Here is a 110320-nt window from a genome sequence, read left to right on the forward strand (position 1 = left end):
CCCTGGTGGACGCGATCTGCAGCTTCTGCCTGCGCGCGATCGGCGCCCCGGCAATCCGGTAGAGCCGGCCGCTGGCCGGCTGCTGTTGCCGGGGGTCAGATCCCTTTTGCATGGCAAAAGGGATCTGACCCCAGCCCCAGCATGTTGCGTCGCACCAGCAGTGACGCCTGTTGTCGCACGCGAAGCGCGTTCTATACTCGGCCCATCACGCAGTCGCTCAGCCGTGGTCCAACGACTATCAGCCAGGGGTAACGAAGAGTGCGGAATTACGATCTGGAGTTCCTGAAACGCTTCTCCATGGTGATCGCGCTGTTGATGGCCATCACCCTCGGCCTGATCCTCCTTGCCGCCTACATCCACACCCGGATTCCGCCCGAGGTGTCGCCCACGGCAGCCAAGCGCACCGAACAGCGCATCTCGCCCACCGGCGCGGTCTATGCCGGCAGTACCGGTGCCGCCGCGCAGGCCGCCGCCAAGGCCGCCGCACTGGCCAAGGCCGCCTCGCAGGTGGCCTACGGCGGCACCAAGGACGGCAAGGTGATCTTCGACAACCTGTGCACGGCCTGCCACACCACCGGTGTCGGCCAGGCCCCGACGCTGGATCACGCGCACTGGGACAAGCGCCTGGCGCAGGGCAAGGACACCCTCTACAAGCACGCCATCGAGGGCTACACCGGCCCCGACGGCGGCATCATGCCGCCCAAGGGCGGCAACCCGGCACTGACCGAGGAGCAGATCCACGCCACCGTGGACTGGATGCTGGGCAACCTGAAGTAGCCGGCGAACGCCCGAATCACCGGACGGGCGAACCGTCGATCGGGTGATCGGGCGAACGGTAGAGTCGACTGTTAGTCGACTGCTCTTCCCAAGGGCACCGAAAAGCCCGCGCTGCGCGCGATAGTCGACTGACAGTCGACTCTACCCCCCGTGCCCCCGGTTGCCCCCGGTTGCCCGGTCATCGCGTGGGGTTTTGCCCACCACGGCCAAAACCCGGCTGCGCAAGCGGGGTTTCGCATTTCGGGGTTAGTCTGTGCCCCCTCTTCCCTGGAATCGCCCGTCGATGCGCCGCCGCTCCCTTGCCCTTGCCCTGTCCCTGCTGTTGCCGGCCAGCGCCTTCGCCCAGGCCCAGCCGCAGGCCGCACCGGCCCCGGTAGCGCCGGCCGCGCGCGGCAGCGCCACCGTGGTGCTGACCGCCGCGCCCGCAGACTGGCGCGCGCTGGATGGCCAGCGCGTGCGCATCGCCGCGCCGCTGACCCTGGCCGGTACCGACGGCCTGGAACGCTTCGGCGAGCTGACCGTGGCCTTCGACGGCCGCCTCTGGCAGCCGACCGAAGTGGCCGCGCCGGGCACCGCGGGCAGTGAGCAGGTGATGGCCGACAACCAGCGCCGCCGCCTGCTGCTGGACGACGGCAGCGATGCCCGCGACCCCGGCAGCGTGGCTTATCTGCCGGGCAATCCGGTGCTGCGCACCGGCATGCAGCTGCGCAACGTGGAAGGCACCGTGCGCGTGGACGCACAGGGCCGTGCCCGCCTGCAGGTGGACGGCGCGTTGCAGCTGCCGGAACTGCAGCGCCCGCCGGTGCCGAAGGTGCCGGGCAGCCTGCAGATCGCCGCGTTCAACCTGGAGAACTTCTTCAATGGTGATGGCCAGGGCGGCGGCTTCCCGACCCTGCGCGGCGCGCGCACGCTGGACGAGCACAAGGCGCAGGTCGCCAAGCTGGTGGCCACCATCAGCGCCCTCGATACCGACATCGCCGCGCTGATGGAACTGGAAAACGACGGTTACGGTCCGCAGTCGGCCATCGCCGAACTTCTGGCCGCGCTCAATGCACTGCCGCGCACCGACCCGAACGACGAATGGGTGGCGGTGGATCCGGGCGAAGGCCCAGGCACCAATCCGATCCGGGTCGGCATCATCTACAAGCGTGGGTCGTTCAAGCCGCTGGGCAAGCCGCTGACCCGGACCGATGGCCCGTTTGCCGAACACAGCCGTGCGCCGCTGGCGCAGGCCTTCCAGGGCAAGGGCGCGCCGTTCATGGTGGTGGCCAACCACTTCAAGTCGAAGGGCTGCCGCGATGCCAGCGGTGCCGATGCCGACCAGAACGACGGCCAGGGCTGCTGGAACGCCACCCGTGTGGAATCGGCGCGCCAGCTCAACCAGTGGGTGAATGCCGAAGCCGCGCGCCTGAAGGTGAAGGACATCGTGCTGCTGGGCGACTTCAATGCCTACGCGATGGAAGACCCGATCCGCACCCTGCACGACCTGGGCTGGCAGGATGCGTTCAAGGTGGCCAAGGTCGAGCACCCCTACAGCTACGTCTACAACGGCTACAGCGGCCGTCTTGACCACGCCCTGCTGAGCCCGGGCATGGCCAAGCGCCTGCGCGGTGCCGCCGAGTGGCACAGCAATGCCGACGAGCAGGACGCCAGCGGCTACCAGGGCCGCAACGTGCAGGGCCCGTGGCGCAGCTCCGACCACGACCCGCTGCTGCTGGGCTTCGATAAATAACGCGCAACGCCGGGGTCGCGGCAGGGGTCGGATCCCATTCCAACGGAATGGGCTCTGACCCCGATGCACATGCTCACCCCCAGGCGATCAACCCGATCGCCAGCACCGCCAGCGCAAGGCCGGCGCGGTTCCACTTCGTGGTCGCCTCGCCGAAGGCGAACACACCCACCAGCGCACCCAGCACCACCACGCCAATGTTCATGCCGGCGAACACCGTGGCCGGGCTGTCTGGCATCGACTGGTGCGCGTGCACATAGAAGAGAATGTTGCCGCCATTGAGCAGGCCCAGCAGCGCGCCGGCGCCGAGGTTTCGCCAGGCCAGCCGGCTGCGACCGCTGAAGTGCCGCCACAGCTGCAGCGCCAACATCAGCACGAAGGCCACGCTGAAGCTGGCCAGCACCGCCGCCATCGACGGCGTGCCCGAAAGGGCCACCTGCTTGAGCAGCACGTCGACCACGGCAAACCCGCCCCATACGCCCAGCAGCCAGCCCCAGCCGCCGGGCGAGGCCGCCACGGTCGGTCCACGCGGGCGCAGGCTGATCGCCACCATGGCGACCAGGCCCAGCGCCAGGCCGGCCAGCTTCCACGTAGTGGCGGTCTGGCCGAAGAACAGGAACGCCGCGGCCAATGACAGCAGCAGCGACAGCCGCTGCGCCACATCACTGCGGACGATGCCGGCCACCGCCACCGCGCGGCCCAGCACCAGGAAGATCGACGGCAGCACCACCGCCAGCGCCAGCAGCGACAGCCACGGCGCATGCGGCGCGCGCAGTGCATCCAGCGGCGGCTGCAGCACCACCGCCGTGAGCGTCGCCGCCACCAGGTAGTTCCAGGTGACCATCTGCGCGACATCCAGCTGGCGGCGTCCGGCCACCTTCAACAACACCGAAACCAGCACACTGCAGATCACGGCCAGGGACAGGTAGAGCATGGGGCGGGCACAGGGCAGGGGCGGGGGACGGTATCATGGTGCCATGCACAAGCCCTTGTTCCCCGTCGCCCCCGGCCAAACCGCCTGCCTCGAACTGGACGGCCCGGCCGGTCCGCTGGAAGTGGTCGTCGACCTGCCCAAGGCCGATGTGCCGGCGCAGCCGATCGTGGCCGTCATCTGCCATCCGCTGTCCACCGAAGGCGGCACCCTGCACAACAAGGTGGTCACCATGACCGCCACCACCCTGCGCGAGCTGGGCATCGCCACGGTGCGCTTCAACTTCCGCAGCGTGGGCGCCTCGGCCGGTGAGTTCGACCACGGCGTAGGCGAGCAGGACGACCTGAAGGCCGTCGCCGCCTGGGTGCGCAGCCAGCGCGCGGACGATCGCCTGTGGCTGGCCGGCTTCAGCTTCGGCTCGTTCGTTTCGCTGAAGGCGGCAGGTGAACTGCAGCCGGAAGCGCTGATCTCGATCGCACCGCCGGCCGGCCGCTGGGATTTCGACGGCGTGCAACCGCCGGCGCGCTGGCTGGTGATCCAGGGCGAGCAGGACGAGATCGTCGACCCGCAGGCGGTCTACCAGTGGCTGGACACGCTGGACTTCCCGCATGAGCTGGTGCGCATGCCCGACACCAGCCACTTCTTCCACCGCAAGCTGATCGACCTGCGCGGCGCACTCACCCACGGCGTCAAGCACTGGCTGGGCGCGGCGGCATGAGTGCAGCCGAGCTGACGCCTTCGCAGCGCTATGCCGAAGGAGTCGCCCGTGGCGACTGGCAGGATGACCCGGCCCAGCATGCGGCGCTGGCCGAGCTGGACCGCATCCATCGGGGCCTGGTCGACAGCGCCGAGGACGGCTGGCTGGACCGCCTGTCCTCGTTCTGGAAGAAGCCCGAGCCGGTCAAGGGCCTGTACTTCTGGGGCGGTGTCGGCCGCGGCAAGACCTTCCTGGTCGACCTGTTCTACGACGGCCTGCCGATCAAGCAGAAGTACCGCACGCATTTCCACCGCTTCATGCGCAGCGTCCACGAGCGCCTGCGCGAGCACCAGGGCCAGAGTGACCCGCTGGCCAGGATCGCCCAGGAATGGCGCAGCAACCTGCGCGTGCTGGTGCTGGACGAGTTCTTCGTCACCGACATCGGCGATGCCATGCTGCTGGCGCGGCTGCTGGAGCGCCTGTTCGCCGAGGGCGTGACCCTGGTCACCACCTCCAACACGGCAGTGGAGAACCTGTACCTCAACGGCCTGCAGCGCGAGAGCTTCCTGCCGGCCATCGGCCTGCTGCAGCGCTTCTGCGTGGAGCTGTACGCCGAAGGCACTGAGGACTACCGCATGCGCGCGCTGACCCGCTCGCCGGTGTACCGCGCGCCGCTGGCCGCCGACAGCGATGCCTGGCTGGCCACGCGCTGGGCCGAACTCAGTGGCGGCCAGCCGGCCAAGCCCGGCAACATCGAGATCGAGGGTCGCAAGATTCCGGTGCGCGGCCGCGGCAAGAGCATTGCCTGGTTCGATTTCGCCGCCCTGTGCGAGGGCCCGCGCGGGCCGTCGGATTACATCGAGATCGCGCACGAGTTCAACACGGTGCTGCTGGGCGGCATTCCCGCCTTCGACCGCCTGAACGAAGATGCCGCGCGCCGCTTCGTCAACCTGATCGACGAGCTGTACGACCGCCACGTCAACCTGGTCTGTACCGCCAGCACCTCGCCGATCGAGCTGTACACCGGCCAGCGCCTGCAGGGCGCGTTCGAGCGCACCGCCTCGCGCCTGATCGAAATGCAGAGCGCCGAATACCTGGGCACCCCGCACCGGGCGTGAGGGGGAGTGCCGCTGTCGGCCCCCGACCGGCCCCGGTCGCCCCGCTTGGTAGAGTCGAGCTTGCTCGACTGCTTTTCGCACGGTGCCAGAAGCCGTCGAGCAAGCTCGACTCTACCTGGCGTGCCGAAAAGCAGCCGAGCATGGGCTCGGCTCTACAACAGTGCCGCGTGGCTACCGCGTGGGCGCAACCGCGTTCCCCAACGGTCGCTCATCCGGCCCGGCCGACACCTGCAGGCCGGTGTCGGCGGTGTGCTCGACCCGGATCCCCTCGCTGCGCTCCAGCAGCCGCAGCGGTTGGCCCTGGTAGCGCACCTCCAGCGCGTCGTGGGTATCGGCCAGCGCCTGCACCAGCGGGCACAGCGCCTGCGCGCGGGCTTCGATGCGCTCGGCGCGGCCTTCCAGCTGCTGCTCCATCTGCGCGTCCAGGCGGTCGGCGCGCGCCTCCATGGCGTCGCTGCGGCCGGTGAAGATCTGCCAGAGCATGCTGCGGGCGATGGACGCGGACAGTGATTCGGCCATGTCCTGCACCTTGGCCTCGAAGCCCGGCCCGAACACCGCCTGTTCCCAGTAGCCCTTGCCCAGCGTGCCGCCGATCCAGTCATCGGCCTGCCGGCGCAGGCGCCGCACCTTGCGGCTGTTGGCGGTGCCGGTCAGGCTTTCATAGACCCCGTCGAGCACGTCGAAACTCAGTCCGCTCACTTCCTGGGCCAGTGCCGTGGCCGCCGGCATCAATTGGCGGGCGCCGGCCTCGAGCTGGCGCAGGCGTGCGGCATCGGCGGCGCTGACCGGCACGATCGTATCGTCCAGGCTCAGCACACCATCGTGGAACACCACCTCGTGCGGCGCCTGCGGCCCGTGCCGCAGCCAGATGCCACCGCTGTCCACCAGCACGTCGTAATCGGTGCGGATGCCGCACTGGTCCGCGTGCAGCTTCGGCGCGTCGGCGGCCTGCGCGGGGGCCAGCAGCAAGGCCGACAGCAGGGCGAGGGTGGGCAGGCGCAGATCCATGGCGACAGTCCGTGTGGCGAGCCTGCAGCATCTGCCGGCCAGGCCGCGCCGGCATCGGCCGGAAGTCACCCCGCCAGCGGCTGCCCACCGGATGCCCACCACCTATCCACAGGGTTGTCCCTGGCCAGCTTCATCACTGTCATGTGAAGCTGTCATTGTTCCGTTTCCGCGCGGCGTTGTACCACCGGAATGACGCGTCTCGGGCTTGACTGCGCAGCCCGTTCCGGCAGGTCTGAAGCGTCTGATCGGGCCGCCGATGGCACGATCCTTGCGGCGCAAGGGATTGCCGAATTTCACTACATTTGGCGTTGACGGCCCCCATCACCCCCACTATCTTGTGGCTGCCGGTCGCAACAACCCCAGGTATGGGGGTCCGCCGCGGGGTCTCCCGGATACCCGCATGCAACCGTCAACGGCAGTGGCAGGCGCAGGGTCTCATCCTCTGCGACGCCGTCCTGCCACCCTGGGCTGTCATGTCCCGGGCCGCGTCACCCGATGCATCGAGCACCCCCAATCACGCCAAGAGGACACACGCCGTGAGCACCGAATCCAGCGCCACCATCGAGAAGGAAAGCGAGTTCCTGTTGACGTCGCCGCCGACGGCCAACGCGATGAGTGTGACCAAGCGCAACGGGACCACCGAACTGGTGGACCTGAACAAGATCGTGCGCGCGGTGCAGCGTTCCTCCGAAGGCCTGCACGCCGTCGATCCGATGCGCGTGGCCACCCGCACCATTTCCGGCCTGTACAACGGCGCCACCACCCGCGAGCTGGACGAACTGTCCATCCGCACCGCCGCGCTGCTGATCGGTGAAGAGCCCGAGTACGGCCGTCTGGCCGCGCGCCTGCTGGCCAACTACATCGCCAAGGAAGTGTCGGGCCAGGAAATCTACGCCTTCTCGCAGTCGGTCAGCCGTGGCCACGAAGTGGGCCTGATCAACGACCGCCTGCTGAACTTCGTGCAGACCAACGCACGCAAGCTCAACGATGCCATCGACATCTCGCTGGACCTGAACTTCGATTACTTCGGCCTGCGTACCCTGTACGACCGCTACCTGCTGCGCCACCCGCACACCCGCAAGGTGATCGAGACCCCGCAGCAGTTCTTCCTGCGCATCGCCAGCGCGCTGAGCGAGGACGTGTCCGAGACCCTGGCGCTGTACAAGCGCATGGGCAACCTGGACTACCTGCCGTCCAGCCCGACCCTGTTCAACTCCGGCACCACCCACGAGCAGCTGTCCTCGTGCTTCCTGCTGGACTCGCCGCAGGACTCGCTGGAATCGATCTATGCCAAGTACGGCGATATCGCCCAGCTGTCCAAGTTCTCCGGCGGCATCGGCGTCAGCTACACCCGCGTGCGTTCGCGTGGTTCGCTCATCAAGTCCACCAACGGCCATTCCAACGGCATCGTGCCGTGGCTGAAGACCATGGATTCGTCGGTGGCCGCGGTGAACCAGGGCGGCAAGCGCAAGGGCGCTGCCTGCGTCTACCTGGAAACCTGGCATGCCGACGTCGAGGATTTCCTCGAGCTGCGTGACAACACCGGTGACGAAGCCCGCCGTACCCACAACCTGAACCTGGCCAACTGGGTGCCGGACCTGTTCATGAAGCGCGTCGAGGCCGACCAGGAATGGTCGCTGTTCGATCCGCGCGTCGTGCCGGAGTTCACCGACCTGTTCGGCGAAGCCTTCGAGCAGGCCTACGTGCAGGCCGAAGCGCAGGGCAAGGCCAGCCGCACCATCTCGGCGCGCAAGCTGTATGCCCGCATGATGCGTACGCTGGCCGAGACCGGCAACGGCTGGATGACCTTCAAGGACAAGTGCAACCGCGCCAGCAACCAGACCCTGCGCGCCGGCAACGTGATCCACCTGTCCAACCTGTGCACGGAAATCCTGGAGGTCACCTCCAACGATGAAACCGCCGTGTGCAACCTGGGTTCGATCAACCTGGGCAACCACTTCGACGAGCACAACGACTTCGATTTCGAGAAGCTGGCCGAGACCGTGCGCCTGGCCGTGCGCCAGCTCGACCGCGTCATCGACCTGAACTTCTATCCGATCGAAACCGCCCGCCGCGCCAACCTGCGCTGGCGTCCGGTCGGCCTCGGCTGCATGGGCCTGCAGGACGTGTTCTTCCGCAAGCGCCTGCCGTTCGACAGCGCCGAAGCCCGCGCACTGTCGAAGAAGATCGCCGAAACGATCTACTTCCACGCGCTGGAAACCTCCTGCGAGCTGGCCCAGGAACGCGGCAAGCACCCGTCGTTCAACGACACCCGTGCCGCCGGTGGCGAACTGCAGTTCGACGCCTGGAACGTGGTGCCGGAAGACACCGCACGCTGGGATGCCCTGCGTGCGCGCATCAAGGAGCATGGCCTGCGCAACTCGCTGATGATCGCGATCGCCCCGACCGCGACCATCGCCTCGATCGCCGGCTGCTACGAGTGCGTCGAGCCGCAGGTGTCCAACCTGTTCAAGCGCGAGACCCTGTCCGGTGACTTCCTGCAGGTCAACCGTTACCTGGTCAACGAGCTGAAGAAGCTGGGCCTGTGGACCGCTGACATGCGCGATGCCATCAAGCTGGCCGAAGGTTCCATCGCCGGCGTGGCGCAGATTCCGGAAACCCTGCGCGAGGTCTACCGCACCGCGTGGGAACTGCCGATGCGTTCGCTGATCGACATGGCCGCCGAGCGTGGTGCCTTCATCGACCAGTCGGCCTCGCTCAACCTGTTCATGGAAAGCCCGAACATCGGTGCGATGTCGTCCATGTACATGTACGCCTGGAAGCAGGGCATCAAGACCACCTACTACCTGCGTTCGCGTCCGGCCACCAAGATCGCCAAGACCACGGTGAGCAGCGCGGCCCCGGCCAAGGTGTTCAGCCCGGACGAAGCGATCGCCTGCTCGCTGGAAAACCCGGAAGCCTGCGAGGCCTGCCAGTAACACACCGCGCGGTGGGTGCCGACCGTTGGTCGGCACTCGAACACCTCGCACCTGTAGAGCCGAGCCATGCCCGGCTGCGGAAAAACACCCACGGTAGCGCCGGGCCATGCCCGGCGTCTCACCCAGGAATTCAAGGAAACACCCATGGCCGACAAGCCCAAGCAGATGCTGCTCGATCCCGGTTTTGAACTGACCCTGCGCCCGATGCGCTACCCGCAGTTCTATGACATGTACCGGAACGCGATCAAGAACACCTGGACGGTGGAAGAGATCAACTTCCAGATCGACATCACCGACCTGCACAGCAAGATGTCGCCGGGTGAGCGCCACCTGATCCACCGCCTGGTCGCGTTCTTCGCCACCGGCGATTCGATCGTGTCCAACAACCTGGTGCTGAACCTGTACCAGCATTTGAACGCGCCGGAAGCGCGCATGTACCTGTCGCGCCAGCTGTACGAAGAAGCGCTGCACGTGCAGTTCTACCTGACCCTGCTCGACAACTACCTGCCGGATCCGGAAGAGCGCGTCAAAGCGTTCGCCGCGGTGGAGAACATCGACTCGATCAAGAAGAAGGCCGACTTCTGCTTCAAGTGGATCGACTCGATCCAGGACCTGAAGCGCATCGAGACCCGTGCCGAGCGCCGCCAGTTCCTGCTCAACCAGATCTGCTTCGCCGCGTGCATCGAAGGCCTGTTCTTCTTCGCCGCGTTCGCCTACGTGTACTACTTCCGTTCGCGTGGCCTGCTGCCGGGCCTGGCCTCGGGCACCAACTGGGTGTTCCGCGACGAGAGCGCGCACATGGAGTTCGCATTCGAGTCGGTGCGCGTGGTGCGTGAGGAAGAGCCGGACCTGTTTGACGATGAGATGAAGCAGCAGGTCTATGACATGCTGGCCGAAGCCATCGAATGCGAAGTGCAGTTCGCCGAAGACGTGCTGTCCGGCGGCGTGGCGGGCATCTCGACCCGCGACATGCGCCAGTATCTGCAGCACTGCGCCGACCAGCATTTCGCCAAGCTGGGCATGGAAAAGAAGTACAACGTGCGCAACCCGCTGCCGTTCATGGAGCTGCAGGACGTGCAGGAACTGACCAACTTCTTCGAACGCCGCGTCTCGGCCTACCAGGTCGGCGTGCAGGGCGAAGTCGCCTTCGACATGAACTTCTGATCGAAGCGGTCACTCCGGTTGCAACGAAAAACCCCGGCCAACGCCGGGGTTTTTTGTTCTTGTAGAGTCGAGCTTGCTCGACTGCTCTACGCGAACGGCAGTCGAGCAAGCTCGACTCTACAAAGGCTCAACGGCCGTCGAGCAAGCTCGACGCTACGCTCAGCGCCGCCCTTCCACCGCCATGCGTACCGCCAGCCCGGCCAGCACTGTGCCCATCAGCCAGCGCTGCACCGCCTGCCAGGTCGGGCGCGCGGCCAGGAAGCCGGCGATGCTGCCGGCCATCACCGCGATCACGGCGTTGACGCTGACACTGATCGCGATCTGGGTGAAGCCCAGCACCAGCGACTGCATCAGCACACTGCCATGGCCTTCCGGGTGCAGGAACTGCGGCAGCAGTGACAGGTACATCACCGCGATCTTCGGATTCAGCAGGTTGGTCAGAAAGCCCATCGCGAACAGCCTGCGCGGGCTGTCCTGCGGCAGGTCACGTACCGCGAACGGCGACCGGCCGCCGGGCTTGAGTGCCTGCCAGGCCAGATACAGCAGGTACAACGCACCGCCGATGCGCAGCGTGTCGTAGGCCAGCGGCACGGTCATCAGCAGGGCGGTGATGCCCAGCGCCGCGCACAGCATGTAGAACACGAAGCCCAGCGCGACCCCGCCCAGCGAAATCAAGCCGGCGGTGCGGCCCTGGCAGATCGAGCGCGAGACCAGGTAGATCATGTTCGGCCCGGGTGTAAGCACCATGCCCAGCGAGATGAGGGCGAAGGCCACAAGGTCGGAGGGGGCGGGCATGGTCAGTCCTGGCAGTGGGCGTGGCGCAGTGTAGCGCCGCCTGCACGGGGCCTGGCATAAAATTGCCGCACCCCACACCGACATCCCCGCCATGACCCCGATCCCCGAGACCGTGCCGCCCATCGAAGTGCGCATGGCCGAAATCGTCTTCCCCAACCACACCAACCACATGGGCACCCTGTTCGGTGGCCAGGCGCTGGCGTGGATGGACAAGGCCGCGTTCCTGGCCGCCGCCCGTTATTCGCGCCGCACCGTGGTGACCGCACGCAGCGACCAGGTCGACTTCAAACTGCCGATCCGCATCGGACAGATGGTGGAAACCATCGGCCGCATCGTCGAGGTTGGCCGCAGCTCGATGAAGGTCGAAGTGGAGCTGATTGCCGAAGATCTGCACAGCGGCGAGCGCCAGCTGTGTACCCGCGGCCACTTCGTGATGATCGCGCTGGGTGAAGACGGCCAGCCCACGGCCGTGCCGCGTCTGCCCGCTGCGCCCTGAACCGATGCTTGCGGGGGCGCCCGAACGCCCCCACCTGAAGACCATGACCCCGCCGCTGACCGACTTCATCGACCGCGCCCAGCGCCTGTTCGTGCTGACCGGCGCCGGTTGCAGTACCGCTTCGGGCATTCCCGACTACCGCGACACCGACGGCCAGTGGAAGCGCACGCCGCCGGTGACCTACCAGGCCTTCATGGGCGAGGCGGCCACCCGCCAGCGCTACTGGGCGCGCAGCCTGCTGGGCTGGCCGCGCTTCGGCCGGGCCCGGCCCAACGGCACCCACCAGGCGCTGGCGGCACTGGAAGCGCGTGGCAAGCTGCAGGTGCTGCTGACCCAGAACGTGGACGGCCTGCACCAGCGCGCCGGCAGCCACAACGTGATCGACCTGCATGGCCGCCTGGACCTGCTGCGCTGCATGGGCTGCGAACGCCGCAGCCGCCGTGAGGATTTCCAGCAGCGCCTGCTGGAGGCCAATCCGGGCTGGGATGCCCTGGAGGCCGGCATCGCTCCCGATGGCGACGCCGATCTGGAGACCGATTTCTCCCGCTTCATGGTGCCCGAGTGCCCGCACTGCGGCGGGGTGTTGAAGCCGGACGTGGTGTTCTTCGGTGAAAACGTGCCGCGTGAGCGCGTGGCGGCCGTGCATGAACACCTGCAGCAGGCCGACGCCGTGCTGGTGGTGGGTTCCTCGCTGATGGTCTATTCGGGCTTCCGCTTCGTGCAGGCCGCGGCCAGGGCAGGGTTGCCCGTAGCGGCGCTGAACCGCGGACGCACCCGCGCCGATGACCTGCTGCAGTTCAAGGATGAACGCGACTGCGCCGAGGCGTTGACCGGCTGGGTGGCGGGCTGAGCCGAGCGTGGGCTCGGCTCTACAAGGGGTTGTTGGTTTCTGTAGAGCCGAGCCCACGCTCGGCTCAGCCAGGTCGCGCGAAACAGCGATCCATCCACACGGTTGATTCGCAGGCCGTGCGGCGGTGCAATACGCTCACCCATCCGCTTGCCCCGCATTGCCGTGACCCAGCTGTTTTCGCCGATCTCGCTCGGCCCCCTCACCCTGTCCAACCGCATCGTCATCGCGCCGATGTGCCAGTACTCCGCCGAAGACGGCCGCGCCAGCGACTGGCACGCCATGCATCTGGGCAACCTGGCGCAGTCCGGCGCCGGTCTGCTGATCCTGGAAGCCACCGCGGTCGAACCGCGCGGCCGCATCAGCTGGGCCGATCTGGGGCTGTGGGACGACGGCACAGAGGCCGCGCTGGCGCAGGTGCTGGCCAGCGTCCGCCGCTGGTCGCCGATGCCGCTGGGCATCCAGCTTGGCCACGCCGGGCGCAAGGCCTCGGTGAGGCGCCCGTGGGATGGCGGTGGCCAGCTGCCGGCCGACGATGCCCGCGGCTGGCCCACGGTGGCACCGTCGCCGCTGCCGTTCCATGCCGCAGATCCGGCGCCGCAGGCACTGGACGAGGCCGGCATCGCCGAGGTCATCGCCGCCTTCGCCGCCAGCGCGGTGCGCGCCGAGCGCCTGGGCTTCGAGCTGATCGAGCTGCATGCCGCGCACGGTTACCTGCTGCACCAGTTCCTGTCGCCGCTGAGCAACCGTCGCACCGATGGCTACGGTGGCTCGCTGCCGAACCGCCTGCGTCTGCTGGTGGAAGTGTTCGACGCGGTGCGCGCGGCGGTGTCGGACAAGGTCGCGGTGGGTGTGCGCCTGTCCGCCAGCGACTGGGTAGAAGGTGGCTGGGATCTGGTGCAGAGCGAAGCACTGGCGCAGGTCCTGGACGCACGCGGCTGCAATTTCCTGCACGTTTCCAGCGGCGGGCTGGATGAGCGCCAGAAGATCACCGTCGGCCCGGGCTACCAGGTGCCGTTCGCGGCGGCGATCAAGTCCAAGGTGCGCATGCCGGTCATCGCCGTGGGCATGATCACCGAGCCGGAGCAGGCCGAGTCGATCCTGCGCCACCGCCATGCCGATGCCGTGGCGCTGGCGCGCGGCATCCTCTACGACCCGCGTTGGCCGTGGCACGCCGCTGCCGCACTGCGCGAGAGCGTGCTACCGGCGCCGCAGTACCTGCGCTGCGAACCGCGCGATGCACGCGGCGTGTTCAAGACCCGCTGAGGCTCACACCCGCCAGGCCGGCGCCATGCCGACCTGCAGGTGCTCGAACAGCGCACGGATCTTGGCGGTGAAGTCGCGGCGGTCGCTGACGCAGAAGTAGACGTCCATCGGTTCCGGGCGCCATGCGCTGTCGGTGTCGAACACCGCACGCAGGCGGCCGTCACGCAGATAGGGTTCGGCCACGAACGCGGCCAGCCGGGTGATGCCGGCTCCGGCGGCGGCCAGAGCGGCCAGCGCATCGATGTCATCGCAGACCATGCTGGGCGGCAGCGCGGCGTCCACGCGCTGGCCGTCCTTCAGCAGGCCCCAGCGCAGCGGCCGGCCATCGGTCGGGAAGCGGTGCAGCAGCCCGCGATGGCTGCCCAGATCGGACGGGTGTTGCGGCGTACCGTGCGCCTGCAGGTAGGCCGGCGCAGCGCAGAACACGAACGGCACGCGCGCCAGTTGCCGTGCGACCACGCCGTCCTCCAGCTGCGCACCGATGCGGATGCTGGCATCCACCGCCTCCGGGCCATGCTGTACGGCGCGGTCATTCAGGCGCAGCTCCAGCTGCAGCTGCGGGTAGCGCTGCTGCAGCGAGGGCAGCAACGGCGCCAGTACATGGCGACCGAACGCGCTGCTGCTGGCGATGCGCAGCGGCCCGGCCGGTTCGATATCGCCAGCGGTGACCATCGCCTGCGCGCGTGCCAGGTCGGCTTCGATGTGCCGCACCTGCGCCAGATACAACGCACCGGCCTCGCTGAGTGCCAGCTGGCGCGTGCTGCGGTTCAGCAGCCGTACGCCCAGATGGGCCTCGAGCCGGTTGATGTTCTGGCCGACGGCGGTGGCGCTGATGCCAAGGGTGCGGGCCGCAGCGGCAATGCTGCCGGTCTCTGCGGTGCGGGTGAAGCTGCGGATCAGTTGCAACAGGTTCATGACCAGCCAGCTTGCCACGGGATCGGCCAAGTATCGCTTGGGACAGAACCAAGCCCTTCGGTTGCATCGGTGACCATCGATCCGATCAACACCCTGCTGGCCTACACTGCCAGGATGCGCCCCGATTCCATCCTCACCCTGTCCTGCCCCGATCGTACCGGCATCGTCTACCGTGTGTCCGGCCTGTTGTTCGACCACGGTTGCAACATCCTCGACGCCCAGCAGTTCGGTGACGAGGAGAGCGGCCGCTTCTTCCTGCGCGTGCATTTCGACCGCGACGCGAGCCTGCCGCTGGACACCGTGCACGCCGCGATGGCCACGTTGGCGGCCGACTTCGGCATGGACTGGCAGCTGCACGACGGTCGCCGCCGTGCGCGCCTGCTGGTGCTGGTCAGCAAGCAGGGGCATTGCCTGAACGATCTGCTGTTCCGCGCCCACAGTGGCCAGCTGAAGGTGGACATCGCCGCAGTGGCGTCCAATCACGCCGACTTCGCGCCGCTGGCCGCGTCCTATCAGGTGCCGTTCCATCATCTGCCGGTGAACGCCGAAACGCGCGCGGTGCAGGAGCAGCAGATCATCGATCTGGTCGAGCGCGAACGCATCGATCTGGTGGTGCTGGCGCGCTACATGCAGATCCTGTCACCCACGCTGTGCCGAGCATTGGCAGGCCGTGCGATCAACATCCACCACAGCTTCCTGCCCAGCTTCAAGGGCGCGCAGCCGTACCACCAGGCGCACGCGCGCGGGGTCAAGATCATTGGTGCCACCGCGCACTACGTAACCGAGGATCTGGACGAAGGCCCGATCATCGAACAGGACGTGGCCCGCGTCGACCATGCGATGGCGCCGCGCGAGCTGGTGCGGCTGGGCAGCGATACCGAATCGCAGGTGCTGGCACGCGCGGTGCGCCGCCATGTGGAGCACCGCATCCTGCTCAACGGACACCGCACGGTCGTATTCCGGTAGTGCCGGCCGCTGGCCGGCAATTGCAGCAATCCCGAGGTTGCCGGCCAGCGGCCGGCACTGCCACCGATGGCCGGTAATGCCCGGCGGCTTTCTCACTCTCCAGGAGGAGCGGCTTCATTCGCATTCCACGCGCTTTTCCTGCAGGCAGGCCTGGGGCACGTTGAGCGGACGCCATCAATGTGCTCCAGAAGGCCAGGCGGAATCGAAGACCACATCGGGTCCAACATGAAATCAACGCCCTCGCGACGCGCGAGTTTGGCGGCGGGTATGAAGTCCGCATCACCCGCCACCAGAATGATCTGGCGAACCTGCCGCTTCAGCGACAACGATGAGATATCCAGACCAATACGCATATCAACGCCCTTCTGTCTGACTTCCGGGTGCAGATCGCCGGGCAGAAGCGTGGAGAATGAGCGCTTGCCTTTCAGGAGCGCATCGAGCGTTCGTGAATCGGTTGTCCACGAACTGGAGTCCGCGAGATGGCCAAGACGCAGTGCCACTTTTCGCTTCTGCTTCAGGGCCTCGTGAAGGCTGACCCTGAAGTGTGCTTCCGGCGAGCGTGCATAGTCGATGCAGGCGCCTGAGATCGGGTTGTGCATCCGCTTCCGGAGTGGTGGGCAGTCGTAGAAGAAAATGCGGTAGAGATCCCGTCGTTCACACCCCGACGAATTCAGGTGCGCAAGTGCCCACCGGTAGGCAACCTCTGCGGCACGTTCAGCGTTGCCGGCGTTGTGAGGTTCAATCCGGCGGAATCTCTTAACGAAATATCCGCCATCGATGAGGATCGCCGTTGGCATGCCTTTGCCCTTTCGATTCCTTCCAGTAAAAAGCCCTCGGTTCGGCCGTCCCGCGATCTGTAGGGTGGCGTACTTGGAGGGCTGGAGGTTCATTGTGTTGCTGTCTGCAGGGGCAGACAAGCGGCAGAGGCGACATGATGACTCAACGGGCATCGCACGGTCGTATTCCGGTAGTGCCGGCCGCTGGCCGGCAACGGTAGAGATCCCGAGGAAGCCGGCCAGCGGCCGGCACTACCAAATCCTGCCTTCTGTAGAGCCGAGCCATGCTCGGCTGTTCTTCGGCCAGATGCTGTGAACCCGGTGGATGAGCCGAGCATGGCTCGGCTCTACAGTGAGCAACCGCAGGAGATGCGGGTCAGATCACCGCAACCCCCGCCTTGCCCAGCGCCTCGCGCACCATCGCGTCGTTGGCCTCGGTCACCGGCCGGGTCAGCTCCCACAGGAACTTCACCCGGAAGCCGGATTTCACCGCGTCCTGCGCGCTCCACAGCACGCAGTAGTCACGCGCCAGGCCGCACACGTGCACCTCGCGGATGCGGCGCTCGTGCAACCAGCCGGCCAGGCCGGTGGCCGGGCGCTCGCCGTCGGGGCCATGGTTTTCGCGGAAGGCGCTGTACGAATCCACCTGTGGGCGCGTGCCCTTGCGCAGGATCAGGTCGGCCGAAGTCCAGTCCACGCCCGGGTGCAGCACGGCGCCTTCGCTGCCTTGCACGCAGTGGTCGGGCCACAGGGTCTGCGGTTGTGCGTGCAGCAGGATGGTCTCGAACGGGCGCTTGCCGGGGTGCTGGCTGGCGAACGAGGCATGGTCGGCCGGGTGCCAGTCCTGGGTGGCCACCACCGTGCGGTAGTGGCGCTGCGCCAGCAGTGCGTTGATCGGCGCCACCAGCGCATCGCCCTGGTCACAGGCCAGCGCACCGCCGGGCATGAAGTCCGGCTGCAGGTCGATCACCAGCAGGGCGACATCGGCGGGCAGGGCAGTCATGGCAGATCCACTACAAACTGAAGGGGCGACCAGCGTGGCCGCCCCCCGAGCGCACGTCAATCGCCCTGCGGCGTCCCAGCGTCCTGCCCGTAGTACAGCAGGCCGATCCTGATCCGCTCGCGGCCGGTTTCACGGCGGTGGCGGTTGGCATCGCGCAGCGAATACACGCAGCCACAGTATTCCTGCTGGTAGAACTGCTCGCGCTTGCTGATCTCGACCATGCGGCTGGCACCACCGCCCTTGCGCCAGTTGTAGTCCCAGTATTGCAGGCCTTCGTAGCGCGAGGCGGCGCGGATGCCGCAGTCGTTGATCTGCGCCATGTTCTTCCAGCGCGAGATGCCCAGCGACGAACTGATGGTGTCGTAGCCGTGCTCGTGCGCATACAGCGCGGTGCGCTCGAAACGCATGTCGAAGCACATCGTGCAGCGGATGCCGCGCTCGGGTTCGTTCTCCATGCCGCGCGCGCGGCTGAACCAGTTGTCGGTGTCGTAGTCGCAGTCGATGAACGGAATGCCGTGCTGCTGCGCGAAGCGGATGTTCTCCTGCTTGCGCAGCTCGTATTCCTTCACCGGGTGGATGTTGGGGTTGTAGAAGAAGATCGCGTAGTCGATCCCGGAGGCGGTGATCGCCTCCATCACTTCACCCGAACAGGGCGCGCAGCAGGAATGCAGCAGCAGGCGCTTGCCGTCGGCGGGCAGGGTCAGGGTGGGGCGTTGGAGCTCGGTCATGGTCGGGTACCGCAGGGGCCGCCGGCAACGGCGACGGCCCCTGCCTCAGGGCGTGGGGAACGGGTCTGATCGGATACCGTGGAAAGGACGCGCGCGACCGCGCTGCCCGCCTGCGCAGGACAACGACAGCCCCGGCACCCTCCCCGCGGAGAGTCCAGGTCGAATCAGGGGACGGTCGTGTCCCCCGGCCGGGGCCGGTCTTCGGGCTGATGGACACGGGCCGAAGCCCTCCTACTCCCTGCCGCTTCCCAGGCGTAAGCCCAGTGCTGTTGGCAGGATTCGTTTCCATTCACCGCTGCGGGGCAGCTCCGGAATGGGCGCGCCAGGCGCCTTCACCGGATTCCCGTTTAAATCCCTGCCTTTGCCGGAGCGAGGACAGGGATACCTTCGGCGTGTGCACGGTGGACCGGTTGGCGACAATGGTCAAGGACCGAAGTCCGTGCAGTGGTGTGGCTCACTTCTCAGGTTGTGAGAGCGTCCCTTGCCATACTGGACACCAGCGGACGGGAGAGGGCGTGTGGCAGACAAATATTGCGATCTGGTCATGAAGGGCGGCATCACCAGCGGCATCGTGTATCCCAATGCAGTACTCGCGCTGGCCCGCGAATACCGCTTCAAGAGCATCGGCGGTACCTCGGCCGGCGCCATCGCCGCGGCAGTGGCGGCGGCGGCGGCCTGCGGCGATCGTCGCCAGCAGGCCGGCGAGCACCTGCCCGATGACGCCGGCTACAACGGACTGTCGGCGGTGTCGGCGCAGCTGTCGCAGCGCGGCTTCATCTATCGGCTGTTCCAGCCTGCACGCGGTGCGCGTGCGGCGTACCGGCTGCTGGTGGTACTTACCGGCAATGCCGGCCTGCCGCGCAAGCTGCTGTGCCTGGCCATCGCGGTGTTCACCATTGCACCGCTGGAAGTGCTGGTCTCGCTGGCGCTGCTGCTCGGCCTGGGCTGGTGGGGCGGTGGCTGGAGCGGCATGGCGGCCACGCTGGTGCCGTCGCTGCTGTGCGCGTATGGGGCGGGTGTGGCCGGCGCTGCGCTGCGGGTGGCGCGGGTGGCGCGGCGCAACCTGCTGGGCCTGTGCAGTGGTCTGGGGCGTGACCGCTCCAAGCCGGCACTGACCGAGTGGCTGCACACCTGCCTGCAGCAGCTGTCGGGCAAGGCACTGGACGCGCCGCTGACCTTCGCCGACCTGCATGACGCGCCGCGCTACGCCGGTGAGCCGGACAGCCCGCATGCGATCAGCCTGCAGATGATCACCACCTGTGTCTCGCACAACGAGCCGCGCACGCTGCCGCTGGGCGGGGCGCAGTTCTGGTTCCTGCGCGAGGAGTTCGCGCAGCTGTTCCCGGCCAGCGTGGTGCAGTGGCTGGTGGACCACGCCGGGCCGCCGCTGGAGGTGGACGGGCGGCACTATCACCGCCTGCCGCAGGGCCCGCAGCTGCCGGTGCTGGTGGCCACGCGCATGAGCCTGAGCTTCCCGCTGCTGATCAGCGCGGTGCCGTTGCATGAGCCGTCGCGCCGCGAGCGACGCTGCGAGCCGACGGCCGCGGCAGCCGATCCGGAGCACAACGTCGCCGACAGCATGGAAGGGTTGACCAGTGCCGGGCAGGCCTGTGGCCCGGTGATCACCGCCTTCCGCATCTGCTGGTTCTCCGACGGCGGCATCAGCAGCAACTTCCCGATCCATCTGTTCGACGCCGCGCTGCCGCGCTGGCCGACCTTCGCCATCAATCTGGTCTATCCGCAGCATGCCGAGGCCGTCGGCCACGGCGGCAGCGGCCGCCAGGCGCTGGAACACGCGGTGTTCCTGCCCACCGAAAACCGTCACGGCTGGCAGCGCACCTACCAGTCGATCGCCACGCCGCTGGCCGCCGCCGAACTGGGCCGCTTCCTGTTCGCGGTGGTGGCGACCATGCAGAACTGGCGTGACCTGCTGCAGGCACGGGCGCCGGGCTACCGCGACCGCATCGTGCACGTCAGCCTGCAGGGTGACGAAGGGGGAATGAACCTGGACATGCCGCAGGAGGTGCTGACCCGCATTGCCGACAAGGGCAGCCTGGCCGGCGCACGCTTCTGTGCGTTCTCGTTCGAGAACCACTACTGGATCCGCTGGCGCAATCTGGCCTCGGCCTACCAGCGCTACACGCTGGAAGTGGCGCGTACCGATGATCCGGCGCAGCAGGTACTGGCGTATCGCGCAGCCTATTCGATGGTCGCCAGCGGCGTGCCGGCACCGCCGTCGTACAAGCTGGGCTCGGAAGACAAACGGTTGGGCTCACAGCAGCTGTGGGGGCTGATGGTCGAACAGGGCCGCAGCTGGGACGACCTCGGTCCCGACCTCACCGACGGGGCGCCGCGGCCACTGCCGCAGATGAAGGTGACGCCGATTTATTGAACCGGTCCAATCGGGGGCAATCGGGGTCAGATCCGTTTTCCACAGGAAAACGGATCTGACCCCTCCCCGGGGTACCTCAGCGCCACGCCTCCACCACCGCATCACCCCGCAGCGGCGCATACAGCGGCAATGCCAGCTCCTGCTTTACCCAGCCCGGGTTGAGCGTGCGCAGACCGGCCAGATACTCGCGTGCCAGCGCGGCATCGCCCTGGCGCATGGCCAGCCGCGCAGCCCGGGCCCAGGTGCGGTCCCAGCCGTGTGCCAGCGACAGCGACGTCGCCAGCGCGGCGCGCGCACCGGCCACATCGCCTTTCTCCCAGCGTTGCTCGGCACGGATGATCGCGTCGTTGGACAGGCGCATGTCGTACAGCTCGCGCAGCCGCGCTACCGCGCGTGGATCGGCGTCCACGCGCAGGTCGGTGTCCTGCCAGTCGCCGCCGGGGGTGCGCACCAGCAACGCTGCCGACCATTGCCCGCTGCGTTGGCCCCCCGCCGCCTGGCCGGCTTCAAGTGCCGCCAGCAGGCGCGCCGCCAGTGCGCCGCGTGATGCCTGGAAGCTGCGTTGCATGGCGGCCAGCACCTCCGGCCCGGCCAGGCCGTTGCCCTGCACGCTGAGCATGCCCTCACCGTATGCACCGGCCCAGTCCGCCTGTTGAGCGGTGGCGCCGGTGTACTGCGCATTGCCACCGCGCGCGCTGACCAGCCCCACCTGGCGCTCGGCCAGCGTGGTGCCATCGAAGTCGCCGTCTTCATCGAGCAGTTGCTTGAGCACCTGGGCAGGCGTGCGGCCCTTGGCCAGCAATGCGAGGCCCTTCGACCCGTAGGTCGGATTGGTTTCAAACTGGCTGGCGACGGCACCGACCTTCGCCTGCGCCCACGGCACACCCACGCCACCGACCGCCAGGTTGTGCGTGGCTACTGCCACGCCGCAGTCGCCGGCCTGGTTGCAGGCCACGATGGAAAACGTCGCCCACGCCGGTGCGGCGACGGCAACGAGCAGCAGGGCCAGGCAAGGGCGTAGCAGGAACATGGGTGTCTCCATGGGCGGGCATCCCGATTGGGATGCAGCCGACACACGAAAGGTTTAATCCCGCGCGTCCCATCATGGGGTCAGATCCCTTTTGCAGGGCAAAAGGGATCTGACCCCAACGGCATCAACGCCCCGGCAACTGCGCGAACGCGCGCTGCATGCAGTCCTCGCGCGGGCACACCCGGCACCCCGGGCCGATCGATACCGAGTTGCCCGGGCTCTGCACATCCAGCCCCAGCGAATACACCAGCCGCTCGGCGTGCTGCAGGTCGCAGCCCAGCGCCACGGCGAAGGTCTTGCGCGGCTGGCCATGTCCCACCGGCCCGCTGCTGACCTGGCGCGCCAGCCAGAAGTGGCGCCGCCCATCGGGCATGCGCGCGGTCTGCGTGAGGATGCGCCCAGGCTGGTTGAACGCCTCGTAGACGATCCACAGCGGGCACGAACCGCCCACCTGCGAGAAATGGAAATCGGTGGCCGAGTGGCGCTTGGACACATTGCCCGCCCGGTCCACGCGGATGAAGAAGAACGGCAGCCCCGGGGCACTGCGCCGCGCCAGCGTGCTCAATCGATGGCACACCGCCTCGAAGCCCACGCCGAACTGGTGCGCCAGCAGTTCGATGTCGTAGCTGCTGGCTTCGGCCGCGCGCAGGAAGCGCAGGTAGGGCATCACCAGCGCACCGGCGAAGTAGTTGGAAAGACCGATGCGTGCCTGTGCGATGCGCGCGTCATCGTTGAAACCGGCACGCGCCACCACCGCATCGATCTGCGGCAGGTAGCCGTGCAGGGCCAGTTCGGCGGCCATCTGGAATGCCTGCTGGCCCGGCTCCAGGTAGTCGGGCAGCCACAGCCGGCGGCTGCCGGCGTCGTACTGGCGCTTCTCGCGCCCGGCCTGCAGCGCGGCCACTTCCACCAGCACCCCGTGGCGGTCGGCCAGCAATTGGCGCAGGCGCGGCGCCACGTGCCCGGGCGACAACCCCCACTCGGCGAACAGGCGTTCGGCCAGTTCGTCCAGTTCGGGAATGTGGTTGTGCATGCGGTTGAAGAACTCGCGTACCTGGTCGCCGGCCGGCAGGGTGCTGCCGGCCTCCGGCTCACCGAGCTGGAACTCCAGTGCGGCGGCATGCTCGCGTAGCGCCAGGTGACGGCGGTGCAGGTCCAGCAGGGCACGGCTGACCTGCGGCAGGTTGCCGGCCAGGGCGCGCAGTTCGGTGGCGCTGACGTCGGCCAGGCCCAGGTCGCGCAGGGTCTCACCCAGCGCTTCCTGCAACGCGGCGGGCTCATCTTCGTCGAACAGGGCCGAAACGTCGCCCAATACCTGGCCCAGCTTCTTCTGCACGGCCGGGGTCAGCGGGCGCTTGTTGCGCTCGATCTGGTTCAGATAACTGGCCGACAGCCCCAGCGCCCGCGCCAGGTCGGCCTGGCTGTAGCCGCGCTGTTCGCGCAGCCGCAGCAGGCGCAGGCCGAGTTGTCGCTGGGCAGCTGAATAATTCACAGAATTAACAGGAATCGTGGGGTGTGTTGGCCAGATTAAGCGGGTTCAGCCCGGAAATCGAGGTGGGCGCTGTGAATAATGCCAAGCATCTTTCGAGCCCGTGGGATTGTCGTCATGACTGTTGCAGCGCCCCGTATCCGCATGCTGATCGATGGCCAGTTCATCGAATCGGCCACCTCCCACTGGCAGGACGTGGTCAATCCGGCCACCCAGGACGTGCTGGCCCAGGTGCCCTTCGCCACCGCCGCTGAAGTGGACGCCGCCGTCGCTGCCGCCAAGGAAGCCTTCAAGACCTGGCGCAAGACCCCGATCGGCACCCGCGCGCGCATCTTCCTGAAGTACCAGCAGCTGATCCGCGAGAACATGAGCGAGCTGGCCCACATCCTCACCGCCGAACAGGGCAAGACCCTGCCCGACGCCGAAGGCGATGTGTTCCGCGGCCTGGAAGTGGTCGAGCACGCCGCCGCCATCGGCAACCTGCAGCTGGGCGAACTGGCCAACAACGTGGCCAATGGCGTGGATACCTACACGATCATGCAGCCGCTGGGCGTCTGCGCCGGCATCACCCCGTTCAACTTCCCGGCGATGATCCCGCTGTGGATGTTCCCGATGGCCATTGCCACCGGCAACACCTTCATCCTCAAGCCGTCCGAGCAGGACCCGATGGTCACCATGCGCCTGGTCGAACTGGCGCTGGAAGCCGGCATTCCGAAGGGCGTGCTCAACGTCGTCCACGGCGGCGAGGAAGTGGTCAACGCCATCTGCGACCACCCGGACATCAAGGCCGTGTCGTTCGTCGGTTCCACCCGCGTCGGCACCCACGTCTACAACCGTGCCTCGCTGGCCGGCAAGCGCGTGCAGTGCATGATGGGCGCCAAGAACCACGCCGTGGTGCTGCCGGACGCCAACAAGGAACAGACCCTCAACGCGATGGTCGGCGCTGCCTTCGGTGCGGCTGGCCAGCGCTGCATGGCCGCCTCCACCCTGGTGCTGGTCGGTGAAGCACGCAACTGGGTGCAGGACCTGGTGACCAAGGCCAAGACCCTCAAGGTCAGCGGCGGCACCGTATCCGGCACCGATGTCGGCCCGGTCATTTCCTGCAGCGCCCGCGAGCGCGTGGAAGGCCTGATCGCCTCGGGCGTGGAGCAGGGCGCCAAGCTTGTGCTCGATGGCCGCAAGCCGCAGGTGGATGGCTTCGAGAAGGGCAACTTCGTCGGCCCGACCATCTTTGCCGGTGTCACCACCGACATGCGCATCTACCAGGAAGAAATCTTCGGGCCGGTGCTGGTCATCCTCGAAGCGGAAACGCTGGAAGACGCCATCGAGATGGTCAACAGCAACCCCAACGGCAACGGCACCGCACTGTTCACCCAGTCTGGCGCGGCCGCACGCAAGTTCCAGGAAGACATCGACGTGGGCCAGGTTGGCATCAACGTGCCGATTCCGGTGCCGGTGCCGCTGTTCTCGTTCACCGGTTCGCGCGCGTCCAAGCTGGGCGACCTGGGCCCGTACGGCAAGCAGGTGGTGCTGTTCTACACCCAGACCAAGACGGTCACCGCGCGCTGGTTCGATGACGAAACGCTGAGCCACGGCGTCAACACCACGATCAGCCTGAAGTAACCGCAGGAGCAGCCATGAGCCACTCGATGACGACGGAACTGGAAGAAGCACAGCAGGCGTACCGCGAGGCTGCGCGCGACTTCGCACACGCCGAACTGGCGCCGCACGCCGCGCGATGGGATGCGGAGGGCATCTTTCCGCGCGAGGCGATCGCCAAGGCCGGTGAACTGGGCTTCTGCGGTCTGTACATGGACCCGGAAGTGGGCGGCAGCGGCCTGAGCCGTCTGGACGCCGCCGTCGTCATCGAGGAGCTCGCCAACGTCGATCCGTCGACCGCGGCCTACATCAGCATCCACAACATGGCCTCGTGGATGGTGTCCAAGTGGGGCCAGCCGGCCCTGCGCGAAGCGTGGGGCACCTCTCTGTCCTCGGGCAACAAGCTGGCCTCGTACTGCCTGACCGAACCGGGCGCCGGTTCCGATGCGGCCTCGCTGAAGACCACGGCGGTGCGCGACGGCGACCACTTCGTGCTGAACGGCGCCAAGGCCTTCATCTCCGGCGCCGGTGCCACCGAACTGCTGGTGGTGATGGCGCGTACCGGCGGTGCCGGTGCCGGCGGCGTCAGCGCCATCGCGGTGCCGTCGGACCTGCCGGGCGTCAGCTTCGGCCGCAAGGAAGAGAAGATGGGCTGGAACAGCCAGCCCACCCGTGGCATCACCTTTGAAAACGTCCGCGTGCCGGTCAGCCACCTTCTGGGAGAGGAAGGCGGCGGCTTCAAGCTGGCGATGAAGGGCCTGGACGGCGGTCGCATCAACATCGCCGCCTGCTCGCTGGGTGCTGCGCAGGGCGCACTGGATGCCGCACGCCGCTACATGGGCGAGCGCCGCCAGTTCGGCAAGGCGCTGGCCGAGTTCCAGGCGCTGCAGTTCAAGCTGGCCGACATGGCCATCGAACTGGTCGCTGCGCGGCAGATGGTGCACACCGCCGCGCGCAAGCTCGATGCCGGTGCCAGCGATGCCAACGTGTGGTGCGCGATGGCCAAGCGTTTCGCCACCGATGCCGGTTTCAATGTCTGCAACGAAGCGCTGCAGATCCACGGTGGCTACGGCTACATCCGCGAGTACCCGATCGAGCGCCTGCTGCGTGACTGCCGCGTGCACCAGATCCTGGAAGGCACCAACGAGATCATGCGGGTGATCGTTGCCCGTCACCTGCTCAACACCGAAGAGGAACTGCGATGAAGGATTGGCGTACCCAGGAGCACGTGGGCCTGAAGGTCGAGGTGGATGGCCACACCGCCGTGGTCACCCTGCACAACCCGCCCGCGCACACCTGGACCGTGCACAGCCTGTCGGCGCTGCGCGACCTGGTGGGCGCGCTCAACGCAGACCGCGACATCTACGCGCTGGTGATCACCGGTGACGGCGAGAAGTTCTTCTCCGCTGGTGCCGACCTCAACCAGTTCGCCTCCGGTGACAAGGCCGCCGCACGCGAGGCCGCGCGCCGTTTCGGTGAAGCGTTCGAAGCGCTGTCCGCTTTCCGTGGCGTGTCGATTGCCGCCATCAACGGCTATGCGATGGGCGGCGGCCTGGAATGCGCGCTGGCCTGCGACCTGCGCATCATCGAAGAGCACGCCCAGGTCGCGCTGCCGGAGGCCACCGTCGGCCTGCTGCCGTGCGCCGGTGGCACCCAGAACCTGCCGCGCCTGGTCGGCGAGGGCTGGGCCAAGCGCATGATCCTGCTGGGTGAGCGCATCAACGCCGAGACCGCACTGCGGATTGGTCTTGCCGAAGAAAAGGTCGGCAAGGGCGAAGCCAAGGCGCTGGCCCTGGAATGGGCGAACAAGGCCGGCAAGCAGAGCCCGACCAGCATCGCCGCCTGCAAGACCCTGGTGCAGTCCACCCGCACCGGCACCCACGCCTCGGCACTGGTGGCCGAGCGCGAAGCCTTCGTCGACCTGTTCGACACCGCCGACCAGGTCGAGGGCGTGACCGCCTTCCTGGAAAAGCGCGCTGCGCAGTGGAAGAACGCATGAGCACCGACACCGTTGCCGACGACGCACCGGTGCTGTTCGAAGAGCGCGCAGCCGGCAACGGCACGCGCATCGGCATCGCCACGCTCAATGCGCCGCGTACGCTCAATGGTTTCTCGCTGCCGATGGCGCACCTGCTGCTGCAGCAGTTGCATGCCTGGGCCGACGACGATGGCATCGCCATGGTGGTGCTGCAGGGCGCCGGCGAGAAGGCCTTCTGCGCCGGCGGCGACCTGCACAGCCTGTACAAGGCCATGGTCGCCTTCCGCGAAGAAGGCCGCAGCGATATTCGCGACAACGATTACGCCGCCGAGTTCTTCGACGTCGAGTACCGCGTCGACTACCTCATCCACACCTACGCCAAGCCGATCCTGTGCTGGGGCCATGGCATCGTGATGGGCGGCGGCATCGGCCTGATGTCCGGTGCCAGCCACCGCGTGGTCAGCGAGCGCTCCAAGCTGGGGTTCCCGGAAATCACCGTCGGCCTGTTCCCCGATGTCGGTGGCAGCTGGCTGCTGCCGCGCGTGCCCGGCAAGGGTGGCCTGTTCCTGGCCCTGACCGGCGCGCTGCTCAACCCGGGTGACGCCATCTATGCCGGACTGGCCGACGTGCACGTGGCCGAAGAACGCCGCAGCGCGGTGTTCGATGCGTTGCTGCAGGTGGCCTGGTCCAGTAATTCCGCACATAACCACGAACGCCTGAGCCAGTTGCTGCAGTCGCACGCCAGCGATGCGGCCATCGGTCCGCTGCTGGCCAACGCCGCGCAGATCGACGCGCTGTGCGCGGGCGATGACCTGCCTGCGATCATCGCGCGCATCGGCGCTTTGCAGACCGACGATGCCTGGCTGCAGGCCGCGCAGAAGACCCTCGCCGCCGGTGCGCCCGGCTCGGCGCGGCTGGCCTTCGAGCTGCAGCGCCGCAGCGCCGGCCAGGACCTGGCCAGCGTGTACCGTCTGGAATACATCACCGCGCTGCACTGCGCCGCCCACGGCGATTTCGCCGAGGGCATCCGCGCGCTGCTGATCGACAAGGACCGCAACCCGCAGTGGAAACCGGCCCGCCTGGCCGAGGCCACCACCGCGTGGGCTGATACGTTCTTCGCTTCGCCTTGGGCCGATGCCGCGCATCCGCTGGCCGACCTGGGCACCCCCGTCGCTGAAAGGAGCCTGGCATGAGCCGCATTGCATTCATTGGGTTGGGCAACATGGGTGGCCCGATGGCCGCCAATCTGGTCAAGAACGGCCACAGCGTGCGCGTGTTCGATCTGGTCCCGGCCGCGGTGCAGGCCGCCGTCGACGCCGGTGCCAGCGCGGCCGCGTCGGCACGCGAGACCCTGGCCGATGCCGAGGTCGTGATCTCGATGCTGCCGGCCAGCCGCCATGTCGAAGGCGTGTACCTGGGCGATGACGGCATCCTCGCCGCGATCCCGGCCGGTGCGCTGGTCATCGACTGCAGCACCATTGCCCCGGCCAGCGCCCGCAAGGTCTCCGAAGCGGCTGCCGCGCGCGGCCTGCAGATGATCGATGCACCGGTGTCCGGCGGTACCGCCGGTGCCCAGGCCGGCACCCTGACCTTCATCGTCGGGGGTGAAGAGGACGCGCTGGAACGCGCGCGCCCGGTGCTGCAGGCGATGGGCAAGAACATCTTCCACGTGGGTGCCAGTGGCGCCGGCCAGGTCGCCAAGCTGTGCAACAACATGGCGCTGGGCGTGATCATGGCGGTGACTGGTGAAGCCATCGCGCTGGGTGTGGCGCACGGGCTGGACCCGAAGGTGCTGTCGCAGATGATGGCCGTCAGCACCGGCCGCAGCTGGGCCACCGAAGTGTGCAATCCGTGGCCGGGCGTGCTGGAAAATGCACCGGCCTCGCGCGGCTACAGCGGCGGCTTCGGCAGCGATCTGATGCTGAAGGACATGGGCCTGGCGGTGGAAGCGGCGATGAGTGTCGGCGCCTCGATTCCGCTGGGCGAAGTGGCCCGCAACCTGTACTCGATGAATCACCAGGCCGGTCGCGGCAAGCTGGATTTCTCCAGCGTCGTGCAGCTGATCACCAGCGACCAGTAACTGGTCGCTGGTCCGCGCATTCCACCTTATCCCCGCGCCGTTGGCGCGCCCCCTTGAACAACAAGGGGGCTCTTCTCCAGAAGGATGGATGCGCGCCGCAGCGAATGCGTCCCCGGCCCTGTGCCGGGGCCCACCCGAGGTGGGATGGGCGGATGCCCGGTTTCGACCGGCATCCGCCCATTTTTTTGGGGTCGGATCCCTTTCGCAACGCGAAAGGGCTCTGACCCCTGGGGTCCTGCGCTGGGGTCAGAGCCCTTTGCCGGTGGCAAAGGGATCCGACCCCGGCCGACCCCTCGCTGCATCAGGCAACGATCAACGTCACGTCGATGTTGCCGCGGGTGGCATTCGAATACGGGCAGACGATGTGGGCCTTCTGCACCAGCTCTTCCACCTGCTCGCGCGGTACGCCCGGCACGTTGATGGTCAGCTCGGCTTCAATGCCGAAACCGGTCGGGATCTGGCCGATGCCGACCTTGCCGGTGACGGTGGTGTCGGCGGGCAGCGCGACCTTGGCCTGGCCGGCCACGAACTTCAGCGCGCCCAGGAAGCAGGCCGAGTAGCCCGCGGCGAACAGCTGCTCCGGGTTGGTGCCCGGGCCGCCGGCGCCGCCCAGCTCGCGCGGGGTCGACAGCTGGATGTCCAGCACGTTGTCGGAGGAGACGGAACGACCTTCACGGCCGCCGGTGGAGGTGGCCTGGGCGGTGTACAGAACCTTTTCGATGGACATCGGGATGCTCCTGGTCAGTGGGTGGGTGTTGCGATGGAGCCTACTTTGCCTGCTTTCCGCGTACGTTGGGTGACATTCCGTCCTTAAAATTTGATTCAGCGTCCTGCCGGCCTAGATCGTCCACTCACGGTCGGTGGTGAACAGGATGGTCAGCCAGCGGTCCGGCGAGGCCTCGCCCAGCGCCTCGCCGATCTCGTCGCGCAGCCGGTCCCATTCCAGCAGTGCCCGCGGCGGATCATCCTCGCGCACCACGAAGAACAGCTCGATCTGCTCACCACGGCCGACCTGCGCCACATAGCTGCGGTGCTCGACAAAGCCATGCTTGGCAACGATGCCGCGTGCCACCGCATCCACGTGCGCCTGCAGTTCCGGCGGGGTGACCAGCAGGATGCCGGCCAGCGCCCGGCGCACGGTGCCAAGCGGAGCGATCATCACCAGCACGCAGACAAAGGCCAGGATGGCCGGATCGATGTACGGCCCCACCCATGCCCACGACGTGCCCTGCACCAGCACGCCGCCGAGGAAGGCGAGCAGATAGCAGGCCGACATGCTGGCCGCCACCACCCAGTTCTTCGCGTCCAGCGCGATGAATTCCGAACCAATGCGGCGGTTGGCGCGCAGCACGAACCAACCCAGTGCGCTCTCGGCCACCAGCGACAGGCCGGCGAAGATGATCGCCGGGCCCAGTGCGATGTGGCGGCCGCCGGACATCAGCGCATCCACCGCATTGACCAGCGCATACAGCGCCGCACCGATCATCAGCGTGCCGCTGACCCCCAGCACGATCGGCTCCAGGTGCCAGAAGCCCATGGTGAAGCGCTGGTTGAGCCGCGACTGCAGCGCATCGGTGTTGGTGGACAGCGCGATCAGCCGCGCCACCAGCAGCGACAGCCAGGTCATCACCACGTCGATCAGCCCGTAGATGCCATCGAAGATGATCAGCGAGGAATTGGCCAGCAGGCCGAACACCACCGCGGCCACCGCCAGCAGCAGCGCGCCGGCGATCGACAGGCGCAGCACGCCCTGCTCGGTGGTGGGGTCGAAGAAGTGCGCGCGGTCGTTGGCCATGTCTGGATTGTAGAGCGGAGCCATGCTCCGCTGCCTTTCGCGGCCGACCGCGCTACCCTCATGTAGCCACTTCCCGTAGACTGCGCCCCTCCCACGCACCGACCCCGCCCTGCAGTGATCACGCCACCCTGACCCTTGCCGCACCTCGGCAGCCGGCGCGCCCGGCTCAGGAACCCGTGTCTTTCCACTGCAGCGCCTCGCGGCCACGCCCGCGTGTGCGCGGAGTTTTCCCATGCAAACGTCCTATCCGCTGCGCCAGCAATGGCTCGGCAACCTCCGTGGCGACCTGCTGTCCGGCATCGTCGTCGCCCTGGCCCTGATTCCCGAGGCCATCGCCTTCTCGCTCATCGCCGGTGTCGACCCCAAGGTCGGCCTGTATGCCGCGTTCTCCATTGCGGTGATCACCGCCATTGCCGGCGGCCGTCCCGGCATGATCTCCGCCGCCACCGGCGCAATGGCGCTGGTGATGATCGATCTGGTCAAGGACCACGGCGTGCAGTACCTGTTCGCCGCCAGCATCCTGGCAGGCCTGCTGCAGGTGCTGGCCGGCGTGTTCAAGCTGGGCTCGCTGATGCGCTTCGTCTCGCGCTCGGTCATCACCGGCTTCGTCAACGCGCTGGCGATCCTGATCTTCCTCGCCCAGCTGCCCGAGCTGGTTGGCCGCGGCCCGGCCGTGTACGTGCTGTGTGCGGCCGCGCTGGCGATCATCTACCTGCTGCCGCGCATCACCCGGGTGGTGCCGTCGCCGCTGGTGGCGATCGTGGTGCTCACCGCCGTGGTGATCGGCTTTGGCATCGACGTGCGCAGTGTCGGCGACATGGGCCAGCTGCCCGACAGCCTGCCGTACTTCCTCATTCCCGATGTACCGCTCACCTGGGAAACGCTGGGCATCCTGTTGCCGGTATCGGCCACGCTGGCGGTGGTCGGCCTGCTCGAATCGATGATGACCCTGCAGATCGTCGAGGACCTCACCGAAACGCCCAGCGAGCGCAACCGCGAATGCGTCGGCCAGGGCGTGGCCAACACGGTCACCGGCTTCCTCGGCGGCATGGCCGGCTGCGCGATGATCGGCCAGTCGATCATCAACGTGTCCTCCGGCGGCCGCGGTCGTCTGTCATGCCTGGTGGCCGGTGTCGTGCTGCTGACAATGGTGGTGTACGGCAGCGCGCTGGTGCGGCAGATTCCGATGGCGGCGCTGGTGGCGGTGATGATCATGGTCAGCATCGGCACCTTCAGCTGGCGCTCGCTGCGCGACCTGCGCACCCATCCACGCAGTTCGTCGGCGGTGATGCTGCTGACCGTGGTGGTCACCGTGGCCACCCACGACCTGGCCAAGGGCGTGCTCAGTGGCGTGCTGCTGTCGGCGCTGTTCTTCGCGCGCAAGGTGGGCCGCATGCTGGAGGTGCAGCGCGAGGAGGCCGGCAGCACGCAGGTCTACCGCGTGCGCGGCCAGGTGTTCTTCGCTTCCGCCGGCCAGCTGGGCGCGGCGTTTGATTACCAGCACGTGGCACCGAAGGTGCAGATTGATCTGCGCGATGCCCATCTGTGGGATCTGACCGCCGTGGCCGCGCTGGAACGCGCGCAGGAAAAACTGGCCGCGCATGGCGCCGAGGTAACGGTGGTGGGGCTCAATGCCGCCAGCCGGACGTTGATCGAGCAGGTGGGTGGACGCGGCGGCGGACACTGAGTTCGCACTCACCCATCGCCGCCATCTGTGCTGGAGGATGGGTCCACAAGCGCTTCGGCAGATGCCAGGGCATGCACTGGCATCTGCCTCTGATTCGACAGGGGGCACCCGGGTGACCGCAGCGGCGGTCACCCGCGTTGTTGCATCAGTGCCTGCGGCCCATGCACCTGACTTCCACCCGCATATCGGCGTCCATCACTTCGCTGGTGCAGATCATCTGGTTGTCGCCCGGCCCGATATTGGGGCGCACGCCCAGATCGAAGAGGTAGCGACTGAAGTCCATGTAGGCGTCACTGGTGATGCCACCGGGGAACTCGTACACCACCGGCTTGCCGTCCTTGGCAACGTCTGCTTTGGTCTCTGGAACCGGGTTGCCGTGAACGTCGCGGCCGGTGCCGGGAATAGGCGCCCAGCTTTTCATCTCGATGTCGTAGGAGGCCTTGATCTTGGAGCCATCGGCGAAGTTCAGGGTGGTCACCGGGCGGCCCGCAGTCAGCGAGATGTTCTTTCCCCTGACCGAATTGACGAACGTCATGTGCGCCGCATACCCACGGGCGAGCCAGGAGGCATTCAACTGCTCGATCGCGTTGTTCATCCTGGCCGGGCTCTGCAATGCATCGTATACGGTTGCCGGAACCGGCCGGTCTGCGGCGGGAGCCGCCAGTGCCCGTCGCACGCGTGCAGTCGCCATCGCTTGCTGGGGGAGTCTCCACGTGTTCGACGCAACGTCGTAGTTCATTTCAAGGCTGCGCCCATTGGCGTGCCAGAAGCGGACCAGGGCTACGAAGTAGTCTTCCAGGTCCTGTTCGATCGGCAGCTCCTGGATCCTGCGATCCCACAGGATGACGAACTTCCGTATCTCTCCCGTGGAAATACTGGTTACCAGTGCACCGCCGACGTCGACGTCCGACAGCGCGGCCGCCTGCATCTGAGCGTATGAACACCCTTCGCACGGGATATCTTGTATCTGCTTCACCTGCGCGTGCGCTCCCTGCGCACAGAGCAACAACGCCACCGCAGTGGCGTATCGGAACAGCCTCATCGAATTCGATTCCTAGATGGATGGATTGGGTAGGAAATGAATGACGATCCTGGCTACTGCCGCAATGACCAGCGCAATCGACACGGCGCGGGTGAAGCGATGAATCTCGCGCCGTTGGAAGGGTATCCATACCGTGAGCAGGATGGTCGTGAGACCAAAAACCAGCACCGGGGTGCCGGAGGTCGTCATCGCCATGCACAGGCTGATGAAGGCGAACAACTCCAGGACCAGTTCGATATAGGTGCGTTGCTGCATTACATGTTCCGTTTGCTTGGGACATCCATGCCGCACATCGTTATGCGACACTCAAATGATATCACTTCTCATTCGTATTTGATGATGTGATGGGCGTGTGCCACACCGGCAATGGGGCACCGGCGCTTCGTACACTGCCTGACGCCCCGGCGTCATTCAGCCACCCGGTGTAAACTATTGATCTCACTGGCAATGCCAGTCTCCACGATCAACACTCCGATGACGTCCGCCACCGCCCGTTACGCCGATTCCCTGCGCCTGTCCGTTGCCCCGATGATGGACTGGACCGACCGCCACTGCCGCGTGTTCCACCGCGTGCTGGCGCCGGGCGCGCGGCTGTACACCGAGATGGTGCACGCCAACGCGGTCATCCACGGCGACCGCGAGCGCCTGCTCGGTTTCGATGTCAGCGAACAGCCGCTGGCGCTGCAGCTCGGTGGCAGCGATCCGGCGCTGCTGGCGCAGGCCGCGCGTATCGCCGCCGAGTGGGGCTACGACGAAGTGAACCTCAACTGCGGCTGCCCGTCCGACCGCGTGCAGGCCGGGCGTTTCGGCGCCTGCCTGATGCGCGAGCCCGCGCTGGTGGCCGAGTGCGTGGCGGCGATGGTCGATGCGGTCGACATCCCGGTGACGGTGAAATGCCGCCTGGGCGTGGACGAAGACAACGATTACGAGGTGTTCGCCGCCTTCGTCGACCGCCAGGTCGCCGCCGGCGCGGCGATGGTGGTGGTGCATGCGCGCAACGCCTGGCTCAAAGGCCTGTCGCCGAAGGAGAACCGCGAGGTTCCACCACTGAAGTACGACTGGGCCTACCGCCTCAAGCAGGAGCGCCCGGCACTGCCGGTGGTGATCAACGGCGGCCTGGCCAGCATCGAGACGGTGCAGGCGCAGGCCGCGCACGTCGATGGCGTGATGCTGGGCCGCGCGGCCTACCACGATCCCTACCTGCTGCATCAGCTGGAGGCGCTGCACACCGGCGCCGCGCTGCAGGCGCGTGGCGACCTGTTGCGCGCGCTGCGCCCCTACGTGGAAGCGCGGCTGGCCGAGGGTCTGGCGCTCAAGCACATCACCCGCCACCTGCTGGGGCTGTTCCACGGCCAGCCCGGTGGCCGCGCGTTCCGCCAGGTACTGAGCGAGGGCGCACACCGCCCGGGTGCGGATTGGACCCTGGTCGAGCAGGCGCTGGCGGTCACCGATCGCGATGCCGATCGCGCTGCAGCGTGATGTTCGTCACATTCCTGACTTGACAAGGCCAGCGCTTTCGTCCCGAATGTTCACCTAGATGAACGACGCGCGGCATCGCCCGGAAAAGTTCAGATCGGATTCACTGCCCTAAACCAAGAATTTGCAAAGGAATTGTAAAGGCCGGGTCCCGCACCCGGCTCCCGGATTTACGACTTTTGAACGAATCGCCGTGCTCGGCTAGGATCGCATCGATGTCTTCCGCTCCCTTCCATTGCCGCATTGCCCTGGCCACCTGCGTGGTGCTGGCGGCTGCGCCGCTGTCTTCGGCGCTGGCGCAACAGCCGCCGCGTGGCGATCAGGGGCGCGCGGAGATGATGGAGCGGGGCGAGCGCGGTGGCCGCAACGACGAGCGCTCGCTGTCCGATGCCGTGCGCCGCGTGCAGCGCACCACCGGCGGGCACATCCTCGGCGCCGAGCGCGTGCCGTTCGATGGGCGTGACATCAACCGGGTGAAGTACATGGACGACCGGGGCCGGGTCCGCTACATGGACGACCCCGCCCCGTCGCGTTCACAGCCGCGCACGCCGCGGTCGGATATGTCATCACTACGCGGCGATAACCCCTGAACAGGGATAGTTGTCGCTATCAACCCGTACCCCACAGGCCTCCGGGCCACACCCAGGACACTAGGGAGAGTTCATGCGTATCCTTCTGGTCGAAGACGAAGCCCCGCTGCGTGAGACCCTGGCAGCCCGGCTCAAGCGCGAAGGCTTTGCCGTCGATGCTGCGCAGGACGGCGAGGAAGGCCTCTACATGGGCCGTGAAGTGCCGTTCGATGTCGGCATCATCGACCTCGGCCTGCCCAAGATGTCGGGCATGGAGCTGATCAAGGCCCTGCGTGACGAAGGCAAGAAGTTCCCGGTGCTGATCCTGACTGCGCGTTCGAGCTGGCAGGACAAGGTCGAGGGCCTGAAGCAGGGCGCCGACGATTACCTGGTCAAGCCGTTCCACGTCGAAGAGCTGCTGGCCCGCGTCAACGCGCTGCTGCGCCGCGCCGCCGGCTGGAGCAAGCCGACCCTGGAATGCGGCCCGGTTGCCCTGGATCTGGCAGCGCAGACGGTCAGCGTGGCCGGCAGCAATGTCGACCTGACCAGCTACGAGTACAAGGTGCTGGAGTACCTGATGATGCATGCCGGTGAACTGGTCTCCAAGGCCGACCTCACCGAGCACATCTACCAGCAGGACTTCGACCGCGACTCGAACGTGCTGGAAGTGTTCATCGGCCGCCTGCGCAAGAAGCTGGACCCGGATGGCGAACTGAAGCCGATCGAGACCGTGCGCGGTCGCGGCTACCGTTTCGCGATCCCGCGCAACGAGGGCTGAGCCGGCTCCGCCTGGCGACACCATGATGTCCGGCCGTCTGTGGTTCTTCCGACGCTGGCGGCCGCGCTCCCTGCAGGCGCGCCAGATGCTTGCCGCGTCCGTGGGCCTGGTCGCGTTCCTGGCGCTGGCCGGCTACGCGCTTGACGCCGCCTTTGCCGATACGGCCAAGGCGAACCTGCGCGAGCGCCTGAAGAACTACGCCACCGCCTACGCGGCCGGCATCGATTTCACCCGCGACCGCTCGCTGTACATCCGCGAGCAGCCGCCGGATTCGCGCTTCGACGTGCCCGGCAGCGGCCTGTACCTGCAGGTGGTGATGCCGCACGGCAAGGGCAATTCGATGTCCGCCGAAGGCCCGATGCTGCCCACCGTCGGCGGCGGCCTGCTGGCACCGCGCCAGGAAGTGTTCGAAGGCCCGCTGCCGATGATCCAGATCGACGGCAGTCAGGGCTCGGTGTACCGCTACGGCCTGGGCCTGGTGTGGGATGCCGATGCCGATCCGGCCACCGAATTCCCGTACACCATCTACGTGATGGAAGACTCGCGCGCGCTGGGTGCGCAGCTGCGTGTGTTCCGCGGCCGCGTCTGGTTCTACCTGGGCGGCATCGGCCTGATCCTGCTGCTGCTGCAGACCGTCATCCTGCAGTGGAGCCTGCGCCCGCTGCGCCGGGTGATCACCGAGCTGACCAAGGTCCAGCGCGGCGAGACCGAGCGCATGAGCGAGCGCCACCCGCGCGAGCTGGAGCCGCTGACCGACAGCATCAACGCCTTCATCGAAAGCGAGCGCGAGAACCTCGAACGCCAGCGCAACACCCTGGCCGACCTCGCGCACAGCCTGAAGACCCCCATTGCGGTGCTGCGCACGCAGATGGACAGCGGTGCCGGCGATGGTGCGCTGCGCGAGGAACTGGACGTGCAGCTGCAACGCATGAACAACCTGGTGTCCTACCAGTTGGCGCGCGCGGCCTCCTCGGGCCACAAGCTGTTCTCCGCACCGTTGCCGATCGAATCCAACGCCGAGGAAATCGTGCGTGGCCTGGAGAAGGTCTATGCAGCCAAGGGCGTGCTGTGCGAATTCGACATCGACCCGGCCGCGCGTTTCCACGGCGAGCCGGGCGATCTGCAGGAGCTGCTGGGCAACCTGCTGGAAAATGCGTTCAAGTGGGCCAAGCGCCGCGTGCTGCTGACCGCACAGCCGCTGCCGGCACCGAATGCGCGTCGTGCCGGCCTGCTGCTGGCGGTGGACGGTGACGGCCCGGGCATCGCCCCGGATGACATCGGCAAGGTGCTGCAGCGTGGCGTGCGTGGCGACGAGCGCGTGCAGGGCCACGGCATCGGCCTGTCGATCGTGCAGGACCTGATCAAGGATTACCGCGGTGAACTGGCCGTGGGCCGTTCCAGCGAACTGGGCGGCGCCCGTTTCGAAGTGCGCCTGCCGCCGGGGCCGTAAGCGCGCGCGTTACCGTCGGCCGGGCATCGCCTTACCCAACAACGCGTGCGCAATCCGGTAGTGCCGGCCGCTGGCCGGCAACCCCGTGATCTTCGTTGGCAGTGCAGGGTTGCCGGCCAGCGGCCGGCACTACCGCGTGTTGATGGATGGCGGGCTGCGCGGCCACTTCCGGCAACGCCTGCTGCAGCAGATCCGGTGCGGAGAAGTGGTACTCGCTGGCCACCACAAAGAATTCTTCCGGCGCGCATTGTCCGGTGGTGCCGGCCGCTGGCCGGCAAACCCGTGATCTTCGGCGGCATTGTCGGGTTGCCGGCCAGCGGCCGGCACTACCGCGTATTGATGGCTGGCGGGCTGCGCGGCCACTTCCGGCAACGCGCGCTGCAGCAGATCCGGTGCGGAGAAGTGGTACTCGCTGGCCACCGCGAAGAATTCTTCCGGCGCGCATTCTCCGGTAGTGCCGGCCGCTGGCCGGCAAACCCGTGATCTTCGGCGGCATTGCCGGGTTGCCGGCCAGCGGCCGGCACTACCGCGTGTTGATGGTCGGCGGCTCGCCATACAACCGCCGCAGCTGCGCGGCCACTTCCGGCAACGCCTGTTGCAGCAGATCCGGTGCGGAGAAGTGGTACTCGCTGGCCACCGCGAAGAATTCTTCCGGCGCTTCGGCCGCATACGGATCGATCAGCGTTTCTTCGCCCGCATCCACCTGCGCGCAGAACGCATCGTAGGCGCGCTGGAAGGTGTCGGCCCATTCGCGTTGCCACGCGCGCGGCAGCGGCGGCGTGCCGTCCATCGCGCCATCCAGCGCATCCAGCTTGTGCACCATCTCATGTACCGCCACGCAGTAACCCTCGTGCGGCGCATCAAGGTCGGCCTGCACATCGGCCCAGGACAGGATCAGTGGACCGCTGTCCCACGACTCGCCAATCAGCTCGTCATCCCATTCGTGCAGCACGCCGGCCGCATCCAGGTGGCTGCGGTGCACACGGAACGCATCGGGATAGATGATCAGCTGCGACCAACCTTCCAGCCCCACCTCACCAAATTCCAGCAACGGCAGGCAGCACAGCGCGGCCAGCAGCACGCCATCGCCGGGCTGCAACTGCAACTCGCCGATCGGGGTGAGGGTCTTCTCATGCAGGAAGCGCGTGGCCAGCGTGCGCAGGCGCATGCGGCGCGTATCGTCGAGGCCGTGCAGCCAGGCCGCGCGGCGGCAGGCGTCATCCCAAAGCGCATCCTCAATCGGCCGCGGCGCAGGCCGCAGCCACTGCAGCAACGACTTGATCAGCGGAACATTCCCGGCAGGTAGCTGTGCCACTTCGGCGCGCGGATGCGCTGCAGCACGTCGTCGTCACTGCCACCGCCACCGCTGCTGGTGTTGGCGGCCGGGCGTACCGCTGCCGGCTTGGGCGGGGCGGCCGATGCGGTAGCCGTCGGAGCGCGCTGCGAGGCCGCGTCGCCGTTGGAGGACACACACGCTCCGCGGCTGTCGTCCAGCGCTGCCGTTGCAGACGCCGCGAAGGGCATCGTCAGCAGGATCAGGCAATGGGCATAACGGCGCATTGACGACATCCACGTTAAGGGAGGGTGAGTTCCCGATTCTAGCCCGAACCCGGCGCTCCGTTGGAAGCCCCCGCAGAACCCAGCGTGGCGGGCGTCGCTGGCGGCTTTCCCGCATAATTCCACCCTGACTTCGTGGAAGCTGCCGTGGACGATCGCCAATTGCTGGCCAAACTCGCTGCCGGTCGTCTGTCCGGCGACGCCCTGGCCCGTGAGCTGGGCCAGACCCGGGCGGCCATTTGGAAGCGTATTCAAGGACTTAGGGCCGCCGGTGTGGACATCGAGGGCCGTGCCGGCGAGGGCTATGGCCTGACCCGACCGGTGGACCTGCTGGACCCGGATGCCATCCGCGCCGGCCTGCCGGCCCAGGTGCTGCCGCTGCTGCACGACCTGCAGGTGGCCTGGACGGTGGACTCCACCAATGCCGAATTGCTGCGTTGCAGCGCGCCCCAGCGCGGGGTCAGCGTGTTGCTGGCCGAGCGCCAGACCGGTGGCCGTGGCCGTCGTGGCCGCAGCTGGGCCTCGCCGCTGGCCGCCCACGTATACCTGTCGGTGCTGCGCCTGTTCTCCGGTGGCCTGGGCCGCCTGGCCGGGCTGAGCCTGGTGGCCGGCGTCGCCGTGGCCGAAGCCCTGCACGACCTCGGGTTCACCCAGGCGCAGCTGAAGTGGCCGAACGACCTGATCGTCGATGGCAAGCGCAAGCTGGTCGGCCTGCTCGCCGAGGGCGGTGGCGAATACGCCGGCCCGGCGCGCGCCGTGATCGGTATCGGCATCAACACGCACATGCCGCCGTCGTTCGCCGAACAGATCACCCAGCCGTGGGTGGATCTGGACACGCTGGCCGGCACGCCGGTGGACCGCAACGTGGTGGTCGCCGCCGTGCTCGCGCGCCTGCTGCCGGCGCTGGAGGAATTCGATCGCGAAGGGCTCGCGCCGTTCCTGCCGCGCTACGCCGCCTTCGATGTGCTGGCCGGCCGCGAAGTACGCGTGGAACTGGAAGGGCAGTGGCAGCACGGCACCGCGCTTGGCCTGGCCGATGACGGCGCGCTGCGCGTGCGCATCGACGGCCGCGAGCGCCTGCTGCACGCCGGCGAAGTCAGCGTGAGGGCGGCATGAGCGATTGGTTGTTCGACCTGGGCAACTCGCGCTTCAAGTTCGCGCCGCTGCAGGGTGACCGTGCCGGCGACGTGCAGGCCTGGGCGCATGGCGCCGAAGGCATGGCCGGGCAGCCGCCGCACAGCCTGCCCAGCGGCCGCACCGCGTTCGTGGCCAGCGTGGCCGCACCGTCGCTGACCAGCGCCATGCTGGACCAGCTGCAGCGCCGCTTCGAACACGTGCACGTGGTGCGTACCAGTGCCGAATGCGCCGGTGTGCGCATCGCCTACGCCAAGCCGGAAAAATTCGGCGTGGACCGCTTCCTGGCGCTGCTGGCTGCGGCCAAGGCGCAGCGCCCGGTGCTGGTGGTCGGCGTGGGCACCGCACTGACGATCGATCTGCTCGACGCCGATGGCCAGCACCACGGTGGCCGCATTTCCGCATCGCCCACCACCATGCGCGAAGCGCTGCACGCGCGCGCGGTGCAGCTGCCCGCCACCGGCGGCGACTACAGCGAATTTGCCAACGACACCGCCGACGCGCTGGCCTCCGGCTGCGATGGTGCCGCCGTGGCACTGATCGAACGCAGTGCGCAGCAGGCACACGCGCTGCTGGGCGTGGCCCCGTCGCTGCTGGTGCACGGCGGCGGCGCGCCGGCGCTGATGCCGCTGCTGCCGGGCGCTGATTACCACCCCTCGCTGGTGCTCGATGGCCTCGCCCGCTGGGCGGTGCACCAGCCCGCAGGCTAGTATCCGCGCATGCTGACCCGTGCCCTGATCGTCGTACTGGCCATTCTCAATCTTGGCGTCGCCTGCTGGTGGCTGCTGCGCGATGCGCCGCAGAAGCCTGCGCCGCCGCCGCCGCCGCCAGCGCCCGGCGTGGCCGAGCTGCGCTGGGTGCCCGGTGGCGTGGATGCCGCCGCCGCTGCCGAAGACACGGCGGCAGCGCCAACCGCGCCGTTGATGGAACGCGAACCGGCCGAGAAGACCGCCGTGGCAGCGACGCCTGCGCCGGCCGTGCCGGCCAAGCCCGAGGCCACGTCGGTTGCCGCAACGGCCAAGCCGGTGACGCCGCCCGCGCCGACCCCGACCCCGACCCCCGCGCCGGAAAAGCCCGCGACCCCGCCGGCAGCCGCTGCCGAGACGCCGCGCTGCGTCGCGCTGGGTCCGTTTGCTGACCGCGCCGCCGCCACCAGCGCGCAGGGCAAGGCCGGCAACGTGATCAGCCAGGTGCGCCTGCGCGAACAGCCCGCTGCCAGCGGCAGTGCTCGCTACCGGGTGCTGCTGCCGGCCGCCGCCAACCGCGAAGAAGCCCAGGCCACGGTGAAGCGCATCGTCGCCGCTGGCCTGAGCGACTACTACATCATCAGCCAGGGCGAGGACGCCAACGCCGTGGCGCTGGGCCAGTACCGCAACCGCGAAGGTGCCGAGCGGCGCATGGCCGCCGTGCAGGCCGCCGGCTTCCAGCCGCGCCTGGTGGCCAGCGGCGACGCCGGCCAGTGGTGGCTGGAGGGGCAGCTGGCGGCGGGCACGCAGTCAGCCCAGGCCCAGCAGCGCAGCGGTGCGGCACAGAGCCGGTCGCTGGAATGCGCACGGTTGCGCTAGAATCCCCCGGACCGCGGCGCTGCCGCCGGTGATCCACCCATGCCGCTTTAGCTCAGTTGGTAGAGCAACTGTCTTGTAAACAGTAGGTCATCCGTTCGATTCGGATAAGCGGCACCATCTTTTTTGATCAGCGTCCCTTTGCGCTGCTCTTTCGGATCTTTGCTTGAGTCTGGCCGCGCGTTTCTCGGGGAACTCGAGTAGCAGTGCGAGCGACGGCATGCCGATGGCGCCGGCGAAATCGACCAACTCCCCGGCTTCGATCCGACGTTCGCCACGCTCGCACTTGGGCACGAAGGTCTGTGTGTGCCAGCCGTTTGGTCAGATCGACTTGCGATACGCCCGCCTTCTTGCGGGTTGTTTTCAGGACGGTCAGTGGTAGGAGCGACCAAATGGATGTCTGACAACTACAGCCCACTTGCTTTGTGCAAAACGGAAAGCATCATTAGAGGAGGGCACTCTAGAAGGGGGTATATATGTCGCTCGAACGCTGTTTCGCAGGAGTATGTTTCACTCCGTTAGATGCAGGTGCCCCGAAGATATTCGGGTTCTCAGAGTTTCTTGCGGGTCTCGCGCTCATGATTCTAGCGTGGACTATCGCTGACGTTCGCTATCGCTTCCGCATCAGAACTGCACCGATTCCTCTTCAAGGGCTGACCTTTGGTGTCGTGGTCATGGTTGGGGTTTTCACGCTCTTGACCGACTTGTGGCGGGCGGAAGAATGGCTGGTTCCGCAAGGCAACTTACTTTCGCCCGGGTCTTGGCAAGCGCTACTGGCAAGCTTGTTTCTGCTGACGTTCCTGACTTGGACATGGTTTGCCTTTATCAAGCCGCCTACTTATGGAAAGCGAAACGCAAAGCGCTTCGCTCATACGCTGTACCGGTTCGTTCTCAAAGGATCACCAACTGATCTCGCAGTGGTGGCGGATGAGCTTGCACGCTCGGCTAGGGCGCTCGTCCACTATGCGACGAACAGAGAACGGTTTGAACGATTTCGAGGGGGAGAAAATCATGATGAGCAGCGCCCTGAGCCCTCGAAGGTAGAGGCGTACGCCAACGACATTCTCCTTCTGATTGCAGATAAGAGACTCTGCAGGGCGATTGTCAGTTCCTCGCCGGCTACCGCTCTGGCCGTTTTTCAGGAAATTGGTAAAACGGGGAAGTATGGGGTTCAGATCGGAACATTTGCCAGGAACATAGTAGATGAGGCGTTAGCAAACAAGGAGTCCTTCCTGTATCACGAGGCTGAAGGCTATGAATCGGGCTTGATTGGGTATGTCAAGCCACTTAGCCAGGCCATGTTTGCAAATTATGAGATGGTCGAAGAAGTGCAGACTATGCTCGCCCCTGACATTTTGCGAAAGTCGGAATGGGATTCGGGCTATTGGGAGGCCTATTGTCGGGTCGTTCTGATGACCTTCCATGACTACGTAGAAAGAGGATTCTGGAACCACTCATCTGTCCTGTATCGGGCCAAAGGTTACATCGAGAACGCGGCATCCGACCTATACAAGCTGGACGGAATCCCTGGTACATGGGATAGCGATTCAGTTCGTCGCCTTCGTGTCGTCGTTAAGTTCATTGGCGATGCAGTGAAAGTTCTGGATAGGAAGGGGGTCCCCGAGTATATCCGCTTGCGAATAAAGGAAGAATATGGCCATCCTGGCGAATCATTCTATGATCACATTGCAAGTATGATTTTCGAGGTGGTGCTTGATGCATCTGCCGTGACGTCTCCTCAGTGGGAGTGTTGGACGATTCAGCACAACTCGGTGTGGGGGGAGCTCTTAAGGTCCCATCGCTTGGATAATTCGGCTGGTAAGGTCATTAAGTTCAAGTTGAGGCGACTCTTGTACGACGAAGTCGCAGACATGAGAAGGTTTCCAAATTTCAAGGGTGCAAGGATCCTGGCCTTTTGCTTGAACGTAATGGGACTGAGATTGAGCCAAGGCAACCATGATAGGGATAGCCGCGCTCTGCATAAGGCTATCCTTGCCTGGACAAAGCGGAACTACGCCTGGCTGCACGAGTACAATCCGAGAATCGCGGAGCACTGTCTTGTCGATGGACTTACGTTCGAGGTCGATAACCTCAGGATCGTTAAAACCTATCCAGCAGAAGGGCTAAGACGAGAGCCCGCTTACGTGTACTTCGATGTCGATGCTGCGCAGCCTGGAGACGGGCCGAATGCTGAATGAGCATATCGAATCATCAGGCGCCCGTACCGCATCCGGTGCATTGCAGCCGGACACCGAGCACTCGGATCGAACCGTACAACACGGGCTCACCGGCGAGCCCGGACGCAGCGTTGGTGTCAACGCGCGAGCCTTCCGGGTATGGTGTGGTTAATCGGGCTGCTGATGATCAGATCAGCTTGAGGATCGTCAACGACGAACTATTGGAGCCGCACCCATATGGCCGCCAAGGAGTGGATTGAAATCAAGGCATTTGATGTGGCCGAGCATGTTCGGACACCCGAAGAGATTGCCGCCTATCTCGATGCCTGCATCGAGGAAAGCGACGGCGATTCTGCATTCATTGCCAAAGCACTCGGCGATATCGCCCGCGCTCAGGGCATGAGCAAGGTTGCGCGTGCGGGGGGCCTGTCACGAGAGAGTCTGTACCGCGCACTCTCGGGCGAGCGCAGCCCCGATTTCGCCACCATCCTGAAGGTGACCCGCGCGCTGGGTGTGCGCCTGCATGCCAGCGCAGCATAAGTACATGCGCCGACCTTGACGCGTTCCCACGGTGCCGGCCGCAAAGACGGCGGTATGAACATGAAAAAACCGCCTTTCGGCGGTTTCTTCGTCCCAAGCCGGTGAGTCAACTCAATGACGCAGCAAAGGAGGAGTCGTCTGGCAATTCCAGTTCAAGGCAGCTTGCGCTGCACGGGGCGTATCACTGCACTGCGCGTCAGCCGCTGTCGCCTCAAGTAGTCCGCCGCGATCAGGTTCAATCAAACCGAATGATGCGGATCAACCCTCGTGTTGCCGATCCGTCTCCGAAGGCGGCCACCGTGCCACAGCGGAATACCTCTTTCGCACCGTCATGGTTGACGAATGAGATCGTGCAGTGTGCCCGCGTGCCCGGCGCGATGTGGGTGATGGCACGATCATTCAGCACGAAGCTGTACCACATGAGTTCAGGGCTTATCGAAAGCGCCATGGGGCGCGCGGTGGAGGCGAGCATCTCGGCAACAGCGCCACCACGCGAATCCACTTCGTCCAGCCGCAGCTCAACGAGAACAGGTTTCAGGTTTGGATAGGGTGTGCTCATTTCAGGAGCGGGTCCGCCTGATTCGATAGCCGGGGTGGCGACGCGTTGAACCTGTGCGTTGGGAATCCCACCGTTCTGCATTATTGAGCCCCCCGCACCTGCAACGCCACATACTCGGCCAGCCCCCGGCAGGCCAGCATCAGCCCTTCGCGCACACCATCGCCGATATCGTCTTTCTCTTCCCCATCCACGCGCACGCGCTCGTTGGCGTGATAGAGCTCCAGCAGCGACACCAGGCCCGTAGCAGCTCTGTCCCTGCGTGCGGCGGCCACGGCGTGGCCGGGCGTGTTGGACGGCCCCTGCCACGGCTGTCCGTCGGCGGCATCTCCGGTCTGAATGCGGCGCAGGCAGACGGGCAGGTTGATGGGCGCGGGCGCATCGTTGGCGGCGGCAAAGGCAGCTTCCAGCGGTTGCGCCAGTTCGAGCGGCAGATGCAGGGCGGCGTCGCCCAGCGTGGCGGTCAGATAGGGGTAGAGCGTCTTGGACATGCGGGCATCCTCGTCAGGCACAGAGGCGCCGCCACGATAGGGTGGCGGGCGATGCGTGGCTTCCAAGACCGGGTCAACGAAACGGCGGGCACGAGGCCCCCACGCACCGCCCGCCGTCGATCGGCGAACGGATTGCCAGCCGGCGCCGATCTTGGGAGGACGGCGCCGGCTGGCAAGCGTATACATCGTTAACCACACGGGCTTGGAAGTCCCGACCACCTTTACGGGTGGCGATTCATCATGCGCACGCCAAACCCCCGCCTGCCAGTCGATTGTTTCGATGGCATCGGGTGATCTGAAAGGAAAAATGAATTATCGCGATTGGCCTGTTCCCGCCGCTGCGATGCCGAAAGCGACATATCGCGCAATGCGATCATCCGCTGGAAATCGGTAGGCGTCGGCGCTGTTGCAAGGCCTGGAAAGACCTACAACGTGAAGCTGGCTTAACAGCCCGGGTCGAGGCGCCACAGCCACCATAGCAAACACAAACCCCCAAACGCGCGCCCGGATATTGATTCTCCTCACACACCACTCCCGGCGGCCCACCGCATACTTCGGGCACATACCTTTCGGGACCCGCCCATGCGTCGCCACGCCCTGCCGCTCACCGTCGCACTGTTGTCCGCCGCCTTCGCAGGCCCGGCCATGGCCGCTGTGCCGTTCTTCAACGCCAGCTGCCCGGGCGGCATCGATGTGCACGCTGATGAGGGCGGGCCGGTTTACGTGCAGGGCCGCGAGACGGCGTTGAAGCGCTTCAACGACCGCTATTTCGAAGCACGCGATGCCAACAGCGGCATCACCCTGTCGATCAGCCGCAACGATGACGGCGCGCCGCAGGTCAGCTACACCGGCCGGGCCGGCGCCAATGGCCTCTGCCAGGTCAGTACCAGCGGCACGCCCGCGCCCGTCGCAAACAGCGCACGCCCTCGCGACGCTGCGGCCGGGGATGCCGCCGGGGATGCCGCGCTGCCGCGCGAAGTCACCTGCGAATCCACCGGCCAGCAGCAGGTGTCATGCGATCTGAATACCCGTGGCAATGTGGAAATCGTGCGCCAGCTCAGCCGCACCCGTTGCGAAGAAGGCAAGAACTGGGGCCTGTCGCGGCACTCGGTGTGGGTCAATGGCGGCTGCCGCGCGGTGTTCCGCAATGTGTCTTCGGTGACCACCCCGGCGCCCGCAGGCGATACCGCACTGGGCGCCTGCAACATGCGCAAGGGCGCGCAGGGCGCCCTGGTCACCCAGATGCCGGTGGGCAGTGATTACCAGGAGCTGATCATCGATTACCCCGATGGCCGCTTCCTGTGCATGATGCGCAACAACGGCCAGGTGCAGAGCGTCACCCCGGTGCGCCGCCGCGGACGCTGAGCGCAGGCGGTGCAGATCCGGCGTCAGCCGCCGGATCTGTACAGCAGCACCCACGCCAGCATCAGAGCGAACATGCCGACGACGGTCAGGCCGAACCACAGCACGGCCACCTTCACGTTGCCGATCAACGCCGCCAGCATGCGGTCCAGTTCGCTGGTCAGGATGGGATACGCAGCGTGTGCCTTGCGCAGACGCTGCCAGCCGAACCCGAGGAATACCAGAAGCGAGAAGGGCGTCAGCAGGAGCGTCGCCTGTATCAGCCAGCGGTACGGCGACGCATCGATCGAGCTGCTCAACAGAACCGCAAAAGCGGCGATGGGCAGCGCGCCCATGAAGAAGCGGGGCCAGGCGGTGTTGATGAAGGGCGACATCACAATCTTCCATGAAAGGTGGTTGGGTCCGCGCGGCATCATGCCATGCAGATGGCCCGCTGCACCGCTGCGGCATGCCAGGAGGGAGGTCAGCGCGGGTTTTCCGGGTCGTTGCCCTTCTTGTACGTGTAAGCGGTGATTTCCCAACCACCGCCATGCCCGGAGGAGGGTTGCACCCAGGTGAATTCCCAGCTCTGGGTGGAGCCGTCGGGAAGGATGTTCTCCACGCGGTAGATCTCACCGGGCAGACCCTGCTCCGGCAGCTTTCCCGGAATCGATTCAACCGAACGCGCAGCGGCGCGCCCCACCGAGACCGCGCGCCGTTCCACCTGCACATGGCCGTAGCCCTGCGGGGCGAACGAAGGGCGTACGCGTTGGGCTACCCAGTCCAGCACCTGACGTGCGCCTGTGGTCTGCATCGCAAACGCATCCGAGGTCACCGTATGGGTGATGCGTTGCGAGGATGCGCTGGCGCCTGCCGGAAGCAGTGTGCCCAGGGCCATCGCCAGTACCGCAGATCCAATGAATGCATGTTTCATAGGCGTCGTTCTCCAAAGATGGGACATTGCAGAGGCACCCTCAGGGTGCCGACGCAGGGTGGTGGTGGCCGTGGCGTGGCAGAAGAGGCGATACCGACGCGGATGTGAGGCCGATCGCAGAAGGCCCGGTTCCTGACCCCTCAGCGCGGGAACAACTGACCGGGGCTGCTTGCCTGGCTACAGCGATGAGCGCCTTGCCTGCTGCACCGCCGCGAGTGGTGTCACACAGCTCTGGCTAGACTGTGCTTCTTTTTCCCCCGCAGGAGGCACCCATGGCCCATCCCATTTCCGTATCGCTGATCGGCGTTCCCACCGATGTCGGTGCCGGCCATCGCGGTGCACGGCTTGGCCCGGAAGCGCTGCGCGTGGCGGGCCTGCCGGAGGCGCTGGAAGCGCGCGGCGTGGACGTGCGCGATCTGGGCAACCTGGATGGCCCGCGCAACCCGTGGACCGCGCCGGTGGAAGGCTATCGCCACCTGGATGAAGTGGTGGCGTGGAACCATGCACTGATGGAAGCCAGCTATGCCGAGCTGCAGGCCGGGCGCATGCCGATCATGCTCGGCGGCGACCACTGCCTGGGCATCGGTTCGATCACCGCCGTGGCGCGCTGGTGCCGCGAGCAGGGCAAGACCCTGCGCGTGTTGTGGCTGGATGCGCATTCGGACTTCAACACCAGCGATGTGACCCCGTCGGGCAACATCCACGGCATGCCGGTGGCCTGCCTGTGCGGCCTCGGCCCGGATGCGCTGACCCGGCTGGGCGGCACGTCGCCCGCGATCACCCCGGCGCAGATGCACCAGATCGGCATCCGCTCGGTGGACCCGGAAGAGAAGCGCCTGATCAAGACCCACAAGGTGGATGTCTATGACATGCGCTACATCGACGAGAACGGCATGAAGCGCGCGGTGGAAGCGGCGCTGGCCGGCATCGACGAGAACACCCACCTGCATGTCAGCTTCGATGTGGATTTCCTCGACCCGAGCATCGCGCCGGGCGTGGGCACCACCGTGCCGGGCGGGGTCAACTACCGCGAGGCGCAGCTGGTGATGGAGATGATCGCCGACACCGGGCGCATGGGTTCGCTGGACATCGTCGAACTCAACCCCTTGTTGGACAAGCAGAATGCCACCGCGGAACTGGCCGTGGACCTGGTCGAAAGCCTGTTCGGCAAGTCCACCCTGATGCGCGATTGAAGGCGTCCCCTGAACGGAATCCCGAACCGTTCACACCCGCTCCACGCCCCTGCCGCCAGATTGCACTTCACGCGGCGGCAGTGGGCATTGGTGCCCTCCCGCCGAGCGAAAGAATCCCATCCGCGAATGAAGCGGTATAGCGGCGAACCCAAGGAGAAGCCCATGAAGCGCGTAGTTGCCCTGATGCTGTTGTCGATGTTCTCGGTGGCCCTGCTGGCCGGTTGCAACACCGTGGCCGGTGCTGGCAAGGACGTGCAGAAGGCCGGTGAAAAGGTTGAGGACGCCGCCAAGGGCAAGTAAGCCCGGCGCGGAACGCAACAGAAAAAGGCCGGGGGATACCCCCGGCCTTTTTTTGCGAGCACGATTTCCGATGTGTTCAGCGAAGCGGGGATGACAGTCGATTGTGGACATCCGTAAAGACGAAGTTGTGAAGCTTTCCATAGATCGCAGCGAGAACAAGATAAAGCAGTTCTCCTTCGGTCAATTCCGCGCCGGAAGCAGTTGTCTTTCCATTCGAGAGACGAAGTTCGGCAAGACTTGATCCATTGTGGCCAAGTTTGTCAGCACTTTCGCCCAGCTTCATCAATTCCTTTCTGCTCCACGGCTTCTTGTCGATCTTGTGCGCAAGCTGATTGCGCTCGTTGTTGATCTGATCCAGGACATGGAAAAGATCCATGGGGAATCCCAGATTCTTGGCGAGATAGAGCTTGTTGTGGAAGCCAATCTTTTCTATTCCACGGAACGTCGAATTTCCTTCATTGATCGCGTGATCAATCCACTTCTCGATGAGGAATTCAAAGATCAGATGATATGCGATGATCTGAAGCAAAGGCTTGGACGTCTCATCTACCTGTTGCAGCGGATTGGCACGCGCCATCTCCGCAAGTTCGTCGTTGAATGCCCTCAGGGCAGCAAATTCCTTTTCGGTACTGCTTCGCATCAATCTTTCCTTCTTGTGATAGTCATCTGAGCACAGCAGCATGAACTTACATGAAAGTTCATGCAATTGTAGGTTCAGTGAACCATTCAAGCAGGTGAGCACGCATTTCATTGCCGGTTGACCGGCATTCAACAGCCGCTGCGCGAAGCTTGAGCCACGGTAAGAACGCCGTTGCAACCAAGGACTCCCAGCAATGAACAAAGACATCATTTCCGGCAAGTGGTCGCAGCTGAAGGGCAAGGCCCAGGCCAAGTGGGGTGATCTGACCAACGACGATTTCGATGTGGCCGAAGGCAATGCCGAGTACCTGGCCGGCCGCCTGCAGGAACGTTATGGCTGGGCCAAGGACCGCGCCGAGAAGGAAGTCCGTGAGTTCCAGGATGCGGTGAGCAAGGACTACCCGGACTACAAGTAAGCGCTACGGTTTCCCCCACAGCACGTTCCCCCGCAGCACGACGCCCGCACCGTGAGGTTGCGGGCGTTGTGCTGTCTGCGCTCAGCGTGCCGGCGGGTCGGGCACGTAGCGGTTCGGGAAGGCCTGCGGTTCGCGCGGCAGGCGCGAGGGCGCATCGACCAGGATGCCGCGCGCACGCAGGTTGCGGGCGCTGTCGTAGCGCAGCTGCAGCACCTGGGCCGGGCTGCGGCTGGCGCGCTCGAACTCGGTATCGCGCACCGAGGACTGTTCGCGCGCACCGTGGCCGGTGCCCAGCGCCGGGGCCTGCGACTTGCTGGCGTAGCCCTCGATGCGGCTGGTACTGGCATCGGCGGCCGCCTCGGCCTGTGCGGCCGGAGCGCGCGGTGGCAGGCCACGACGCAGGATCGGCTCGGGGCGCCAGCGCCGCGCTTCTTCGAACACCGCAACACCGACCACGCCGATGTTGTCCGGGCGGCCGGTGCGGCTGGCATAGCTGCCGCTGGGGCTGCTGAACACGAACTGCGCCACTTCGTCCTGGCTCTTGCGCCAGCCGGTGATGTCGGCGCGCTGGCCGGGGTTGAGCACGTAGCCGGTCTGCGAGGGATCGGCATTCTCGCCGGAGATGGCGTTGATGCCGTCCACCGACAGCACCACCAGCACCCGGCGCGGGCTGTCGTTGTACAGGCGCACGGCGTAGCGATGGCCACGCTCGCCGGCCACCCAGCGCTGGCCCTCGGCGGGGTAGCTGCGCAGTTCGGTGCCACGGTCGCGGTCGACCAGGGCCATGCGCACCGGGCCGCCCTCGTACACCGGCGGCGGGGGCGGGGCCGGGCGGAAACCGGCCAGGGGCAGGATCAGCAGCAGGGGCAGCAGGCGTTTCATCGGGCGTCTCCAGCGGGGTTGAGTGAATGAACGCGCCGCCGGCCCTGACGGGGTTGGCCGTGGGCACGCTAAACTGGCCCCGTTCATCGAAGGTTTCCCCACGCAGTCATGACGACCCGAGTCCTTACCGGCATCACCCCCTCCGGCACGCCCCACCTGGGCAACTACGTTGGCGCGATCCGTCCGGCGATCGCGGCCAGCCGCGCCCCGGGGATCGAGAGCTTCTTCTTCCTGGCCGACCTGCACAGCCTGATCAAGTCGCAGGACCCGCAGCGCACCCAGCGCGCGACCCTGGAGATCGCGGCCAGCTGGCTGGCCTGCGGCCTGGACCCGGAACACGTGTGGTTCTACCGCCAGAGCGACATCCGCGAGACCACCGAGCTGATGTGGTTCCTCACCGCCATTGCCAGCAAGGGCATCCTCAACCGCGCGCACGCCTACAAGGCGGCGGTGGACAAGAACCGCGAGGAAGGCGTGGATGAAGATGCGGGCGTCAGCGCCGGCCTGTTCATGTACCCGGTGCTGATGGCCGCCGACATCCTGATCTTCAAGGCCAACCAGGTACCGGTGGGCCGTGACCAGATCCAGCACATCGAGATGGCGCGCGATTTCGCCCAGCGCTTCAACCACGTGTACGGCAAGGAGTATTTCCCGCTGCCGGAGGTGGTGATCGACGAGCAGGTGGCGACGCTGGCCGGTCTGGATGGCCGCAAGATGAGCAAGAGCTACCACAACACCATTCCGCTGTTCGTGCCGCGCGAGGAGCTGAAGAAGCTGGTGTTCTCGATCCTGACCGACTCGCGCGCACCGGGCGAGCCGAAGGACACCGAGGGCTCGGCGCTGTTCCAGATGTACCAGGCGTTCGCCACCCCGGAACAGACCGCCGAATTTGCCAAGGCGTTCGCCGCCGGCATCAGCTGGGGCGATGCCAAGCAGCAGCTGTTCGAGCGCATCGACAGCGAGCTGTCGCCGCTGCGCGAGCGCTACAACGCGCTGATGGCCGAGCCGGAAAAGATTGAAGCGCTGCTCAAGCGCCGTGGCCAGCAGCTGCGTGAGCAGCTGGCGGCCCCGCTGCTGGACGAGCTGCGCCATGCGGTGGGCCTGCGCGACCTGTCCACTGCCGGCGACATCGCCAGCGAGGACGCCGGTGTGGCCCGTGTGGCACCGCCGCTGTTCAAGCAGTACCGCGAGAAGGATGGCCGCTTCTACTTCAAGCTGACCGCCGGTGACGGCACGCTGTTGATCCAGAGCGAAGGCTTCGATTCGCCGCGCGATGCCGGCCAGCTGATCGCGGTGATCAAGCAGGCCGAGCAGGGCGACCAGCTGCAGAGCGAGCTGTTCAAGCTGGAGGCCGAGGTGGACGCGGTGCTGGCCGCGCTGGCGGCGCTGCGCGAAGAGTAAGGGTAGTGCCGGCCGCTGGCCGGCAACTGCATGCTTCCCTCCATCTTGCGAATGCCGGCCAGCGGCCGGCACTACCCGCGAACGATGGTCATGGCATGATGTCCGCGCGCCGCCGGCGCGATGACATGGAGTCTGCGATGGCCTGGTTGTCGCTGCTGCTGTTCCTGCCCTGGTTCCTGCTGCTGGGCAGCCTGTACTGGCTGTTCCCACGCCAGCCGCGTACTGCGCGGCGGCGCCTGTTCGATGGCACCACCCTGCTGCTGGCATTCGCCCTGAGCATCGTCTCGATGCTGTGGGGGCACCACATCGGCGTGGTGCAGCCCGGCGCCGGCCCGATCTGGCCGCAGGTGCTGGCGGTGCTGTACGCCTACGGCGCATTCCTGGCGGTGCTGGTGCTGGCCCTGTTGCTGCGGCCGCGCTGGCTGCAAAGGTAGTGCCGGCCGCTGGCCGGCAACACCACATTCTTTCCAAAGGTTCATGAGGTTGCCGGCCAGCGGCCGGCACTACCCGACCAAAGCCGCATCGAACCCGGCCCGCCCACGCGCCTACCATGGGCGTCTGTTCCCGATCCTGCCAGGTGCGTGCCGATGACCGCCGACCCCAGCATCCACACCATCGATACCGGCTTCCAACGCGCCGAGTTCGATGCGGCCTATCTGATCGTTGAAAATGGCCGCGCCGCGTTCATTGATTGCGGCACCGGCCTTTCCGTGCCGGCCATGCTGCAGGCGCTGGCCGATGCGGAACTGGGCGTGGAAGCGGTGGACTGGCTGCTGCTCACGCACGTGCACCTGGACCACGCCGGTGGCGCCGGCCTGCTGATGCAGCAGCTGCCGAACGCGAAGGCGGTACTGCATCCGCGCGGTGCACCGCACATGATCGACCCGACTCGGCTGATTGCCGGTGCGACGGCGGTGTACGGCGCCGAGGAGATCACGCGCAGCTATGGCCGCATCGAGCCGATACCGGAACAGCGCGTGGTGGTGGCCGAAGACGGCCACCGCATCGATCTGGCCGGCCGCGAGCTGGTGCTGCTGCACACACCAGGCCACGCGCTGCACCACTACTGCGTGTGGGATGCGCGCAGCCGCAGCTGGTTCACCGGCGATACCTTCGGCATCTCCTACCGCGAGCTGGACAGTGCACAGGGCGCCTTCATCTTCCCCACCTCCTCGCCGGTGCAGTTCGACCCGGAGGCGATGAAGGCTTCGATCCGGCGCATGCTCGATTACGCGCCGCAGGCGATGTACCTGACCCACTACGGCCGCGTGCAGCAGGTGCAGAAACTGGCCAACGATCTGTTCGAGCAGATCGATGCGATGGCCACCATCGGCCGCCAGTGCGATGGCCGCCCGGACCGCCACCGCTGCCTGCTGGCGGCCTTGCAGGCGCTGTACCTGGAACGCGCGCAGCAGCATGGTTGTGCGCTGGACGAGGCGGCCGTGACGGCGGTACTGGCGATGGACATCGAGCTCAACGCACAGGGCCTGGCCTGCTGGCTGGACCGCATCCGCACCTGACGCCACGCCACGCGTGAATGAGGCGAGGCCACGCTGCGCCGCAATGTCACGACCACGTTACACTCTGGTGACTTCCAAGCCTGCCGTGGTATTGCCGTGAATCCGATGCGCGTGTTGCTGCTGTCGTCCTGCCTGTTCGTCGGTGGCCTGGCCCATGCGGCCAACGATCTGCCCGGCGGCGGCATCGATCCGCAGGCGCTGTCGCGTCACGTGCGTGTGCTGGCGTCGGATGAGTTCGAAGGCCGCGCGCCGGCCACTGCCGGCGAAGAGCGCACCGTGCAGTACCTGATCGAGCAGTTCCGCAGCTATGGCCTGCAGCCGGGCGGCGTGGACGGCAGCTGGGTGCAGCCGGTGCCGCTGGTGCGTGCACAGCTGGACGGCCCGGCCAAGGCCAGCCTGTCGCTGAAGCAGGGCAAGCGCGCGCTGGCCAATGGCGTGGACGTGACCCTGCAGAGCCTGCAGCCGCGCAAGCGCGTGCAGATCAAGGATGCGCCGCTGGTGTTCGTTGGCTACGGCATCGACGCGCCGGAACGCCACTGGAATGACTACAAGGACGTGGACCTGCACGGCAAGATTGCCGTGGTGCTGATCAACGATGCCGACTTCGAGGCCGATGCGCCGGGCGCGTTCGACGGCAAGGCGGTGACCTATTACGGCCGCTGGACCTACAAGTTCGAGGAAGCCGCACGCCGTGGCGCCGAGGGCGTGCTGATCGTGCACGAGACCGCACCGGCCGCCTATGGCTGGGCCACGGTGAAGAGCTCGGGCACCTCGCCGCTGTTCGACATCGAGCGCGGCCAGGCCGACGCGATGGCCCAGCACACGCCGCTGCGCGGCTGGATGCAGCGCGAACTGGCCGAGGCGATCTTCGCCGACGCCGGCCTGGATTTCGATGCCGAGAAGCGCAAGGCGATGCGCGCCGACTTCCGCCCGGTGGCGCTGGACAACGCGAAGCTGAGCGTCGATTTCGCGCTCAAGCGCGAGCAGGTGGTGACCCGCAACGTGGTGGCCAAGCTGCCCGGTGGCGAGCATGGCGACGAAGCGGTGATCTTCTCTGCGCACTGGGATGCGTTCGGCATCGGCCAGCCGGATGCCAAGGGTGACCGCATCCGCCGTGGTGCGATCGACAACGCCACCGGCGTGGCCACGGTTCTGGAGCTGGGTCGCGTGTTCGCGGCCGGCCCGCAGCCGCAGCGCACGCTGTACTTCGTGGCGCTCACTGCCGAAGAGAAGGGCCTGCTGGGTGCCAGCTACTACGCCGCGCACCCGCTGGCGCCGCTGGACAAGACGGCGGCGGTGTTGAACATCGAGATGTTCAGCCCGGATGGCCCGACCCGCGACATTGCGTCGTGGGGCAAGGGCCGTGTCTCGCTGGAAGGCGACCTGGAGCGCGTGGCCAAGGCCCGTGGCCGCAGCTACAGCCCGGACCCGAACCTGGAAGCCGGCTTCTTCTATCGCGCCGACCACTTCGCCTTCGCCCGTTTGGGCGTGCCGGCGATCACCATCGGCCCGGGCCTGGACAAGCTGGACGGTGGGGTAGAAGTCGGCCGCGCGCTGCGCGAGAAGTACTTTGCCGATTGCTACCACCAGGCCTGCGATGCCTGGACCCCGAGCTGGGACCCGAGCGGCCACGCCGCCGACACCCTGCTGGTCTACGACCTGGGTGCCGAGCTGGCCAACAGCCGCCGCTGGCCGACGTGGGAAAAGGAATCGGAGTTCCGCGGCGCGCGTGACAAGAGCGAAGCCGCCCGCCGCTGATGGCGGGGTTGCCGGCCAGCGGCCGGCACTACCGTTGCTGGTCGAGGCTGGAAAGGGAACCGGAGTTGCGCAGCGTGCCGCTGACGGGGGTTGCCGGCCAGCGGCCGGCACTACCGTTGCTGGTCGAGGTGGGAAAGGGAACCGGAGTTGCGCAGCGCGCCGCTGACGGGGGTTGCCGGCCAGCGGCCGGCACTACCGTTGCTGGTCGAGGCTGGAAAGGGAACCGGAGTTGCGCAGCGTTCCGCTGACGGGGGTTGCCGGCCAGCGGCCGGCACTACCGTTGCTGGCCGAGGTGGGAAAGGGAATCGGAGTTGCGCAGCGCGCCGCCGACGGGGTAGTGCCGGCCGCCGGCCGGCAAGCTCATGAAGCTTCGCAAAGACGATGGGGTTGCCGGCCAGCGGCCGGCATTACCGTCGTCGGCGCAGCAGTTTCCACGCGCCCCAGCCGGCCGCCGCGAGTGCGGCCAGATAGCACACCACCATCGTGCGCAGGCCGACCTCATGCAGGGGGCCCGGGCGGGAACTCCAGCGCAGCTGCAGCGAACTGTGCCCGCTGCCGAGGTCCATCGCCAGTTGCAGCGAAAGCGCGGCGCAGACCACCAGCAGGGCGATGCCGAAACCGATGCGCGGCCACGCCGCCTGCGCGTCGGGGCGGCGCAGCAGCCAGGCCAGCGCGGTGGCGGCGGTCAGCATCACCGCCATCCACATCAGCGGCGAGGCCGCAGACGCAGCGGCCACCGGCATTGCACCGGTGGCCGCGATCACTACAGCATCCTTACTTGCGGGTGCCGTCGAGCCAGTTCGGGCCCTTGTTGGTGAGGAAGAACACATAGACCACCAACGATACCGCGATCGTCGCGGTGACGTAGATGGCGAACCAGTCCACATGGCCGGTCTTCAGCGCGCCCTGGTACAGCAGCGGTGCGGTGCCGCCAAACAGCGAGTTGGCCAGCGCATAGCCCAGGCCCACACCCAGTGCGCGCACATGGGTGGGGAACAGTTCGGCCTTCACCACCGCGTTGATCGAGGTGTAGCCGGTGAGGATGACAAACCCCAGTGCCAGGGTCAGGAAGGCCAGGGTGGCGTCATGCTGGTGCGGCAGCTGGGTGATCAGGTACCAGCTGTACAGCACGCCGCCGACGCCGAAGAACACCAGCAGGCTCTTGCGGCCGATGATGTCCGACAGCCAGCCGCCCACCGGCTGCAGCACCATCAGGAAGGCCAGCACGCCCAGGTTGATCAGGGTGCCGGTCATCGGGTCGTTGCCGGCGAAGGCGCTCTGGATCATCTTCGGGCCGTTCACCGAATAGGTGTAGAAGGCGATGGTGCCACCGGCGGTGATCAGGAAGCACAGCAGCAGCGGCCGCCACTGGTGCACGAACAGCTCGTACATCGAGCCGGACTTCTGAGCCTTGCCCTCGCGTGCGGCTTCGATGGACGACTCCGACAGCGACTCGTCCATGCCGCGACGCAGCCAGAACACCACCACTGCGGCGATGCCACCGATGCCGAAGGCGATGCGCCAGCCCCACTCGGAGATCTCCGGCTTGCCCCAGAAGGTCAGCATCAGCAGCAGGGTCAGCTGGGCCAGCACGTGGCCACCGACCAGGGTGACGTAGTGGAACGAGGACAGGAAGCCGCGACGGCCGGGAATGGCGGCCTCGGACATGTAGGTGGCGCTGGCGCCATATTCACCGCCGGTGGCGAAGCCCTGCAGCAGCCGCGCGAACAGCAGGATGACCGCCGCCCAGATGCCGATGCTGGCCGCCGTGGGGGTGATGGCGATCAGGAACGAGCACAGCGCCATCACCGTCACCGAGACGGTCAGCGCCAGGCGGCGGCCATGGCGGTCGGCGAAGCGGCCGAAGAACCAGGCCCCGATCGGGCGCATCAGGAAGGTGGCCGCGAAGATCGCCCACACGTACATCGTGGAGTTCTTGTCGTCCGGCGAGAAGAACTGCGACTCGAAGTACACGGCGAACACCGAGTACACGTAGACGTCATACCACTCCACCAGGTTGCCGGCGGAGCCTTTGAGGGTATTGGAGATCGAGCGGCGCAGCGCGGCGCCGTCGGTGCTGGGAGCAGCGGGTTGGGACGTGGTGCTCATCTGGGTGGGAATCCTCGATGCGGCGCTTCCGTGCGGGAAAGATCGGTGCCAGGCGTGCGCAGGGCGCTGCGGGCCAGCCTCCTAGGTACTGCATCCCACGTCAACGCCGGGTGCCGGGAGGGCGGGCAGGGCATGGGACCGCACAGGGTGGACCAGGCCACGCCTGCGGACCATAACTAAATCGTCGTATCCGGTGTCATCGCGGGGGCTTCGGCGGGCACCGGCAGGTTGTCGCAAACCGGGGTGATTTCCCTCTGTAGAAGGCTCTAGAATCGGTTTCCCCCGTCTGCTGGTGCGTCATGTCGGCTCCCCCTTCTCCGTCTGCGGCTGCCCCCCGGGGTGGCCTTGTCGCGCTGGCCTTGCTGCTGGTCTATGTGGTCTGGGGCTCGACCTACCTGGGCATCGCCAAGGCCCTGCATGGCGGCGCGCTGCCGCTGACCATGGTCTCCGGCAGCCGGTTCATCATCGCCGGCGGTGTGATGTACGCGGCGCTGCGCCTGTTCTGGAAGCTGCCCAGGCCGACCCTGCGGCAGTGGCGCAACCTGCTGATCATGGGCGTGACCATGCTGGTGCTGGGCAACGGCATGGTGGTGCTGGCCGAACGCGAGGTGTCTTCGGGCCTGGCGGCGACCGCGGTGGCCTCGGTGCCGCTGTGGATGGCGTTGTTTTCAGCGTTGCGCGGCCAGCACGCCAGCCGCGGTGAGTGGCTGGGCATCGCCATCGGCTTCCTCGGCGTGGTCTGGCTCAATGCCGGCAGCAGCCTGACCGCCTCGCCGACCGGGCTGGTGCTGCTGTTGATCGCACCGGTTGGCTGGGCGTTCGGCTCGGTGTGGGCGCGCGGGCTGGACCTGCCGGGCCCGTTCATGACCGCAGCCGGGCAGATGATCTGCGGTGGCGTGCTGCTGGTGCTGATCGGCCTGGCCGTTGGCGAACGCCCGACCACGCTGCCCGACACCGGCGGCTTGCTGGCGATGGCCTATCTGTGTGTGTTCGGCTCCATCGTCGCCTTCACCGCCTACGTGTGGCTGCTGCAGAACGTGCGCCCTGCACTGGCCGGCAGCTACGCCTACGTCAATCCGGTGATCGCGGTGCTGCTGGGCGCGCTGCTCAACGGTGAGCGCTTTGGCTGGCGTGACCTGCTGGCGATGGTGGTGATCCTGCTGGGCGTGGTGGTGCTGACGATGGCAAGGACGCGCAGGAAATGAGCATGGACGAAAAAGAACAACGCCGTGGCCTGCTGGTCACCGCCTCCACCTTCGTGATCTGGGGACTGGTGCCGGTGTACTGGCACCTGCTCAACGAGGTGCCCTCGTTCCAGATCATCGCCCACCGCATCATCTGGAGCACGGTGCTGGTGCTGGGCTGGCTGCTGCTCAGTGCGCGCCTGGGCTGGTGGCAGAAGATCGCCGCGCAGCCGCGCGCGCTGCCGATCCTGCTGGTGTCGAGCCTGACCATCGCCTTCAACTGGGGCCTGTACATCTGGGCGGTCAACGCCGGCCATGTCATCGAGACCAGCCTGGGCTACTTCATCAACCCGCTGGTGAACGTGCTGCTGGGCGTGCTGGTGCTGAAGGAACGCCTGCGCCGCCTGCAGTGGGTGGCGGTGGCGATGGCGGCGGTGGGCGTGGCCTGGCTGACCATCGACGCCGGCACGCCGCCCTGGATCGCGCTGGGCCTGGCCTGTTCGTTCGGGCTGTACGGCCTGCTGCGCAAGCTGGTCTCGGTCGATCCGGTGGCCGGGCTGGGCGTGGAAAGCCTGTACCTGTTCCTGCCGGCGCTGGCCTTCGCGATCTGGGCCGAGAACGGCCATGGTGGCGCATTCTTCCATGGTTGGGGCTGGCGCAACGATCTGCTGCTGATCTTCGGGGGCGTGGTCACCGCTGTGCCGTTGATCGGTTTTGCCTACGGCGTGAAGCGGATTCCGCTGTCGCTGGTCGGCATCCTGCAGTACATCGCACCGAGCCTGCAGCTGCTGCTGGGCGTGTTCTTCTTCCATGAAGCCTTCGATACCGGCAAGGCGATCGGCTTTGCCGCGATCTGGGCCGGCCTGATCCTGTTTGTTGGCGACAACCTGCGCGCGATGCGCAAGCGATAGCGGCTCTGGGGTCAGAGCCCTTCGCCGGGCGAAGGGATCCGACCCCGCTTCCTGCAAAAAGAACGGCGCCCCGAAGGGCGCCGTTCTGCTTCCATCCACGGCCAGGAGAGAGAGATGGCCGTGACGGGAACGCGGTTGCAGATGATGGGCGCGCGATTCTAGAGGGTTTCCCTGGGCAACGGTCTGACAGCGTGCCGGCAAGATGAATCGCGTCCAACAATCCACAGACGCGTGACAGAAAAAAGGACGGAGTTTTCGCTCCGTCCTTCCGGGTGTACCGCTGCGAAACCCAAGCTCAGGTTTCGCGCAGCGCCGTGGTGATCGGCAGGCGCGCCGCGCGCAACGCCGGGAACAGGCCGCCGACCAGGCCGATGCCCAGCGCCCATTTCAGCCCGGTCCACAGCAGTTCCGGCGACACATGGAACTTGAACACCACCGCGCTGAAGTTGCTGCCGATGGTGGACACGCTGTAGCCATTGAACAGCAGCCACGCCACCGCGCAGCCGAGCAGGCCGCCGAGCAGCGCCAGCAGCATCGTCTCCAGCATCACCGCGGTCACCACCGGCAGGCCGCGGAAGCCGATCGCGCGCATCGTGGCGATCTCGCGCGCACGCGTGGCCACCGCTGCATACATGGTGTTGAGCGCGCCGAACACCGCACCGACCGCCATGATCGTGCCGATCACCTTGCCGAGGATGTCGATCAGCTTGGTCAGGCCGCCGCCCTGCTTGCCGTAGTAGGCACGGGTGGTTTCCACGTCCAGCTTCAGGCGCGGGTCGGCCGCCACGGCGGTCTTGAACTGCTCGAAGCCCGGCTTGCCCTCGGTGCGCACGGTGATCGACTGCCAGGCACTGCGCTGGTAGGTGGTGGCCAGCGTGTCGGCGTCGGTCCACAGTTCCGAGTCATGCGCATCGCCGGTGGCGAACACGCCCACCACGGTCCAGGTCTGGTTGCCCAGGGTCAGCGTCTTGCCCACCTCCAGGTCGCGGAACTGGCCCTTGGCGCCCTGGCCGACCACGATCTCGCGCAGGCCGGTGCCGAACTTGCGGCCTTCGACGATCTTGACCCGGTCATGCACCGCCCACGCCTGCGGGCCGACGCCACGGAACTGCGCGTTGACGTCGGTGCCATCGGACTTCGACACCAGGTTGACCACCTGTGACAGTTCCGGCGACAGCAGCGGACGGCCCTGCGCGTCGCGGCTGATGCCGGGCAGGGTGGACAGCATCGGCACCTGTTCGCGGGTGATCACCGAGTTGGTCTCGGCCTGCGAGCCTCCGCGCAGCACGATGGCGGTGGTGTCATCGCCGGTGTTGTTGAGCGTGGCCTGGAAGCCTTCGCCCATCGCCAGCATCGCCACCAGCACGCCGACCACGCCGGCGATGCCGACCACGATCACCGACGATGCGCCCCAGCGCTGCGGCAGGCTGGCCACGCCGATGCGGGTGGCCGCCAGGGCCAGCCGCCCGCCGCGGGTCAGCAGCAGCCACAGCGCCACCAGCACGGCCACGGCCAGCACGCCGATCCACGGCAGGCCGATCCACAGCACCAGGCCGATGACCAGCAGCAGCACGGTCAACGCGTTGCCGGCCCACTTCTTGAACTTGTTCATCTGCAGGTCTCCTCAGCGGCCGGCCAGTGCGTCGACGATCTTCAGGCGCTTGGCACGCAGCGCCGGCAGCAGGCCGACGATGATGCCGATCACCACGATCAGGCCCAGCCCCATCAGCCAGGTCGGGGTGGGTACGTGCGGTGGCAGCATGCCCATGCTCTTGGGGCTGATGGCCGGCAGCACCAGTGACGCCAGGCCCATGCCGATCAGGCCGCCCAGGCCGATCAGCAGCACCGACTCCACCATCACCAGGGTCAGCACGGTGCTGTCCTTGAAGCCCAGGGTCTTCAGCGTGGCCAGCTCCGGCACGCGTTCGCGCACCGCCTGCGCCATGGTGTTGCCGGTCAGCAGCAGCAGGGTGAAGAACACCGCGCCCATGATCGAGGTGACGATCATGCCGATGTCGGCGAACTGCTTGACGAAGGCCTGCTGGAACGCCGATTCGGTCTGGGTCTTGGTCTCGTGGTCGGAGTTGGCCGAGATCGCATCGATGGCCTGCGCCACGCGTGAGGCGTGGTCGACGTTGTCCAGCGTCACCGTGTACCAGCTCACCTGGTTCTTGATGTAATCGTTGGATTCATCGAAGTACTTCCAGTTCATCATCAGCTGGCGTTCTTCGTTGGCCGCCAGCGCACGGTCCTTGGAGCGGTAGATGCCCTTCAGCTCCAGCGGCCAGTCGTTGCTGCCACCGCGCGGGAAGATCGTTGCCTGCAGCGGGATGGTGTCGCCGATCTTCCAGCCGAACTGCTTGGCCAGGGTCTCGCCGACGATGGCACCGGTGCGCGTCTGCTTCCAGTCTTCCAGCTGCGCCGGGTCGATCTGCAACTCGCGGTAGACGTCGAAGTAGTTGGGCGAGACCGAGAAGTTCGGGAAGAAGTTCTTCGGGTCCTGGTAGATGCCACCGAACCACATGCCGTAGGCCACATCGCGCACACCGGCCACCTGGCGGATCTGGGTTTCCAGGCGGATCGGCAGCGACTGGGTGATCGACAGCCGCGAGGCCACGACCAAGCGATTGGCGCCTTCCACGCTGCCGCCGGAGGCGAACGCCACCCGCACCGAATCGAGCATGCCAAACAGCAGGAACGCGGCTACCACCGACAGCAGGGTCAGCAGGGTGCGGGTGCGGCTGCGGAACAGCTGCGCCCACACCAACGAGAAATATTTCATCGCCGTGGCCTCCGTCAGTGAGCCAGCGGCGCGTCGGCCAGCTCGCCCTTGTCCAGGTGCACCGTGTGGGTGGCGTACTCGGCCGCCTTCGGGTCATGGGTGACCATGATGATGGTCTTGCCGTGCTCACGATTGAGCTGCTGCAGCAGGCCCAGGATCTCTTCGGCGGACTGGCGGTCGAGGTCGCCGGTGGGTTCGTCGCAGATCAGGAAGGTCGGGTCGGAGACGATGGCGCGGGCGATCGCCACGCGCTGCTGCTGGCCGCCGGACAGTTCATTGGGGCGATGGCTGCGGCGGTCGGCCAGGCCGACCAGGGTCAGCGCGATCTCGGCATTGCGCTTGCGCTGGGCGGCACTGAGATGGGTCAGCAGCAGCGGCAGTTCCACGTTCTTCTGCGCGGTCAGCATCGGCATCAGGTTGTAGAACTGGAACACGAAGCCGACGTGGTGGCTGCGCCAGGTGGACAGCTGGCCACCGCTCATCTGGTCGATGCGCTCGCCTTCGATGCTGATTTCGCCGCCGCTGGGATTGTCCAGGCCGCCGATCAGGTTGAGCAGGGTGGTCTTGCCCGAACCGGACGGGCCCATCAGTGCGACGAAGTCGCCGCGCGCGATGTCCAGGTCAATGCCGTGCAGCACCTGCACTTTCTCGGGGCCACGCTGGTAGGTCTTGGTGATGTTGCGCAGTGAAACCAGGGTCGACATGGGTGGTTCTCCACGGAAGGCGGGAAACGGGGAAGCGCACCGGCCGGGGCCGGGGGCGTGCGTCGAACGGTGCTGCCGGCGGCGCCCGAAGGCGCCAGGCCGTTACTGCGCTTGTTTCTGTTGCACCTTGGCGCCATCGCGCAGGGTGTCCGGCGGATTGACCACCACCGACTCGCCTGCACTTACGCCCTTGAGGATCTGACGGTCCTTGCCCATCGCCTGGCCGGCCTCGACCGTGCGCTGCTGCACGCGGTTCTCATCAGCCAGCACGAAGGCCACCGAAGCGCCATCGCGCTGGACCACGGCGCCGCCCGGCACGCGCACGCCCTGCGGCTTGGCCGCGGCCTGCGGCTGCGCCTGTTCCAGGAAGCTGACCCGCACGCCCATCTCCGGCACGATGCGCGGGTCCTTCACCTTCAGCGCCACGCGCACCTTCACCGTGGCCTTGCCGCGGTCGGCGGTGGGAATGATCGCGATCACCTCGCCCGGGATCTTCCATTCCGGGTAGGCGTTGAGCGTGGCTTCCACCGGCATCTTCGGCTGTACGCGGCCGATGAAGGCTTCGCCGACCTCGACCTCGATTTCCAGCGAATCCATGTCGACGATGGTGCCGATGCCGGTACGGGTGAAGCCACCACCGGCCGACAGTGGCGAGACGATTTCGCCCGGCTGCGCCGCCTTGGCGGTGACCACGCCGGAGAACGGCGCGCGCACCACGTTGTTGTCCACGCCCAGGTCGGCGATGGCCAGCTGGTCGTGGGCGACCTTGACGTTGCGCTGTGCGGTATCCAGCTGCGCACGCAGGCTGTCGCGCTGGGCCACGGCCTGGTCGTACTGCGAGCGCGACACCAGCTGCTGGCCCACCAGCGCCTGCAGGCGGCTGGCTTCGGCGGCGGCCTGCCGCTGCTGCGCCTCCAGCCCGGCCACCTGGCTGCGCGCGGCCTGCAGCTGCGAGGCGTACAGGCTGCGCTGCGCATCGGCGTCGATCGGGTCCAGCGTGGCCATCACCTGGCCGGCCTCGACCCGCATGCCTTCCTCGATCATCACCTCGCGCACCTTGCCGGTGATCTTGGCCGACACCGTGGCCATGCGCCGGGCGACCACATAGCCACTGGCATCGAGCACCGAACTGCTGGCGCTGCCCTGCTGGATGGCCACTGCCGGCGCGGTTTCCACCTCCACGGCGGGGGTGCGGCCGAACAGTGCGAAGGCGCCGGCGGCCAGCAGCAGCGCAATCACGATGATCACGATCCACAGCCAGCGGCGTCCACCGCCACTGCCGCCGGAGGCGGGCGGCGGCGACTTGCGTTCGATACGGAGTTCCTTCAACAGCTCGGCAGAAGCGTTCATTCGTTCCATCACAGGCGTTCGGGCGGGTGTGACCGGAAGGGCGGACGGCGGCGGTTCCGGCGGTGGAGCGTGCGGCACAGCATGCAGGCAGGCACAGCGATGACGGCAGTGACAGCTGTCATCCGATGTCACTGACGGCGGCAACTGCGAAATGTGACCACGGCGGCACAGGATGGCAACGTCCCCGCTACCGGTACCGCCCATGGATCCGATCGCCCCGTCGCTGGCTCGCCTGCAGCAGGTGCAGGTGCGCTATCGCGACCATACCGCCCTGCACGGCATCGACCTGCAGGTCCGCGCTGGCCAGGTGCTGGCATTGCTGGGCCGCAACGGTGCCGGCAAGAGTACCGCGATCAGCGTGCTGTTGGGCCTGCGCCGCGCCGATGCCGGCCAGGTCGAGCTGCTGGGCGGCGACCCGCAGCAGCGCGCCAGCCGCCTTGGCCTGGGCGTGATGCTGCAGAGCACCAGCCTGCCGCCGATGCTGCAGGTGGACGAGCTGGTGGCCCAGGCCAGTGCCAGCTACCCCGATCCGATGCCGCTGCCGGAGGTGCTGCAGCGTGCCGGGCTGCAGGCGCTGGCACGCCGCCGCTATGGCCAGCTGTCCGGTGGCCAGCAGCGCGCCGTGCAGTTCGCCATCGCGGTGTGTGGCCGCCCGCGCGTGCTGTTCCTGGACGAGCCGACCACCGGCCTGGACCTGCAGGCACGGCAGACCCTGTGGCAGGCGATCCGGCAGCTGGTGGCCGAAGGCTGCGGGGTGCTGCTCACCACCCACTACCTGGAAGAGGCCGAGGCCCTGGCGCAGCAGGTGGTGGTGCTGGAACAGGGCCGGGTGCTGGCCGATGCGCCGCTGGCCGAGCTGCGCCTGGCCGACCGGCCGCGCCGCATCCGCTGCCGCAGTGTGCTGCCCGCCGAGCAGGTGCAGCAGTGGCCGGAGGTGCAGCAGGTGCAGCGCGACGGTGAGCACCTGCAGCTGCTGGCCAGCCCGGCCGAACCGGTGGTGGCGCGCCTGCTGGCGGCCGACGCGCAGCTGCGTGAGCTGGAAGTACAGGGCGCGGCGCTGGCCGACGCCTTCCTCGACCTGACCCGGGAGGCCGCATGAACACTCCGATCCGCAGCGCCCCGATCCACAGCGCCCCGATCCGCAGCGCCGCGCAACCGGCCCCTGCCTGGCGCCAGGCCGTGCGCCCCTACCGTGCCGAACTGCAGGCCGAGCTGCGCCGCGCCTGGCGCACGCCGGCGTTCGCCGTGCCTTCGTTGCTGTTTCCGGTGCTGTTCTATCTGCTGTTCGGTGTGCTGCTGGGGCGTGGCCACGCGCCGTTGTACCTGCTGGCCACCTACTGCGTGTTCGGCGCGATGGCGCCGGCGCTGTTCGGCTTCGGCGTGCAGCTGGCGCTGGACCGCGAAGGCGGCCTGCTGACGCTGAAGCGCGCGTTGCCGATGCCGGCCGCGGCACCGTTGCTGGCACGCCTGGCCATGGCCGTGATGTTCGCGTTGCTGGTGGCGGTGGTGTTGATCGGCGTGGCGCGCGTATTCGGCGGTGTGCAGCTGTCGGCGTTGCAGATGCTGCAACTGCTGGCAGTAGCGGGGCTGGCTGCGTTGCCGCTGGGGGCGATCGGTCTGCTGATCGGCAGCCATGTCAGTGCCAGCGCCGCGCCGGCGATGGTGAATCTGGTCTACCTGCCGCTGGCGTTGCTGTCGGGGTTGTGGCTGCCGCTGTCGGCGCTGCCCAAGGTGTTTTCGATGATGGCACCGCTGTGGCCCACCTGGCATCTGGCGCAGCTGGCGTTGCCGGTGGTCGGGCTGCCGTCGGTGGGCAACGTCGCCGGCCATCTGCTGGTGCTGCTGGCGGTCACCTTCGTGGCGTTGCTGCTGGCGCGGCGCCGCCTGCGCCGGATCGGCTGAACTGGCATGATCGGCAACGATCGTCCCCGCCTGGATCCTCCCGTGCCGCCGAGCTGGCTTGCCTCCCTGCTGCGTCCCGCGCCGGATTCGGCCGTGGCCGACAACCTGCGCCGGGGCAAGCCGGCCTGGGCCGATGCCATCCACCTGCTGTGGACGGTGTGGGTGTTCATGACGCCGCTGTTTTCCGGGGGCTACACGCTGCGCTGGCTGTGGTTCACCCTGGCCAGCTATCCGTTGTTCCTGCTGCTGTATGCGCGCCTGCTGCTGTCGCCGCGGCACCACGCGCCCCGCTACGCGCTGGCGATGACCGCGCTGGCCATCGTGCTGGTGCCCTGGTACCCGTCGGGCATCAGCTACTTCATCTTCGGCTGCGTGATGCTGCGGGTCTGCGGGCGCAGCAGCTGGTGGCGCTATCTGTTGCTGCTGGCCGCACTCAACGCGGTGTTCTACCTGGTGGCCTACCTTGCGCACTACCCGTGGCAGAGCCTGGTCTGGGTGCCGGCGGTGTCGTTCATCATCGGCATGGTGGTGAACGTGGAGACGGTGAACAAGGAAAAGGACGCCGCATTGCAGCTGTCGCAGGAGGAAGTGCGGCGGCTGGCGACCACCGCCGAGCGCGAGCGCATCGGCCGCGACCTGCACGATCTGCTGGGCCATACCCTGTCGCTGATCACCTTGAAGCTGGAGCTGGCGCGCAAGCTGCACGACCGCGGCGACGCACGTGCACGGCAGGAGATCGGCGAGGCCGAGGACATCGCGCGTGAGGCACTGGCACAGGTGCGCAGTGCGGTCACCGGCATCCGTGCCAGCGATCTGGCGGGCGAACTGGCCTCGGCACGCCTGCTGCTGGAATGCCAGCAGGTGCACCTGCACTATGCGCCACCACCGGCGATGCCGGTGGACGTCGAACGCGGCCTGGCGCTGGTACTGCGCGAAGCGGCCACCAACATCGCCCGGCATGCGCAGGCAACGCAGGCGCGGGTGGATTTCATGCTGGAAGGAAGGATGCTGGCGATGCAGATCCGCGACGATGGCCGCGGCGGTGTGCAGGCCGAAGGCAATGGCCTGTGCGGGATGCGTGAGCGGGTGGCGGCGCTGGGCGGGCAGTTGCAGATGCAGTCTGCGAAGGGCGAGGGCACGGTGCTGACCGTGCGCGTGCCTGTGGGTGCGTCCACCACGCCGCTGCCGCCGGGCACGCCGCCGACGCTGGCAGCGGGCGGTGCCGCATGATCCGCATCCTGCTGGCTGAAGACCAGGCGATGGTGCGGGGTGCGTTGTCGGCGCTGCTGGGCCTGGAGCCGGACATCGAGGTGCTGGGCAGCGCTGCCGACGGCGAAGCCGCCTGGCGCATGCTGCAGCAGCTGCAACCGGACATCCTGGTGACCGACATCGAAATGCCGGGCCTGTCGGGGCTGGAGCTGGCACAGCGCATCGCCCGCCATGCGTTGCCGATCAAGGTGGTGATCGTGACCACCTTCGCCCGTGCCGGTTTCCTGCGCCGCGCGCTGGAAGCGGGCGTGCTCGGCTACCTGTTGAAGGATGCGCCGGCAGAGAATCTGGCTGAGGCCCTGCGCAAGGTAAAGCAGGGCATCCGCGCGATCGATCCGCAGCTGGCGCTGGATGCGTGGTCGCAGGCCGACCCGCTGACCGACCGCGAACGCCGTGTGCTGCGCCTGGCCGGTGAGGGCCGCACCGCCAGCGAGATCGCCGAGCAGCTGGGGTTGTCGCACGGCACGGTGCGCAACTACCTGTCCGAATGCATCGGCAAGCTGGGTGTGGCCAACCGGATCGAGGCGTATCGGCTGGCACGGCAGAAGGGATGGTTGTAGCGGATCATTTCCGCGCCTGCGGAGAGGTGTCACTTTCTTTGCTCGTGCAAAGAAAGTAACCAAAGAAACACGCCGCCAGAGCGCGAGCCGTCGCTCCGCGCCGGTTCCCTGCGCTTCTCGGTGAATCAGGGGACGGCGCCGAACTCGCTGCGCTCAGACATCGACGCCTCTGCGCCCCTGATTCGCCTGCGATGCTCGGCTCGCTCAAGGCGGACCCAAGAGCAAAAGCCGCAGCTGCACCCAGTAGATCCACGCCATGCGTGGATGCTCTAGCCGTTGATCTTGCCCTTCCAGTCCGCCTTCAAGCGAGCCGAGCACCGCAGGTCCGGCGAGGGCGAAGAGGCGCGGGTGTTTGAGCGCAGCGAGTTCCCGCGCCGTCCCTCGACGGGCCGAGGAGCACAGGGCACCGGCGTGCGCAGCACGTCGGCTCGCGGCCGGCGGAGCGTTTCTTTGGTTACTTTCTTTGCGCGCAAAGAAAGTGACACCCCTCCGCGGGCGCGGAAACGATCCGCCGGGAACGCCCGGCGAACCCTTTCAATCCTTCCCGCGCGCCATCGCCTGGAACACCCCATCGCGGCGCACCCACAGGTGGAACAGCGCCGCACCCACGTGCATCAGCACCGTGGCGAACAACACATACGCCAACAGGCTGTGCGCATTGCGCAGGGCGGCATACAGCGCCGGGGTGTGCGGCACGATCGGCGGCAGGTGCAGGCCCCCCCCGAGCACGATCGGGTAGCCACCGGCCGACAGCATCGCCCAGCCGATCAGCGGCATCGCCAGCATCAGTGCGTACAGCATCCAGTGCGAGGCTTTCGCAGCCACCACCTGCCACACCGGCAGGTCGGCCGGTAGCGGCGGCGGGCGGTGGCGCAGGCGGTTGTACAGGCGCAGCAGCACCAGCAGCAGGATCGCAATGCCCAGCGGGCGGTGCAGGTCGATCAGCACCGGACGCAGATGCAGCGAGGCGACCATGGTCACGCCGATGAACAGCATGGCGATGATCATCAGCGCCATGGTCCAGTGCAGCACCCGCGCCAGCAGGTTGAAGTGGCCGTTGCCGTTGCTCATCGCGCGGCCTCCTTCGGTTGCTCGACGTTGCCGCTGGCGCGCTCGCGCTCGCGGCGGTTGAAGGATTGCGAATACACGGCCGAGCGCGCGGCCAGGATCGGATCGTCACTGCCGCGCACGCCGCTGGGCAGGATCAGTGGATCGAAGTTGATCTGGCCGCAGGCGCCTTGCTCCTGCGACTGCATGCGGTCCAGGCTGAGCACACCGGCCACCACCTCATCGCGCGACGCGGGCCACGGCACCGACGGATCATCGACGGCATCGCCAGGCGCGGCGGTGCTGACCACCAGGTTCCAGCGCACCGGGCCATTGGCCAGGCGCTGTTTCAGTTCCTGGCTGAGGAAATCGACGCTGGCCTGCTTGCGCGTTTCGGCATCCATCTCCACCACCGCCGCCTGCGGCTGCCAGCGCCAACGCACGGCTCGCTTCTGGCCCTGCGCATTGGTGAACCAGAAACTGTTGACGCTGTTGAAGGTGGTGTCGGCCCAGCTGCTGGTCCACGGTGCGGTCTTGGCCCACTGCTGGAACGCCTGTGCACTGGGGTATTTCGCCAGCACCGCCGCCATCTTCTGCGGGTCGGGCTTGCCGGTGGCCGGGTCGGGAATGGAGGCACGCGTCTGCTCGAAGAACGCCTCGGCGTTGGGCACAGCGAAGAACGGGAAGCTGTTCATCGCCATGCGCCATTCCTGGCCGTCGTCGCTGACCATCTGCACCGCGAGGCTGCGCACGCGTGCGGTGTTGTCGGCGCCGTAGGGGTCGCCACCGCCGATCGACAGGCGGCCCATCACCGGCACCCGGGTCTGCGAGAACACCCGTGCGCTGGACAGGGTAGGCGCCTGCGCGCTGGGCTCGAACCAGCCACTCACGCAGATGCCCTTGCTGTGCGCGCGGCGGAAACCCGGATGGGCCGGGCCGGTGGCCTCGATGGTGTCGGTGAAGCGCTGCGCGGTGAGGCGGTTGCCGATCCAGCCGGCCAGCCAGGCGAAGGTCAGCGCGACCGCACCCAGAATCAGCGCAATCAGTGCGATCCAGAGCAGTGGCGAAGGCGTGCGCGGTGCGCCTGGCGTCTGGCCGGCACGGGTGTAGCGGAAGAGCGACATGGTCGGAGTCCTGCCTTCACGGAGCGTGTGGGTGGTCGACCCACACATCCTCGCAGAACCCTTCCAGGCCCGGTATTCAAATTTTCGTCAAGTTTGCCGGGGACGGCGTGCCGACCAAGGTCGGCACCCACCGGGATTGCGGGTCAGCACCTGTGCCCGCACCTGCATGGGTAGCGCCGGGCCATGCCCGGCGGCGCCATCAGGCGTAACGCGCCTTCAGCATCGCCCACGCCGAGCGCAGCGCCAGCGCTTCGCCACCGGCTGGCCGGCCCGGGCGCTCGCCATCGTTCCAGGCATACACGTCCAGGTGCGCCCAACGCTGGCCGTCCTGCAGGAACCGCTCCAGGTACAACGCGGCGGTGACCGAGCCGGCCATGCGCGAACCGGCGTTGGCCAGGTCGGCAATGCCGCTGCTCAGGTAGCGCAGGTAGGGGCGCCACAGCGGCATGCGCCAGACCGGGTCGCGCGTTGCATCGCCAGCCTGCAGCCACTGCTGGGCCACCGTGTCGTCGTTGCTGAACAGTGCCGGCAGATCCGGGCCCAGCGCGATGCGGGCGGCGCCGGTGAGAGTGGCGAAATCCAGCACCAGGTCCGGCGTCTGCTCACCGGCGAAGGTGAGCGCGTCGCACAGGATCACGCGGCCCTCGGCGTCTGTGTTGTCGATCTCCACGCTCAGGCCCTTGCGGGTGGCGATCACTTCGCCGGGGCGGAACGCATCCGGACCGATTGCGTTTTCCACCGCCGGTACCAGCAGGGTCAGCCGCACCGGCAGCCCGCGTGCCATCACCAGGCCGGCCAGGGCCAGCGCGTGGGCGGCGCCGCCCATGTCCTTCTTCATGTTGCGCATGCCGTCGGCCGGCTTGATGTCCAGGCCGCCGGTATCGAAGCAGACGCCCTTGCCGACCAGCACCAGCGACGGATCGGTGTCCTTGCCCCAGCGCAGCACCACCAGGCGCGGCGCGCGATGCGAGGCGCGGCCCACGGCGTGGATGGCCGGGAAATTCTGCTTCAGCAGTTCATCGCCGGTGATTGCCTCGACCTGCGCACCGTGTGCATCGGCCAGCGCACGCGCGGCATCTTCCAGCTGCTGCGGGCCCATGTCCTCGGTCGGGGTGTTGACCCAGTCGCGCACGCGCAGGCTGGCGGCGATCAGGTCGGCCACTTCGCCGGACGGTGCAGCCACCAGCTGTGCCGGCGCACGGTTGCGCTTGCGGTAGCGGTCGAAGCGGTAGCTGCCCAGGCCCCAACCCAGCTGCAGCAGCGCCTGTTCGGTGGCCGGCAGTTCATTGGCCAGCTGCCAGACGCTGCCTTCCGGCAGCGCGTGCGGCGCGTGCGCGTAGCTGTAGGCATCGCCCCGATCGCCCACGCCCATCACCGCGCCGGCCAGGCCATCGGCACCGGGCAGCAGGGCCACGCTGTGCGCGCCGGCGCTGAAGCCCTGCGAGGCCAGCCACGCCTGGGTCGCGGCCGGTTGGTCGTCTTTCCAGGCGGCAAACTGTTCGCGGTCCAGCACGTACAGCGGCAGTGCCGCGGTGGTGTCGGCGGTGAAGCCAGTGATCTCGCTCATGCGTCAGATACTCCGGGGTGCGGCGGCGTCGAGGTTGGCGTCCAACCAGTCGGCCAGGCCGGTGAGGGTGTCGAACTGCAGGTCCGGCTGCAGTTGCGGATGGGTCCAGGTGGCGGCCTCGCGGTTGATCCAGCAGCCGCGCAGGCCGGCGGCAATCGCTCCGGCCACGTCCATCTCGGCATGGTCGCCGACGTGCAGTACCTGGGCCGGCGCCACACCCAAACGGGCGCAGGCGGCGTGGAAGATGCTGGCCTCGGGCTTGGCCGCGCCGTGTTCGCGCGAACCCAGCTGGAAGGCGAAATGATGGGCCAGGCCGATCCGTTCCAGATCGGCATTGCCGTTGCTCAGCGCCGCCACCGGTACCCGCGCGGCGATACGCGCCAGCGCATCGATTGCATCGGGGTAGCACTCCACCTGGTTGCGCGCGGCGTAGAACACCTCATACGCCGGTTCAAGCAGATCAAGGCTGGCGCCACTTTTCTGCAGGGCTTCGTGCAGGGTCAGCCGGCGCAGTGCGCTCAGGTCGTGGTGGAGGTGCGGATGGGCGTGGTACAGCCGCTCGCGCAGTTCGCGCATCGCCGCCACCGGATACATCGCGGCGGTGGCCGGGCTGTGTTCGCACATCCACGCGTGCAGGACCTGTTCGATGCGGGCGCCGATCGGAGCGAACGGCCACAGCGTGTCGTCAAGGTCGAGGGTGATGGCTTGGACGGGGAAATTCACCCCGCCATTCTACCCCTGCCCGCGCGGGCTTTCATGCGGCGCGGCGGGCGGGGGCACGGGTGCTGGGCCGGGTCAGCGCAGGTTGTACGAGCAGGCGATGGTGGTCTGGCCGTCGAACGCCTGCACGTCCAGATTGTGTCGGCCCACTTCCTTCGTATAGGTGCCGGCCACCGGGTCGGACATCTTCGCCAGGGCCGCGATCTGCTCAACGCTGGCCGTGCTGAAGTACGCGGTGAAGCTGTCGATGCCGTCTTCGCCGCTGGCGCCGTCATAGGACTGCAGGCGGTTCACCGGCTGGCCCAGCACCATCAAGGGCGTGGTCAGCCGGAACTCGCCGCTGGACTCGCCGTTTGCCGCGCGTGCCGGGGCCGGTGCCAGCAGCCGGGCCATGGCGTCGAACTGCTGGGGCGTGAGGTGTCGCTTGCAGGTCACCGCTTCAACAAGCTGGGTACGCGCCTGCTCGGCGGTCGGTGGTGCCGCGGCGAACGCGGGAGCGGCAAGGCTGGCCAGGGCGAGGCAACGCGTGGCGAAGGAGATCATCCGAACGGATCCATCCGAAAAAAAGGGGGCATAGTCTGCCAGTTCTGCCCTCGTTCCGGCCCTGCTGTCTGCGCGCCGCCGCCGCTGCCGTGTTCATTCCAGCAGCCGCGCCCAGCCCTGCATGCCCTCCAGTCGTGCCAGCACCAGCTTGATGCAGACCAGCAGCGGCACCGCCAGCAGCAGGCCGATCATGCCCCAGGCCCAGCCGAACACCATCAGCGCCAGGATCAGCACCAGCGGCGACAGTTTCATGCGCCGGCCCAGCACGATCGGAGTCACCATCTGTCCTTCCAGGGTGTGCAGGCCCAGGTAGGCGGCCGCTGGCAGCAGCGCCTGCAACGGGTCGCGGAACTCGACGAAGCCCATCAACAGCATCAGCGTCACGCCGATCAGCGGGCCCACGTAAGGTGCGAAGTTCAGCAGCGCGGCCACCGTGCCCCACAGCAACGCCTCCTGCAGGCCGATGCCGAGCAGCATCAGCACGCCGGAGAACACCAGGCCCACCAGCGTGTTGATCACGCTGATGGTCAGCACATAGCGCGAGACCTCGCGCTCGATCGAACGCAGGATGTCACTGGTGAAGCGCTGCTGCTGGCGGTTCGGGAACAGCGCGATCGCCGCGCGCTGCAGGCTCTGCCCATAGATCATGAAGAACAGCGTGAGCAGCACTACCGCCAGCACCGAGGCAGCCAGCCGGGGCGCGCGGGTCAGCATGCGGTACGGGTCGTCCAGCTGGGCGCGGATCACCTGCACCTTGTGGTTGCTGTCACCGCCGGCCACGCGCGCGAAGTTTTCCGCGGCCTGGTTGGCCTGCTGCACCGGCTTGGTCAGGTCCTGTACCTGGCGGGCGACCTTGCGCAGCTGCTGCGGCGCCTCCTGCGCCCAGTCCATGGCCGGGCCGATCAGCTGCACTGCCAGCGCACCGGTCACACCCAGGCCGGCACCCAGGATCAGCAGCGCGCCCAGTGCGCGCGGAATCCACAGCTTCTGCAGCAGGCGCAGGATCGGGTTGCCGACCAGCGCAAAGAACATCGCCAGCAGCACCGGCAGGATGATGTCCTGCGCGGCCCACAGGGTGAAGCCCATCGCCAGGGTCGCCAGCACCACCAGCGACATCGGCCCGCGTGGGCGCGATGGTGGCGGCAGCGGCGCCTCGGGTGCGTCCGGGGTGCCCGGTGAGGGGGACAGAAGGGACTCGCTCATCGATGCGGCAACCAGGAAGGGGAACGCATTATCCGCCGGCCGTGATCGGCGCGGCGGATTCCGTGGATCAACGTTCGGACAGCTCGGTGGCCGCTTCGGCCGGGCGCGGTTCGCGCAGTTCCGGTTCCGGCGCCGGTTGCGGTGTGGGCCGCGCTTCAGCGCTGGAGGCCGCCGCCTGTGCCTGTTCACTGGCCTCGTCGGCGTCGTCAGCCGCATCGTCGGCGGAGGCGGCGGCATGTGCGGCCATCGCGGTGGCGAACGCCGCCTGTGCGCTGGCGAACAGGTTGGAGACCGAACCGACCATCTGCAGCCAGCGCGCACCGTTGACCTTGCCTGGCACCTCCAGCTTGCCGGCGATGAAGCCGCCGGCAAGGCCGACCACCACGATGCGCAGCGGCGACCAGCCCTGGCGCCAGACCTGGCTGAGCGTGGACCAGTGGTCCTGGGTCTCGCCCAGGCGCACCGTCACCACCTGTTCGCAGCGTTTCACCCGCCGCTGCAGCGCGCCGAACTTCATGGCTTGCCCTCCGGCAGCTGCACCTCGGCATCGGGATCGTCTTCGCTGGGCTCGTCGAACAGGCCCAGACGTGACAGCTGTCGCCGGGTGGCGTGCATGCCGGTGTGGTGGAAGAAGTAGGACACCCGCCAGATCGCATAGCCGGTGACCGCCAGGCTCAGCAGCGAGGTGATCAGCAGCGCCTGCAGCCAGCTCAGGCCCCAGCTCTGCAGCAGGGCGATGAGGGTGGCGGCCATCAGCAGCCAGGCCGAGGCGCCAAACACGATGGCCACACCGGCCCAGGCCAGCGCACGGCCGAACGCACTGCGGGCCAGTGCGAAATCGGCAGATGCCAGCCGACGCAGCGAACGCACGGTGTGCTTGGCCGAATCCGCTGCGGCACGACCGGCCGCGCCGACCTGGCGGATGCTCTCATCCAGCGGCGGGGTCGCCGCTGGATCAGGCGTTTGCGTGGTGTCTTCGCTCACGCTGTCGCTTACTTGTCGCTGCTGCCGCGGGCCAGCTTGGCGATGATCCAGCCGGCAGCGAAGGCCACACCGAACGAAGCCAGCGGGCGTTCGCGGATCAGTTCAGCGGCGCTGTCGATCAGGTCCTTGCCCTTGTCCATCAGTGCATCGACCTGTTCCTTGGCGGCGGCACCGCCGAACTCGGCGGCGGCCAGGCCGGACAGGGCGCTGTCGGACAGTTCAGCCTTGACGTTGGCCTTGCCGATGCGCAGCTCGTCGGTCGCTGCACCGGTCGCACCCTTGATTGCACCGCCGGCGGCACTGGCGGCCTGCTTCAGGTGGGAACCGGCTTCACCCAGGTGTTCCTTCAGGTTCTCGGTATTGGTGGGGCTCATCGAATCACTCCTGTTGCGATGGGGGAACGGGTGTCGGCGGTGCCGACCTGGACTGACAGCAATAGCATTGCCGGGGTATAGGAGGTGTTACGGCAGAGCGATCAGCGCATCACGAGCTGGCCCTGCTGCTGGCCGTTGTTGCGCAGGATGCGCAGCACCAGGGTCGGTGGGCGCTGCTGGAAGTTGGCGCGCCAGCTGGCCAGATCAGCGAATTCACCTACGGTGGCATCGGTGATGATGTCGCCCTGCTGCAGGCCGTTGTTGGCCGCGCGGCTGCCGCGCTTGACCTCGCTGACCAGCACCCCGCCCGCGCCGGACTGGCGCAGCGATTCGGGCAGGTCGACGAAGGTGGCGCCGCCCAGCCGCGGGTCCAGGCTGTCGCCGGTGACCGCACGTGCCTGCTCCTTCAGCGTCGCCTTGATCTGCAGGGGTTTGCCTTCACGACGTACGTCCAGCGCCATCGCGCTGCCCACTGCGGCCAGGCCTTCCACATTGTGCAGGGACTCGGCGCTGTCCACGCGCTGGCCGTTGGCCGCAACCACCACGTCGCCCGGCTTCAGGCCGGCGGCGGCGGCGGCCGAGCCGGCCAGCACGCGGGTGATCAGTGCACCACGGGTTTCGCCCAGGCCCAGGCCCTGCGCGATCTGCGCGGTCAGGTTCTGGCTTTCCACGCCCAGCGTGCCGCGCACCACCACGCCGTGCTTGACCAGCTGGTCGACCACGCTGCGCGCCAGGTTGGAAGGAATGGCCAGGCCCAGGCCGATGTTGCCGGCCATGCTGCCCTGCGGATTGAAGCTGGCGGTGTTGATGCCCACCAGCTGGCCCTGCAGGTCGACCAGCGCGCCACCGGAGTTGCCGGGGTTGATCGACGCATCGGTCTGGATGAAGTTCTGGTAGCCCAGCCCGCGGATGCCGCTGCGGCCCACCGCCGAGACGATGCCCGAGGTGACCGTCTGGCTGAAACCGAACGGGTTGCCGATGGCCACCACGAAGTCGCCTACCCGCAGCTGGTCGCTGTTGCCGAGCTTGATGTCGGTCAGGTTCTGCGCCGGGATGCGGATCAGTGCGATGTCGGTGTCGCGGTCTGAACCGAGGAACTCGGCCTTGACCGTGCGCCCGTCGGCCAGTGTCACCTGCACGTCATCGGCGTTGTCGATGACATGGTGGTTGGTCAGTACCAGCCCTTCCTTGGCGTCGATGATCACGCCCGAGCCCAGCGATTCGTTGATGCGCTCCTGCGGAATATCCGGGAACAGGCGGCGGAAGAACGGGTCGTTGAAGAACGGGTTGCGCACGCGCACCACCTGCTTGGTGTTGACGCTGACCACCGCCGGCATGGCCTTTTCCAGCATCGGCGCCAGCGACGGTACCGCCTGCCCGGCGACCGAAGCCGGCAGCGCCGCCGTGGTGGGCAGCATCGCTGGCAGGGGCGCTGCATCGGCGCGATTGTCCAGGTGCGCGTTGATGCCGGTGGCAACGAAGCCACCGAAGGCGGCGGCGATTGCGAGCGTGAGCAGGGTGGGTAGCGGTCGCATGGGCGTCGGTTCGCAGGCGGGAAGGAGGGGCCGTTCGGCCCTACGGTAAAACAAGCTGAATGAGTCTGTCGCGATCTGGATAAATGCGCCATGAAAGTCGGATGCGTGACATCGGCGCCAGGCGCGGTCACGAACGCAGAGTGCGACACCGGCGGAGGCGATGCGTGCAGCGTCCAGGTACGCCGCGAACGCAGCCAGCACCGGCCGATACTTGCGCAGTTCGGCGCAACCGGGTGCTGCAGGACACCACAACCTGCACCCGCGGCCGTACCCGGACCGATGCACGCGACACGCCATTGCCGCCGTACCTGGCGTGCGGCGCAGCACTGAAAAAAAGGGGTTTCCTGCATACCTGCAAGCCCGGCAAAGGCAACCGGCTACACCATTGCCGTCGCAGCAGATGCGATTGACGGCGCATGCCCCGTTCCACGATCGTCAATGTCGGTATAGCATCGCCCCGTTTTGATACCTAAGGCCCGCAGGAGGGCAACATGAGCAACGGTAATGGTGTGTCGGTCGTGACCGACGCCGTCGAGAACGTCAAAGAAGCCGCCACCAACGTCGGCGAGACCATCGCCCACGCCGCCGAAGACGCCGTGAAGTCGGTCAAGAAGACCGTCAAGCGCGCCACCAAGGCTGCCGGTACCCGCGTTGCCAAGGCCAAGAAGGCTGTGGCAAAGGTCGAGAAGACCGTTGCCAAGAAGGCCGAGAAGGCTGCCAAGTCGGTCGGCAAGACCGTTGCCAAGGCGAAGAAGAAGCTGGAAACGGCCAAGAAGAATGCCAAGGCCGAAGCCGCTGCCCTGAAGAAGGAAGTGGCCAAGAAGAAGGCCGCTGCCGGCAAGGCCGTGACCAAGAAGGCCGCCGCTGCCAAGAAGACCACCAAGGCTGCCGGCAAGAAGGTCGCCACCGTGAAGAAGGCTGCCACCAAGAAGGCCGCCGTCGCCAAGAAGACCGTTGCCAAGAAGGCCGCAGCCGCCAAGAAGGTGGTCGGCAAGAAGGTCGCCACCGCCAAGAAGGCCGTGGCCAAGAAGACCGTCGCCGCCAAGAAGGTCGCCGGCAAGAAGACCGTGGCTGCGAAGAAGGTTGTCGGCAAGAAGGTTGCCGCCACCAAGAAGGTCGCCACCAAGAAGACCGCCGCTGCCAAGAAGGTTGTCGGCAAGAAGGTTGCCGCCACCAGGAAGGTCGCCACCAAGAAGACCGCTGCTGCCAAGAAGGTTGTCGGCAAGAAGGTCGCCGCTACCCGCAAGGCTGTCGCCAAGAAGGCTGCACCGCTGAAGAAGGTTGCTGCCAAGAAGGCTCCGGCCAAGAAGGCTGCCGCCAAGAAGGCCCCGGCCAAGGCCGTGCGCAAGGTCGCCAAGCGCAAGTAATCGCGCTGTGACCGAAGGCCCTGCCGCCCAACGGGTGGTGGGGCCTTTCGCATTTGTGGGACATGGCCTGGGGCAAGATGCAGGTTCTTCCGGCCGGAGCCCCGAGCATGCGCGGTATCGATTTCAGTTCCTGGCAGGGCGTGCTGTCCACTCTGGCCGGCCTGGTGCTGATCACCCTGCTGGGCGTGGGCATCCGCCTGCTGGTGATGCAGACCCTGCAGCAGCGCCGTGAGCGCGAGAACCGGCAGATCAACGAACGGTTGCGCACCCTGATGGCGGCCTACAAGACCCTGGGCGGCTCGTTCACCGGCGAACTGGGTGTGGATCCTTCGCATCGCCGTGACCTGCGCCAGCGCGAAGACGCCGAAGGCATCGCCGAGCCGCGCTCGGATCGCGCACGTCGTATCCGCGATGCGGTTGAAGCGGCACTGTCGGACATCCTGCTGCTGGGTACCGACGAGCAGGTGCGGCTGGCCGCGCGTGCCGCCAATGAACTGGCACAGGGGCGGCCGGTACACACCCACGAACTGGTGATCTCGCTGCGCGATTTCGTGCGCGAAGCGCTGGATCTGGCGCCGATTCCGGCCGATCTGCAGATTCCACCGCAGGGCCCGACCCGGCCCGGCAGCAGCGGCGGCAGCAAGGGCCGCAGCGAGGGCGATGCCAAGGGTGGCCGCACCGGTGGCGGAGCGGGGGGCGGGATGGGCGGTGGGATGGGTGCCGGCATGGGGCTGGGTGCCGGCGCCGCATTGGGCGCCGGCCATGGGTCTGCCAGCGATGAGGCGGACGCGCGCTGAGCGCGTCGCTCCGGCTCAGCCTTTCAGTTCGTAGATCGGCACGAAGCCGCCGTAGATCATCCGCGCGCCGTCGAACGGCATCGGGTTCTTGGCCGGATCCATCCGCGGGTCTTCCATCATTCTGGCCATGCCGGCGTCGCGGGTGGGCTTGTCCGGCCATTCTATCCAGGAGAACACCACCGTTTCCTCCGGCGTGGCCTTCACCGCGCCGAAGAAGTCGGTGGTCTTGCCGTGTGGCACGTCATCGCCCCAGCACTCGACCACGCGCAGCGCGCCGAACTCGACGAAGACCGGATTGCCCGCGCGCGCGTGGGCGAGGAACTTCTCCTTGTTGGCGGTGGGGACCGCCAGTACGAAACCATCGATGTAGCTCATTGCCTGCCTCCGCAGTGGACCGTGCCGCATGCACGGCCTTCAAGTACCCGACGAACCAGAGCGTGCTGGATCGACAATGGTTGAAAGGTGAGGGAAAGCTGCAGGGAGAATGCACGCGCGCCGCGCGCGTATGCCAGAAACAGCCTGAATCAAGCCAAAAAATTCAGCAATGCGAAGACCGCTGTTTTCAGGGAGCGTTGGGGCGAATAACGGAGAATTTACATTCCCGATGCGATGGCGCCTTGGCGCTGCTGCACACCATAAGAAAGTAAAGGTGTACCCCCATGAAGAATTCGCTGATTGCTCTGGCCCTGGCCGCTGCCCTGCCGTTCACCGCCTCGGCTGCTGAGAACCTGTCCTACAACTACGCCGAAGCCAACTACGCCAAGACCGACAACGATGCGTTCAAGTCCGACGGCTGGGGCGTGAAGGGTTCCTACGGCTTCCTGCCGAATTTCCACGCCTTCGGTGAATACAGCCGCCAGGAAATCGACCACACCAACATCAAGCGCGACCAGTGGAAGGTCGGTGCCGGCTACAACGTCGAGATCGCCCCGTCGACCGACTTCATTGCCCGCGTTGCCTACCAGAAGCTGGACCAGAAGCACGGCCTGGACTTCAACGGCTACAGCGCTGAAGCCGGTATCCGCACCGCCTTCGGCGCCCACGCCGAGGTCTATGGCCTGGTCGGCTACGAAGACTACTCCAAGAAGCACGGCATCAATCCGGAAGGCCAGTGGTACGGCCGCCTGGGTGGTCAGGTCAAGCTGAACCAGAACTGGGGCCTGAACGGCGAGCTGAAGATGAACCGCGACGGCGACAAGGAATACACCGTCGGCCCGCGCTTCAGCTGGTAATCGCTTCCTCGGTGCGCGTGCGCGCTGACGATGCCTCGACAGGCCCGGCATATGCCGGGCCTGTTGCGTTGTGACGAACCGGAACGGCACCTGACCACAGGCACGGTGTCATTGCTGCGTTGCAACGAATTGGATTCCGCTGCCTCCAGCACCCGCCTACGGTGGGCATTCCGTACTGCTGGGGCTGCTGTGATGGCACCTGCTGCTCTGTCTGCCGATCGGCCCTGCCGGGTGGCGCTGCTGGATCCGCACCCGGTATTGCGACTGGGCGTGGAGGTGCTGCTGCGCCAGCACACCGGTGTGCAGGTAAGGGTGAGTCTTTCCAATGAACAGCGCCTGCTGCGGCTGCTGGAGCGCAATCCCACCTGCATCGACCTGCTGGTGTTCGACGCCTTGCCGATGGGCGACCTGGGTGATGGGGTAGCCCTGCTGCGCGTGCTGTCGCAGCGCTGGCCGATGCTGCCGGTGCTGGTGCTGTCGGCACAATGCAACGCCAGCGCAGTGAGCACGACCATGCGCGCCGGTGCACGTGGCTTCCTGTCCAAATCGACGGCACCGGGCATGTTGCTGCGCGCGATTGATGTGGTGGCCCGGGGTGGCCGCTTCGTGCCGCCGGAGCTGCGCGCGGAACTGAACCCGCAGGGCGCAGGGCACACCCCCACGCCGACACTCGCACCGCTCAGCCAGCGTGAGCGCGAGGTGCTCGGCCTGGTGTTGAAGGGGTTGAGCACCACCGAAATGGCGCTGCGCGCCGGCCGTTCGGCCAGCACCATCAGTTCGCAGAAAACGTCGGCCTATCGCAAGCTCGGCATCCGCGGTGACGGCGACCTGTTCCGCTTCCGGCACCTGTTCGAATGCGGCTGAGCGGCGTTACTCGCCCTGGTACTGCTTTTCTTCCACCAGTGCTGAACCGGCCACGCGGTTGATCTCGTTCTTGACCTGCACGCGCTCGCCATTGGTGCCGTACACGCCGCGCGCCAGCTGGATGAACGCGTCGTCGAACACCTGTGCCGCTTCCTTGTCGCGCAGCTGGTCCTGGATGTCCCACATGCGCTCGTTGATCGCCTTCAGCTGCTGCTTCAATGCGGCCAGTGCCGGTTGCGCCTGCAGCTGCTGCTGCAGCAGAGGCAGCAGGCCGCCCAGTTCGGTGCGCACGTTGGCCAGCTTGGCGGCATCGTCGATGCGCTCGGCCTTGATCTCGAGAATGGTGATCTTGTCGATCAGCTCGCCGATCGATACCGGGGTCAGGATGGCGTCCACGCGGTTGGTTCCTGGAAACGAGGCGCCATGATACCGCGCCGGCAAGCGCAGGCCCGGATCAATGGGATTTACGCTGAATTTGCGCCGCAGGCCGGGCAACCCCCTCGATCCGTTACGGCCTTGCCTTGGACACTGCCGTCCCGGCGGCGTGGCCGCTTTCGACGAGGAAACAAGTGCAGTGAACAGCAAGGGGATGATGGCGGCGGCCGTGGCCGCGCTGGCAGGTCTGCTCGGTATCGGCAGCGCGCAGGCACAGGTGCAGGCAAGCGGCAACGCAGCGTTTACCAGTGACTATGTGTGGCGCGGCAGCTCGCAGAGCGATGGCGACCCGGCGGTACAGGCGGGCGCGAAGGTGGCGATGGCATCGGGCTGGTACGCCAGCGTGTGGGGCTCGAATGTTTCGTTCAAGCCGGACAACGGCGCGCGCAGCGAGTTCGATCTGGTGGCGGGCTGGTCCGGCGCACTGGCACCGGACTGGGCACTGGATGCCAACCTGACCCGCTACCTGTACCCGGGCACCGGACGCGCGCTGGATTGGACCGAGCTCAACACTACGCTGACCTGGAAACAGCGCGCCTGGCTGCAGCTGGCGCATTCCAACGATGCACTGGCCGGTGGCCATCGCGGGACCTATGCACAGCTGGGCGTACGCGTGCCACTGCACGAGCGCTTCCGCCTGGAAGCGGCGGTCGGCCAGTACTGGCTGGCCAACGCGCAGGGGCCGGACTACCTGCATGGCCAGCTCAGCGCGATCGCCACGCTGACGCCGGCCTGGGAACTGCGTGCCACCGTGCACGACACCGACAGCGCCGCCAAGCGCCTGTTCCCGGGCAACGCCGGCGGGCGCTGGGAACTGGCGCTGCAGGGCAGCTTCTAGTCGGCAGCCGTGGCCTGGCGCGCACGCAGCGCGCCGGGCAGCCACAGCAGCAGCGCCAGCACGGCCACGACTGCACCGGCCAGGCAGATGCCGGTCCAACCGTAGCGCTGGTAGACCTGCGCCGACAGCAGCGAGCCCAGCGAGCCGCCGATGAAGTAGCCGGTCATGTAACCGGCGTTGAGCCGGTTGCGCGCGGCCGGCTGCAAGGCGTAGATCAGGTTCTGGTTGCTGACGTGCAGCAGCTGCGCGGCCAGGTCCAGCACCACCACGCCCACCAGCAGCGCCAGCAGCGAATGGGTGGACAGCCCCAGCGGCAGCCACGACACCAGCAGCAGCACCAGCGCGATGGCCGTGGCGCGCCCGCTCTGGCCGCGGTCGGACATGCGCCCGGCCAGTCCGGCGGCCAGCGTGCCAGCGGCACCGACCAGACCGAACAGGCCGATGGTGGCGTCGCTGTAGGCATACGGCGGTTGTGCCAGCAGGAAGGCGAGCGGGGTCCAGAAGATCGCGAACATGGCGAAACTGCACGCCCCCAGCAGGGTGCGCTGGCGCAGCACCGGCTCCTGCACGAACAGCACGCCGATCGAGCGCAGCAGGGCGAAATAGCCCAGGCCTGCGCTGTGGTGGAAGCGTGGCAGGCCGCGCTGCAGGGCCAGCGCGGTCAGTACCAGGGTGGCCGCGGCGATGGCATAGACCAGCCGCCAGTCGCCCAGGCTCGAGAGCAGGCCGGCTACGGTGCGCGCCAGCAGGATGCCCAGCAGCAGCCCGCTCATCAGCGTGCCGACCACGCGGCCGCGGTGCTCCGGTGCGGCCAGGGTGGCGGCGAATGGCACCAGCACCTGCGCCACCACCGAGAACAGGCCGGTGATCGCGGTGCCCACCAGCAGCCAGGCCAGCGACGGCGCACAGGCACTGATCACCAGGCCGCCGGCCGAGAGCAGGCTCATCACCACGATCAGGCGGCGGCGCTCGAACAGGTCACCCAGCGGCACCAGCAGGATCAGGCCGGCGGCATAGCTCAACTGCGCGGCGGTGACCACCATGCCGGCCTGGCCGAACGGCACGCCGAAGGCATCGGCGATGGTATGCAGCAGGGGCTGCGCATAGTAGTTGCTGGCCACGGCCACGCCGGTGGCCACCGACATCAGCAGCACCTGCCAGCGGTGCAGAGGGGGGAGGGACGGGCTCACGCGGTGTTCCAGTGGGCGGGGCGCACAGTGTCCGCCTGCTGCAGCCATGATGGAAATGAATCATCATCATCCCTGTCATCTGAAAACAAGATACAAGCGTGAACCTCAAGCAGCTCGAGTTCGCCGTCGCCCTGGCCGAGGAAGGCAACTTCACCCGTGCCGCCGAACGCTGCCATGTCGTGCAGTCCGCGCTCAGCCACCAGATCGCCGCGCTGGAGCAGGAACTGGGAGCCACGCTGTTCGAGCGCCTGCCACGCCTGGTCCGCGCTACCGCCGCCGGTGAGGCGCTGCTGGTGCACGCGCGCCAGGTGCTGGCCAGCCTGCGTCACCTGCGTGCCGATGTGGCGGCGGTCAGTGGTGAAGTGCGTGGCCTGCTGGCCATCGGGCAGATTTCCTCACTCACCGGCATCGACGTGGTGGCAATGCTGGCTGCCTTCCAGCAGGTGCACCCGCAGGTGGAGTTCCAGTTGCGGGTGGACAAGAGCGAAGACCTGATCGCACAGGTGCAGTCGCGCGCGCTGGACGTGGCGCTGGTCGGGCTGGCGCCCTCGGCGGCGCTGGAGGGGGTCTGTCACCAGACGCTGCAGGAGGAAGACCTGGTGGCGGTGCTGTCCCCGTCGCACCGGTTGGCGCGGCGCAGGCGGCTGCCATTGACCGCACTGCAGGATGAGGCACTGGTCGATTTTCCGCGCGGCACGGGTGCGCGCCGACAGACCGATGACGCCTTCGCTGCCGCCGGCCTGCCGCACACGGTGCGCTTCGAGGTCAACCTGATGGAACTGGTCGAGCGCTTCGTCCGCCATGGGCTGGCGGTGGGCATCGTGCCGGCGCTGATCGCCGACGGCTTCCAGGGCGTGGTGCAGATTCCGCTGCAACCCACCCCGACCCGCCGCGTGCATCTGGTCTGGCAGCGGCTGCCGACACCGGCGGCACGGGCCTTCGTCGAGGCCGTGCTCAGCCGCGCAGGCGCAGGCTCAGGCCCTTGAGGAAATTGCGCAGCATCTGGTCCAGGCAGCGCCGGTAGTTGGCGTGGCCGGGCTGGCGGAACAGCGCACCGACTTCCGACTTGGAGACATTGAAACCGGCGCTGGCGAAGATCTCCATCAGGTCCACATCGCGCAGCTGGAACGCCACCCGAAGCTTCTTCAGCACCAGGTTGTTGTCGATGCGGGTTTCCACCGCACGCTGCGGCTGGCTCTCGTCGCGGCCGCGCAGGTGCACGATGAGCCCGTCGAGGAAGTGCGCCAGCGCACTGTCGTTCATCGCCTCGAAACCGGCTTCATCCTCGCGACGCAGCCAGGCCTTCACCTGTTCGGCATCCACGGCGAAGGCCGGGTCGGCCATCTGGCACAGGGTCACCACGTGCTGGTCGCCCAGGTCCAGGGAGTAGCGCACGCTGCGCAGGACATCGTTGTTGATCATGGCCCAATTGTACCGGTCACCCCGACAGGTGGGGTCAGATCCCTTTGCCGAGCAAAGGGATCTGACCCCCGGATCTGGAGGGGGCCGCCCCCGGATCTGGCCGATCCGGCAACACAGGCGCCGGCCGACGGTGCCAGAATGGGGGCCTGGTTTTCGCCCTGGAGTTGCTTGATGACCCGCACCGTCCTGATTACCGGCGCCACCTCCGGCTTCGGCGCCGCCGCCGTCCACCGCTTCGCCCAGGCGGGCTGGAAGGTGATCGCCACCGGCCGCCGCAGCGAGCGCCTGCAGCCATTGGTCGACCGTTATGGCAAGGATGTGGTGCACGCCGCCGCCTTCGACATCCGCGATGCGGTGGCGATGGAAGCAGCGTTGCTGGCGCTGCCGCCGGCCTTCGGCGAGATCGATCTGCTGGTCAACAATGCCGGGCTGGCGCAGGGCACCGCGCCGGCGCAGGGTGCGAAGCTGTCGGACTGGACCACCATGATCGACACCAACATCACCGCACTGGTGACCCTCACCCACCGCCTGCTGCCGCAGCTGGTGGAGCGCCGCGGCGCGATCATCAACATCTCTTCGGTGGCCGGTGTCTACCCGTACCCGGGCGGCAATGCCTATGGTGGCACCAAGGCATTCGTCAGCCAGTTCTCGCTGGGCCTGCGTTCGGACCTGCACGGCACCGGCGTACGCGTGACCACGATCGAACCGGGCATGGCCGAGACCGAATTCACCGTGGTGCGCACCCATGGCGACCAGAACGCCTCGGACAAGCTCTACAGCGGCGCCAACCCGATGACCGCCGAGGACATCGCCGAGCAGATCTTCTGGGTGGCCACGCTGCCGCCGCACCTGAACATCAATCGCCTGGAACTGATGCCGGTCAGCCAGTCGTTCGCCGGCTTCCAGGTGGCCCGCGAAGGCTGACCTGCGCCGTGCGACGTCCCGTGCCATCGCGGGTGGGGCGTGTCCTGTAGAGCCGAGCCCATGCTCGGCTTCGTCGGGATTCAGCCGAGCATGGCTCGGCTCTACAGAAACAAAAAAAAGCCGGGCAATGCCCGGCTTTCTTCATTCCCCCCCGCAGGCTCACTGCGCCTTGATCGCCATGGCCTGCAGCCCGGTGCCATCCAGCTTCTGCTTGGCTTCGGACAGTTCGCCGGCCGTGCCATAAGGCCCCATGCGCACGCGGTATACGGTCTTGCCGTTGATCTGTGCCGATTCCACGCGTGCCGCAAGACCCATCATCGCCAGCTTGGCCTTGGTGGCTTCGGCATCGCCGGAGGCACCGAACGCGCCGGCCTGCAGGATGTAGCGGGCATTGTCGGCGGCGGCCGGTGCGGCAGCCGCCGCGGGCGTCGCCGATGCGGCAGGTGCGGTCTCCGCGCGCGCCGCCGGGGTGGTGGCCGCGGTGCTGGTCGACGCCGGTGCGGTGCTGGCCGACGGGGTTGCCGCGGCTGGGCGCTCGCTCAGCGGTGCCGGCAGCGGACGGTTGGTCGCGGTCACCGGTGCGGTGCTGGCGACGCTGGCCGTTGCCGTCGGTGCCGGAGTGGACGTGCTGGCCGGCGGCACCGGCTTGCCTTCCAGTGCGGCCTGCGCGCGCTGCGCCTCGGCCTTGGCCCGGCGCTGGTCCTCGGCGCGCGCGCTGGCGGCCAGTTCGGCGTCGGACATCTCCACTTCCTTGCCCGGCAGCAGGGTGTAGAAGTCGTACTGGGTGGCGGCCGGCTTTTCCGCTTCGGCGGGCTTGGCCGTGGCCGGCTGCGCGGCCGGCTGGCTGCCGACATCGCTGTCGGCGTCAGCGACCGGGGCCGGTTGCGCGTTCGGGTTCGGCTGCGGACCGGCGCGCAGGAAACCATCGCCTTCGCCCTTGAACAGGTTCGGCGCCGCCAGGAACACCACAGCGGCGATCGCCACACCGGCCACCAGCCACACCCATCCGGGTGTGCCCTGGCTGCCGCTGTTGCGTCGTGCCTGGCTTTTGCCGCGTCGTGCTGCCATGTGTACTGCGTCTCCTGATGCTTACATTTTTTCCGGGGCGCTGACGCCCAGGAGTTCGAGGCCGTTGGCCAGCACCTGGCGTGCCGCGCAGGCCAGGGTCAGCTTGGCATTGCGCTCAACGCTGTCATCCACCAGCACTGGCGTCCCGTGATACCACGTGTGGAACGCATGCGCCAATTCACGCAGGTACTGCGCCACCAGGTGCGGCTCCAGCGCCACGCCGGCCGCTTCCACCACTTCCGGATACCGCGAGATCTCGTTCATCAGCGCCAGCGAGGCGTCGTCGCCCAGGCGGGCGAGGTTGGCCAGGCCATTGCCCTGTTCGTACACCAGGCCCTTCTCCTGCGCCTGGCGCAACAGGCTGCACACGCGCGCGTGCGCGTACTGCACATAGAACACCGGGTTGTCGTTGCTCTGCTGGCGGGCCAGGTCGATGTCGAAGGTCAGCTGCGAATCGGGCTTGCGCGCGATCAGGAACCAGCGGGTGGCATCGCGGCCGGCTTCTTCGATCAGGTCGCGCAGGGTGAAGTAGCTGCCGGCACGCTTGGACAGCTTCACTTCCTCACCGCCACGCATGACGGTGACCATCTGGTGCAGCACGTATTCCGGCCAACCTTGCGGGATGCCCACTTCCATGGCCTGCAGGCCGGCGCGCACGCGTGCCAGCGAACCGTGGTGGTCGGCGCCCAGCTCAGTGATCGCGCGCTCGTAGCCGCGCTGCCACTTGGACAGGTGGTAGGCCACGTCCGGAACGAAGTAGGTGAAGGTGCCGTCGGACTTGCGCATCACGCGGTCCTTGTCGTCACCGAAGTCGGTGCTGCGCAGCCACAGCGCGCCGCCTTCCTCGTAGGTGTGGCCGGACGCCTGCAGCTTGGCCACCGCCTCGGCGACCTTGCCGTCGGCGTACAGCGAGCTTTCCAGGAAGTAGATGTCGAAGTCGACGCCGAACGCAGCCAGGTCCAGGTTCTGCTCGTTGCGCAGGTAGGCCACAGCGAAGCGACGGATCGCCTGCATGTCGTCCGGATCCTTGGCGCCGACCACCAGGGTGCCTTCCAGGTCGACGCTGGCGCCGGCCATGTAGGCGCGGGCGACGTCGGCAATGTATTCACCGCGGTAGCCGCCTTCCGGCCAGCCGTCCTGGTCGGGGGCGATGCCCTTCACGCGGGCCTGCACCGACAGCGCCAGATTCTCGATCTGCACGCCGGCGTCGTTGTAGTAGAACTCGCGCTTGGCGTTCCAGCCGTTGGCATCAAGCACGCGCGCCACGCAGTCGCCGATCGCGGCGGCGCGGCCGTGGCCGACGTGCAGCGGACCGGTCGGGTTGGCCGACACATACTCCACACCCACTGTGCGGCCATTGCCGGACAGGTTGCGGCCGTAGTCATGGCCTTCCTTGATGACCGAAGCGGCTTCGCGCTGGTAGGCGGCCGGGGCCAGGTGGAAATTGATGAAGCCCGGGCCAGCGATCTCGACCTTGCTGACGTCCTCGCTGCGCGGCAGCGCCTCGACCAGCGCCTGGGCCAGCGCGCGCGGATTGCTGCGCGCGGCCTTGGCCAGCAGCATCGCGGCGTTGGTGGCGAAGTCGCCATGGTCGCGGGTCTTCGGGCGCTCGACCACGAAGTCCGGCGGCAGGGAGTCGGCGGGCAGGGTGCCATTGGCGCGCAAGGCTTCGATGCCTTGGCTGATCAGGGCGCGGAGGAGATTTTTCACGAGGCCTGCTGTGAGAATGAGCGGCGGAATCGCCCATTTTAGCGCAGATACCCGCAGCCACGCTGAGCCCCGCCTGCCTGGCGGGGGCGGAGCCCCGTCGCCGGCCCCCGCTCAGCCGAACAGGCGCGGTTGTGGCTGAGCCAGGAGCCCTCGTTCAGCAAACGAAACGGGGCGCCCCTCACCCACCACGAAGTGGTCCAGCAGGCGCACGTCCACCAGCGCCAGCGCCTGCTGCAGCTCGTCGGTAATGCGGGTGTCGGCAGGGGAGGGTTCCGGGTCGCCGGACGGGTGGTTGTGGCTGAGGATCACCGCCGCGGCGTTGTGCAGCAGGGCCCGCCGTACCACTTCGCGCGGGTACACCGGGGCCGCGTTGATGGTGCCCTGGAACAGTTCCTCGCAGGCGATCAGCCGGTGCCGGTTGTCCAGGAACAGCACCATGAAGATCTCCCGGGCCTGGCCGCGCAACCGGTGCTGCAGGTAGCGGCCGACCGCGACCGGGTTGTTGCCGACAGGCTCGCCGTGCTGCAGTTCGGCGGCCAGGTAGCGGTGGGCCAGCTCCAGGCCGGCCGCCAGCGTGCAGCTGCGCGCCGGACCCAGGCCGGGCAGTCGCGCCAGGTCGCGGGCCGGGCGGTCAAGCAGCTGCCGCAACGGGCCATGCGCGGCGAGCAGATCACGCGCGGTGTGCACGGCATCGCGGCCGCCGGACCCGGAGCCGAGGAACAGTGCCAGCAATTCAGCATCGGACAGCAGGGCAGCGCCGTGCGCGAGCAGTTTCTCGCGGGGACGTTCCTGTTCGGGCCAGTCGCGGATGGGCATGCGTTGATCATCGCCGGCCGCATTGCGGCCTCCCATCGGTACACCTCGCGCGCTCGCGTCGGCCCATGCCTCAATCGCGCCGGCGCTGCAGATAGGCGAACAGTTCCTGGTTGGTCTGCAGGCCCAGCTTGCGCTTGGCTTCAGCCTTCTGCCGGCTGATCGTCTTCGGGCTGCGGCCGCAATGGGCCGCAATGGCATTGACCTTCAAGCCGGCCGCCAGCAGGTCCAGCACTTCCTGCTCGCGTGCCGACAGCGCCGACGGTTCACGCGCGAACATCAGGTCGCGCGCCTCAAGGTGGTGGCGCAGTTGCGGCGACACGAAGACCTGGCCGGCCATCGCCGCGTTCAGCGCCTGCGGCAGCTGGCCGAAATCGGCGCATTTGTCGACCAGGCCACCCACGCCGTCGCGCAGCAGGCCATCAAGCAGGCCCGGATGGCGGGCGCCGGTCAGCACCACCACCGGCAGCGCCGGGTGACGCGCCTGCAGTTCACCGATCAGTTCGGGGCCATCAGGGCCGGTGCCGGGCATGGACAGGTCGGTCAGCACGGCGTCGCAGGTTTCGCGTTCCACCAGATGCAGCAGCCCGGCGCCGTCACGCGCGGCGCCGACCACGTCCATCAGGTGGGTCTGCAGCACGATGCGGATACCGTGCAGGACGACGGGGTGGTCGTCGGCGATGATGATGCGCGGTTGCACGTGGAATCCTCGGGAGGCGAAGCGGCGCACCAGCGGTGGCCAACCCCGATTCTGCAAAGGTGATCGGCCTACAGGTATAGGAAAGTTCCGAATCGCACGGTTGCGGATTCAGAAATTGTCGTGGTGCAAGTTCCATCTGCTGATAGCTGCCGGCTATGTGCACCCTGCACCGGGACATTACCGGCCATCGGGTAAGCTAGCGCCCTCGTTTGCACAGGAAATCCAGGTGGCTGACTCCCCCAACGCTTCCCCGGCGCCGGCCCGCGCGCTGGAAGGCCAGAAACTGTTGTTGTGCGTCGGAGGCGGGATCGCGGCCTACAAGGCTCTGGAGCTGGTGCGGCGGCTGCGCGACGCCGGCGCCCAGGTACAGGTGGCGATGACCGCCGGTGCCCAGCAGTTCGTCACCCCGCTCAGCTTCCAGGCCCTGTCCGGGCAGCCGACCCGCACCACGCTGTGGGACAGCGCCGCCGAACAGGCCATGGGCCATATCGAGCTGGCGCGCTGGGCCGACCGTATCGTGGTCGCCCCGGGTACCGCCGATCTGCTCGCGCGGCTGGCCCAGGGCCATGCCGATGACCTGGTCAGCACGCTGTGCCTGGCCAGCACCGCGCCGCTGACGATCTGCCCGGCGATGAACCATCGCATGTGGCTGCATCCGGCCACCCAGGCCAACATCACCCTGCTGCGCCAGCGCGGCGCGCAGGTGATCGGTCCGGTCGATGGCCCGCTGGCCGAAGGTGAATCCGGTCCCGGCCGTCTGGCCGAACCGGGCGACATCGTGGCCGCGCTGGCCGCCAATGGCAGCGGTGCCACCCCCGTTTCCGCGCCGGAAACGCGCGCACTGCAGGGCCTGCGCCTGCTGATCAGCGCCGGCCCGACCTACGAAGATCTGGACCCGGTGCGCTACGTCGGCAACCGCAGCAGCGGCAAGATGGGGTTCGCCCTGGCCGCCGCGGCCGCCGCGATGGGTGCACAGGTGGTGCTGGTCAGTGGCCCGGTGCAACTGCCCACGCCGCCCGGCGTGCAGCGCATCGATGTGCGCTCGGCCGCGCAGATGCGTGATGCCGTGCTGCAGTCGCTGCCGGCCGACATCTACATCGGTGCAGCGGCGGTATCGGACTACACGCCGCGCCAGGTGGCCGCGCAGAAGCTGAAGAAGACCGCCGACAGCCAGTCGCTGGTGATTGAACTGGTGCGCACGCCGGACATCCTGGCCGAAGTCGCCGCGCAGACCCAGTCGCTGAAACTGGTGGTGGGCTTTGCCGCCGAGACCCACGATGTGGAGAAATATGCCCGTGGCAAGCTGGTCGACAAGCGCCTGGACCTGGTGATCGCCAACCAGGTCGGCATCAGCGGCGGTGGTTTCGAAAGCGACAACAATGCCGCCACGGCCTTCTGGCAGGACGGCGAACAGAACTTCCCGGCCACCTCCAAGCGCGAGCTGGCCGAACAACTGCTGGCGCTGATCGCGCGGAGGCTTCAGGCATGACCCAGGCGGTATCCACCCCGGCATTTTCCCCGCAGCCGTTGCAGGTCAAGCTGCTCGACCCGCGTTTCGGCGACAGCTGGCCGTTGCCGGCCTACGCCACCGAAGCCAGCGCTGGCATGGACCTGCGTGCGGCGCTGGACACCGCGCTGACCCTGCAGCCCGGCGACACCGCGCTGGTGCCCAGTGGCCTGGCCATCCATATTGCCGATCCGCACCTGTGCGCGGTCATCCTGCCGCGTTCCGGGCTGGGCCATCGCCACGGCATCGTGCTCGGCAACGGTACCGGCCTGATCGATGCCGATTACCAGGGGCCGCTGCTGATCAGCGTGTGGAACCGTGGCCGCGAAGCCTTCACCATCGAGCCGGGTGATCGCATCGCCCAGCTGGTGGTCGTGCCGATTGTCCGCGTCAGCCTGCAGGTGGTGGATACTTTCACCGACAGCGTGCGGGGCACGGGTGGATTCGGCCATACCGGGGTGCGTTGACAGGGGACATCGATGAGCGGCATCGGGGAAGGACAGCGGGGACGGTCATTGGGGCGCAGCGCTCCCCTTCTGGGGGTGCTGCTGGTCCTGCTGGCAGGCTGGTTCGGTTGGAGCGCGGTGCAGCAATGGCGCCAGGAGGCCAATGGCCAGGCGCTGGAACAGGCGCGTGACCAGGCCGTGCGGGGGCTGCAGCAGGCCGCCGCCGGCCAGGTGCAGCAGCTGCAGCAGCACCTGAACAATGATCGCGTGCAGCAGGCGCTGCAGGCCGGTGACGCGGCCGCCGCCGCGCTGGCCGTGCGCGAGAGCTGGACCGGCGTGGAACAGGTGGAGGTGCTGACCTCCGACCTGGCGACCGCCTATGCCGATCCGGCGGCCTTCGGTTATGCCCGCCTGGCCCTGCTGGAGGCCGCGCTGGCTGAAGGCAAGCCCGGCGTACGGGTGGTCCGCGACGGCGGTGGCAACCGGCTGGGCCTGGCCGCGCCGGTACAGCTGGGCAACCTCGGCCCGGCCGTGGTGTATGTGCGCCAGCCGCTGCTGCGGCTGACCTCGGCGCTGGACCAGGTGAGTGCACCGTCCAGCGGTTTCCTCGGCCTGCGCCAGGGCGTGCGCGACCTGGTCAGCCAGGGCAACGCCAGCCTGGCCGAAGGTGCCGAAGCACTGGCGCGTCCCATTCCCGGAACGCCGCTGCGGCTGGCCGCGTCGGTGCCCAGCGTCGAGGCCGGGCCGCTGGGCCTGGGCGCGCTGGCCAGCGCCATTGTTGCCCTGTTGCTGGCGTTCATCGCCGTGCTGCTGGTGGTGGGGCGTCATCGCTTGCCGGCGTCGCTGCCGCTGCCGCGCCGCGCCTCGGCGGTCGAGGCCGACCTGGGCCCGACGCTGAGCGAAAGCCTGCAGCAGTCCCCGCCGCCGGTGGCCAGCACGGCCAACCGTGATGCCACCCCGCCGCCGCCGCCGCCGGTGCCGGCTGAAGAGCTGGCGGCCGGGATCTTCCGTGCCTACGACATCCGCGGCGTGACCGGCAGCGAACTGACGCCGAAGACCGCCGCGCTGATCGGCCAGGCCATCGGCACCGTGGCGCTGGAACAGGGGCTGCGCGAAGTGGTGATCGGCCGTGATGGCCGCCTGTCCGGCCCGGAGCTGGCGGCGGGCCTGGCCGAAGGCCTGCGCCGCGCCGGTTGCGCGGTGATCGACATCGGCCTGGCACCGACCCCGGTGGTGTACTACGCCGCCTTCCACCTGCGTACCGGCACCTGCGTGGCGGTGACCGGCAGCCACAACCCGCCCGAGTACAACGGCTTCAAGATTGTCATCGGCGGCGAGACGCTGTCCGGCGATGCCATCACCGATCTCTACGCGCGCATCGTCGAGGGCCGCCTGGTGCAGGCCACCGAACCGGGTGACTACCAGCAGCGCGACGTCAGCGCCGAGTACATCCAGCGCATTGCCGATGACGTGCAGCTGGATCGTCCGCTGAAGGTCGTGGCCGATGCCGGCAACGGTGTGGCCGGTGCATTTGCGCCGCAGCTGCTGGAGGCGATCGGCGCCGAAGTCATTCCGCTGTACTGCGATGTCGACGGAACCTTCCCCAACCATCACCCCGACCCGAGCGAACCGGCCAACCTGGAAGACCTGGTGCAGACGGTCAAGCGCTTCGGTGCCGACCTCGGCGTGGCCTTCGATGGCGATGGTGACCGGCTGGGCGTGGTGACCGGCGAAGGCAGGATCATCTATGCCGACCGCCTGCTGATGCTGTTCGCCGCCGATGTGCTGATGCGCAACCCGGGCGCGATGGTGATCTACGACGTGAAGTGCACCGGCAAGCTGTCCGACCACGTGCTGCGCAATGGTGGCAGCCCGTTGATGTGGAAGACCGGGCACTCGTTGATGAAGGCCAAGATGCGCGAGACCGATGCCGAGCTGGCCGGCGAGATGAGCGGCCACTTCTTCTTCAAGGAACGCTGGTTCGGGTTCGACGACGGCCTGTATGCGGCGGCACGCCTGCTGGAGATCCTGGCCCAGCGCGAAGAAACCCCGGACGAGGTGCTGGCCGAGCTGCCGGAGACGGTGGCGACGCCGGAACTGAAGGTGCCAGTGGCCGAAGGCACGCCGCATGCGCTGGTGGCGATGCTGGTGGCGGCGGCACAGTCGCCGGACAACCCCTACGTGGGTGGCCGGCTGTCGACCATCGACGGCCTGCGCGTGGACTTCCCCGACGGCTGGGGCCTGGTGCGTGCCTCCAACACCACGCCGGTGCTGGTGCTGCGCTTTGAAGGCAGCGACGAGGCCGCGCTGGAACGCATCCAGGCGCTGTTCCGCAGCCAGCTGCAACCGGTGCTGGGCGACACCCCGCTGGGCTTCTGAGGGCGGGCCGGGCTGCGCCCGGCACCCGCGGTAGTGCCGGCCGCCGGCCGGCAGATGCGTGGCGATGTTGCCGGCCAGCGGCCGGCACTACCTGGTGTGGCCATCCACGCAGGGTGGGTGCCGACCGTTGGTCGGCACACCCTCACCCCTTGAACCGCAATCCCACGCCCGGTTCGGTGAACAGGTAGCGCGAATCCAGTGCCGAATCGCCCAGCTTGTGCCGCAGCTTGCCGACCAGGATGCGCAGGTAGTGGGTGTCATGCTGGTGGGTCGGGCCCCAGATTTCCTGCAGGATCTGCGGCTGGGTCACCACACGCCCGGCATTGCGCAGCAGCAGCGACAGCAGCGCATATTCCTTGCGGGTCAGCGCAACCGGCTCGCCATCGAGCGCAACTTCGCGGCGCACCAGGTCCACGTGCAGGTGGCCATCGTCGAACACCGGTGGCGTGCCGTCGGTCGGCACACTGCGCGTGCGCAGCAGTGCCCGCACCCTTGCCATCAGTTCCTGGGTACCGAACGGCTTGGTCACATAGTCGTTCGCGCCGTTGTCCAGCGCCCGCACCTTTTCCGTTTCACCGGCGCGCACGGTCAGCATGATCACCGGCACCTGGCTCCATTGCCGCAGCTGCTCCAGTACCTCATGGCCTTCCATGTCCGGCAGGCCGATGTCCAGGATCACCAGGTCCATGTCTTCGCTGGCCGCCATCTGCAGTCCCTGCTGGCCATTCTCGGCCTGGCGTACCTGGTAGCCCTGCGCGCGCAGGCTGATGTCCAGGAACCGGCGGATCTGGGTTTCATCATCGATCACCAGCACGCGCGGGGCTGGCGCGCTGGCATCAGTCGGAGTCGGGCTCATCATGGGACGCTGGCTTGAGCAGGGGCAGGGTGATGCGGATCAGGGTACCGCGACCATCGCGTCCTGGCAGCGCCTGCACGCTGCCACCATGCGCGCCGATCATGCCCTGGCAGATGGTCAGCCCCAGGCCGGTGCCGTGGCGGCCGCGATCACCGCGCTCGACGCTGTAGAACATGTCGAAGATGCGTGCGCGCTCGTCGTCGGGAATGCCGGGGCCGGCATCGATCACATCGATGCGCAGCTGCCCGTCCAGTTCGCGCGCCTGCACCTGCACGGCGGCGTCGGGCGGGGAGAACTTGGCGGCGTTCTCCATCACGTTGAACACCGCCTGTTCGACCAGTGCCGGGTGCACCCAGATCGGCGCCAGCGTGGACGGAATGTCCAGCTCCAGCCGCACCTTCGGCTGGTAGCGCTGCAGGCGCCGCGCCGCCGAGCCGATCAGCTCGTCCACGCCGATCCAGTCGCGGTTGATCTTCAGGCCTTCGTGGCCGAGCCGGGTCATGTCCAGCAGGTTCTGGATGTAGCGGTCCAGACGTTCGCCCTCGACCAGGATGGTGTCCAGCAGAGCGCGGCGGTCGGCGCTGTCCATCGCCCCGCCATAGCTGGCCAGGCTGTCGGCCGAACCGATCATCGCCGCCAGCGGCGAGCGCAGATCGTGCGATACCGAAGAGAGCAGGGCCGAGCGCAGGCGCTCGGTCTCGTTACTGACGTGGGCCTGTTCCAGTTCGGCTACCAGACGGGTGCGCAGCGCGGCCTGGGCGATGTCGTCAACCATCGCCTCGGCCAGTTGGCGCTGCTCGGGTAACAAGCGTGCCTGGGCACCGGGCAGGTACAGTCCGGCCACGCCGATCGCACGGTCCTCGCCGTCCAGCAGCGGCAGGAACCACCACTGCGCGCCGGCCAGGGTATCGGTGAAGCGACCGCTGGGCTGGCCGTGGCGCAGGGCCCAATCGGCGGCCGCCAGATCGGTGTCGCCTGGCTGGCTGCGGCCGCCGGTGGCGGTGTCGGCCCCGATCCGCAGCCACGCCGGCACGTCCATGGCCTGTTCCAGCGCGTGCCGCCCGGCTTGCGCCACCTCGCCATTGCCGGCCGCGCTGGCCAGCTGCCGTCCCAGCTGCTGGCGCGCGCGGGCGTGGCGGTTGGCCGCGCGCAGCGCGATCACCTGCATGCGCAGGCGTGATGCCAGCCGGCCGGCCACCAGTGCCGCAGCCAGGAACAGGAACACGGTGATCACGCCCTGGCGCGCACCGATGGCGAAGGTGAAGCGCGGTGCGATGAACAGGAAGTTGTAGGCGAGGAAGCACAGGATCGCTGCCATCACCGCCACGCTGGCGCGGGTACGCGCAGCGACCAGCACCACCGCCACGATGAACACCATCGACAGGTCGGCCATGCCCACCCAGCGCTCGGCCAGCCACGCCACGGCACAGGCCAGCGCGGTGGCGACCAGCGCCTGCACCGGCTCGTAGCTGATGCCGCGCCCGGGCGGCAACAGGCCTTCGCGTCGCGATCGCGCGCGCGCCTGCGGGGTGCTGATGATGGTGATCTCGTAGTGCGCGCCGCGCTGGATCAGCTGCTGGGTCAGCGTGCGGTTGAACATCCGTGCCAGCGGCCGTTCGCGGGTACGGCCCAGCACCAGGGTGGATACGCCGTTGTGCGCGGCATGGTCGAGCAGGGCATCGGCGATGCTGGAGCCATGCAGCAGTTCGGCGTCGCCGCCCAGCCGCCGCGCCAGCGCGAAGGCCGCATCGATCTCGCGCCGGGTCGCCTCGTCCTGGCGCCGGCTCTGCACGGTCACCACCGTCCACGGTGCGTCGCGGCGTTCGGCGATGCGCCGCGCCACCCGCACCAGGTACTCGCTCTGGCCACCCCCATCGATGGCCACCAGCACGCCACGCCGCAGCGGCAGGTTGCCTTCGCCGCGTGCGGCACGGGTCTCGCGCAGGCTGCTGTCAACGCGGTCGGCGGCCTCCTGCATCGCCAGCTCACGCAGTGCGGTCAGGTTGGCGGGCGAGAAGAACGCCTGCAGCGCCTGTGCGGCCTGCTCGGGCACATATACCTTGCCCTGCTGCAGACGCGCGATCAGCTCGCGGGGCGGCAGGTCGACCAGCACGATGTCATGCAGGCGATCGAGCACGCCGTCAGGCACCGTTTCGCTGACCCGCACGCCGGTGATGCGCATCACCACATCGTTGAGGCTCTCCAGATGCTGGATGTTGACCGTCGTCCAGACGTCGATGCCGGCGTCCAGCAGTTCCATCACATCCTGCCAGCGTCGTTCGTGGCGGCTGCCCGGCGCATTGCGGTGTGCCAGCTCGTCCACCAGCACCAGCGCAGGACGCCGTGCAAGCACGGCGTCAAGATCCATCTCCTGCAGGGCGTGGCCGTGGTAGGCCACGTCCTTCAGCGGCAGCTGCGGCAGGCCTTCCAGCAGCGCCTGGGTATCGGCGCGGCCGTGGGTTTCCACCAGCCCGACCACCAGGTCGACACCGCGGCGCAGCTGTTCCTGCGCGCGGGTCAGCATGGTGTAGGTCTTGCCCACGCCCGGCGCCGCGCCGAGGAACACGGTCAGCTTGCCGCCGGCTTCGCGTTGCAGGCCTTCCACCAGGGCATCGGCCTGGCGGGTACGCACATCAGTCATGGGTGCCGCTGTCATGCCAGCCATTGTGCGCGCAGTAGGTGCAGGCCGGCATCACGGCGCCTTGGCCGCGTGGTCCAGGGCGAAGTTCAGCGTAACCACGTTCACCCGCGGCTGGCCGAACACGCCCCACTGGCGTCCTTCGGTATGTGCCTGCACCAGCGCCTGCACCCGTTCCACCGGCAGCCCGCGGGCGCGCGCCACGCGGGCCACCTGCAGCTGGGCCGCGGCCGGTGACAGCTGCGGGTCCAGGCCACCACCGGACTGGGTGACCAGATCGGCCGGCACCTGCGCCGGCGCCACGCCTTCGCGTGCGGCCACGGCCGCCGTGCTGGCGGCCACGCGTTCGGCCAGCGCCGGGTTGCTGCGCGCCAGGTTGGAACCGGCCGCCGCCATCGGGTCGTAGTTGGCTGCCGACGGCCGCGCCTGGAAATAGCCTTCGGCGGTGAACGGCTGCGCCAGCCACACCGAGCCACGCACCTGGCCGTTGCCATCGCGCAGCAGGCTGCCTTCGGCCTGGCCCGGGAAGGCAAGGCCGGCAAAGCCGGTGGCGATGCCGGCATAGACCGCGCCGGCCAGCAGCAGCGTGGCCAGGCCCAGGCCGATCGCTGGGCGCCAGCTGGCACCGTCCTGCAGGCTGGCCACGCGGGCCTCGGCTTTCGGTTCGCGGGACAGGGAAGACGAAGTGGAAACAGAACGGTTCATGCGCCGAATACCAGGACAAGAAGGAGGTCGATCAGCTTGATTGCCGCGAACGGCAGCAGCACGCCGCCGAGGCCGTACACCAGCATGTTCCGGCGCAGCAGCGCCGTTGCGGTGGCCGGGCGGAAGCGCACGCCACGCAGAGCGAGCGGGATCAGCGCGGGAATCACCAGGGCATTGAAGATCAGCGCCGCCAGCACCGCGTTGCGCGGGCTGGACAGCTGCATCACGTTCAATGCGGCCATGGTCGGAACCGCGGCGGCAAACAATGCCGGCAGGATCGCGAAGTACTTGGACACGTCGTTGGCCAGCGAGAACGTGGTCAGCGCGCCGCGGGTGATCAGCTGCTGCTTGCCCACTTCCACCACCGCCAGCAGCTTGGCCGGGTCTGAATCCAGGTCGACCATGTTGCCGGCTTCCTTCGCCGCCTGCGTACCGGAGTTCATTGCCAGGCCGATGTCGGCCTGGGCCAGCGCCGGCGCATCGTTGGTGCCGTCACCGACCATCGCCACCAGGCGACCGCCGGCCTGTTCCTGGCGGATGCGCGCCAGCTTGTCTTCCGGGCGCGCCTCGGCGATGTAGTCGTCCACACCGGCCTCGGCGGCGATGGCGGCGGCGGTCAGCGGGTTGTCGCCGGTGATCATCACCGTGCGGATGCCCATCGCCCGCAGCTGCGCGAATTTCTCGCGCATGCCGTGCTTGACCACGTCCGACAGCTCGATCACGCCCAGTACGTGGCGGCCCTCGGCGACCACCAGCGGGGTGGCGCCATTGCGGGCCACCTGCTCGACGCGTCCGCCGAGTTCGGCCGGCACGCTGCCGCCGAGCGTCTGCACGTGGTTGCGGATCGCGTCCAGCGCACCCTTGCGGATCTGGCGTCCGTGTTCCAGGTCGACACCGGACATGCGGGTCTGTGCACTGAAGGCCAGGTAGTCGGCATGCTCCGGCTCGGCGGTAGCGCAGCCCTGTTCGCGGGCCAGGCGCACGATCGACTTGCCTTCCGGGGTCGGGTCGGCCAGCGAGGACAGCAGTGCCGCTTCGCGCAGCTGGCTGGCGTCGATGCCGGCCAGCGGATGGAAGTGGCTGGCCTGGCGGTCGCCGTAGGTGATGGTGCCGGTCTTGTCCAGCAGCAGCACATCGACGTCGCCGGCCACTTCCACTGCCTTGCCCGACTTGGCCAGCACGTTGGCGGCCAGCGCACGGTTCATGCCGGCAATACCAATGGCCGGCAGCAGGCCGCCGATGGTGGTCGGGATCAGGCACACCAGCAGCGCGATCAGCAGCAGCGGATCGACCTGCACGCCAACTGCAGCGCCGATGGCCGGCAGCGTTGCCACCACCACCAGGAAGGTCAGCGTCATCGCCGCCAGCAGCAGGGTCAGCGCGATCTCGTTCGGGGTCTTCTGCCGGTTGGCACCTTCCACCAGCGCGATCATCCGGTCCAGAAAGCTGTGGCCCGGCTCGGCGGTCACCCGCACGATGATCTGGTCGGACAGCACCTTGGTGCCGCCGATCACGCCGGAACGGTCGGTGCCGGCCTCGCGCAGCACCGGTGCCGATTCGCCGGTCACCGCCGCTTCGTTGATGGTGGCCAGACCCTGCACGATCTCGCCATCGGCCGGCACCAGTTCTCCTGCACTGACGATCACGTGGTCACCCGGGCGCAGTTCGGCGGCCGGTACCTGGGTCTCGGCGGCGTCCGGCTGCGGTGCGGCCAGCCGGCGTGCCACCAGATCCTGGCGGGCACGGCGCAGCGAGGCGGCCTGGCCACGGCCGCGGGCTTCGGCCACGGCCTCGGCGAAGTTGCCGAACAGCACGGTCACCAGCAGGATCGCGGTGACCGCCAGGCCGAAGCCCAGCGGCGCATTGCCGGTCAAGGTGACGATCGCTGCCACGATCGTGCCGGCCATCACCACCGCCATCACCGGGCTGCGCACCAGGTGCATCGGTGACAGCTTGCGCACCGCCTCGATCAGCGCACGGCGCAGGCCGGCAGCATCGAGCAGGGCAGGGCGCGGCGCATGGGAACTACGGGTTGAACTTGCATGACTACTCATGGGGGTGTCCTCAGTGCAGTCCCAGGCTCAGGTGGTCGGCAATCGGGCCGAGTACCAGCGCCGGCATGAACTGCAGCACGGTCAGGATGACGATCACCGAGACCAGGGTCAGGGCGAAGGTCGGCGTTTCGATCTGCAGGCTGCCGGCAGATTCCGGTGCCTGGCGCTTGGCGGCCAGCTGCGCGGCCACCACCAGCGGGATGATCAGCAGCGGGAAGCGGCCCAGCAGCAGCACCAGCGAGCAGCTCAGGTTCCACCACAATGTGGCGTCACCCAGCCCTTCGAAGCCCGAACCGTTGTTGGCATAGGCCGAGACGTACTCGTAGAACACCTGGCTGATGCCATGGAAGCCGGGGTTGGAGGTACCGGCCAGGCCGGGCACGGCCAGGGTGATCGCGGTGAACACCAGCAGGGTGATCGGCTGCAGCAGTACCAGCAGCGCCAGCAGGCGTACCTGTGGCGTCTCCAGCTTGCGGCCGAACAGCTCCGGCGTACGCCCGGTCATCAGGCCGGCCAGGAACACGCCCAGCAGCAGGTACACGATGAACTGCTGCAGGCCGCAGCCGATGCCGCCCCAGATCGCGCTGACCAGCATGTTGACCATCGCGATGCCACCACTGAGCGGCGCCAGCGAATCGTGCATGCCGTTCACCGAGCCATTGGAGACCTGGGTGGTCACCGCCGCCCACAGCGCGGTGCCATCGGCGCCGAAACGCACCTCCTTGCCTTCCATCAGCAGCGGGGTGGCGGCGCTGGCGCTATGGCCCTCGCTCCACATCATCGCGCCGGTGGACAGCAGCGACATGCCCAGCATGCAGCTGAACACCAGAACGCCGAAGCGTCGGCGGCCGGTGAATGCACCGATCATGAAGATCACCGCCATCGGCACCAGCAGGATGCCAAGCACTTCCAGCGCGTTGGACAGCGGCGTCGGGTTTTCCAGCGGGAAACTGCTGTTCGGGCCGTACCAGCCGCCACCATTGGCACCCAGCTGCTTGGCCGCGACCATCGCCGCCACCGGGCCCAACGGCAGTTTCTGCTCGGCCATGCCAGCGCTGGCGTCGATCGGCGTGGCCTGCGGCCCGCCCGCCATCGTCGACGGCACGCCCTGGCTGGTCAGCAGCAGGGTCCACACCAGGCACAGCGGCAACAGGAAGCGCACGCACAAGCGCACCACGTCCACGTAGTAGTTGCCGACCGCGACCTGGCGGTCATCGCCGGCCCCGGTGGCCGCCGCAGCCTGCGGCGCACGCGAGAACAACGCGCGCAGCGTGGCCACTGCCAACGCCAGGCCCATCATCGGCGTCACCACCTGCAGGCCGGTGATGCCGGTCATCTGCGAAAGGTAGGACAGCTGCGCCTGGCCCGAATAGTGCTGCTGGTTGGTGTTGGTCAGGAACGAGATCATCGTGTGCAGCGCGGTGTCCCAGCGCATGTTCGGGATCTGGTCCGGGTTCAACGGCAGCCAGGCCTGGGTCATGAACACGGTCTGGGTCAGCACCGCCACCACCACGTTGCTCAGCACGAACGCCAACACATAGCCGCGCCAGCTCATCGAACGCGATGGATCGACACCGAACACCCGGTACAGCGGTTTCTCGATCCAGTGGAACAGCACGTCGACCTTCATCGGCGTGCCACGCATCACCCGCGCCAGGTACACGCCCAACGGCCACGCCAGCGCAACGCTGACGGCAATAATCACAAGCATCTCAGTCATGTCAGGCTCCGTCAGAACGACTCGGGCCGCAGCACGACATAAAGCAGATAGGCGGCGGCGACCAGCACCAGCACGCCACACAACAACGACAGCCAGGGGGACATTGCAATAGCGTCCTGGTGGAACCCCTCCACCTCAGGCCGCCATCGTCGTCCTGCCGGCCATAAACGCACTACGCGCCGGACCGGGCCGGCGCGTAAAGAGTGCATAAATTCAGCGGGTCAACCCGTAACCAGACCCGCCTTCTGTATCCCCCGCCATGCCGGGTGATGCTTTCCGTAGAGTCGAGCTTGCTCGACTGATTCTCGGGCAGGAACAGTCGAGCAAGCTCGACGCTACGCAGGAATCACGGCGCCTGGCTCGCCGGCGCCAGCCCCTTCAGCTCGCGATAGCGCTGCAGGGTGCTTTCGATCTCGGCCTTCAACGCCTGCTGCTGCTGCGCGAACCCGGCCAGCAGCCGCTGCTGGGACTGCAGCTGCGCGTGCCGCTGGCGGATCGCCTCGGCCTGCTTCTCGGCCACCGGGGCGCCCCCCAGTTCGCGGTCGCCGGCGGCCGACAACAGCGCCACCAGCGATTCACGCATGCTGGCCACGTTGTACTCGGCCGTCTTGAGGTTGTTGTCCAGCACTTCCTGGCGTTCGGCGAACACCCGGCGCAGGTCGTCCTCGCTGCCATAGGTGGACAGCATCGCCTGCTCGGTGCGCTGGCGGGTCTGCACGGCCATCAGGTCCAGCTGCTGCTGCGCCGCAGCCGTGCTGGCCTCGGCGCGTTCGGCGTCGGTCAACGCGCGCTGGACCTGCGCATTGCGCAGGCCGCTCTTCGCATTGAACTCCTCGCGGGCGTGGTTGACCGCATCGGCCGGCAGCGAATCACTGCAGATCCGTTCCTTGCCCTCGTTCCAGCAGTACAGCTTCTTCTCCACCTTGCCGGGGTCGCGCGACTGCGCCGGCACGGTGAACGGCACGGCCAGCAGCAGGCCGGTGAAGAGAACAGCAGGAACGCGGGACATGGCCTTTCCCCTGGGTGGTCAGCGGGTCGAACGAACGCCGTACTGGGCCCGGTAGGCTTCCAGCGGCTGCCGGTAGCCCACAAGTTCCGGGTTGCCGGAGGCGAAATCAAGCAGGTCGGCCAGCGACGCCACGGCGATCACCGGGATGCCTGCTTCTTCGGCCACCGACTGCGCGGCCGAGCGGCGGTCGGATTCCGAAGCGATCTCCTGGCGGTCCAGCGCCACCACGATGCCGGCCGGGGTACCGCCGGCGCCGCGGATGATGGCCAACGCCTCGCGGATCGCGGTACCGGCGGTGATCACGTCGTCGACGATCAGCACGCGCTTGCCATTCATGTCAGCGCCGATCAGCTGGCCGCCTTCACCATGGTCCTTGGCTTCCTTGCGGTTGAACGACAGCGGCAGGTCACGGCCGCGCTGGGCCAGCTCGCAGGCCATCGCGGTGGCCAGCGGAATGCCCTTGTAGGCCGGGCCGAACACCACGTCGTACTTGATCCCGGTGGCGTCGATGGCATCGGCGTAGCAGGCGCCGAGCTGGGACAGCAGCGAGCCGGAGTCGAAGCGGCCGGCGTTGAAGAAATAGGGGCTCAGCCGGCCGGACTTGAGGGTGAACTGGCCGAAGCGCAGGGCATCGGCGGTCAGGGCCAGCTGCAGGAAACGGTGGCGGTGGTCGCTCATCAAAACTCGATTCATCTTCATTTGGAGCACAAATCCTAATCCAGCTGGGCGTTTCGCGCTCGTTTGGCCTGCTGTGAAGGCCCGCCCGGGGGCCGCCGGCGGACTGCGCAGCCCCGCAGGCAACCGGTATGCTTGCGCGGTTTCCCGCCGCAGGCTCCCCCGCATGCGCATCACCAGTGCCCGAGGACGGGCACTCAGGCGCGGAGAACGTTTGGTCGGCCTCGCACCGAGACCGGGCAAGGCGCTATCGGGACCAGCGGACCCTGTCAGACATTCAAGAAGCCACCCGTATGCACGCTGTGGCGCACTTCGCCGTGACAATGCCAGGCTGCTGGCGGGTCTGGATGCGTATGCGGTCGTGGATGGTGTCCGACACGCCGCTGCTGCCGTTGGTGACGCACGGCCCTGATTTCCAACCCTCAGTACGCCCCCGAGGTTGCTGCTGGCGGCGTAGGGGGGGGGTAAGTGATGCGATGGGTTTCAACGCGACCCATCTCATCAGCCAGCGGGACCAGTCGTTACCCGCCGACGGTTACGGTGCCGCTACAAGGGCCGCGACCGCACATCGGCGGCTCGTTTCCCCAGTTGCTTCCAGGACGGTCCATTCCGCCATTTCCGCCTGCAGCGCCACCGCCATCGCTGCCATCGCCACCGCCACCGCCACTTCCTTCGTCAATACGTACGGGAAGGGCTCCTTCGCGGGGCGTCTGTCCTTCGCCCACCCAGTTTGACTCAAAGTTCTCGTGATAGACGGTGCAATGCGTTGGATTGCAGATCTGATAAGTGGTCCCTGTTGCCCAAGCGAAAAGGGGTACGTAGTCGATTGGCGCACGGGAATCTTTGATGATCTCCAGCGTTTTTCCGTCCGGTACTGGTGACTCCACTCTACAATCCGTGCAGAAGTATGGCCCTCGCTCAAAGGCCAATGTGCTTGCGGCAACTGCAAGTCCTGCAGCGACCAACAGGATGAGTATTGCGTTTCGTTGCGAGATGTGGAGTCCGGTCCTACCTGCAGCACGAGTCATATATTTGATTTCCTTTTCTTATGGCAAGCGACAGTTGTCGTGCGCTCAGTGCTTTGTCCAATGTGCTTACTTGCTGAGCTGGAACCACCGACGGATCCGCGATACGAACAGCTTCAAAGTAGGCTCTGCTCGCAACTGGGTCCTCATCGATCAGTACGCCAGCGTGGTAGGCATTGCCAAGTTGTAGAAGTGCATCCACGCTTCCTTGGTCAACCATCTCTTCCAGATAGCCAGCGGCTCTGTGTTTGTAATCTTTCACGCGATCAGGATCACGTAGGAGTTCTGCGCGTCCGCCAAGGGCGGACTCTGAATCCGCGGCATAGAGGAGCCGTGCTCCTATATTTCCTTGCTCCGCTGCAAGCGCCAACCATTTACTGGAACTGAGTTCGTTCTCCACGGAAAGGTCGCTGCACGCGGCCACCACATCTTCCGGTGCGTGAAGTGCGCTACCTCTTGATGCACGCCTGCTGATATTCGCGCATTCATTGAGCTTGAGGAAAATTCCGTAGGATGCGGTGGCGTCTCCGGCTACGGCCTGCGAAGTGAGTTCCGCTATCACCTTGTCAACGGTCCCGGTTGGTACTCGGCCGAAATCTTCAACTGCGAAAGCTCTTCCGGACAGTTGCCGCACGCGAACAGCCCTGTTTGCCGGCGATTGTGGTGACGAGGCTGCAACGGCGGAGGTTGATGTACTCGAAGAATTTCCAGTGGCTGGTGCAAATGAAATGGTAGTAGTGTTCTTGCGCTCTGCCTCCGCTGTGTCTTTGGCCGTTGAGCAATACCAGATGCCTGACCCGATCAAGATCATGGATGCAGGCAGAAAGAAAAATGTACTTCTTCGATGCATTGCGTTCCCTTGGGTTGAAGATCGAAGGTTTGGCGGCACGTTGCGCATCAACCAACGGAAGGGATTGGCGCCTGATGACCGTTTGGTTAGTGCGGTCCGCAAGCTCCCGGCTGGTACTCATGAAGTCTTCATGTTCAAGCAGAAGTTCTCAGGTCAGCGGGGCGCTGTACATAGTGGTTTCCTCTGGCGTCTGGTAGGAAAAACCTTGTACTGACGTTGCTCTGAAAGTCAGAGCTGGTCCTTTCGGTTTGAGCTGGCAATAGACGGGCTTTGGTCCGTCGCTGCCGAGTTCCGAGGCCTCTGGTTTGGCAGATGTCACTGAAGTAGAGCTTTCACGGCTGGTACGCCGTCTATTACCCACCGTCCGCCACGTCTCAGCCGGTGCGACTGGGCTGGAGCACGATCATGGTTCCTTCACCCCATTGGCGGCTTCATGAAAATTCCCGTTCTGCGCTCTCCGCGGTCGGTGTAGTCGATTGCAGAAGCGTTGCTGGTTCATGTTCCGAGCGGGAGGACGCCGACTCCCTGCTTCACCTGTCGTGCGACGTAGAGCCCGTGAACGAATATGGCTGGGTGGACTACTACGTCCACAATGGGGTCTGCCCGGTAGATGCCATGGACGCGAAGGAGCTGGTGCGTACCGCCGTCCGTCAGTGGGGCATGGCCAGGAAGCCCGACTACTTCGTCGCCCAGGTGGCCTCCGATCGGTAGCATTGGAGCGCAGCCGGAAGTAGGCTTGCCGACGCAATGTGTTGGTACACAGCGCCTGAAGCAGTTGGTACTGGTGTTGGTACGGAAGGCACTAAGCCCAATAGACCTCATTTAAGAACAATAGGTTACCGTGACTTTTCGCATCATCAGCTTCAACGCCAATGGCATCCGTTCGGCCGCAACCAAGGGCTTCCTCGACTGGTTCCGGGCCCAGGACGCCGACGTCCTGTGCATCCAGGAAACCAAGGCCCAGGAAGACCAGCTGACCGACCCGATGTTCCGCCCGGACGGCCACCACTGCTTCTACCGCGACGCCATCACCAAGAAGGGCTACAGCGGCGTGGCCATCTACAGCAAGCGCGAGCCGGACCAGGTCATCACCTCGCTGGGCTGGGCCCCGTTCGACGACGAAGGCCGCTACATCGAGGCCCGCTACGGCAACCTCAGCGTGGTTTCCTTCTATATCCCGTCCGGCAGCTCGGGCGACCTGCGCCAGGGCTTCAAGTTCGAAGTGATGGAATGGCTGCGGCCGATCCTTGAAGAGTGGGCGCGCAGCGGCCGCGACTACGTGCTGTGCGGCGACTGGAACATCGTGCGTTCAGCGCTGGACATCAAGAACTGGAAGTCCAACCAGAAGAATTCCGGCTGCCTGCCGGAGGAGCGCGACTGGCTCAACGCCCTGTGCGCCGACCACGGCCAGGCCACCGATGTCGCCGCCGGCCGTGGCTGGGCCGATGCCTACCGCCTGCTCAACCCCACCGGCGAGGACTACACCTGGTGGAGCAACCGCGGCGCCGCCCGCGCCAACAATGTCGGTTGGCGCATCGACTACCAGTTCATCACCCCGGGCCTGCGTGAGCGCCTGCGCAGCTGCTCGATCTACCGCGACGAGCGCTTCTCCGACCACGCCCCGTTCACCGTGGACTACGACCTGTGACCGAGGCGGCCACGCCGGCCAGCTACAAGGGCTGGGCCGGGATCAAGCGCGCCTTCGGTACGCCCTCGGCACTGACCATGGCCATGCTCGGCTTCGGCAGCGGGCTGCCGTTCCTGCTGATCGCCTCGCAGACCCTGTCCACCCGCCTGCGTGATGTCGGCCTGGACCTGGGCAGCATCGGGCTGATCAGCCTGGCCAGCTTCTTCTACCTGCTCAAGTTCCTGTGGGCGCCGCTGCTGGACCGCTACGCCTTCCCGCTGCTCGGCGGGCTGGGACGCCGGCGCTCGTGGCTGCTGGTATCGCAGGTGATGGTGCTGGTCGGCCTGGTGGCGTTGGCATTCGTACGCCCCGAGCAGGGGGTGTGGCCGCTGGTGGCGTGGGTGCTGGTGGCCTCGTTTGCCGGCGCCACCCAGGATTCGGCGGTCGATGCCTACCGTATCGAGATCGCCCCGCAGACCGCCCAGGCCGCACTGGCCGCCACCTATACGCTGGGCTACCGGATCGGCCTGATCCTGGCCGGGGCCGGCGCGCTGTACCTGGCCCAGTTCGAAGGCTGGATCATCGCCTACCTGGCGATGGCCGCGCTGATGCTGCTGCCGATCATCACCACCCTGCTGTGCGCCGAACCGGAACGTCCGGCCACCATCGTGCAGCGGCGCATCGACGTGGCCGAAGCGTTCGTGCAGCCGATCACCAGCTTCTTCAGCCGCAATGGCGTGGCGCTGGCCCTGGTGCTGCTGGCGTTCGTCGGGTTGTTCAAGTTCCCCGACCAGGTCATCGGGGTGATGGCCGGTCCGTTCTATCTCGACTCGGGCTTCGACAAGGCCGACATCGCCACGGTGTCCAAGCTGTTCGGCGTGTGGATGGGCATCGGCGGCGCGTTCCTCGGCGGCATCGCGGTGGCGGCCTTCGGCTTCCGTCGCATGCTGCTGGTCGCCGCGCTCGGCGTCGCGCTGTCCAATCTGGCCTTCCTGCTGATGGCGCACAACCCGGGCAAGCTGTGGGCGTTCTATGCTGCGCTCAGTGCCGACAACCTGTTCCAGGGCTTCGCCGGCACCGTGCTGGTGGCCTTCATGTCCTCGCTCACCGACCGCAATTTCACCGCCACCCAGTACGCGCTGCTGGTGTCGCTGGCCAACCTGCCCGGCAAGTTCGTCGGTGGCGTGTCCGGCTATATCGTGGAAGCCACGTCGTACAGCACGTTCTTCATCCTCAGCTCGATCACCGTGGTGCCGACGCTGCTGCTGCTGGCGTGGCTGTGGCCGCGCATCGTCGACCGGACCCCGCCACCGGCGGCCTGATTGCCTGCCCGCCCGGTCTGCGGGATCATCGCCCCGACGCGCCGAGGGGGCGGTGCCTTGCGAACGGGGAAGTGAGCATGGCCGACGTTGTGCTGCGGGACCTGGACCCGCTGCTGCTGGAACGCATCCGTCGGGTCGCCGTGGCCCGCGGCTGGACCCATGAACAGACCTGCGCCGCGCTGCTGGAGCAGGGGCTGTTCAGTAGTGAACTGGAGGTCCGCTCCGGCTTCGGCGATCCCGAAGTCGACGCACTTTCTGATGCCATCGCCGCGCTGCAGGCCCTGCCGGCAGGGCAGGGCTTCGATTGATCTGATCGCTGCTCGCCGGGCATGGCCCGGCGCTACCACGTGCTTTTGTA

Annotated in this window: 109 protein-coding genes, 1 tRNA gene, 2 pseudogenes and 1 riboswitch (1 of these 113 only partly in view); of the genes and pseudogenes, 55 read left to right on the top strand and 57 right to left on the bottom strand. The window is 67.1% G+C overall.

The window, feature by feature from the left end; all coding sequences use genetic code 11:
* The 3 genes from C9412_RS09965 to C9412_RS09975 form a co-directional block, all read left to right on the top strand.
* A protein-coding gene (locus tag C9412_RS09965) for a TetR/AcrR family transcriptional regulator (RefSeq protein ID WP_107231463.1) crosses the window boundary here: on the top strand, positions 1-62 show its end. The gene continues 556 nt to the left of window position 1, outside the view; 62 of the gene's 618 nt are visible here — the last part of the coding sequence; its start codon lies off the left edge, out of view; its stop codon occupies positions 60-62.
* 196 nt (positions 63-258) lie between these two features.
* A complete protein-coding gene (locus C9412_RS09970) occupies positions 259-777 on the top strand; it encodes a c-type cytochrome (RefSeq protein ID WP_057497004.1) in 519 nt (172 codons plus the stop codon).
* Between the two features lie 283 nt (positions 778-1060).
* A complete protein-coding gene (locus C9412_RS09975; RefSeq protein ID WP_107231464.1) occupies positions 1061-2509 on the top strand; it encodes an ExeM/NucH family extracellular endonuclease in 1449 nt (482 codons plus the stop codon).
* A gap of 73 nt (positions 2510-2582) precedes the next feature.
* On the opposite strand, the gene C9412_RS09980 is transcribed toward C9412_RS09975, so the two are convergent.
* On the bottom strand, positions 2583-3440 hold the full coding sequence (locus C9412_RS09980) for a hypothetical protein (protein ID WP_107231465.1): 858 nt from the start codon (positions 3438-3440) through the stop codon (positions 2583-2585).
* 43 nt (positions 3441-3483) lie between these two features.
* Between C9412_RS09980 and C9412_RS09985 the strand changes: the two genes are divergently transcribed.
* Both C9412_RS09985 and zapE read left to right on the top strand, forming a co-directional pair.
* The gene (locus C9412_RS09985; protein ID WP_107231466.1) at positions 3484-4155 is read left to right on the top strand and encodes a CocE/NonD family hydrolase; all 672 of its coding nucleotides are present in this window, start codon (positions 3484-3486) and stop codon (positions 4153-4155) included.
* Positions 4152-5252: a cell division protein ZapE gene (gene zapE, locus C9412_RS09990; protein ID WP_107231467.1), complete on the top strand. Its 1101-nt coding sequence runs from the start codon at positions 4152-4154 to the stop codon at positions 5250-5252. Before C9412_RS09985 ends, zapE begins: the two co-directional genes overlap by 4 nt.
* Positions 5253-5423: 171 nt before the next feature.
* Here zapE and C9412_RS09995 read toward each other — a convergent pair whose 3' ends face one another.
* Positions 5424-6260, bottom strand: a complete 837-nt coding sequence (locus tag C9412_RS09995; RefSeq protein WP_107231468.1) for a DUF2884 family protein — start codon at positions 6258-6260, stop codon at positions 5424-5426.
* Positions 6261-6796: 536 nt separating this feature from the next.
* Here C9412_RS09995 and C9412_RS10000 point away from each other — a divergent pair.
* Both C9412_RS10000 and C9412_RS10005 read left to right on the top strand, forming a co-directional pair.
* Positions 6797-9199, top strand: coding sequence for a ribonucleoside-diphosphate reductase subunit alpha (locus C9412_RS10000; protein WP_107231469.1), 2403 nt, complete (start codon positions 6797-6799; stop codon positions 9197-9199).
* 144 nt (positions 9200-9343) lie between these two features.
* The gene (locus C9412_RS10005) at positions 9344-10363 is read left to right on the top strand and encodes a ribonucleotide-diphosphate reductase subunit beta (RefSeq protein WP_008264781.1); all 1020 of its coding nucleotides are present in this window, start codon (positions 9344-9346) and stop codon (positions 10361-10363) included.
* Positions 10364-10522: 159 nt separating this feature from the next.
* Here C9412_RS10005 and C9412_RS10010 read toward each other — a convergent pair whose 3' ends face one another.
* Entirely contained in the window at positions 10523-11158 is a 636-nt protein-coding gene (locus tag C9412_RS10010) for a LysE family translocator (RefSeq protein WP_107231470.1), read from the bottom strand.
* A 91-nt stretch (positions 11159-11249) separates the two neighbouring features.
* Here C9412_RS10010 and C9412_RS10015 point away from each other — a divergent pair, with 91 nt between their 5' ends.
* The 3 genes from C9412_RS10015 to C9412_RS10025 all read left to right on the top strand — a co-directional run bounded on the left by C9412_RS10015 (position 11250) and on the right by C9412_RS10025 (position 13767).
* The gene (locus C9412_RS10015) at positions 11250-11654 is read left to right on the top strand and encodes an acyl-CoA thioesterase (protein ID WP_107231471.1); all 405 of its coding nucleotides are present in this window, start codon (positions 11250-11252) and stop codon (positions 11652-11654) included.
* Between the two features lie 43 nt (positions 11655-11697).
* On the top strand, positions 11698-12504 hold the full coding sequence (locus C9412_RS10020) for an NAD-dependent protein deacetylase (protein WP_107231472.1): 807 nt from the start codon (positions 11698-11700) through the stop codon (positions 12502-12504).
* 162 nt (positions 12505-12666) lie between these two features.
* Positions 12667-13767 carry an NADH:flavin oxidoreductase/NADH oxidase gene (locus tag C9412_RS10025; RefSeq protein ID WP_107231473.1) on the top strand — a complete coding sequence of 367 codons (1101 nt, stop codon included), beginning with the start codon at positions 12667-12669 and terminating at the stop codon, positions 13765-13767.
* A gap of 3 nt (positions 13768-13770) precedes the next feature.
* Here C9412_RS10025 and C9412_RS10030 read toward each other — a convergent pair whose 3' ends face one another.
* Positions 13771-14682 carry a LysR family transcriptional regulator gene (locus tag C9412_RS10030; protein WP_107231568.1) on the bottom strand — a complete coding sequence of 304 codons (912 nt, stop codon included), beginning with the start codon at positions 14680-14682 and terminating at the stop codon, positions 13771-13773.
* Between the two features lie 114 nt (positions 14683-14796).
* Between C9412_RS10030 and purU the strand changes: the two genes are divergently transcribed.
* Complete coding sequence (gene purU, locus C9412_RS10035) at positions 14797-15648, top strand: formyltetrahydrofolate deformylase (RefSeq protein WP_107231569.1); 852 nt, start codon at positions 14797-14799, stop codon at positions 15646-15648.
* A gap of 92 nt (positions 15649-15740) precedes the next feature.
* Here purU and C9412_RS10040 read toward each other — a convergent pair whose 3' ends face one another.
* The 3 genes from C9412_RS10040 to C9412_RS10050 all read right to left on the bottom strand — a co-directional run bounded on the left by C9412_RS10040 (position 15741) and on the right by C9412_RS10050 (position 18155).
* Positions 15741-16538 carry an NYN domain-containing protein gene (locus C9412_RS10040; protein WP_308811145.1) on the bottom strand — a complete coding sequence of 266 codons (798 nt, stop codon included), beginning with the start codon at positions 16536-16538 and terminating at the stop codon, positions 15741-15743.
* Between the two features lie 262 nt (positions 16539-16800).
* Entirely contained in the window at positions 16801-17427 is a 627-nt protein-coding gene (gene pncA / locus C9412_RS10045; RefSeq protein ID WP_107231475.1) for a bifunctional nicotinamidase/pyrazinamidase, read from the bottom strand.
* 56 nt (positions 17428-17483) lie between these two features.
* Positions 17484-18155, bottom strand: a complete 672-nt coding sequence (locus tag C9412_RS10050) for an epoxyqueuosine reductase QueH (protein ID WP_107231476.1) — start codon at positions 18153-18155, stop codon at positions 17484-17486.
* A gap of 174 nt (positions 18156-18329) precedes the next feature.
* A riboswitch (cobalamin riboswitch) is annotated at positions 18330-18559 on the bottom strand.
* 113 nt (positions 18560-18672) lie between these two features.
* Between C9412_RS10050 and C9412_RS10055 the strand changes: the two genes are divergently transcribed.
* Positions 18673-20547: a patatin-like phospholipase family protein gene (locus C9412_RS10055; RefSeq protein ID WP_107231477.1), complete on the top strand. Its 1875-nt coding sequence runs from the start codon at positions 18673-18675 to the stop codon at positions 20545-20547.
* A gap of 76 nt (positions 20548-20623) precedes the next feature.
* Here C9412_RS10055 and C9412_RS10060 read toward each other — a convergent pair whose 3' ends face one another.
* Positions 20624-21577 carry a DUF1028 domain-containing protein gene (locus tag C9412_RS10060; RefSeq protein WP_107231478.1) on the bottom strand — a complete coding sequence of 318 codons (954 nt, stop codon included), beginning with the start codon at positions 21575-21577 and terminating at the stop codon, positions 20624-20626.
* Between the two features lie 124 nt (positions 21578-21701).
* Entirely contained in the window at positions 21702-23069 is a 1368-nt protein-coding gene (locus tag C9412_RS10065) for a short-chain fatty acyl-CoA regulator family protein (protein ID WP_107231479.1), read from the bottom strand.
* 114 nt (positions 23070-23183) lie between these two features.
* Between C9412_RS10065 and C9412_RS10070 the strand changes: the two genes are divergently transcribed.
* From C9412_RS10070 to mmsB, 5 genes are read left to right on the top strand one after another with little or no spacing between them, the layout of a single operon-like run.
* A complete protein-coding gene (locus C9412_RS10070; RefSeq protein WP_107231480.1) occupies positions 23184-24689 on the top strand; it encodes a CoA-acylating methylmalonate-semialdehyde dehydrogenase in 1506 nt (501 codons plus the stop codon).
* A gap of 14 nt (positions 24690-24703) precedes the next feature.
* Positions 24704-25870, top strand: a complete 1167-nt coding sequence (locus C9412_RS10075; protein WP_107231481.1) for an acyl-CoA dehydrogenase family protein — start codon at positions 24704-24706, stop codon at positions 25868-25870.
* The gene (locus tag C9412_RS10080) at positions 25867-26664 is read left to right on the top strand and encodes an enoyl-CoA hydratase (protein ID WP_107231482.1); all 798 of its coding nucleotides are present in this window, start codon (positions 25867-25869) and stop codon (positions 26662-26664) included. The genes C9412_RS10075 and C9412_RS10080 overlap by 4 nt, the downstream gene beginning before the upstream one ends.
* A complete protein-coding gene (locus C9412_RS10085) occupies positions 26661-27836 on the top strand; it encodes an enoyl-CoA hydratase/isomerase family protein (protein ID WP_107231483.1) in 1176 nt (391 codons plus the stop codon). The genes C9412_RS10080 and C9412_RS10085 overlap by 4 nt, the downstream gene beginning before the upstream one ends.
* Positions 27833-28723 (top strand): 3-hydroxyisobutyrate dehydrogenase, encoded by an 891-nt coding sequence (gene mmsB / locus C9412_RS10090; RefSeq protein WP_107231484.1) that lies wholly within the window; start codon positions 27833-27835, stop codon positions 28721-28723. Before C9412_RS10085 ends, mmsB begins: the two co-directional genes overlap by 4 nt.
* A gap of 301 nt (positions 28724-29024) precedes the next feature.
* On the opposite strand, the gene C9412_RS10095 is transcribed toward mmsB, so the two are convergent.
* Positions 29025-29450 carry an organic hydroperoxide resistance protein gene (locus C9412_RS10095; protein WP_004153735.1) on the bottom strand — a complete coding sequence of 142 codons (426 nt, stop codon included), beginning with the start codon at positions 29448-29450 and terminating at the stop codon, positions 29025-29027.
* A gap of 111 nt (positions 29451-29561) precedes the next feature.
* Entirely contained in the window at positions 29562-30542 is a 981-nt protein-coding gene (locus C9412_RS10100) for a cation transporter (protein ID WP_107231485.1), read from the bottom strand.
* Positions 30543-30750: 208 nt separating this feature from the next.
* Here C9412_RS10100 and C9412_RS10105 point away from each other — a divergent pair, with 208 nt between their 5' ends.
* Positions 30751-32205: a SulP family inorganic anion transporter gene (locus C9412_RS10105; protein WP_107231486.1), complete on the top strand. Its 1455-nt coding sequence runs from the start codon at positions 30751-30753 to the stop codon at positions 32203-32205.
* Between the two features lie 145 nt (positions 32206-32350).
* On the opposite strand, the gene C9412_RS10110 is transcribed toward C9412_RS10105, so the two are convergent.
* On the bottom strand, positions 32351-33247 hold the full coding sequence (locus tag C9412_RS10110) for a hypothetical protein (RefSeq protein WP_107231487.1): 897 nt from the start codon (positions 33245-33247) through the stop codon (positions 32351-32353).
* Between the two features lie 12 nt (positions 33248-33259).
* Positions 33260-33502 (bottom strand): hypothetical protein, encoded by a 243-nt coding sequence (locus C9412_RS10115; RefSeq protein WP_107231488.1) that lies wholly within the window; start codon positions 33500-33502, stop codon positions 33260-33262.
* A 192-nt stretch (positions 33503-33694) separates the two neighbouring features.
* Between C9412_RS10115 and dusA the strand changes: the two genes are divergently transcribed.
* From dusA to C9412_RS10135, 4 genes are all read left to right on the top strand, one after another.
* Positions 33695-34726, top strand: a complete 1032-nt coding sequence (gene dusA / locus C9412_RS10120; RefSeq protein ID WP_107231489.1) for a tRNA dihydrouridine(20/20a) synthase DusA — start codon at positions 33695-33697, stop codon at positions 34724-34726.
* A gap of 212 nt (positions 34727-34938) precedes the next feature.
* Positions 34939-35313, top strand: coding sequence for a hypothetical protein (locus tag C9412_RS10125; RefSeq protein WP_107231490.1), 375 nt, complete (start codon positions 34939-34941; stop codon positions 35311-35313).
* 73 nt (positions 35314-35386) lie between these two features.
* Entirely contained in the window at positions 35387-36070 is a 684-nt protein-coding gene (locus C9412_RS10130; RefSeq protein WP_004136763.1) for a response regulator transcription factor, read from the top strand.
* Positions 36071-36095: 25 nt separating this feature from the next.
* Positions 36096-37520, top strand: coding sequence for a sensor histidine kinase (locus tag C9412_RS10135; protein ID WP_107231570.1), 1425 nt, complete (start codon positions 36096-36098; stop codon positions 37518-37520).
* A gap of 154 nt (positions 37521-37674) precedes the next feature.
* On the opposite strand, the pseudogene C9412_RS20885 reads toward C9412_RS10135, so the two are convergent.
* The 4 genes and pseudogenes from C9412_RS20885 to C9412_RS10150 form a co-directional block, all read right to left on the bottom strand.
* Positions 37675-37764 (bottom strand): annotated as a pseudogene (locus C9412_RS20885) (zinc-dependent peptidase); the annotation flags it as partial.
* A 107-nt stretch (positions 37765-37871) separates the two neighbouring features.
* Positions 37872-37961 (bottom strand): annotated as a pseudogene (locus C9412_RS10140) (zinc-dependent peptidase); the annotation flags it as partial.
* An 82-nt stretch (positions 37962-38043) separates the two neighbouring features.
* Positions 38044-38835: a M90 family metallopeptidase gene (locus tag C9412_RS10145; RefSeq protein WP_258190125.1), complete on the bottom strand. Its 792-nt coding sequence runs from the start codon at positions 38833-38835 to the stop codon at positions 38044-38046.
* On the bottom strand, positions 38802-39080 hold the full coding sequence (locus C9412_RS10150) for a hypothetical protein (RefSeq protein ID WP_107231492.1): 279 nt from the start codon (positions 39078-39080) through the stop codon (positions 38802-38804). The genes C9412_RS10145 and C9412_RS10150 overlap by 34 nt, the downstream gene beginning before the upstream one ends.
* A gap of 144 nt (positions 39081-39224) precedes the next feature.
* Here C9412_RS10150 and birA point away from each other — a divergent pair, with 144 nt between their 5' ends.
* The 6 genes from birA (at position 39225) to C9412_RS10185 (ending at position 44490) form a co-directional block, all read left to right on the top strand.
* Positions 39225-40193: a bifunctional biotin--[acetyl-CoA-carboxylase] ligase/biotin operon repressor BirA gene (birA, locus tag C9412_RS10155; RefSeq protein ID WP_107231493.1), complete on the top strand. Its 969-nt coding sequence runs from the start codon at positions 39225-39227 to the stop codon at positions 40191-40193.
* A complete protein-coding gene (locus C9412_RS10160; protein WP_032956260.1) occupies positions 40190-40921 on the top strand; it encodes a type III pantothenate kinase in 732 nt (243 codons plus the stop codon). The genes birA and C9412_RS10160 overlap by 4 nt, the downstream gene beginning before the upstream one ends.
* A gap of 9 nt (positions 40922-40930) precedes the next feature.
* Positions 40931-41776, top strand: coding sequence for an SPOR domain-containing protein (locus tag C9412_RS10165; RefSeq protein ID WP_107231494.1), 846 nt, complete (start codon positions 40931-40933; stop codon positions 41774-41776).
* A gap of 41 nt (positions 41777-41817) precedes the next feature.
* Positions 41818-41893: transfer RNA gene (locus C9412_RS10170), tRNA-Thr, on the top strand.
* Between the two features lie 356 nt (positions 41894-42249).
* Positions 42250-43971 carry a hypothetical protein gene (locus C9412_RS10180; protein ID WP_107231495.1) on the top strand — a complete coding sequence of 574 codons (1722 nt, stop codon included), beginning with the start codon at positions 42250-42252 and terminating at the stop codon, positions 43969-43971.
* Between the two features lie 216 nt (positions 43972-44187).
* Positions 44188-44490, top strand: a complete 303-nt coding sequence (locus tag C9412_RS10185) for an addiction module antidote protein (protein ID WP_107231496.1) — start codon at positions 44188-44190, stop codon at positions 44488-44490.
* Positions 44491-44725: 235 nt separating this feature from the next.
* Here the strand turns inward: C9412_RS10185 and C9412_RS10190 are convergent, their stop codons facing one another.
* The gene (locus tag C9412_RS10190) at positions 44726-45049 is read right to left on the bottom strand and encodes a hypothetical protein (protein WP_107231497.1); all 324 of its coding nucleotides are present in this window, start codon (positions 45047-45049) and stop codon (positions 44726-44728) included.
* A gap of 80 nt (positions 45050-45129) precedes the next feature.
* Entirely contained in the window at positions 45130-45537 is a 408-nt protein-coding gene (locus tag C9412_RS10195) for a hypothetical protein (RefSeq protein WP_107231498.1), read from the bottom strand.
* 582 nt (positions 45538-46119) lie between these two features.
* Here C9412_RS10195 and C9412_RS10200 point away from each other — a divergent pair.
* On the top strand, positions 46120-46902 hold the full coding sequence (locus C9412_RS10200; protein ID WP_107231499.1) for a DUF3011 domain-containing protein: 783 nt from the start codon (positions 46120-46122) through the stop codon (positions 46900-46902).
* Between the two features lie 23 nt (positions 46903-46925).
* Here C9412_RS10200 and C9412_RS10205 read toward each other — a convergent pair whose 3' ends face one another.
* Together C9412_RS10205 and C9412_RS10210 are read right to left on the bottom strand one after the other, a co-directional pair.
* The gene (locus C9412_RS10205) at positions 46926-47273 is read right to left on the bottom strand and encodes a hypothetical protein (RefSeq protein WP_107231500.1); all 348 of its coding nucleotides are present in this window, start codon (positions 47271-47273) and stop codon (positions 46926-46928) included.
* 89 nt (positions 47274-47362) lie between these two features.
* Positions 47363-47812: a hypothetical protein gene (locus C9412_RS10210; protein ID WP_107231501.1), complete on the bottom strand. Its 450-nt coding sequence runs from the start codon at positions 47810-47812 to the stop codon at positions 47363-47365.
* 272 nt (positions 47813-48084) lie between these two features.
* Between C9412_RS10210 and rocF the strand changes: the two genes are divergently transcribed.
* Both rocF and C9412_RS10220 read left to right on the top strand, forming a co-directional pair.
* Positions 48085-49005, top strand: a complete 921-nt coding sequence (gene rocF / locus C9412_RS10215) for an arginase (RefSeq protein ID WP_004153767.1) — start codon at positions 48085-48087, stop codon at positions 49003-49005.
* 162 nt (positions 49006-49167) lie between these two features.
* Positions 49168-49305: an entericidin A/B family lipoprotein gene (locus C9412_RS10220; protein WP_014035659.1), complete on the top strand. Its 138-nt coding sequence runs from the start codon at positions 49168-49170 to the stop codon at positions 49303-49305.
* Between the two features lie 76 nt (positions 49306-49381).
* Here the strand turns inward: C9412_RS10220 and C9412_RS10225 are convergent, their stop codons facing one another.
* Entirely contained in the window at positions 49382-50152 is a 771-nt protein-coding gene (locus tag C9412_RS10225) for a hypothetical protein (RefSeq protein WP_146160147.1), read from the bottom strand.
* On the opposite strand from C9412_RS10225, the gene C9412_RS10230 reads away from it, so the two are divergent.
* The gene (locus tag C9412_RS10230) at positions 50139-50360 is read left to right on the top strand and encodes a CsbD family protein (protein ID WP_004153772.1); all 222 of its coding nucleotides are present in this window, start codon (positions 50139-50141) and stop codon (positions 50358-50360) included. The genes C9412_RS10225 and C9412_RS10230 overlap by 14 nt on opposite strands.
* An 81-nt stretch (positions 50361-50441) precedes the next feature.
* On the opposite strand, the gene C9412_RS10235 is transcribed toward C9412_RS10230, so the two are convergent.
* Positions 50442-51242: a hypothetical protein gene (locus tag C9412_RS10235; RefSeq protein ID WP_107231503.1), complete on the bottom strand. Its 801-nt coding sequence runs from the start codon at positions 51240-51242 to the stop codon at positions 50442-50444.
* A gap of 108 nt (positions 51243-51350) precedes the next feature.
* On the opposite strand from C9412_RS10235, the gene C9412_RS10240 reads away from it, so the two are divergent.
* The 4 genes from C9412_RS10240 (at position 51351) to C9412_RS10255 (ending at position 55921) form a co-directional block, all read left to right on the top strand.
* Positions 51351-52643 (top strand): tryptophan--tRNA ligase, encoded by a 1293-nt coding sequence (locus C9412_RS10240; RefSeq protein ID WP_107231504.1) that lies wholly within the window; start codon positions 51351-51353, stop codon positions 52641-52643.
* 137 nt (positions 52644-52780) lie between these two features.
* The gene (locus C9412_RS10245; protein ID WP_107231505.1) at positions 52781-53077 is read left to right on the top strand and encodes a hypothetical protein; all 297 of its coding nucleotides are present in this window, start codon (positions 52781-52783) and stop codon (positions 53075-53077) included.
* 153 nt (positions 53078-53230) lie between these two features.
* Positions 53231-54163: an MBL fold metallo-hydrolase gene (locus C9412_RS10250; RefSeq protein ID WP_107231506.1), complete on the top strand. Its 933-nt coding sequence runs from the start codon at positions 53231-53233 to the stop codon at positions 54161-54163.
* Positions 54164-54268: 105 nt separating this feature from the next.
* Positions 54269-55921 (top strand): M28 family metallopeptidase, encoded by a 1653-nt coding sequence (locus C9412_RS10255; RefSeq protein ID WP_107231507.1) that lies wholly within the window; start codon positions 54269-54271, stop codon positions 55919-55921.
* A 407-nt stretch (positions 55922-56328) separates the two neighbouring features.
* On the opposite strand, the gene C9412_RS10260 is transcribed toward C9412_RS10255, so the two are convergent.
* Positions 56329-56628 carry a hypothetical protein gene (locus C9412_RS10260; RefSeq protein WP_107231571.1) on the bottom strand — a complete coding sequence of 100 codons (300 nt, stop codon included), beginning with the start codon at positions 56626-56628 and terminating at the stop codon, positions 56329-56331.
* Positions 56629-56695: 67 nt separating this feature from the next.
* Positions 56696-58030, bottom strand: a complete 1335-nt coding sequence (locus tag C9412_RS10265) for an MFS transporter (RefSeq protein WP_107231508.1) — start codon at positions 58028-58030, stop codon at positions 56696-56698.
* Positions 58031-58329: 299 nt separating this feature from the next.
* Here C9412_RS10265 and yedA point away from each other — a divergent pair, with 299 nt between their 5' ends.
* Both yedA and rarD read left to right on the top strand, forming a co-directional pair.
* Positions 58330-59235, top strand: coding sequence for a drug/metabolite exporter YedA (gene yedA / locus C9412_RS10270; RefSeq protein WP_107231509.1), 906 nt, complete (start codon positions 58330-58332; stop codon positions 59233-59235).
* On the top strand, positions 59232-60125 hold the full coding sequence (gene rarD / locus C9412_RS10275; protein ID WP_107231510.1) for an EamA family transporter RarD: 894 nt from the start codon (positions 59232-59234) through the stop codon (positions 60123-60125). Before yedA ends, rarD begins: the two co-directional genes overlap by 4 nt.
* A gap of 295 nt (positions 60126-60420) precedes the next feature.
* Here rarD and C9412_RS10280 read toward each other — a convergent pair whose 3' ends face one another.
* From C9412_RS10280 to C9412_RS10295, 4 genes are all read right to left on the bottom strand, one after another.
* The gene (locus C9412_RS10280) at positions 60421-61737 is read right to left on the bottom strand and encodes an ABC transporter permease (RefSeq protein ID WP_107231511.1); all 1317 of its coding nucleotides are present in this window, start codon (positions 61735-61737) and stop codon (positions 60421-60423) included.
* 12 nt (positions 61738-61749) lie between these two features.
* Positions 61750-62907: an ABC transporter permease gene (locus C9412_RS10285; RefSeq protein WP_057498632.1), complete on the bottom strand. Its 1158-nt coding sequence runs from the start codon at positions 62905-62907 to the stop codon at positions 61750-61752.
* Between the two features lie 14 nt (positions 62908-62921).
* Positions 62922-63611, bottom strand: a complete 690-nt coding sequence (locus C9412_RS10290) for an ABC transporter ATP-binding protein (RefSeq protein ID WP_004153799.1) — start codon at positions 63609-63611, stop codon at positions 62922-62924.
* Between the two features lie 102 nt (positions 63612-63713).
* Positions 63714-64961 (bottom strand): efflux RND transporter periplasmic adaptor subunit, encoded by a 1248-nt coding sequence (locus tag C9412_RS10295; RefSeq protein WP_107231512.1) that lies wholly within the window; start codon positions 64959-64961, stop codon positions 63714-63716.
* Positions 64962-65163: 202 nt separating this feature from the next.
* Here C9412_RS10295 and C9412_RS10300 point away from each other — a divergent pair, with 202 nt between their 5' ends.
* From C9412_RS10300 to C9412_RS10315, 4 genes are read left to right on the top strand one after another with little or no spacing between them, the layout of a single operon-like run.
* Entirely contained in the window at positions 65164-66060 is an 897-nt protein-coding gene (locus C9412_RS10300; protein WP_107231513.1) for an ABC transporter ATP-binding protein, read from the top strand.
* Positions 66057-66863 (top strand): ABC transporter permease, encoded by an 807-nt coding sequence (locus tag C9412_RS10305; protein WP_107231514.1) that lies wholly within the window; start codon positions 66057-66059, stop codon positions 66861-66863. The genes C9412_RS10300 and C9412_RS10305 overlap by 4 nt, the downstream gene beginning before the upstream one ends.
* Positions 66864-66869: 6 nt before the next feature.
* Positions 66870-68093, top strand: a complete 1224-nt coding sequence (locus C9412_RS10310; protein ID WP_107231515.1) for a sensor histidine kinase — start codon at positions 66870-66872, stop codon at positions 68091-68093.
* Positions 68090-68692, top strand: a complete 603-nt coding sequence (locus tag C9412_RS10315; RefSeq protein ID WP_107231516.1) for a response regulator transcription factor — start codon at positions 68090-68092, stop codon at positions 68690-68692. The genes C9412_RS10310 and C9412_RS10315 overlap by 4 nt, the downstream gene beginning before the upstream one ends.
* A 534-nt stretch (positions 68693-69226) precedes the next feature.
* On the opposite strand, the gene C9412_RS10320 is transcribed toward C9412_RS10315, so the two are convergent.
* From C9412_RS10320 to C9412_RS10365, 10 genes are all read right to left on the bottom strand, one after another.
* Positions 69227-69763, bottom strand: a complete 537-nt coding sequence (locus tag C9412_RS10320; protein WP_107231517.1) for a cytochrome b — start codon at positions 69761-69763, stop codon at positions 69227-69229.
* The gene (locus C9412_RS10325) at positions 69760-70863 is read right to left on the bottom strand and encodes a catalase family peroxidase (protein WP_107231518.1); all 1104 of its coding nucleotides are present in this window, start codon (positions 70861-70863) and stop codon (positions 69760-69762) included. The genes C9412_RS10320 and C9412_RS10325 overlap by 4 nt, the downstream gene beginning before the upstream one ends.
* Before the next feature lie 199 nt (positions 70864-71062).
* Entirely contained in the window at positions 71063-72430 is a 1368-nt protein-coding gene (locus C9412_RS10330; RefSeq protein WP_107231519.1) for a M17 family metallopeptidase, read from the bottom strand.
* A 3-nt stretch (positions 72431-72433) separates the two neighbouring features.
* Positions 72434-73153, bottom strand: coding sequence for an HAD-IA family hydrolase (locus C9412_RS10335; protein WP_107231520.1), 720 nt, complete (start codon positions 73151-73153; stop codon positions 72434-72436).
* A gap of 72 nt (positions 73154-73225) precedes the next feature.
* On the bottom strand, positions 73226-73693 hold the full coding sequence (locus C9412_RS10340) for a hypothetical protein (protein ID WP_107231521.1): 468 nt from the start codon (positions 73691-73693) through the stop codon (positions 73226-73228).
* Between the two features lie 93 nt (positions 73694-73786).
* Complete coding sequence (locus C9412_RS10345; protein ID WP_107231522.1) at positions 73787-74896, bottom strand: AI-2E family transporter; 1110 nt, start codon at positions 74894-74896, stop codon at positions 73787-73789.
* 67 nt (positions 74897-74963) lie between these two features.
* Complete coding sequence (locus tag C9412_RS10350; protein ID WP_107231523.1) at positions 74964-75413, bottom strand: protein sip-5; 450 nt, start codon at positions 75411-75413, stop codon at positions 74964-74966.
* Complete coding sequence (locus C9412_RS10355; protein ID WP_107231524.1) at positions 75410-75880, bottom strand: phage holin family protein; 471 nt, start codon at positions 75878-75880, stop codon at positions 75410-75412. The genes C9412_RS10350 and C9412_RS10355 overlap by 4 nt, the downstream gene beginning before the upstream one ends.
* 8 nt (positions 75881-75888) lie before the next feature.
* Complete coding sequence (locus C9412_RS10360; protein ID WP_010486932.1) at positions 75889-76254, bottom strand: hypothetical protein; 366 nt, start codon at positions 76252-76254, stop codon at positions 75889-75891.
* Positions 76255-76355: 101 nt separating this feature from the next.
* Positions 76356-77789, bottom strand: coding sequence for a Do family serine endopeptidase (locus C9412_RS10365; RefSeq protein WP_107231525.1), 1434 nt, complete (start codon positions 77787-77789; stop codon positions 76356-76358).
* Between the two features lie 491 nt (positions 77790-78280).
* On the opposite strand from C9412_RS10365, the gene C9412_RS10370 reads away from it, so the two are divergent.
* A complete protein-coding gene (locus tag C9412_RS10370) occupies positions 78281-79156 on the top strand; it encodes a histone (RefSeq protein ID WP_107231526.1) in 876 nt (291 codons plus the stop codon).
* 107 nt (positions 79157-79263) lie between these two features.
* Positions 79264-79953, top strand: coding sequence for a hypothetical protein (locus C9412_RS10375; protein ID WP_107231527.1), 690 nt, complete (start codon positions 79264-79266; stop codon positions 79951-79953).
* Between the two features lie 15 nt (positions 79954-79968).
* On the opposite strand, the gene C9412_RS10380 is transcribed toward C9412_RS10375, so the two are convergent.
* Complete coding sequence (locus tag C9412_RS10380) at positions 79969-80328, bottom strand: DUF1428 domain-containing protein (protein WP_107231528.1); 360 nt, start codon at positions 80326-80328, stop codon at positions 79969-79971.
* A 284-nt stretch (positions 80329-80612) separates the two neighbouring features.
* On the opposite strand from C9412_RS10380, the gene C9412_RS10385 reads away from it, so the two are divergent.
* Positions 80613-81185 (top strand): Ax21 family protein, encoded by a 573-nt coding sequence (locus tag C9412_RS10385; protein ID WP_107231529.1) that lies wholly within the window; start codon positions 80613-80615, stop codon positions 81183-81185.
* A 192-nt stretch (positions 81186-81377) separates the two neighbouring features.
* The gene (locus C9412_RS10390; protein WP_107231530.1) at positions 81378-82049 is read left to right on the top strand and encodes a response regulator transcription factor; all 672 of its coding nucleotides are present in this window, start codon (positions 81378-81380) and stop codon (positions 82047-82049) included.
* 6 nt (positions 82050-82055) lie between these two features.
* Here C9412_RS10390 and C9412_RS10395 read toward each other — a convergent pair whose 3' ends face one another.
* The gene (locus tag C9412_RS10395) at positions 82056-82445 is read right to left on the bottom strand and encodes a DUF6165 family protein (RefSeq protein ID WP_107231531.1); all 390 of its coding nucleotides are present in this window, start codon (positions 82443-82445) and stop codon (positions 82056-82058) included.
* A gap of 178 nt (positions 82446-82623) precedes the next feature.
* Between C9412_RS10395 and C9412_RS10400 the strand changes: the two genes are divergently transcribed.
* Entirely contained in the window at positions 82624-83322 is a 699-nt protein-coding gene (locus C9412_RS10400; RefSeq protein WP_107231532.1) for a TorF family putative porin, read from the top strand.
* On the opposite strand, the gene C9412_RS10405 is transcribed toward C9412_RS10400, so the two are convergent.
* A complete protein-coding gene (locus C9412_RS10405) occupies positions 83319-84467 on the bottom strand; it encodes an MFS transporter (RefSeq protein ID WP_343125557.1) in 1149 nt (382 codons plus the stop codon). The two genes, C9412_RS10400 and C9412_RS10405, sit on opposite strands and share 4 nt — an antisense overlap.
* Positions 84468-84610: 143 nt before the next feature.
* On the opposite strand from C9412_RS10405, the gene C9412_RS10410 reads away from it, so the two are divergent.
* A complete protein-coding gene (locus tag C9412_RS10410) occupies positions 84611-85498 on the top strand; it encodes a LysR substrate-binding domain-containing protein (RefSeq protein WP_107231534.1) in 888 nt (295 codons plus the stop codon).
* Here the strand turns inward: C9412_RS10410 and C9412_RS10415 are convergent.
* Positions 85467-85934 (bottom strand): DUF1456 family protein, encoded by a 468-nt coding sequence (locus C9412_RS10415; RefSeq protein ID WP_107231535.1) that lies wholly within the window; start codon positions 85932-85934, stop codon positions 85467-85469. The genes C9412_RS10410 and C9412_RS10415 overlap by 32 nt on opposite strands.
* 171 nt (positions 85935-86105) lie before the next feature.
* On the opposite strand from C9412_RS10415, the gene C9412_RS10420 reads away from it, so the two are divergent.
* Complete coding sequence (locus C9412_RS10420) at positions 86106-86858, top strand: SDR family NAD(P)-dependent oxidoreductase (protein ID WP_107231536.1); 753 nt, start codon at positions 86106-86108, stop codon at positions 86856-86858.
* A gap of 159 nt (positions 86859-87017) precedes the next feature.
* On the opposite strand, the gene C9412_RS10425 is transcribed toward C9412_RS10420, so the two are convergent.
* The 4 genes from C9412_RS10425 to C9412_RS10440 form a co-directional block, all read right to left on the bottom strand.
* Positions 87018-87926 carry an SPOR domain-containing protein gene (locus C9412_RS10425; RefSeq protein WP_107231537.1) on the bottom strand — a complete coding sequence of 303 codons (909 nt, stop codon included), beginning with the start codon at positions 87924-87926 and terminating at the stop codon, positions 87018-87020.
* A 21-nt stretch (positions 87927-87947) separates the two neighbouring features.
* Positions 87948-89636, bottom strand: a complete 1689-nt coding sequence (argS, locus tag C9412_RS10430) for an arginine--tRNA ligase (RefSeq protein ID WP_107231538.1) — start codon at positions 89634-89636, stop codon at positions 87948-87950.
* Positions 89637-89747: 111 nt separating this feature from the next.
* A complete protein-coding gene (radC, locus tag C9412_RS10435) occupies positions 89748-90452 on the bottom strand; it encodes a DNA repair protein RadC (protein WP_107231572.1) in 705 nt (234 codons plus the stop codon).
* 70 nt (positions 90453-90522) lie between these two features.
* A complete protein-coding gene (locus C9412_RS10440) occupies positions 90523-91149 on the bottom strand; it encodes a response regulator transcription factor (RefSeq protein ID WP_107231539.1) in 627 nt (208 codons plus the stop codon).
* 226 nt (positions 91150-91375) lie between these two features.
* Between C9412_RS10440 and coaBC the strand changes: the two genes are divergently transcribed.
* From coaBC to C9412_RS10455, 3 genes are read left to right on the top strand one after another with little or no spacing between them, the layout of a single operon-like run.
* Positions 91376-92638 carry a bifunctional phosphopantothenoylcysteine decarboxylase/phosphopantothenate--cysteine ligase CoaBC gene (gene coaBC, locus C9412_RS10445; protein WP_107231540.1) on the top strand — a complete coding sequence of 421 codons (1263 nt, stop codon included), beginning with the start codon at positions 91376-91378 and terminating at the stop codon, positions 92636-92638.
* A complete protein-coding gene (gene dut, locus C9412_RS10450) occupies positions 92635-93123 on the top strand; it encodes a dUTP diphosphatase (RefSeq protein WP_107231541.1) in 489 nt (162 codons plus the stop codon). Before coaBC ends, dut begins: the two co-directional genes overlap by 4 nt.
* Before the next feature lie 12 nt (positions 93124-93135).
* Complete coding sequence (locus tag C9412_RS10455) at positions 93136-95481, top strand: phosphomannomutase/phosphoglucomutase (RefSeq protein WP_107231542.1); 2346 nt, start codon at positions 93136-93138, stop codon at positions 95479-95481.
* A gap of 142 nt (positions 95482-95623) precedes the next feature.
* Here the strand turns inward: C9412_RS10455 and C9412_RS10460 are convergent, their stop codons facing one another.
* The 10 genes from C9412_RS10460 to C9412_RS20540 form a co-directional block, all read right to left on the bottom strand.
* Positions 95624-96337, bottom strand: coding sequence for a response regulator transcription factor (locus tag C9412_RS10460; protein WP_107231543.1), 714 nt, complete (start codon positions 96335-96337; stop codon positions 95624-95626).
* Complete coding sequence (locus C9412_RS10465) at positions 96318-98978, bottom strand: sensor histidine kinase KdpD (RefSeq protein ID WP_107231544.1); 2661 nt, start codon at positions 98976-98978, stop codon at positions 96318-96320. Before C9412_RS10465 ends, C9412_RS10460 begins: the two co-directional genes overlap by 20 nt.
* Before the next feature lie 51 nt (positions 98979-99029).
* Positions 99030-99680, bottom strand: a complete 651-nt coding sequence (gene kdpC / locus C9412_RS10470) for a potassium-transporting ATPase subunit KdpC (RefSeq protein ID WP_107231545.1) — start codon at positions 99678-99680, stop codon at positions 99030-99032.
* Positions 99677-101734, bottom strand: a complete 2058-nt coding sequence (gene kdpB, locus C9412_RS10475; protein WP_107231546.1) for a potassium-transporting ATPase subunit KdpB — start codon at positions 101732-101734, stop codon at positions 99677-99679. The genes kdpC and kdpB overlap by 4 nt, the downstream gene beginning before the upstream one ends.
* 10 nt (positions 101735-101744) lie before the next feature.
* The gene (gene kdpA, locus C9412_RS10480; protein ID WP_107231547.1) at positions 101745-103454 is read right to left on the bottom strand and encodes a potassium-transporting ATPase subunit KdpA; all 1710 of its coding nucleotides are present in this window, start codon (positions 103452-103454) and stop codon (positions 101745-101747) included.
* An 11-nt stretch (positions 103455-103465) separates the two neighbouring features.
* The gene (locus tag C9412_RS10485; protein ID WP_005407770.1) at positions 103466-103558 is read right to left on the bottom strand and encodes a potassium-transporting ATPase subunit F; all 93 of its coding nucleotides are present in this window, start codon (positions 103556-103558) and stop codon (positions 103466-103468) included.
* Between the two features lie 242 nt (positions 103559-103800).
* A complete protein-coding gene (locus C9412_RS10490) occupies positions 103801-104463 on the bottom strand; it encodes a hypothetical protein (protein ID WP_107231548.1) in 663 nt (220 codons plus the stop codon).
* 18 nt (positions 104464-104481) lie between these two features.
* A complete protein-coding gene (gene pyrE / locus C9412_RS10495; RefSeq protein ID WP_057498237.1) occupies positions 104482-105141 on the bottom strand; it encodes an orotate phosphoribosyltransferase in 660 nt (219 codons plus the stop codon).
* 1005 nt (positions 105142-106146) lie between these two features.
* Positions 106147-106725 carry a sel1 repeat family protein gene (locus C9412_RS20535; RefSeq protein ID WP_146160148.1) on the bottom strand — a complete coding sequence of 193 codons (579 nt, stop codon included), beginning with the start codon at positions 106723-106725 and terminating at the stop codon, positions 106147-106149.
* Positions 106726-106762: 37 nt separating this feature from the next.
* The gene (locus C9412_RS20540; protein WP_146160149.1) at positions 106763-107134 is read right to left on the bottom strand and encodes a hypothetical protein; all 372 of its coding nucleotides are present in this window, start codon (positions 107132-107134) and stop codon (positions 106763-106765) included.
* A gap of 720 nt (positions 107135-107854) precedes the next feature.
* Between C9412_RS20540 and C9412_RS10505 the strand changes: the two genes are divergently transcribed.
* The 3 genes from C9412_RS10505 (at position 107855) to C9412_RS10515 (ending at position 110270) form a co-directional block, all read left to right on the top strand.
* Positions 107855-108661 (top strand): exodeoxyribonuclease III, encoded by an 807-nt coding sequence (locus C9412_RS10505; protein WP_107231550.1) that lies wholly within the window; start codon positions 107855-107857, stop codon positions 108659-108661.
* Positions 108658-109962, top strand: coding sequence for an MFS transporter (locus C9412_RS10510; RefSeq protein ID WP_107231551.1), 1305 nt, complete (start codon positions 108658-108660; stop codon positions 109960-109962). Before C9412_RS10505 ends, C9412_RS10510 begins: the two co-directional genes overlap by 4 nt.
* 77 nt (positions 109963-110039) lie before the next feature.
* Positions 110040-110270: a hypothetical protein gene (locus C9412_RS10515; RefSeq protein ID WP_005420465.1), complete on the top strand. Its 231-nt coding sequence runs from the start codon at positions 110040-110042 to the stop codon at positions 110268-110270.
* Positions 110271-110320: the final 50 nt, after the last annotated feature.

This window comes from Stenotrophomonas sp. Nf1 (genome assembly GCF_003028475.1).
Lineage (GTDB): Bacteria > Pseudomonadota > Gammaproteobacteria > Xanthomonadales > Xanthomonadaceae > Stenotrophomonas.

Excerpts from the sequence above, each read along its gene's own strand:
- C9412_RS10115 (WP_107231488.1), bottom strand. The coding sequence starts at position 33,502 with ATGCAGCAACGCACCTATATCGAACTGGTCCTGGAGTTGTTCGCCTTC.
- C9412_RS10255 (WP_107231507.1), top strand. The coding sequence starts at position 54,269 with ATGCGCGTGTTGCTGCTGTCGTCCTGCCTGTTCGTCGGTGGCCTGGCC.
- C9412_RS10380 (WP_107231528.1), bottom strand. The coding sequence starts at position 80,328 with ATGAGCTACATCGATGGTTTCGTACTGGCGGTCCCCACCGCCAACAAG.
- dusA (WP_107231489.1), top strand. The coding sequence starts at position 33,695 with ATGCCAGTCTCCACGATCAACACTCCGATGACGTCCGCCACCGCCCGT.
- C9412_RS10165 (WP_107231494.1), top strand. The coding sequence starts at position 40,931 with ATGCTGACCCGTGCCCTGATCGTCGTACTGGCCATTCTCAATCTTGGC.
- C9412_RS10205 (WP_107231500.1), bottom strand. The coding sequence starts at position 47,273 with ATGTCGCCCTTCATCAACACCGCCTGGCCCCGCTTCTTCATGGGCGCG.
- rarD (WP_107231510.1), top strand. The coding sequence starts at position 59,232 with ATGAGCATGGACGAAAAAGAACAACGCCGTGGCCTGCTGGTCACCGCC.
- C9412_RS10260 (WP_107231571.1), bottom strand. The coding sequence starts at position 56,628 with ATGTGGATGGCGGTGATGCTGACCGCCGCCACCGCGCTGGCCTGGCTG.
- C9412_RS10030 (WP_107231568.1), bottom strand. The coding sequence starts at position 14,682 with ATGAACCTGTTGCAACTGATCCGCAGCTTCACCCGCACCGCAGAGACC.
- C9412_RS10385 (WP_107231529.1), top strand. The coding sequence starts at position 80,613 with ATGAAGAATTCGCTGATTGCTCTGGCCCTGGCCGCTGCCCTGCCGTTC.
- C9412_RS10200 (WP_107231499.1), top strand. The coding sequence starts at position 46,120 with ATGCGTCGCCACGCCCTGCCGCTCACCGTCGCACTGTTGTCCGCCGCC.
- C9412_RS10100 (WP_107231485.1), bottom strand. The coding sequence starts at position 30,542 with ATGGCTCCGCTCTACAATCCAGACATGGCCAACGACCGCGCGCACTTC.
- C9412_RS10340 (WP_107231521.1), bottom strand. The coding sequence starts at position 73,693 with ATGATCTCCTTCGCCACGCGTTGCCTCGCCCTGGCCAGCCTTGCCGCT.
- C9412_RS10360 (WP_010486932.1), bottom strand. The coding sequence starts at position 76,254 with ATGAGCCCCACCAATACCGAGAACCTGAAGGAACACCTGGGTGAAGCC.
- C9412_RS10075 (WP_107231481.1), top strand. The coding sequence starts at position 24,704 with ATGAGCCACTCGATGACGACGGAACTGGAAGAAGCACAGCAGGCGTAC.
- C9412_RS10455 (WP_107231542.1), top strand. The coding sequence starts at position 93,136 with ATGAGCGGCATCGGGGAAGGACAGCGGGGACGGTCATTGGGGCGCAGC.
- C9412_RS10425 (WP_107231537.1), bottom strand. The coding sequence starts at position 87,926 with ATGGCAGCACGACGCGGCAAAAGCCAGGCACGACGCAACAGCGGCAGC.
- C9412_RS10490 (WP_107231548.1), bottom strand. The coding sequence starts at position 104,463 with ATGTCCCGCGTTCCTGCTGTTCTCTTCACCGGCCTGCTGCTGGCCGTG.
- C9412_RS10180 (WP_107231495.1), top strand. The coding sequence starts at position 42,250 with ATGTCGCTCGAACGCTGTTTCGCAGGAGTATGTTTCACTCCGTTAGAT.
- C9412_RS10365 (WP_107231525.1), bottom strand. The coding sequence starts at position 77,789 with ATGCGACCGCTACCCACCCTGCTCACGCTCGCAATCGCCGCCGCCTTC.
- C9412_RS10135 (WP_107231570.1), top strand. The coding sequence starts at position 36,096 with ATGTCCGGCCGTCTGTGGTTCTTCCGACGCTGGCGGCCGCGCTCCCTG.
- C9412_RS10370 (WP_107231526.1), top strand. The coding sequence starts at position 78,281 with ATGAGCAACGGTAATGGTGTGTCGGTCGTGACCGACGCCGTCGAGAAC.
- C9412_RS10515 (WP_005420465.1), top strand. The coding sequence starts at position 110,040 with ATGGCCGACGTTGTGCTGCGGGACCTGGACCCGCTGCTGCTGGAACGC.
- C9412_RS10315 (WP_107231516.1), top strand. The coding sequence starts at position 68,090 with ATGATCCGCATCCTGCTGGCTGAAGACCAGGCGATGGTGCGGGGTGCG.
- C9412_RS10320 (WP_107231517.1), bottom strand. The coding sequence starts at position 69,763 with ATGAGCAACGGCAACGGCCACTTCAACCTGCTGGCGCGGGTGCTGCAC.
- dut (WP_107231541.1), top strand. The coding sequence starts at position 92,635 with ATGACCCAGGCGGTATCCACCCCGGCATTTTCCCCGCAGCCGTTGCAG.
- C9412_RS10405 (WP_343125557.1), bottom strand. The coding sequence starts at position 84,467 with ATGTCGGTGGCCACCGGCGTGGCCGTGGCCAGCAACTACTATGCGCAG.
- C9412_RS10420 (WP_107231536.1), top strand. The coding sequence starts at position 86,106 with ATGACCCGCACCGTCCTGATTACCGGCGCCACCTCCGGCTTCGGCGCC.
- C9412_RS09995 (WP_107231468.1), bottom strand. The coding sequence starts at position 6,260 with ATGGATCTGCGCCTGCCCACCCTCGCCCTGCTGTCGGCCTTGCTGCTG.
- C9412_RS10110 (WP_107231487.1), bottom strand. The coding sequence starts at position 33,247 with ATGAGGCTGTTCCGATACGCCACTGCGGTGGCGTTGTTGCTCTGTGCG.
- C9412_RS10235 (WP_107231503.1), bottom strand. The coding sequence starts at position 51,242 with ATGAAACGCCTGCTGCCCCTGCTGCTGATCCTGCCCCTGGCCGGTTTC.
- C9412_RS10310 (WP_107231515.1), top strand. The coding sequence starts at position 66,870 with ATGATCGGCAACGATCGTCCCCGCCTGGATCCTCCCGTGCCGCCGAGC.
- C9412_RS10305 (WP_107231514.1), top strand. The coding sequence starts at position 66,057 with ATGAACACTCCGATCCGCAGCGCCCCGATCCACAGCGCCCCGATCCGC.
- C9412_RS10085 (WP_107231483.1), top strand. The coding sequence starts at position 26,661 with ATGAGCACCGACACCGTTGCCGACGACGCACCGGTGCTGTTCGAAGAG.
- C9412_RS10070 (WP_107231480.1), top strand. The coding sequence starts at position 23,184 with ATGACTGTTGCAGCGCCCCGTATCCGCATGCTGATCGATGGCCAGTTC.
- C9412_RS10345 (WP_107231522.1), bottom strand. The coding sequence starts at position 74,896 with ATGAGCGAGTCCCTTCTGTCCCCCTCACCGGGCACCCCGGACGCACCC.
- C9412_RS10300 (WP_107231513.1), top strand. The coding sequence starts at position 65,164 with ATGGATCCGATCGCCCCGTCGCTGGCTCGCCTGCAGCAGGTGCAGGTG.
- pncA (WP_107231475.1), bottom strand. The coding sequence starts at position 17,427 with ATGACTGCCCTGCCCGCCGATGTCGCCCTGCTGGTGATCGACCTGCAG.
- C9412_RS10230 (WP_004153772.1), top strand. The coding sequence starts at position 50,139 with ATGAACAAAGACATCATTTCCGGCAAGTGGTCGCAGCTGAAGGGCAAG.
- C9412_RS10415 (WP_107231535.1), bottom strand. The coding sequence starts at position 85,934 with ATGATCAACAACGATGTCCTGCGCAGCGTGCGCTACTCCCTGGACCTG.
- C9412_RS20540 (WP_146160149.1), bottom strand. The coding sequence starts at position 107,134 with ATGAGTACCAGCCGGGAGCTTGCGGACCGCACTAACCAAACGGTCATC.
- C9412_RS10060 (WP_107231478.1), bottom strand. The coding sequence starts at position 21,577 with ATGTTCCTGCTACGCCCTTGCCTGGCCCTGCTGCTCGTTGCCGTCGCC.
- C9412_RS10350 (WP_107231523.1), bottom strand. The coding sequence starts at position 75,413 with ATGAAGTTCGGCGCGCTGCAGCGGCGGGTGAAACGCTGCGAACAGGTG.
- C9412_RS10265 (WP_107231508.1), bottom strand. The coding sequence starts at position 58,030 with ATGAGCACCACGTCCCAACCCGCTGCTCCCAGCACCGACGGCGCCGCG.
- C9412_RS10130 (WP_004136763.1), top strand. The coding sequence starts at position 35,387 with ATGCGTATCCTTCTGGTCGAAGACGAAGCCCCGCTGCGTGAGACCCTG.
- C9412_RS10150 (WP_107231492.1), bottom strand. The coding sequence starts at position 39,080 with ATGCGCCGTTATGCCCATTGCCTGATCCTGCTGACGATGCCCTTCGCG.
- C9412_RS10245 (WP_107231505.1), top strand. The coding sequence starts at position 52,781 with ATGGCCTGGTTGTCGCTGCTGCTGTTCCTGCCCTGGTTCCTGCTGCTG.
- C9412_RS10040 (WP_308811145.1), bottom strand. The coding sequence starts at position 16,538 with ATGAACCTCCAGCCCTCCAAGTACGCCACCCTACAGATCGCGGGACGG.
- C9412_RS10285 (WP_057498632.1), bottom strand. The coding sequence starts at position 62,907 with ATGAAATATTTCTCGTTGGTGTGGGCGCAGCTGTTCCGCAGCCGCACC.
- C9412_RS10280 (WP_107231511.1), bottom strand. The coding sequence starts at position 61,737 with ATGAACAAGTTCAAGAAGTGGGCCGGCAACGCGTTGACCGTGCTGCTG.
- C9412_RS10015 (WP_107231471.1), top strand. The coding sequence starts at position 11,250 with ATGACCCCGATCCCCGAGACCGTGCCGCCCATCGAAGTGCGCATGGCC.
- purU (WP_107231569.1), top strand. The coding sequence starts at position 14,797 with ATGCGCCCCGATTCCATCCTCACCCTGTCCTGCCCCGATCGTACCGGC.
- kdpB (WP_107231546.1), bottom strand. The coding sequence starts at position 101,734 with ATGAGTAGTCATGCAAGTTCAACCCGTAGTTCCCATGCGCCGCGCCCT.
- rocF (WP_004153767.1), top strand. The coding sequence starts at position 48,085 with ATGGCCCATCCCATTTCCGTATCGCTGATCGGCGTTCCCACCGATGTC.
- C9412_RS09980 (WP_107231465.1), bottom strand. The coding sequence starts at position 3,440 with ATGCTCTACCTGTCCCTGGCCGTGATCTGCAGTGTGCTGGTTTCGGTG.
- C9412_RS10240 (WP_107231504.1), top strand. The coding sequence starts at position 51,351 with ATGACGACCCGAGTCCTTACCGGCATCACCCCCTCCGGCACGCCCCAC.
- kdpC (WP_107231545.1), bottom strand. The coding sequence starts at position 99,680 with ATGAACCGTTCTGTTTCCACTTCGTCTTCCCTGTCCCGCGAACCGAAA.
- yedA (WP_107231509.1), top strand. The coding sequence starts at position 58,330 with ATGTCGGCTCCCCCTTCTCCGTCTGCGGCTGCCCCCCGGGGTGGCCTT.
- kdpA (WP_107231547.1), bottom strand. The coding sequence starts at position 103,454 with ATGACTGAGATGCTTGTGATTATTGCCGTCAGCGTTGCGCTGGCGTGG.
- C9412_RS10220 (WP_014035659.1), top strand. The coding sequence starts at position 49,168 with ATGAAGCGCGTAGTTGCCCTGATGCTGTTGTCGATGTTCTCGGTGGCC.
- C9412_RS10185 (WP_107231496.1), top strand. The coding sequence starts at position 44,188 with ATGGCCGCCAAGGAGTGGATTGAAATCAAGGCATTTGATGTGGCCGAG.
- C9412_RS10295 (WP_107231512.1), bottom strand. The coding sequence starts at position 64,961 with ATGAACGCTTCTGCCGAGCTGTTGAAGGAACTCCGTATCGAACGCAAG.
- C9412_RS10485 (WP_005407770.1), bottom strand. The coding sequence starts at position 103,558 with ATGTCCCCCTGGCTGTCGTTGTTGTGTGGCGTGCTGGTGCTGGTCGCC.
- C9412_RS10080 (WP_107231482.1), top strand. The coding sequence starts at position 25,867 with ATGAAGGATTGGCGTACCCAGGAGCACGTGGGCCTGAAGGTCGAGGTG.
- C9412_RS10160 (WP_032956260.1), top strand. The coding sequence starts at position 40,190 with ATGAGCGATTGGTTGTTCGACCTGGGCAACTCGCGCTTCAAGTTCGCG.
- C9412_RS10105 (WP_107231486.1), top strand. The coding sequence starts at position 30,751 with ATGCAAACGTCCTATCCGCTGCGCCAGCAATGGCTCGGCAACCTCCGT.
- C9412_RS10195 (WP_107231498.1), bottom strand. The coding sequence starts at position 45,537 with ATGTCCAAGACGCTCTACCCCTATCTGACCGCCACGCTGGGCGACGCC.
- pyrE (WP_057498237.1), bottom strand. The coding sequence starts at position 105,141 with ATGAGCGACCACCGCCACCGTTTCCTGCAGCTGGCCCTGACCGCCGAT.
- mmsB (WP_107231484.1), top strand. The coding sequence starts at position 27,833 with ATGAGCCGCATTGCATTCATTGGGTTGGGCAACATGGGTGGCCCGATG.
- C9412_RS10390 (WP_107231530.1), top strand. The coding sequence starts at position 81,378 with ATGGCACCTGCTGCTCTGTCTGCCGATCGGCCCTGCCGGGTGGCGCTG.
- C9412_RS09985 (WP_107231466.1), top strand. The coding sequence starts at position 3,484 with ATGCACAAGCCCTTGTTCCCCGTCGCCCCCGGCCAAACCGCCTGCCTC.
- C9412_RS10290 (WP_004153799.1), bottom strand. The coding sequence starts at position 63,611 with ATGTCGACCCTGGTTTCACTGCGCAACATCACCAAGACCTACCAGCGT.
- C9412_RS10050 (WP_107231476.1), bottom strand. The coding sequence starts at position 18,155 with ATGACCGAGCTCCAACGCCCCACCCTGACCCTGCCCGCCGACGGCAAG.
- C9412_RS10375 (WP_107231527.1), top strand. The coding sequence starts at position 79,264 with ATGCGCGGTATCGATTTCAGTTCCTGGCAGGGCGTGCTGTCCACTCTG.
- zapE (WP_107231467.1), top strand. The coding sequence starts at position 4,152 with ATGAGTGCAGCCGAGCTGACGCCTTCGCAGCGCTATGCCGAAGGAGTC.
- C9412_RS10465 (WP_107231544.1), bottom strand. The coding sequence starts at position 98,978 with ATGACTGATGTGCGTACCCGCCAGGCCGATGCCCTGGTGGAAGGCCTG.
- C9412_RS10190 (WP_107231497.1), bottom strand. The coding sequence starts at position 45,049 with ATGAGCACACCCTATCCAAACCTGAAACCTGTTCTCGTTGAGCTGCGG.
- C9412_RS10125 (WP_107231490.1), top strand. The coding sequence starts at position 34,939 with ATGTCTTCCGCTCCCTTCCATTGCCGCATTGCCCTGGCCACCTGCGTG.
- C9412_RS10095 (WP_004153735.1), bottom strand. The coding sequence starts at position 29,450 with ATGTCCATCGAAAAGGTTCTGTACACCGCCCAGGCCACCTCCACCGGC.
- radC (WP_107231572.1), bottom strand. The coding sequence starts at position 90,452 with ATGCCCATCCGCGACTGGCCCGAACAGGAACGTCCCCGCGAGAAACTG.
- C9412_RS10225 (WP_146160147.1), bottom strand. The coding sequence starts at position 50,152 with ATGTCTTTGTTCATTGCTGGGAGTCCTTGGTTGCAACGGCGTTCTTAC.
- C9412_RS10005 (WP_008264781.1), top strand. The coding sequence starts at position 9,344 with ATGGCCGACAAGCCCAAGCAGATGCTGCTCGATCCCGGTTTTGAACTG.
- C9412_RS10330 (WP_107231519.1), bottom strand. The coding sequence starts at position 72,430 with ATGAGCGAGATCACTGGCTTCACCGCCGACACCACCGCGGCACTGCCG.
- C9412_RS10010 (WP_107231470.1), bottom strand. The coding sequence starts at position 11,158 with ATGCCCGCCCCCTCCGACCTTGTGGCCTTCGCCCTCATCTCGCTGGGC.
- C9412_RS10460 (WP_107231543.1), bottom strand. The coding sequence starts at position 96,337 with ATGAGCCCGACTCCGACTGATGCCAGCGCGCCAGCCCCGCGCGTGCTG.
- C9412_RS10250 (WP_107231506.1), top strand. The coding sequence starts at position 53,231 with ATGACCGCCGACCCCAGCATCCACACCATCGATACCGGCTTCCAACGC.
- C9412_RS10325 (WP_107231518.1), bottom strand. The coding sequence starts at position 70,863 with ATGTCGCTCTTCCGCTACACCCGTGCCGGCCAGACGCCAGGCGCACCG.
- C9412_RS09975 (WP_107231464.1), top strand. The coding sequence starts at position 1,061 with ATGCGCCGCCGCTCCCTTGCCCTTGCCCTGTCCCTGCTGTTGCCGGCC.
- C9412_RS10210 (WP_107231501.1), bottom strand. The coding sequence starts at position 47,812 with ATGAAACATGCATTCATTGGATCTGCGGTACTGGCGATGGCCCTGGGC.
- C9412_RS10020 (WP_107231472.1), top strand. The coding sequence starts at position 11,698 with ATGACCCCGCCGCTGACCGACTTCATCGACCGCGCCCAGCGCCTGTTC.